We start from the raw sequence: 92,891 nt of genomic DNA on the forward strand, positions 1-92,891 counted from the left end.
GATGCCGGCAACATGCGTGCCGTGCGAACCGGCCTCCGCCTGGTGGCGGACAACGCTGAAGGGATTGGGCGCATTCAGCGCCTGGTTGATCTGGTCGGCCCCATATTCCACCCCATAGGCGAAATCGTCCGGTGCGCTCTCGCCCTGGCGGGCGTCCAGTCGCTGGTCCCAGAGAAAGGCCAGCCGGGTGGTGCCATCCGGGTTGCGGAAGTCGTCAAGCGTGAAATCCATACCGTAGTCGATGATAGCGACCAGAACGCCAGCACCCGTGCGGCCCGGAACCCCCGAACTGCCGTGATGAACCGTATTGGCCTTCGTCTCGGCAAGAGAACTCTCCAGCATCGGAAACCAGCGCCGCCCGGCCTCAACCGTCTCCACCAGCGGATGCCCATTCAGCTCCACCAGTCGGTTCATGGGAAGGGACACGGAATAGATCTTCCCGGCAACATGCACCCAGTTGAAATCGGCAAATGCCGCGGGGGGATGCTTTGTCTGTAGTTCGACAAGAACGCGCCTGACTTCCCCGAGCGGGGCCGAACCAGTTGAAGCGCTCTCCAGGGACTCGGGAGCAGACGGAAAGGCGTCAAGATTGGTTTCGTCTTCAAATGATTTCATTTCCGCCTCGGCTGCATATCGGCGCAGCCTCGGATCAAGTTTCTTTAATTGCATGGATGCCTCCATCGCAGGAAAAACAAAGTCAGAAAAACTTGGACAGCATATCACGAAAGGCGAAGTTTTTTCGGCCCGCACGTCACGTTGGGTCACGTCTTCTAAACCGGGATCGCCATTCTCTTCTCGGATGAATGGTCAAACCAGTTTTTCGGGCTTACTCTCACACCATGGAGGAGACACAGCAGCTCAAGACGCAGCTTGATCTGATGCAGGCGGCGCTTGACCACATCAATCAGGGCTTTTCGGCGTTCGACGCCGACCTCAGACTTGTCGCGTGGAATCGTGGTTTGTGGGAAATGCTTGATTTCCCGCAGGAACTGGCACGGCGCGGCACGCATCTGGAGGCTTTCCTGCGCGTCAATGCTGAACGCGGCGAATATGGCCCCGGCGATATCGAAGGCAAGATCCAGCGCCGGCTGGAACGGGCCAAGCTGTTCGAGCCACATTATTTCGAACGCATCCGCCCAAACGGCCAGGTGATCGCCGTTTCGGGCACGCCCCTGCCAAAGGGGGGATTCGTCACCACCTATTCCGACGTCACCGAAGATCGACGCCGGCAGGAAAAGCTGGAACGTACGGTGGAAGAGCGCACCCGCGCGCTGCAGCAGTCGGAGGACTGGCTCCGTCTGGTCACGGACAACATTCCGGCCCTGATCGCCTATCTGTCGCCCGGACCGGTCTTCCGCTTCGCCAACCGCCGCTATGCCGACTGGTTTGGCCACTCGGTCGCCTCCATCGCCGGCCGCCCGGCTCCAGAAGTGGTTGGCGAGGAGCTTTTCAAGGAGCTGGAGCCGCACATCAACCGCTCCTTCGAAGGCAATGCTGTCAGTTACGAATATCAGCGTAACCGGTCGGACGGCAGCACAGCCTATATGCGCTCGACACTCATTCCCGACATGACCAAGGACGGCCGAACCCTCGGGATCTTCGTGCTGTCCCTGGATGCCACCGACCAGAAGCAGGCAGAAGCGGCGCTCGTGCAATCCCAGCGCATGGATGCCGTCGGCAAGCTGACCGGTGGTCTTGCGCACGACTTCAACAATCTTCTCGCCATCCTGATGGGCAATCTTCTGTCCCTCGGACGTATGGATACACCGCTCGACCGTGAAACGCTCGACAGCAAGCTCTCGCCGATGCTTGAGGCGACCAAGCGCGGATCGGACCTGATCCAGCGCCTCCTCGCCTTCAGCCGCGGCAAGGCCATCGATCCGCAGAACGTGTCTCTGGCCAAGGTGATCGCCAGCGCTGGTCGCCTGCTTGAAGGGTCCTTGCCGCCTGCGGTGGAGGTCACGATCACCGCTGAGAACTCCGAAATCGGCGCTTGCATCGATCCGACACAGATGGAAACCGCGCTGATCAACCTGGCCTTCAACGCACGCGACGCAATGCCGGAAGGCGGAGCGCTGACTATCGCGCTGGACACCTGCGAACTGGATGCACGCGAGGCGGACGATCTGGGCATCCCACCCGGCAAATTTGCGCGCATCACCGTAGGCGACACCGGCGGCGGCATGGATGCGGAAACGCAGCTAAGGGTCTTCGAACCCTTTTTCACCACCAAGAACTTTGGCACCGGCAGCGGTCTTGGACTGTCCATGGTCTATGGGTTCATTCGCCAGTCCGGCGGCGCGATCCACATTTCCAGCGCCCTCGGCGTCGGCACCTATCTGACCCTTTATCTGCCCTACCAGCGCATTGCCGCCTCCAACGGGGCGGACGCGGAGACGGGCGAAGCAGCACCCTTGAAGCCCGGCCAGGGCGAACTTCTGCTCCTCGTGGAGGACGATCCGGATGTCGCCAACACGGTGACCGACCAGCTGCAGAATCTCGGCTATGCGGTTTTACGGGCCGAAAATGCGGAGGATGCCCGCAGCCTGGCCCTGGACCTTCCGGAACTGCGCGCCGTTCTCAGCGACATCATCATGCCGGGACAGATCAATGGTCTGGCCCTGGCACGGGAAATCCAGCAGAAGCGGCAAGACCTCGGCATCGCGCTGATGTCCGGCTACGCCGACTGGTCGGACCTTGCAGGACAGGAAAGCGCCTGTGAATTTCCGGTCTTGGCGAAACCTTTCGCAGATGCTCAACTTGCAGACACGCTGCAGAAGATTCTCTCAACCGCACCAGATTCAGCCTGATGGTACTGCAAGGAATATTGCTGATGATCCATCCGACCGGCTCTGGAAATCCTTTCCCGCTTGCCGCGCGCAGTTGCCAGGCTTCTGCGCTCAAGCGATCCATCCGATGGATCGCAACCGGCACCCTTTGAACCAGGACACAGGAACGCGCCTTGCAGACACGCTCCCTCCAGGCAGCCAAACGCACAGTTTTCATTGTCGATGACGAACCGGAGATCGGTAACCTGCTTCTGGATGCCCTTCTCCAGTTCGAGATGGAGGGCAAGGTCTTTGCAACGGCCGCGCAGATGCTGACCGCGCTTAGCCTGGAAACGCCGGACGCGTGTATCGTCGACCTTGGCTTGCCCGATATGGAGGGCATGGCCCTCATCAACGAGATCAGACGCCGGTCCTCGGTGCCGATCATCGTTCTGTCGGCGCGCGGGCATTCGACCGACCGTGTCATGGGGCTGGAACTGGGCGCCGATGATTATGTAGTCAAGCCGTTCGATCCGCGTGAAGTGGTCGCCCGCATCCGTTCGATCCTGCGCCGCTCTTCCGATCAGCCTTCAAAAAAGGCGAGCGTCGACTGCGCCAGGTTCGAGGGATGGAGCTACCAGCCCGCCTCCCATTGCCTGACCTCGCCGGAGGGAGAGGAAACGTTCCTGTCAACCGGCGAGGCCACCTTGCTGGAGGCGCTATTGAGAGCACCCAAGCGTGTGCTCTCCCGCGATTATCTGCTGGAGCATGGCGGCCGCGACGAGAGCCTTGACCGGTCGATCGACGTGCGCATTTCGCGCATCCGCAAGAAGCTCAACCGCAAGAACGAGCCGGCCCACATCCGAACCATCTATGGTTCCGGCTACATGCTTGCCTGCGATGTGAAGTGGAGCTGAGACGAAACCGGGACATTCTGTCTCCGCGGTCCGTTCCACTCTGAGCCCGGCTGAAAGGCAACCGCACCGAAATCGCCGCTGATCGGCAATCTCAATTGACGTTAGTCAAACAAAAAGCGGGAGGATTTCTCCTCCCGCTTTCCAATTTCCGGCACATCAGGATCAGAAGCTCAGGCTGATATCCCGGTGGCTGGACAGACATCCGGCAACATCAAGCGCCATGTCCGTCGGCAGACGATTTTGCGCTCTCACTCCGATGTTGGACGCCACGACCTCATCGAAGGCATCCAGTTTCGGCAGGATCTCCTCGGCCCCTTTCCGGCGCCAGGCAAGATCCGCATCGAGCGCCGCAATCGACTTGTCGATTTCCGCGACAGCTTCTTCCGCATTCGGCTCACGGCTGCGCATGATCTTGCGGGCTTCGTTCAGGCCATCGCGAATATCACTCGTGCCTTCCGCCTCACCGACCCGCGACCGCATGGCCGAAATCGCCTCTTCGGCAGCCTTCGGCTCAAGCGTCGGCACCTCGGCCTTCAGGGCTTCCAGTTCCGGCTTGAAGCTTGCGACCAGATCAGCACTCTTGAGGATTGCTTCAAGCTCAAGGATTGGCTCATAGGCCTGGTCCACAGTGCGGCGGTAGGTCAACCTGGCCATATCCTCTGCCTTCTGGATCTTGGCGAAGGTTGCGTAGGTGTCCTTCCAGTCGGACGGGATCTGCGCCATCAGAGCGTCGTGCCGGGCTTTCAACTCTTCGATACGAGCCTGAGCGCGTTCGCCCTGTGCGGCGGTGTAGATACCGGTCTCACCCGAGCGATCAACGATCACCTGAAGATCGGCGATACGTTCATCAAGTCGGAGGGCATCGCGTTCGATGGCGCGAACCTCGGTATGGATCGGCTTATAGGCACCCGCCGCGGCCGCAACATCCGCCTCTGCGGAATGGATGGCTTCCATCTGCGGCAAGGCTTCCTTCGCCTTTTCCAGCCCTTCCATGACATCGTCGCGCAGATCTTCCGGCAGATAGCTCATGTCAACGGATTCCATCGACTGGATCGCAGACAGGATCTTGTCGCCATTCTGCTGGAAGTCCTCATAGATGAGCGTTTCCATGCAGTACTGCAGACGCGGGTTCTTCGGCGGCGGCGCTGTCTCGGACAGGAGCGACGAGCGGTTCGGCAGGTAGTTCACCAGCTGCGGGTACAGCCCGACGATGCCAAGTGCAAGCAACTGCAGGCAGATGAACGCAACCACACCCTTGTACATGTCCAGCGTCTTGACCACCGCGGGGGCAACACCGCGCAGATAGAACAGCGCGAAGCCGAAGGGTGGTGTCAGGAACGAGGTCTGGATGTTCAGGCCGATCATCACGCCCAGCCACACGGCGGTGACGTTGGCTTCAGGATCGGCAAGCAGGATCGGAGCAACGATCGGCACCACAACCACGGCAATCTCGATGAAATCGAGGAAGAAGCCGAGGATGAAGATCACCAGCATCACGATCAGGAACTGGGCCCAGAACCCGCCCGGCAGACCCTGCAGGAAGTTCTTGACCAGCTCTTCCCCGCCGAAGGCACGGAAGGCCGAGGTCAGCATGGCGGCGCCCAGAAGAATGATGAACACCAGTGCGGTGGTCTTGGCGGTTTCCACCATCACCCCGCGCAGCGTGTTCTCGAACTTCAGCGTGCGCCAGCCGGACCACAGGATCGCGATCAGAAGCAGCGAAACGGCGATGATCGCCAGGATCAGGGCAAGCACATCGTCGCTGGTCTGGATCAGTTTGATGTTGACCGAACCGAAGAAGCTGACAACCACGGCCAGGCCGAGCAAGGCCACAATGGCGATGATCGCCGGGCTGTAGGCCCCTCGCTTGCCATCCCGAAGGCGGTACCCCGCCATGACCATTGCACCAACGGCACCGATGGCACCGGCCTGGTTCACGGTGGCAACACCGGCGATGATCGAGCCAAGCACCAGGAAGATCAGTGCCAGCGGCGGCACCAGGGTCAGCACCACCTTGCCCGCGAACGCACGGGTGAAGGTGCCTTCTTCATGGACGGCCGGCGCCGACTTCGGGTTCATCAGCGCAAAGCCCAGGATGAACAGCATGTAGAGGCCAACCAGGACGAGGCCCGGCAGGAAAGCGCCCAGGAACATTTCGCCGGCACTGGTGGAGACCACCGAATAATCCGACGGCATCGACAGTTCACCGGTGCTCGCCTTGTAGAGCGTTTGGCGCAGCGAACCGGCCTGATCGACCGCGCTGGCAAGCTGGTCGGCCAGAATGATCAGCACGATGGACGGCGGAATGATCTGACCCAGCGTACCGGAGGCGGCGATGGTGCCCGTTGCCAGCGGCACCGAGTACTTGTTGCGCAGCATGGCCGGCAGCGAGATCAGGCCCATGGCAACGACGGTTGCCCCGACGATGCCGGTGGTGGCCGCCAGAAGCGCGCCAACGAAAACCACGGAGATACCAAGGCCGCCCGGCACCGGGCCGAACAGCCGCGCCATGGTCACCAGCAGATCTTCAGCGATTTTCGACCGCTGCAGCATGATGCCCATGAACACGAACAGCGGAATGGCTATGAGCGTATCTCGCTCGGCCTCCCAGTAGATCCCTCGGAAGTTCGTGACCCCCGCGCTGAGCCACTGGCTAGGGCCGCCGTGAGAGAAATAGGCGCCGGGATCCCCGGCAAACAGATACCCCGAGCCGGCAGCGATGCCGATGGTCAGGATGGCCGATCCGGGGAGCGCGAAGGCAACCGGGAAACCGGACCCAAGCGCGATCGCCATCAGGACGACGAGGAGAAGAAGGAAAAAGAGTTCCATATCAAGCGGTCTCGTCAGGCTCTATTGAACAGTATGGCTGTCATGATCCCGGCCGCCCGGTTCGCCGCGAATATCGGCAACCGCGTCCAGGAAATAGGCCACGAACTGGATCATCATGGAAACGGCGAAGACGCCAAGGAAACCCGCCATGAGATATTTCACGTAAAGACCGAAACCGGCCTGCGTGGTCTCGTATGTCAGGATCGGGCTGTTGATGATGTTCTGCTTGCCGCCCATACCGATGACCAGGATAACGGTGCAAAGGCTGATGCCGAGCACGACCGATCCGACGGCGTTGACGATGCCCTTGGCCTTGCTCGACATGCCCGCATAAAGGATGTCGACCCGCACGTGCCCTTCCTCAAGCAGCGTGTAGGCACTGGCGAAGAGGAACAATGCCGCATACCAGAACCGGACAAGATCGGCGAGAAAGGCCTGTTCATAGGAGAACACGAAGCGGCCGATCACGATGATCAGCTCGGCGGCGACCACCAGCAGCGCGAGCCAGGTGAAACCGAGTGTGCGCGTGAAGGCCGCGATCACGAAGGACAGTGCGATCAGCGGCATATGCACATAAGGGCCGCGGAACTGGGACCTGCCGAGATCATCTGCGAGCGTCTGTCCAACCACATCGGGCAGAAACCCCTCGATGCGCAGGAACGAGATGGCGCTGTCGACCAGTCCGACGATCAGCACGGCAAAGAAGCAGGCCCTGATCAGATAGGCGTTGATGTTGCTGATGCGGACGCTGTCTTCACGCAGCGTGTTTCCATTCGTCCGCACATAGCCGAAGGCCAGCAGGATCAGCGCCGCATAAAGCGCAAGCTGCAACCAGGACCAGAGAATCGGCATGGAGCCGTTGGCCGCGCCACCGAAGATGGGCGCGATACCTGGAAGGTCTCGCCAGTAGGTCAGGTAGTTGTTGAGCAGATACGCCGTCATGATCGCCAATACGACCCAGCCGCACAGGCGGAAGAAGCGGGCGCTCTCCGGCGAGGCTTGACCACCGGAATTCATAACAGGCGAGCCGTCTTGAACAGTGTCCAAGGCCGTCATCGTGGCTGTGCCTTTTTTGTCTTTGTCAATGAAGAAGGGACGGGAATACTCCCGCCCCTTTTAATCGCTCTACCAGTTACTTCGGAATGCCGAGGTAACGGTTACGCTTGTTGCTGTAGGCGATATCGGCGATTGCCATGTAGCTGCCGATTTCCTGACGCGCGTTGATGACGCTCTCGAAGATCTTCTTGGACAGCGGGGAATGATCCATCGCTTCTTCCAGAACTTCCTGAGCGGCTTCACCGAAGCTGTCGTAGATCTCGTCGGAGAACTCGCGCAGTTCGACGCCGTGCTCATTGATCAGGCGGTTCAGGTACTTACCGTTGTTGGCGTTGGTTTCAGCCATCGTGTTGGAGTTTTCTTCCGCACACGCTGCAATGATGATCTGCTGATCAACCTTGTCGAGGCCGTCCCAGAATGCCTTGTTCATGCCCAGAGCAAGCATTGCGCCCGGCTCGTGCATACCCGGATAGTAGTAGTACTTGGCAGCTTCGTAGAACTTCATGAAGTAGTCGTTGAACGGACCAACCCACTCAGTCGCATCGATCGCGCCGGAAACAAGGTTTTCGTAGATCTGGCCGCCCGGCAGGGACACCGGAGACGCGCCGAGTTTCGCCATGACGTCGCCGCCCTGACCCGGAATACGCATCTTCAGACCCTTCAGGTCGTCAGCGGTTTCGATTTCCTTGTTGAACCAACCGCCCATCTGAACGCCGGTGTTGCCCATGGCGAAGTTCTTCAGGCCGAATTCACCAGCCAGCTCATCCCACAGTTCCTGGCCGCCGCCGTATTTGATCCAGGCGTCCATTTCAGCCTGGGTCAGGCCGAACGGCACGGCAGTGAAGGCTGCCCAGCCCGGATGCTTGCCTTTCCAGTAGTAGTCGGCGCCAATGTAGGCCTGAGCGTTGCCGGAAGCGACTTCATCGAAGGAGTCGAAGGCTCCAACGCGTTCGCCAGCGGCGAAATACTGAACATTGAGGCGACCTGCGGTCAGCTCTGCAATACGGGCTGCCAGGCGCTGTGCCGGAATGCCGAGACCCGGGAAGTCGCGCGGCCAGGTGGACACGATGACCATTTCCTTGGTGCCCTGCGCGATTGCCGGAGCGGCAAGCAGGGACCCAGCGGCAACACCGCCGGCGCCAATACCAGCCTTTTTGATAAACGAACGACGATCCATTAGTTTCCTCCCTAATCGGACCCGATTTCGGACCGGGTACACACTTGCACCGATCTCGAAGTATGTCTAGTTGACCGAGCGTCTGAAGCGCTATTCGTGGTTCTGCGCAGCTTCTCAGTATTACTACCGAGAACCAAGCAAGAGAGATGATCGTTTGGCGCGCAATTGCGCAACAAGAGAGCAAAATTCGTGACCTTCAAGACCAAATTGCTTCTCATCACGATTCTGCCATTGATAGCCGTCTCCGTCCTGATCGGCGCGGCCACCTACTATCAGTCGCGGGAACTGATCAACACCCAGACCCGGGCTGTGGAACAGCGCATCCTGTCCTACAAGCGTCAGGAAATTCGAAACTACGTCAGTCTCGTCCTCACTTCGATCGAGCAGATCTACAAGGAGGAGCCGGGTGGACGGGAGGCGGCGCAGGAAAGGGTCAAGGAGATCCTCCAGCATCTGACCTTCGACTATGACGGCTATTTCTTTGTCTATACGCTCGACGGCACCAATCTGGTGCACCCCAAACTGCCGCACCTTGTGGGCGGCAACTGGTGGGACCTTCAGGACGACAACGGCGACTTCGTCATTCGCAATTTGATCGAGGCCGCAAAGAACGGCGGCGGCTTCCACCAGTATGTCTGGCACAAACCCTCGACAGGCACGGTGGAGGAAAAGCTCGGCTATGCCATTCTGCTGGAAAAATGGGGCTGGATGCTGGGAACGGGCCTTTACACCGACGACATCGCCCGCGAAGTAACCGCCATCCGCACGGATTTTGCCCGTTCCATCCGCCAGACCCTGTTCGTGACCTTCATGATCACGCTTGCGGCCATCGTCATCGCCGGCTTTCTGATTGCCGGAGTGCGGTTTTCCGAACAACGTTTTGCCGACAGCAAACTGAAGGAGCTGACCAACCGGATATTCCAGGTGCAGGAACAGGAGCGCAAACGTGTGTCCACTGAGCTGCACGACAGTATTTCCCAGCTTCTGGTGTCCGTGCGCTACGGCGTGGAAATGATCCACAGCGAGGCCAACCGCGAACCGGAGCTTCAGGCCCAGGCAGCCAAATGCCTGAAAACGCTCGATGGCACCATTGCCGAGGTCAGGCGGATATCGCGAGATCTCAGACCCAGTGTCCTTGACGACATGGGCCTTGCCGCTGCGCTCGGCAGTCTCGGCAAGGAATTCCAGAACCAGTCCGGCATTACCGTCAACGTGCAGGCCGAGCAATGCCACAGCCGCTTGTCGGAGGGCGCCAAGACCGCGCTCTACCGCGTTGTGCAGGAGTGCATGACAAATGTCGCTCGCCACTCCCACGCCAGTGAAGTCGCAATTTCGCTCAAGGTTGGCGTGCAGCAACTGGTTCTCTCGGTGGAAGACAACGGCGTCGGCCTGCCGCGCCCCCTGCCGAAGTCCGGCGGCCTCGGTTTCCGCAACATGCGGGAACGGATCGAGACCTACGGCGGCCGGCTGACCCTCAGCCGGCGTGCGTCCGGCGGCACCCGTATCAAGGTCCAGATGCCGCTCGACAATGCGGCGGCAAAAGCGGCATGATGAAAAGATGACAGTGCATTCACCTTCACCGCGATCGCTCAAAAGACCCATCCGCGTGCTTCTGGCAGACGACCATGAACTCGTTCGCGATGGCATCCGCGCCAGGCTGCAAAAGGTCGCTGACCTGGAAGTTGTGGGTGAAGCAACGAACGGCCGCGAGGCCTTGACGCTCGCCCGTGATCTGCGCCCGGACGTTCTTCTGATGGATGTTTCCATGCCGGTGATGAACGGACTGGAAGCGGCAACCCAGATGCGCAAGTCGCTGCCTGAAATCGCGGTGCTGATCCTGTCGATCTATGACAACCCGGAATATGTGCGCGGCGTCGTGCAGGCAGGTGCGCGCGGCTACATCCTGAAGGATATTTCAGCCGCCGAGATGATCACCGCCATCACCAGCGTCGCCAATGGCGGTTATTATTTCTCCTCCGCTGTCGGTCCGACCCTCGTCGGCGCCGGCACCTCCGCGCCAGTCGAAGACCCTTACGGCCTGACCGACCGGGAGCGCCAGGTCCTGACGGCCATTGCAAAAGGCCAGCCCAACAAGGAAGTCGCCAAGGAGCTGGGCATCAGCGTGCGCACTGTCGAATCCCACCGCCTGAACTTGCGCGAGAAGGTCGGCAACAAGAATGCCGCCCAGCTCTACAAGGTCGCGCAGGATCTGGGATTGCTGGACTGATCCGGCTCGGCTAAATCTGTTGGGGCGTGGACCCGTTTATCATGCCATTTCGTCTTCATCTATGGGTCCACACCCTAGCCAAACTCTTCCGGAGACGCGGGTCTCCCATCTGACAGGCATAAAATGACCAAACCACTCGTCCTGGTAACCGCCGATGTGAAAACGATCGAAGGCTATAACTGGCACGCAGCAACCTCGACATATCTTCAGGCCGTTCTGAAAGGCTCCGACGCCATCCCGATGATCCTGCCCTCGCTTGGCGCCGATCTGGATCTGGATGCGGCTCTGGATCAGGTCGACGGCGTGCTTGCGACCGGCTCCCGCTCCAACGTCAATCCCGAACTTTATGGCGAGGAGCCGACGGAAGAAAACGGCCCATACGACCCGTCCCGCGATTCCACGACACTGCCGCTGCTCAAGCGCGCTGTCGAACGCGGTATTCCCGTCTTTGCCATCTGCCGGGGTATGCAGGAATTGAATGTTGCCCTCGGCGGCACTCTGCTGACCGAGATCCAGACCCTTGAGGGCCGCGGCGATCACCGCGCACCGACATCCGAACGTCAGGACGAACGTTTCCGGATCGCCCACCCGGTGGAAGTCACTGAAGGCAGCTGCCTGGCGGCCGTTGTGGGCGATGAGCCGATTGAAGTGAACTCGCTCCACCGACAGGCCGTCGGCAAATTGGGCAATGGAATGATAACGGAAGCGGCGGCTGAAGACGGCACAATCGAGGCCGCCTCCATCAAGGACAGCCCCGGCTATGTGCTGGCAACCCAGTGGCACCCGGAATATTGGGTGTCCACGGATGGCCCGTCAAAAAAGCTGTTTGCCGCCTTCGGCGATGCCGTACGCGCCTACCGCGTGAAACGTCTGGGACTATGACCCGGCCCTGAGGCGAAGGAGCATCAGCCCCAGCCGAAAGTTGCAATCAGCAATGTGAGGCCCAGCAGGAAGACAATGGCTGCGCCGACGATTTCGATCGTCCGGTGCACCTTGCGCGCCATCGGGCTGCCTTCGCCGAAAAGCCGCACCGCAAGTTCCTTGGCCCCGACCGCCATGCCTGCCAGCAGCGAAACGGTGATGCCGGTTCCAACCGCCATCGCCAGCGTGGAGGCGATGCCGGCGGCAATCATGCCCTGGGACAGGGCAAAGACCAGAACCACCAGCGCGCCGGTACAGGGCCGCAGGCCCACTGCGAAAATGATCGAAACCGCTCGGCCCAGGGTAATCCTGCCTTGCAGCATGTCCGGCGTTGGTGCATGGGCATGGCCGCAGGTCGCGCAGACACCATCCGCGCCGATTTCATGATGGTGGTGATGATCGTGACCATGATGGTGATGGTGGCCGTCATGGCTGTGACCATGACCGTGATGACCGGCAGCCGATGCCCCCGCAAGGGCGAACTCGGAGCCGGATTGCCGCGCGGCCAGGCTGACTGCCAGCGGACGGAGCGCCTTCTGCCACAACAGCCAGCCCCCGAGACCCGTGATCAGCACATAGGACCCGATTTCAAACCACCGCGCCGTATCCTGGATCGCGATGCTGGTCAGATTGAAGACCACAGCCAGTCCGCCAACAAGCACGATAGCTGTCACGGCCTGGGCGAAGGCCGAAGCAAACGACAGAATGATGCCCTTGCGAAGGGTCTCGTTGTTGGCAACCACATAGGAGGTGATGATCGCCTTGCCGTGGCCCGGGCCCGCCGCATGGAAAATGCCATAGGCAAAGGAAAGCCCCATCAGCAGCCAGGCGGCATGCGGATTGTTGCGGAAGGACCTGAGGCTGGCGACCAGCGCCTGGTAGAATTCTTTCTGCTTGACCGCAATCGTGCCGAACACCGTGTCGAGGAAACCTGCCTTCGGCGCAGCCGCTTGCTGTGCCACTTGTTCCGCTTGTTCCGCAGGTTTTGCCGTATCGAGCGCAGCCGAGATCGCAGCCGCCGCATCGCTTGGCGGATTGGAGGTGCTGGAGGTAGCATCGGAGCGGGTTGACGTGGTGTCTGGCGTCGCCCCTTCCGGCGTTCCGGACGAGGAATTCGCGGCAGCTATGGCATCGCCGCAGGCAACCAGCATCTGGTTGACCTGCGAAGCGGCGACAGACTGAAGTTCCGGCGGAAGGTCCCTCTGGTCGGCGCCGATCTGCGCAAGTGCATAGGCTTCGGCGTCATCGAGAGGCGGCGGTTCCTTGCGGCTCACACGGCAGGTGCCGGGCGCATTCTTCGTTCCCAGGGCGTCATCGCCGGCACCGAAGCGAAAATCGACGTAATACGTCGGATCGTAGACATCGAGCGTGATCAGGTCCTTGGCATCGCTGGGCTGTTTGAACGGCAAGGTGAAATGCAGTTCCAGGAGGTTCACATCTTCCGGCATGGAGCCGCCGTTCATGCGGACATCTTCCTCCATGGCCTCGAAGTCCTCGGGTTTCATCACCCAATAGTCCTTGAGCGGAACCTTGACCACTTCCAGCCAGTAGTCTGTCGGAGCGCCGAAATCGAATTCGACACGGGTGTTGTCGCCGAAAGTGAAATAGCCGTAGTCGGCCATGCTCTCCACATTCACCTTCGCCAGTTCACTCAACTCCTCGCGGGAATAGTGACCGTCGCCATCCTTGTCGAAGCCCTGGATCGCAAATGCGGAAAACGCGTCGTCGAAACGAAACACATGCTGAATGGCGACCGCCAGCCCCGCATCGTCAAACACCAGCTTGCTTCTGGCCTCGACGAAAACATGCGGATGCGCGCTGGCGCTCGAAAGGGCAGCCATCAAAAGGCCCAGGCCGAGCAGGAACGGGCGAGAGGCCGCAGGTAGAACCTTGGCCGTGAAAGCGGAGAGCAAGCGCAACAGGATCACCCACTGATCAGATGTAATAAGTTTACATGACACGCAGGGCGTTGTTTGACCAGAGAAGACGGCAGGAAGATGACCGCGACACTTTCGCAACGCGAAACGCTTCCGGAAATATTTTCACACCCAAGCTCGACTATTGGAATGTTTGTGCTCAGTTTGACCTTCTACTGAGAAGATAAAAGACAATATTCCCGATATCAGGCCTAAAATATTCACAACAATAACCCAATTATCGAGCCAGCCATGAACGCCTTGCATAAATCTGTTCACCACAGCGCCGTTTTCGACCACCCCGAGATGGGCGATCACGAAGACATCGTTTTCGTCCAGGACAAGGCCACGGGCCTGAAGGCAATCATCGCCGTCCACGACACCACGCTTGGTCCGGCGCTTGGCGGCTGTCGCGTCTGGCCCTACGAACATCCTGCGGATGCCCTGACGGATGCCCTGCGGCTGTCCCGAGGCATGACCTACAAGAACGCCCTTGCCGGCCTCGATCTCGGTGGCGGCAAGGCTGTCATCATCGCGGACCCGCGCCGTGACAAATCCGAAGCGCTGATGGAAGCATTCGGCCGCCACGTGGAGCGCCTGTCCGGCACTTACATCACCGCGGAAGATGTTGGTGTGTCGCCGGATGACATGGAAGCCGTCGCCCGTCAGACCGATCATGTGCGCGGCACAAAGGCGACCGGCCTCGGCGACCCTTCGCCCTATACGGCTCTCGGTGTTTTTGAAGGCATCAAGGCATCCGCCAAATTTGTCTTCGGCAGCAGCGATCTGTCCGGCAAGACCGTTTCCGTGCAGGGCCTTGGCCATGTCGGCTTTGACGTAGCCCGCCAGCTTCACCAAGCCGGCGCAAGGCTCATCGTTTCCGACATTCACGCACCGGCCGTTCTGCGTGCCATTGATGCGTTCGGCGCAACCGCGGTGGATCCGGCTGAAGCCCATATGGTCGAGGCAGACATCTTTGTGCCCTGTGCACTTGGCGCAGGTCTCAACGCGCGCACGGTTCCGCAAATCCAGGCCAAAATCGTGGCTGGCGCTGCCAACAACCAGTTGCAGACCCCGGCGGACGGCGTAGCACTGAAAAAGCGTGGCATCCTTTATGCGCCGGATTATGCAATCAACGCCGGAGGCGTGATTTCCATCGCGCTGGCAACCGCAAACAGCGGCGACAACGTGGTTCGGGATAAAACCATCGCGATCGGCGAAACGCTGGCAAAGATCTTCGACCGGGCATCGCAAGAGAACACCACGCCGGAACAGGTGGCGGACACAATGGCGGAAGAACGTCTGGCGAAAGCAAAGGCCGCCTGAGCACCATTGAAGACTGACAAAGACGGCGGCCAGGAGCTGCCGTCGATGGCCTTGCCCCGATTACCGGCTTTGTATGGTCGGCACGAAGTTCGGCAATGCACGAGCAAACGCCTCAAACCCAGAATGGATCAGGGATCAGGAAAACTGGCTCTCGTTCGAGGCTTTGAACATCTGCTTCACGAGCGTTTTGGCGTCTTCCACGGCCACTTCGCCCATTTCGGCATAACAGGCCGTGACGCCTTCGTGGAGCAGGTAGAGCCGTGAGGCAAAGCTCTCCTGCCCGCTCAACTCGCCGAAGAATTGCAGAAGCTCACCCTTGTGCCGCTTGACCATTGCCGCGATTTCGGTGCTGTCGGGATTTGCGGCAAGCGCCTGACGGAACATGCATTCCTTGCCCGCGGTCATGCGCATCCAGCCCCCGAGCTTGTCGAACAGCTGAACGGCGGCATCAATTCCGGGAGACGTCACACCTTCGCGCACATAGGACAGATAGCGCCTGTGCCGATATTCAAGAGCACCCAGCACCATCGCTTCGCGCGATGGGAAATGACGGTAAAGCGTCCGCATGCTGACACCGGCGCCTGCCCTCAGCTCAGGAACGCTCGGCTCGGCGAACCCACGGCTCCAGAAGACCTCTTCAAGACGGGCGGCGATGTGCTCTTGCGCGTTTTCCATAAATAAACCTTGGGATTTACATATGTGTTTTTCAAGGAAAACCTTCACCAAAAGATATTCTAAGTAATTTCCCTTAAAAACCCAAATAAAGTAATTTCCAGACCATATTAATCCAGCAAAGTATTAAAGGGCCTGCGAATTCAGGCTCGAGACGAATTATCGAGCACGCTCAAGTTAATTCACATGTTAAAAAAATTCAGTCGGCATTCTGACCGGACGAATACCATTCGACCAGGAAATCAACAAAGGCCCGCACCTTTGCGCTTAGATGCCGCCGATGCGGATACACTGCATAAATACCACGCATCGGCTCTTCGTGCGACTCCAGCAGCAGAACCAGCCTGCCGTCGCGAATCTCCTTGGACACGAAAAACAGCGGCGTCCGCAGAAACCCGAGGTTACAGAGCGCTGCGTCTCGCGCCGCGGCAGCGCTGTTGACTTCCAGCGGACCCTTGACCGTAACCGAGGTTCGCTCGCCGTTGGTGTGGAAAGCCCAGTTCTGTTTGTAGCGATAGTTCGTGTCGATGATGCAGGGCCGCGTGGACAGATCTGCGGGCACATTGGGGGCGCCATAGGTTTCGACGGTTTTGGGCGTCGCGCAAACCACGGTCCGGAAGGGGGCAATCTTTCGGGCGATCAGGCTGGAATCCTCCAGCTGTGCGACCCGGACGGCTAGGTCGAAGCCTTCTTCCACAAGATCGACGAAGCGGTCTTCCAGCCTGAGATCCAGGTTGATCTCCGGATAGCGGACAAGAAATTGCATCATCGCCTGGTTCAAAAGGTCGTCACCCATCGAACGCGGCGCGGACACGCGCAACCGGCCACGCACCTCCTGATGCGAAGACTGCACGGAAGCTTGCAGATCATCGATCCGCTGAAGGATTTCCGATGCTTCCTTGTAATAGGCCTCCCCGACTTCGGTGAGGGACACCTGACGTGTGGTCCGGTTCAAAAGACGCACGCCCAGTTCGTCTTCCAGCTCGCCCACATATTTGGAAACCAGAGCCTTGGACCGCCCCATTTCACGGGCCGCTGCGGAAAATCCATTTGAATCGACAACTTGAATGAAGCAGCGCATCCGCGTAATTGCGTCCATCCGGTATCCTTCCCGTTCGGGCCATCGCAAAGACACTGCTTAGCGCATTTTTCAGCGGACGGTCAAAGGCTCCGCCGAGCGGCCTCCGGCCGGAAGGTCAGTCCCGGACGGGCCTTTTCCGGCGACCAACGCGGGCCGCGCCGATCAGAAGGCGCATCACGAGAAGCCCGCCAAGCGCTCCAACACCGGCACTGGCAAATCCGGCCGGTGTCACCGGCACGGCGGGCTCATAGTCCGAGGCCGTTGCCTGCGCCAGGGTTGGGTCGAAGCCGCGTGCAAAGATGATCATCCGGTCCAGCGGCCCAGCCGTTTCCAGTTCTGCACGCTGCAGTTTCAGGCGGCTCAAACGGATTTCCGCATTCAGCATGCTGTCGCCGCGCGACCTGATGAAGGGATCCTCGGAGGATTTCTGGCGCGCAATGGCTTCTGCCGGTGTCAGCCCGTGGCGGGCGGCATCGCGGTTGAAGTCGGCCAGTATTTCTTCAAGAGCATCGATGGCACCGCCAAGCCGCTGGCGGTATTGCTGCGTGAACTCCGGCAACTGGGAGGTCGCGGTTCCACTCAGCAGCATGGCGATCAGCATCATGATACGTGCCATCGGATGTCAGGACCTCCCTTGCCGGTCTCTGGCGGTCAGTCCTGGAGACTGATTATCCCGGCTTCTGCGGTTTCCGTTCCAAAGACCAGCCGAACGCCATCGGTGTCCCAGGTCATCGTCGACACCGGGCCGAGGCCCGGCCGCCGGAGCAGCACTTCGGCATTGTCTTCAAACCGGCACATCAGGATCATTCCGTCCTGATAGCCGACCGCAACGACATCTTCCTTCGGATGGCAGGCAACGGCGCTGACCAGGTTGTCGCCCCTTGTGCCCAACTGCAAGGGCGTCTGCCCCATCGGTCCGGTCTTGCCGAAGAACGGCCAGAGGATCGCGGCATTGGCACCGGACGTTGCCAGATACCGTCCCTTGACCGACCAGCTGAACGATTTGACCTTGGCCGGGTAGCCCGTCATGCGCATGTCCTGGCTGTCCGACAGGCGCCAGCCATGCAACGCGTTTTCCTGCATCGCGGAGACGACATACTTGCCGTCAGGCGAGAAGCTTACCCCGAGATGAGCGCCCTTCCAGCTCAGCTCGACCGGCGCCCCCTCCGTACCGGCCCACCAGAGCGTTACGCCGTCGTAGCGCCCGACCGCGAGCCGCATGCCCTTGGGCGCGAAGGCGAGCCCTCCGACAGCCCGGTCATGGGCAAATTCCTTTTCCCGTCCGTCTGCAAAACGCACCCAGGCAGTGCGACCGCTGGCAAAGGCAAGCGCACCGGAGGGGCCGGCGGCAATCAGATCGATCCACTTGCGCGGCCGTTCGGCAACGCATTCGCTCGACCCGTCCGCCGCACTCACAAAGATGCAGCCATCGTCGCCGGACGTGATCAACCCCTTGCCGTCGACAGTCGGCTCGGCCGACAGAAGTCCCGCCTTGTGAGGTCTCAGTTTCGTTTCGCCCTCTCCGGAAAGAACGATGTCGCCTTCTCCGGACGCAAAAAAGGCCGTGTCTATCAGATAGCCGGCGCGGACGACGTAGCCATCCACCTCAACGGGAGCAACTGTCGGCAAGTGTCTTCTTCCTTATTGCGCGGCGCAGGCCTGGAAACTGTCTTTCAGAACATCCCAGTTGAGATCGCGGCCGATGAACACCAGGCGGCTTTCGCGCGGCTCGTCCTCTTTCCAGTCGCGCTGATGATCGCCTTCAACAATCATGTGAACGCCCTGGATGACATATCGTTGCGGATCGCCCTTGAAGGCAAGGATGCCCTTCAGGCGCAGGATATTCGGCCCCTGAACCTGCGTCACCTGGTTGATCCATGGAAAGAACATGTTGGGGTCGAGATCGCCTGCCTTCAGCGATATGCTCTTCACCGAATGGGGATCTTCATGGTGATGATGGTGATGCCCGTGCCCGTGCCCGTGCCCGTGATCATGATCGTGCCCATGATGATGATCATGGTCATGATGGTGGTGGTGATCATGGTCGCAGTCGGGCCCGCATTCATCGGCATGGTGGCCATGCTCCAGGAAATGCGGATCGAGAGACAGGATACGGTCGAGATCGAACGCACCCCGGTCGAGAACCTTGGCGATATCGATACCGCACCGCTCGCTTCGATGAAGCACGGCATACGGATTGATCGAGCGGATGCGCGCCTCGACGTTGGCCAGTTCTTCGGCCGAAACGAGATCGGTCTTGTTGATCAGGATCACGTCGGCAAAGGCGATCTGGTCTTCGGCCTCTTCGGTGTCTTCCAACCGCTGCAGAACATGGCGGGCATCGACCACGGCAACGACAGCGTCAAGTTTGGCAGCCGCGCGCACATCGTCGTCCATGAAGAAAGTCTGCGCGACAGGGGCCGGGTCGGCGACGCCGGTGGTCTCCACGATGATCGCGTCGAAGGCGTTCTTGCGCTTCATCAGGTTCTGCACCGTGCGGATTAGATCGCCCCGTACCGTGCAGCAGATGCAGCCGTTGTTCATTTCGAAGATTTCTTCATCGGATTCGACAAGCAGATCGTTGTCGATACCGACTTCTCCAAATTCATTGACGATGACGGCATACCGCTGACCATGGTTTTCGGTCAGGATCCGGTTGAGAAGGGTGGTCTTGCCGGCACCCAGATACCCCGTCAACACGGTAACGGGAATCTGTGCCTGGCTGTCCTGGGTCGCAGTCATTGCGCGCTTTCCTGGCAGGAGAAAAAGGGTCGCCCGCCGGTCAGCGGGCCGCTTGGGCGCGAATATAAGCATTTCGCCGCCGCATTGGGAGAGCACCAGGGAAATTTCCCTCAACGGCCCATGCCTGTGGACACTCTCCCGAACGCTTTGTCCGTTCTTCAGCCTTTTCAAATCCTTGTCTGCCGCATTAACGTCGCCCGCAGAAAGCGCGCAAAGGCAGGAGACTCGAAATGCTGCACACGATTGGCGGATTTGACCGGATTGGCGAGGAAAATGCATTTGCCGTGCTGGCACGGGCAACGCAACTTGCCGAACAGGGACGCGACATCATCAATCTGGGCATTGGTCAGCCGGATTTCAAAACACCGGACCACATCGTGGAGGCAGCCATCAAGGCTCTGCGCGACGGTCAGCACGGTTACACGCCGGCAACCGGCATCGCCCCGTTGCGAGAAGCGGTTTGCGTCGACCTGCTGAAGCGTCACGGTGTGGAAACCGCCCCCGACAACGTGCTGATCGTGCCGGGCGGCAAGGTCACCATGTTCATGGCGATCTTGATGTTCGGCGAACCGGGCAGCGAAATTCTCTATCCAGATCCGGGCTTCCCGATCTACCGATCGATGATCGAGTTCACCGGCGCCCGTCCCGTACCGGTTCCGATCCGCGAGGAAAACGACTTCGCTTTTTCCGCCGACGAGACGCTGTCGCTGATCAACGAGAAGACCCGGCTGCTGATCCTGAATTCTCCGGCCAACCCAACCGGAGGCGTCACGCCACGCGCCGAGATCGAAAAACTGGTTGCCGGCCTGGAACGATTTCCCGATGTCGCCGTCCTCTCGGACGAAATCTATTCACAAATGACCTACGACGGCATGGAGCACGTGTCCCTGCTGGGCTTTCCGTCGCTGCGCGACCGGCTCATCCTGCTCGACGGCTGGTCCAAGACCTATGCCATGACCGGCTGGCGGATGGGCTTTTCCCTCTGGCCCGACGGCCTGATCGACAAGGCGCGCAAACTGGCGGTCAACGCCTGGTCCTGCGTCAACGCACCGGCCCAGTTCGGCGCCCTTGCCGCACTCACCGGACCACAAACGGCTGTCGCCGACATGGTTCGGGAATTCGACGGACGGCGCAAGGTGACGGTTGATGGTCTCAATGCCATCGACGGCATTTCCTGCCGCGTTCCGCTCGGTGCGTTTTACGCCTTCCCGAATATCAAGAAGACTGGCTGGAAGGCCAAGGAACTTGCGTCTGCCCTGCTGGAAGAAGCGGGTGTCGCGGTCATTGGCGGCCCCGACTTTGGCGTATTGGGCGAAGGATACATCAGACTGTCTTATGCGAATTCGACCGCCAACATCCGCGAGGCGCTGGAGCGGATCGAAAAATTCCTGGACGGGAACCGCAAGACCTGAACGCTCGCGAAAAATGCGGATCAACCGCGCCGCTAAAACTCAAGATGCGTACTTTCTTCCAGGAGTCTTCCGTAACGTATCCCTTTTTTTAAACTTTTATTGCCTTGAATGACGCTCATGCCCACGCGATGGCTCGATAACGGGGACGCACATGAGCGAGAACATCACTCTGGATCTTGAACAGACGTTCGGTGAACTCGACGAATGCGTCATCGTCACCAACCCTGAGCGTCTCATTGTTTTCGCGAACAAGGCCATGGCCCGGCTGCTCAAGGTCGATCGTGAAGAGGTTATCGGCACGACGACAAAACGCTTCTTTGCCGACCAGAACCTGTTCGCCCAGATGGCGGAACTTTACCAGTCACCGAAGGACCAGCGGAACCGCAAGGCCTATGCAGTCGACCTGGTTCTGGAAGACGGCTCGACCGTTTCCGTCGAGGTGGTCAGCGCCCCCCTGTTTGATGAAGCGCACAATCTGACCGGCATCCTGTTCATCGCGAGAGATCTTGCCGAACGAAGGGCGCTCGAAACCAAGCTCAGCGATATCGCCCTGACACTTGAAGACGCCCTGGACGCGATTTCGGAAGGTTTTGCGCTTTACGACAAGGATGACCGCCTGGTCATCTGCAACGACAATTACCGCGAGATCTATGCCAACTCGGCTCCGGCCATGTTCCCCGGCAACCGCTTTGAAGACATTCTGCGCTTCGGCCTGAACCGCAAACAATACGACACGGGCGACCTGTCGGATGACGACTGGCTGCAGGAACGCCTCCGCCGGCATCTGGCCGGGGACGGCTCTGTCCTTGAACAAAACCTAGCGGACGGCCGCTGGCTGCGCATTTCCGAAACCAGAACCCGCAACGGCGGCATCGCCGGCATCCGCTTCGACATTACCGAACTCAAGGAAGCACAGGCGAAGGCGGAAAATGCCTACAAGAACCTGTCTCTCATGGCCGACAACATTGTCGCCAGCGTCACCGAGGTCGACCTGAACGGCAAATGCCTCTTCATCAACAAGACCGCCTGTGACTGGTTCAACGACACAGCGGACAATCTTGTCGGCACGCGCCTGCGCGACCGGTTGCCCTGGAAGGAGCGCGAAACCATCCGCGCGGTCTTCGAGGAAGCGACAAGAGGCGAAAAGGTTTCAACCGAAATCAGCCTGCATTTTCCAGACGGCATCCTGCGCGAATGCATGATGAGCTGTAATCCCCGCTTCGATGACAGCGGTTCGGTTGAAGCGATCGTTGTGCTGATTTCCGACATAACCGACCGCAAGAAAACCGAGCGTACGCTGGCAGAACTCTACGCCATCACTTCGACGCGTGAACTGGGCCACGAAGACAAGATCGCCGAAATCCTGCGTCTCGGCACAGAGCATTTCGAAGTTCCCTTTGGCATCATCAGCCATGTGATCGATGACCACTACACGATTACTCACGCCCAGAGTCCCAATGGGGAGCTGGCGCCCGGCTCGTCCTTTCCGCTGCAGGACACCTATTGTCTGCTGACACTCAGGACCGACGAGCCGACCGCGACCAACAACGCCTCGAACTCGGAATTCGCCAAGCATCCGTGCCATCAGATCTTCAACCTGGAGACCTATATCGGCGCTCCGCTTCTGGTCGATGGCGAAGTCCACGGGACAATCAACTTCACCGCGCCGGACGTGCGCAAACGGGCATTTACCCCGTCCGATCTTCAGATCGTCCGGCAATTTGCCGATTGGGTCGGGCATGAGATTGCCCGCCAGCGCGATCACCAGGCCCTGATGAATGCCAAGATCAACCTGGAGCGGGTTGCCAGCATCGACGACCTGACCCAGATCCTGAACCGTCGCGCTTTCCTGGAACGCGCCAACACCGAAGTTCAACGGTTCCGCCGTACCAAGCGCCCCTTCACCGCCGTCATGATGGACATCGACAAGTTCAAGCAGATCAATGATCTGTACGGCCACGCGACCGGCGATGAAGTTCTCAGGAAATTCGCAGATACGGTCAGCGGAGCCCTGCGTTCGGTTGATATCTTCGGCCGCGTCGGCGGCGAAGAATTCTGCATGATCCTTCACAACGCCGATCTGGAAGATGCCATGCTGGTGTGTGAGCGACTGCGAGAGCGGATCATTGCGGAATGTCAGCTCGACATCGTCAAACAGACCGTCACCTGCAGCATGGGCCTTGCCGCTGTGGCCAGGGAAGACCTGGAATTTTCGACACTCATGCAGAAGGCAGACACGGCGCTTTACGAAGCCAAGTCGACAGGCCGCAACAAATGCGTGGCCAGCAAGGCTCCGCAGCAGGAACAAATCCCGGCTCTCTGAAAAGCGCCTTTGCTGCCGCATCGCCCGCAACGACGCTGCAATGCACAATCTTGTAGCATGTTTTGGCACTCACGCGCGAAACACAGGCGCGTTTTGGATAAAACTCGCAAAAATGTCGCGTCACAGCGTGTTCGTGCCGCTCTTTTGACGCCAGCCTCCGCATATGCGACAGTAGCCTTATCACAGCGGATTGGGACCAAACGACATTACCTTTATATGTACTACCGAGACGGACCCTCCGTGCAAGGACCTCTATGGCTTGAATCTTGAAAATTCTTGCTCGAACAGATCTTGGAGGGACATTTGTTCACAAAAATACTAGTTCCGATTGACTTGGCACACGCAGATAAACTTGAAAAAGCCATCTCTGCAGGCGCTCACATGGCCAAGACCGACAGTATTCCTGTAGTGTTTGTGGCCGTAACCTCAAATACACCCAGCGCCCTTGCCCATACACCGGAAGAGTTTCGGGAAAAGCTGGCGGCTTTCGCAGCCGCCGAGGGACAGAAACACGGGATCGAGGCATCCGGCCATGCGGAGTTCTCTCATGACCCGGCGATCGACCTTGAACATGCGATTCTCAAGGCTGTTCATGAAACGGGCGCGGACCTGGTGGTGATGGCAACGCATATCCCGAACGTACCGGATCATTTCTGGCCGTCGAACGGCGGCCGTGTCGCCAGCCATGCCGATGTATCCGTCTTCCTCGTGAGATAACCCCTTTCCAGAACAATAAGGAGCGCTCCCATGAGCGATAGCGCCAACAATCAAGGCATTCCGGATCCGGAAGGTGCCGCCAATCTCATCGACACCGAATACGAGATTGGCCAGGACAATATCGAGACTTCCGTCGGTCCCTTCAATCTCGACATCCACAATCCGGTCTTCCTGATCTCCGGCCTGACCATCGTCGCCTTCGTCTTTCTGACCCTTGCCTTTCAGACCGAAGTCGGCCCGCTGTTCGATCATATGCGCAAGTGGCTGACGTCGAACCTCGACTGGTTCTTCATCATCTCCGGCAACATCTTCGTCCTCGTCTGCCTGGCGCTGATCGTCACGCCCCTCGGCAATGTTCGTATCGGCGGCAAGGACGCTGAGCCCGACTATACCTATTTCGGCTGGTTCGCCATGCTGTTCGCCGCCGGCATGGGCATTGGCCTGATGTTCTTCGGGGTGCTGGAACCGGTCTATCACATGGCCTTTTCCGAGCCGATCGGCGTCCCCAAACCCTTCGACGCGGACGGCAATCTCATTCCGGAAAATGTCGCGGCCGCCAAGGCAATGGGCATGGCCGCAACGATCTTCCACTGGGGCCTGCATCCCTGGGCGATCTACGCCGTCGTTGCGCTGGCGCTCGCCATCTTCTCCTTCAACAAGGGCCTGCCGCTGACCATGCGCTCGGTGTTCTATCCGATCTTCGGTGAACGCACCTGGGGATGGCCGGGCCACATCATCGATATCCTGGCCGTGCTCGCGACCCTGTTCGGTCTTGCCACCTCCCTTGGCTTCGGCGCTCAACAGGCCAACGCCGGTCTCGATTTCGTCTTCGGCATTCCCGTCAGCACCACAGCGCAGGTCATTCTGATCATTGGTATTACGGGTGTTGCACTGGTCTCGGTGCTGCGCGGTCTCGACGGCGGCGTAAAGGTGCTTTCTGAAATCAACATGCTGATCGCGGCGCTGTTGCTGGTCTTCGTGATTGCCGCAGGACCGACCTCTACACTGATCTCCGATTTCTTCTCCAACATCGTCTCCTACGGCAAGGAAATCGTGCCGCTGTCGATGCCCTTCGGCCGCGAGGACGACAGCTTCCGTCAGGGCTGGACGTCGTTCTACTGGGCCTGGTGGATTTCCTGGTCGCCGTTCGTCGGCATGTTCATCGCGCGTGTCAGCCGTGGCCGATCCGTTCGGGAATTCGTGGTCTGCGTCCTGATCATTCCGACCATCGTGTCAGTGATCTGGATGACCGCGTTCGGCGGCACCGCCATCGAACAGGTTCTGGCCAGCAACGACAGCCAGGTGCATGAATATGTGATCGCAAGCTACAGCCCTGAACTGTCGCTGTTCGGCATGCTCGCCGATCTGCCGATGGCCTCGATCACCTCGTTCATCGCCATCATTCTTGTCATCGTGTTCTTCGTCACCTCCTCGGACTCCGGTTCGCTGGTGATCGACACGATCACGGCGGGTGGCAAGGTCGATGCCCCGGTGCCGCAGCGCGTGTTCTGGTGCACCTTCGAAGGTCTGGTTGCCATCGCGCTTCTGCTCGGCGGCGGTCTCGGCGCCCTGCAGGCAATGGCGGTCTCGACCGGGTTCCCCTTCACCATCGTCCTGCTGCTGGCCTGCTACGCCATCTTCAAGGGCCTGGCGGACGAACCGCGCTGACCTGAACTCACAACGCGACTTTGAACGGGCAGCCCTGGCTGCCCGTTTTCGTATCTGATGGCAGGCTGCTACGTCATGATCATCCCGGCCAAGCGAAGCGTGCGCAGGGATCGCAGAGCCCCTGACATCGACGATTTTTGATTAGTCGAATTTCACTGGAACGCGGGCGGCAACGGCGGCCCGCCTAGGGTGTGAACTCATAAATTACGATGAAATGGTTTGAGGCGGATTGGTCTGCCTCAAACCATTTCATCTTAATTTGTGGAGCCACACCCTAGCCTAGTCGGCCAGCTTGGGTGCCAGACGCACGCCGGGAGGCGGCGAGCTTTCGCGAATCCGTACGTCAGGCTCGATCACGATGGGTGTATTTGGCACACGGTCACCCGCGATCTGGCGCAGCAAGGTCAATGCCGCCAGGCGGCCGATCTTGTCAGGCTGGGCCGACACTGTCGTCAGCGCAGGCGTGCGCGCATCCGCGCCGTCGATATCGTCATATCCAGTAATTGCCATGTCTGGGCCCGGCTCGATCCCCGCCCGCCGGAACGTGGTCATCATGCCAAGGGCGACAAGATCGTTGAAGCCGACAATGGCCGTCGGCCGGTGTTCGGCTTCCAGGATCTTTGGCACGGCAGCCCGGCCGTCTGCCTGGGTCATCATTTCGGGTAGATCGAGCTGGCTGTCGGGGTCGATCCCCGCTTCTTCCAGTGCCTTGCGCCAGCCGGCATTGCGGTAGCGACCTGTCGAGCTGCCCCGGCGACCGCCCACCATGGCGATATCCTTGTGCCCCTGTTTGATCAGGTGTTTGGTGATCTGATAGGTCCCGCCAAGATCATCGCCGCGCACACAGGGAGCCCAGACGCCAGGAACCTCACGCGCCACCAGTGTCACGGGAATTCCCTGATCCACCAGCCGGTTGATCTCCTCGGCGGAGGTTCCCACCGACGGACACAGGATCAACCCGTCCGCCCGGTGCTGAAGCAAGGTGTTGACGAAAGCGCGCTGGCGTTTGACGTCGTCCCGGTGGTTGCAGATGAAGATCATCTGCCCCTGCTCTTCCAGAACGTCCTCAAGCGCGGAGAAGACTTCCGCGAAATAGGGATTCAGGATGTCATGAACGGCAACGCCGACAATCTGGCTTCGGGCAGTGCGCAGGGAAGCCGCCGACCGGTTGTAGATATACCCGATCTCTTCCGCTGTCTGCTTGACCTTTGCCCGGGTTTCCTCGGCAACAAGCGGACTGTCCCGAAGTGCCAGCGACACGGTTGCCGTGGAAATCCCCAGCTGGTCGGCAATGTGCCCAAGCGTGAGCCTTTTACCAGGCTTTTGCGGAAATTCCGGCTGGGAGGGAGGGGAACCGTTGTCTTCAGACATTCCTATTTCTCGATAACCGCAGCGGCGATGGGAGAGACCGTTATAGCTCTCTCCCCTCTGGGTAAACAGATTTTTCTGTTTTTCCGGAGATTGGGTCGCAGCACCTTGGCTAAATCAGCGCCGACCTGAAGGAGCGCTATCGTCGTATTCCTCGCGCAGATTGACGACAACCCGGCGGTTTTGCGACTGACAGGTCACCTGATCGCAATCGGTCACCGGCCGCTCGACACCGTAGCCTTTCACCCACATGCGCTTGGGATTGACACCGAGCTTGACCAGTTCGGCCATGACGGCATTGGCTCGCTGGGTCGACAAGGTCTTTTGCGCGGCCTCACTGCCCGGATCATCGGCATGACCCTGGATCTTAACCAGCCACTTCTTGTTCTTGTTCAGCCACTTTGCCTGGTTTTCGATGGTAATGCGGGCTTCATCCGTGACAACGGCGGATCCCTGGTCGAAATAGATCCGGCGGCCCACGTTGATGATGAATTCCTCTTCCGAACCCGGTGAAATATTTCCGAAGCCCGCGGCCGGAGCATTGGTCACATCCGGTGACGATAATCCGCCCGCACTGTTACAGCCCGCAAGGCCAAGTCCTATCATGAGCGCAAACACCGCGCCCCGGCCGATCCGGCCAAAATTCTTTTCCAAGGAAGCCCCCAAATCCTTTTAATGTTTCCCCCTCGATCGGCAGCGCCAGTCCTTCGGACAAAGCCCCGCCGGCCGATATAACGCGTTCAGGATCAGCAGGCTTCAGCCCGCATTCTGGCCCAGATGCTCAAGCACCAGCACGCCGGTGCCTTTCGGGCACCGCTGGTAAAGGTCGACAATGTCTTCCGGGAACATGCGGATGCAGCCGCTGGACACATCATGGCCGATGCTCCAGGGCTCCAGCGTGCCGTGCAGCCGGTAGCCGAGGTCGGTTCCGTCCCGGTAGAGATACATGGCCCGGGGCCCGAGCGGGTTGTTGGCCGCTCCGCCTTCGACCAGTCTGGGCAGGTCCGGTTGCCGCTTCAGCATCTCGGGCGGCGGCACCCACCGCGGCCACAGGGCCTTGCGGTCGATCCGCGCGCGGCCAAACCACTGGAAGCCTTCACGCCCGACGCCAACGCCGTAGCGCAGCGCGGTATTGTTTTCCCAGACCCAGTAGAGAAAGTGGTTGTTGGTATCGACCACCACTGTTCCCGGCGGCTCGTCACTGAAATACTTCACCATCTGCCGATGCCAGACGGGATCGATCTTGTTGAAGTTGGTTCTCCGGTACTGGAACCCGCTATCTTCCTGATAGCCACTGAAATAAGCGTTTGCTGCTGCATTGGCATGCGCCACCTGCGGCAAGGCCATTACGCCTGCCGTGACTGCAGCCCCTGTCAAGAACCTGCGGCGGTTCAGCTCCATCCCACACCTCCCTTAAAGGCTGGCGATCCTTCCTGACCGGCGGTTTGATTAACCCCGGCCGGTATTAAGACTGGAACTATCCAATTCCGTCAACTACCCAAGGAAACCTTGCAGGTGAATGCGGTTGCGCGTCAGATCCCCTTCACGCGTTCCCGGTAAAGGATGTAAAGGCCGGACGCGACGACGATTGAGGCCCCGAGAATTGTGGTGGAGGTGGGCACGTCGTCAAATATCAGGTACCCCAAAGCGATCATCCAGATGATCTGCGTATAGATAAAGGGTGCAAGCACCGGTGCGGGTGCGATCCGGTGCGCCATGATGAACAGGAAATGCCCGCCAGCGCCAAAAGCACCGGTTGCGAACAGAAGCACCCAGGTCAGAGCATCAGGCGGCGCGACCCACACCGAGAGACCGGCTGGCGCCATGGCGATTGCGGCGACGATCCCGGAAATGATCAGCATCCCGGCGGAGCTGTCCGTTGCGGTTAGCTGGCGCGTCAGCAAGGCATAGAGCGCGTAGAAGCACATGGCTGCTACCGAATAGAGGGCAGCCCAATGCATTCCGCCCAGACCCGGCCGGGTGACAACAAGAACCCCGAGGAACCCCACGATGATGGCGATCCATCGCCGCAGTCCGGCCCATTCGCCCAGAAGCGGCCCGGCAAGCGCGGTGATCACGAAAGGAGCGGCGAACAGGATCGACATGGTTTCGGCGAGCTGCAGATAGCGAACGGCCAGAAAATTGAAAATGGTGGTGCCGAGCAGGCACAACGCGCGTACGATCTGCAGGACCGGCCGCCCGGTTTTCAGCAGCGTCGGCTTTTTCCAGACCTGAAACAGGACCAACGACAGGACCACATGGCTGACAAATCGCATCCAGACAATCTGCAGTGTCGGCAGGCTGGCGGACATATATTTCGCCGTTGCATCCAGCCAGGAGAAGCTGAGGCAAGCCAGTACGATAAGACCAATCCCTGCGAGTGGCGCCGTTACAGCGGCACCATTACCGACCGAACGGTCCTGTCTGTCATGCGCCATCGCGGGCGGCCCCTTTTCGAACGATCATCCGAAGATGAAAAAGCTGGTCTCGGACATGTCCCGGCAGGACCGGTCCGATTGAGATAAATGCGCCAACCCACTACCTGATATCAAAAGACAAGCGGGGACGGTTATGCCGGTTGCAGAAATTGAAACGTGGCTGGGACGCCTTTCCATTACGGAAGAAAACGGCGCAATCACCCAATTACACTGGAACGGTGCCTCTGGCAAAGAAGAAACACCGTTGCTGAAGGAGGCCGCACGTCAGGTGCAGGCCTATCTCGCCGGTGACCTGAAGACCTTCGACCTGCCGCTTGCCCCGAAAGGCGGCGACCTGCACCAGGCCGTTTTCAAGGCAATGCTGGCAATCCCCTATGGCGGAACCCGTACCTATGGAGACCTTGCCAGGGAACTGGACACCTATGGCCAGCCGGTTGGCCAGGCCTGCAGCGCCAATCCGATACCGATCATCATCCCCTGCCACCGCATCCTCTCCGCGAACGGTCTTGGCGGATACTCCGGTGCTGGCGGCACGGAAACAAAAATCGCCCTTTTGAAACTGGAAGGCGGGTATCCCTTCCTGATCTAGGGAGTGGCCGCTTCAATGCTTACGGAGCCCCTGCCGGCCCGGTCAGACCAGTAGCTGGACGGACCGGACTGCAGCGTGAAGCTGCTCAGGCGCGGCTCGCGAGCCGAACGGTCAGCTTCACGATTTAAGAAGACACACAGACCTCAGAGGATCAGTGAGTCCGCTCCCGTGATCTCGACAAACCGCGGACGGCTGTCGGGCAACTCGAGATCGTCGGCAAGAGCCGCCAGCGGGTCTGCGTCTCTCAACGGACCGAAATCGAAGCCGGACAGCTCCTCCAGAAAGGCGACCGATACCTGGAAAGTCTTGTATTCGCCGAAGGCAAACCCCTCGACAGCTTCCGTCTCGTGGCGATCCTGCAGATATTTCTGAATGGCTTGCCCCTGGCTCAAAAGATAGGCGGTCGCGTGCAGCTTGAGACTGTCATCGTCCTGCAAGGCGTCCATGACAACAACCTTCCAGTACTGCATGGGAAGATTGATCCCGACACTGTCGAGGAACGGATCTTCGTCGTCATCGAACAGCGGCCCGGTAAACACCGTCGCGCGAAAGGCGTGGGTCTTGGTGCTGTCGAGAATGTGGTTCTCCAGACCTTGCCAGGTGTCTCGATTCTGGTTCAGCGAAGAGTGTTGCGGCGAAGCGTTTGTATAGTGGAACGTATCGTCATTGGCCAGTTGCGCCACCGCACGGTCATCGCCCCAGTTCGGATCCTCGCGCCGGACCATATGTCCCCGGTCCAGATCTCCCGGAAAGTCGCCCTTCCCAAGCTGTGCCTCCACCGGAATGCGCTTGTCGAAGAACCATTTGTCCGGCTTCTTGCGTTTGATCTTGATTGCCTTTTCGCCATCGATATTGACCGCGGTTACCACCGGGCTCCGGCGGTCCAGGTCGTGGAACAAGCCAAAATGGGTGTAGCGCAGCTCATGCGGACGGTCCTGCGTCTTGTCCGACGGGCTCGCCAGATTGAACTTGCCGTCCGGCAGCTTCGGAAAGTCCACCCGTTCCGACAGGAAGTCCGGGTCGTACCCGTCCCGGCCGGTAAAATGGCCCGGGTCGTGAAAACCGTCCGCCACTTCCTGAGCCAGGCTTTCCTCGACCAGGATCTGCGTCGGCCTCGTGCCGGACAATAGATCCCGCAGCGTGCTTGCCCTCACCGCGCTGTTGGCAATTCCATAAGCACCCGCGAAGTGCAGTCCCACCACCTTGTTGCGATCCAGACTCAGTACGGGAGAGCCGGAATTGCCGCCGAGCGTGGTGCAGTCGTGGCTGAGCACGGTCCCCGGCGCAACCGGCATCATCTTGCCCGGGGCAAACCGTTTTACATCGTATAGCCCCTTGAAATACTTCTCCATCTCGGTGCGGTCGTTCCGGCTGTCGAAGGCCGGATAGCCGATCACGGCGACGATTTCGTCGGTTTCAGCGTCCGTATCCACCAGCGGCAGGGGCGCCAGGTTGAAGCCGTCCGGCTTCTCGATACGCCCGATCGCGACATCGGCACTGGCATCGTCCGCCAGATAGGTAAAGCGCAGGATCTCCGCAGGGCGCTCATCCGAAGGCAGCGCGCCCGCTTCCTCGTTGAAGTCCACGCGCGCGCCATATCGCACCATCGTGTAAGGAGAGCGCATGAAGACGCCCTCCCCCTTGGCGTTGCGACGCGCAACGATCTTGGCCACATGCCGGTTGGTGACGACCAGGAAATGGCGCCCGTCGGCTTCCTCCCCGACAACCCAGGCAGTTCCACCCCAGCTCATCGAATGATTGACGAACTCCACGCGCCCGATCGAACCTAGCCAGTGTTCATTCCGCTTGATCTTGATGTCTATGTCGGCACCGAAATCATCCGGCAGCGGGATCAACGTGACCGAGCCGTTTTCCACGACCATCGGTGGCCGTGTGACCAACCGCACGATGGCTTCCAGTTGCGTCGCCGGCGTGCCGGCCGCCTCAAGCTGGCTGGGCGACATATCCAATGCGTCCAGGGTCGCCTGTATGTTCAGTCCAAATTGCTCAACAAAAGGATGTCCCGTCTCGATGGCCCGTTTCGCAGCCGCAATCCGTCCACCCGATTTCAATGCCTCAAGGCGCCCACAGCTTTCCAACAATGCTCGCTCGTTCATGGAAATTCCTCCAATATCAATGTCTGTCTTATTGTCCGGTATTCCCCATAGGTTCGCGCGGCGGCAGGGCTGAAAGCCCTCTCCGGTGCAAGCCACCTGAACAGTGCCTGGCTCTCTCTTTTCTTCGTCGCTGACAATCCTTGTTGGCGCGGTCGGTTAAAACAGCGCCGACGCGTCGACGGTTGCGTTTCTGCTTGCAGCATCGGCCCCGATGACGGCCAGCGCGGCCGTCAGGGCCGGGCCCATCAGCCGTGGTGCAAGCACGGCCGCAATCTCCTGTGCATCGCCCGCCGTCATCGCCTTTGCCAGAGGCCGCTTCAACCGCCGTTCGAACACGCTGCGGGCGCGCCGCGCGCCTTCTTCCGTGTCGGGATAGTCGGCGGCATAGGCCAATCGCCGCAACAGCGCCCTTGCGGTTGCCGGCGGGTCCTTTTCAGAGAGCAGGCTGTCCACCCGGGCTTCGAGCAAGATATCGCGCTCGCCGTTTCCCCAGTAAGGTGGCGGCGACCCGGGATAGGACCAGATACCACCGCTAAAACGCCGCCAGCGTTCGGCTGCGCGCGCGACCGTCGGCGCATCCGGAACCGCATTGAAAATCGCAAACGCCCCCGCCCAGTCACTGGTCAGGCCAAGTGCCCCCAGGATTTCCGGTCCCTCGATTTCGATATCGCTGGCGTAGCGTTCGAAACTGTCGAAAAGGTCGGGTGTGCCCAGCATCGCCAACGTTTCGTGCAGCCCGTCATAGAAGCCGCGCAGGAATTGCGCCATGCGCGGGCTGTGCTGAATGCGTGCCAGAACGCTCAAGGGGGCAATTGCAGGGTTCATGCGGGCGATGGTGTGCTGGTCGGTGACGGGGTTTTGCTCCCCGGTCATGATCGCGAACCGCTCGGCGCGGTTTGCGCCCTGACGGATTGCATCTGTCGGATAGTCAGAAATTTTCTCACCGAACCTGAAAACGGACATGGCAACCGGATCCAGAATTTCGACGTACTCCGACCGCCCTTCCTGGCTTGCCATGAGAGCGAATTCCAGCGCCCCCTTCAAAGCGATCCGGGAACCTTCGGCGCGTGCCTGCCATGCAGAAGCTGCCTGTTTCTCGTCGCCGCGCAAACGGTCGACAAGCCCGTCGAAATCCGCTTCCGCCTCGATTTCGAGCAGAACCAGCCTGTAAAGCCCGGGATCTTCCTGGCTCAACCGCTCCAGCAGGGATTTCGGCATTTTCCGCCAGAGAGACATTGCCCGTGCCCACTGGCCGGACAACCAGAAATAGGCCAGCGTGGCGGCAGCCTCCGGACTGGTGGGCGCAGGATTTCGGGGGAAGGCATTGTTGAGCGTAAAGATATGATCGGCTTCAAACACATCGCCGCGGCGAAGGGTCTGCTCGAGTTCACGGATCAGTTCCGGCTCGATTTCAGATGGTTTTTCAGCTGACTTTCGGGCCGCAACCGGTTCTGCTGCCCCTTGCTCGGCGCTGCCGTAGCGCGCCCGGCGCGACCGCTGTCCGCGCTCCTGCAAGATGGCATTGGTCGCCTGAAGAGGAAGCTCGTCCAGCTCGTCATCGCTGAGGCCTGCAACATCGGCAGCGGTAAACGGAGGCATCGCATCCCCGGCCCGCGTTGCCTGGAAGGCGTGATAGAGGGCGGTCTCTCGGTCAATCCCGGCAAACCAGTCGGCCGCCGCCCTGTCTATCCTTGCGGCCAGTTCCGGCTTTTCGACGTAGAGCATGGGCAGGATTTCCCGTCGCAAGTCACTGCGATGTTTCAGCCAGTCCTGACCATCGACAGCCACCAGCCAGTGATGGCTGCTGAGTTCCTGCCAGAGACGCTTGGAGGCCGCATCATCGATGTCATCGCCCAGTCCAAGAGCCGGAGCCAGAACGAACTGGATTGCTTCGGCGCTGATCCGGCGAAGGACGAGACCCGGGTGCGCCAGCTTTGCCAGCAGCGGGTCGTCAATGCGCGACAGGATGGCCCGGTAGAGATAGGCTTCCGTGATACTGCCTGCTTCGCCGTATTCGAGTTCGCCCGGGTCGAAATCCTCCGCCTGGGTCACCTTCGCCGACAGTCGCAACATCAGCGGGTTGCCGCGCGACAGATCAAAGATCCTGTCATGCAGGTCCGGCGGCGCGCCCAGCTTGTCCAGAAGGTTGCGGGATTCCGTCTCGCTCAAGCCGGTCAACTCCAGCGGCGGCCCCTCGATGCGTTTGCGGACGGAATCGAGCGCGTCCCCCCGGCCAGCCGCGATGATCGAGATCGGAGACAGCCCGGCCCGCACAAGATTGTCCAGAACCTCGAACAGCAGAATGGGCCGGGTTTCGCCATGGCCGCGCAACACTTCAAGCGTATCCAGCACCAGCACGACCTGTCCGCCCTGCGAGCGCACGGCAGCGCCCATGGCATCCACCAATTCAGTCGGCAGAAGGGTACTGCTGACCGTCGTGCCGGAAGTATCGGCGCTGCCGGAATACTTGAGCCGAAGATCGCGCAGCCTCGGCGCTTCCTCGGTGAGGATGTCGCCCAACTGGCGGGAGAGTTCATGCACCAGCTTGTCGGGATCTTCCAGGTTCAGACCGCGCCGGTCGAAATCCAGTCGCAAAACGATGGGGGCCTTCTTCGCGGATCTGTATTCCGCCATTGCCCGGTCGATCAGAAAGGATTTACCGATGCCCGGCAGGCCAGAGATGAACAAGGCACTGACAGGCATTTTTTCCTGAGGCCGGTTGCACCAGTCAAGCAGGCGGGCCAGCTCCTTCTCACGGCCGAAGAACTCCCGGCTCAGCATCGTCTGTGCCCGCCGCGCGGCATCCACGCGGTTCATGACGCCGCGCAGGCGCACCAGCAGCGGATAGGCCGGTGCACTCGGCCCGGCTCGGTCCAGCTCATCCGATATGTCCTCGATCCGCTTGAGCTGGTCCTGGTTCGGCAGATCCGGTGTCTCGGCAATCAGACGTTCGATATTTTCCTGCGAATAGGGCTCGTCGCCGCGCAGCGCTCTGGCGACAGACGTATCTTCCTCAGGCGTTTCGATGGTTTTGAGCACGCCGTGGCGCGCCCCGTTGCGCAGCGACCAGACCGGTCCGGAGGACACTTCCTGAACGACCTTGTTCAGTTCCGCCAACAACCGGGCAATGGTCAGAGGCGTCAGCTTGTCCTGCAGAACCTTGGAGGCCGCTTCCACCGCATCGCGCGGCGTGAAGGTCTTGCGCGTGGCGGCAAACCGCATTGCCGCCTTCAGGCCGTCCGTCAATTGGTCGGCGTCCTTGCTCATGGCGCGCTCGCTCCTTCCGGCGGAAGTTTGTCCGCGAGGAACCTGCGCAAGTTTTCTGACACGGTCTTCACCTCCGAGCTGCGGTAGACCGTTCCCTGGCTTTCAACGCCATGAAGTGCCTGATCCAGCACATTGTTGACCGCATCAACCTTCAGGCCAAGCCCCAGCGACCGGTTGATCGCCTCCAGCGTGTAACGAACATCCTCGCGGTCGAACTGGCCGATATAATCCACCATCACCCCCGGCGCCGTCAGCGCGCTGGCATTCTCCGCCTTCGGACCGGGCACGCTGTAGGTCTCCCCGCCGGCCATCACAAATCGCAGACGCGTATCGCTCAGGATCATCGCCAGCAGGAGTTCCAGTTGCTGCTGGGCCGCCTTGCGCAACCCGCCGCGCGGATTGTCGAAATAGATCCAGCCCGGCTTGTCCTCCGTTGCGCCGGCCGCTTTGGCCAGACGATCCACGAGTTGCCTGGCGCGATCCTTGTCGCTTGCGCCCTCGCTGGTTTCATCGTCGGCCGCCCCAGGTCGTGCCATCAGCGGTGTTCCGCCATGCAATCGCTCGTTCAACGTTTCCAGAAGGTCTTCCATGCCCAGAGACAGTTCGACCCGAAACACCTGCGCCGCTTGACCGTTCTGCGCCAGAACCTGACACAGGAGATCGTAGGAGAATTCCAGTCCCGTCGTCTGGTCGATCTCCATCCGCTTGATCCAGATTCCGCGCAAGTGAGGCGCAGCACCGCTCGCGACATCGTGGATGGCATGACAATAGCGTTGTCGCCCGATAATCAAATGACCATCGACACGCCCCGTCAGGGAAAAGATGAAAGGCGGTGCCCGATCCTCGGCAATCGCCTGCAAAAATGCATCGATGCCGGCGAATGTTGCGTAGGGAACGATCTCCGAGACACCATTCAACTGCCCCTGATGAAAACCTGCAAAAGCAAGATCCGTGTCGAAGACCGATCCGCCCGATGAGCCGGGCCTGGTGACGCCGTCCTCCCACTCCAGTTGAATCCGCGGCGGGTCATCGATTGTTGCCCGACCGGTGACGAAGGTTATGCCCCTGCCGTTGTCGTCCTGCCTGTGGCTCAGGCACAGCTTCCGCCGCCCGGTGACCCATCGCGGAGGATTGGCCGGCAATTCGCAATAAGCCGTCATTGGCTGCTCGAGGGCCAGCAAGGCAACATCGGGATGGGCCCGCAGGATATCACCGTCCTGCAGACCGACATCCCATTGATCGTCATGACAGGGCATCTCGAAACGCACCCCAAGCACGCGCAATGTCTTGTGCCCTTCTTCCGTGCGCACCGTGAGGCCGGTTCGGCGCTCCTTCTGCTTGTCTTTGACAGTCACGTGCCAGGCCGTCAGCGCCAGCCGATGCGAAATAAGTGTCGCGATGCCGCAAAATCCGCCTTCGTCGAAAACATAAAGCTTGAAGCCCAGCATCTTGTGCGCGAAATCGCCGAGGTCTTCGAGGTCGAAATTCGCATCGTTGATCGGCTCAGTGGGCCGGGAGAGGTGATACATGAAATCCCAGCCGAGATTTTCGTCATTGAGAAAATCAGCCAGAAGATCTTCCAGAGGCGTCCCGGTAATGTCAACGGTGCTGCGCAAGGCGTTCAGCGTCATCAGGGAATCCGTGAAGCCCTGAACCCGGCGCAACACCCTGTCGACGGCGACTTCATCGTCCTCCAAAAACGGCTTCAGCTCTGCTCCGGTTACCGGCATGATCAAACACCGTGTCGAGAAATGTTAAAACAATGGAGCCCGTTTCTTTGGGCCGATGGGCCTTTCAGCAATCGGCAATCGACTGAGAATATGCGTTTTGCCGGTCAAAATAAGGCCGACCACACACTCTCGCAGGCCGCGAAAAATATTCAAACGCAATTATAGCGATTTTCTGGAAAAGATAAACGCATAAGTATACATCGCCCCACAAACCGCAAACCCTGGAGACGCCGAAGCGCACAAGTGGCAGCCTCGCAATGCGTCGAAGCCGAGAGACAAAAAAGCGGCGGACGGTCGCGCCGCTCGCCGCTGGATCAGGTTTTGCCGGCCTTGACCGAACAGACCGGCAGACGGGGGGCCGCCCCCTAGAGCATCATCATTCCGATGAAGACCATCACAATGGCCAGCACGCTCCAGGCCATCAGTTCCTGGAACTGTGACTGACGGGATTTGGCTTCATTCCAGGTGCGGGCCTGCGGGGCGTGTCTCAATCCGAACTGTGGCCGGTTGATGGAAGCCTCCGACACGTGACTGAACCGATCGCGCAGCTCCGCCGCCCGGCGGGCACCACGGTCTTCGTTTATCGTCCGATACCTCAATGGCATGAGTATCCTCCATATGTGCCTGTGTGGCTAAAGCGGAGGTAAGAAGCACAAGAGGCCTTTGCAAATGACGGATTTTTAATCTTTCGCCGACCGGTGCCCCATGATGCAAGCGCATCGGCTGGTGTGGAAAAGCGGAACCGAAGCCACCTCAGGCGGCAGAAAGTTCCTTTTCCTTGGCCTTGTCTTTTTCCTTGGCTTCGGTCTCGGTGGCTTCATCTCCGTCAGTGTCGAAATCGGCTTCATGTTCCGGGTCGTTGTCGACGGAGATCGACAGGTTCTTTTCCACCTGCCGAAGCAGCTTGCGCAGTTTCTTGCGGTCCTTATCCTCCAGCCCGGACATGGCTTCCCGCTCAAGGCGCTTCCAGGCCTTGTCAACCGACAGCACAAGCTCACGACCGACGTCGGTCAGATAGACACGGGCAAGACGGCCGTCCGTATCGGAAACCTGACGGCGGACATACCCCTGGCTGGAGAGCCGGGTCACCATCTTGGTGACGGTGGGAGGCTGCACGCCAAGTGCGAGAGCCAACTGGCTCATCGTGCGCCCATCCGTATCCGCCAGCACCTTCAGCACCAGTTCCTGGCCGGGATGCAGTCCGATCCGCATAAGATGCGACCCGGACCGGGCCCGCTGCGCCTTCGCGGCCTGAACCAGGCGGAACGTTATGCTTTTCTTGTAATTGAAAGCCATCGCTGCAACCCCGTCTTCCAGTCAACTCGAATCACGTTCATCAATGATGCGGCGGCACCCTAGCGGGAGTATTTAACCGTCAAATGACACCCGCCCGGCAAACGTCGATTTTAACGACACTGCGCAGACTTGCCGCCTGTTATCCAGCTAACTTTTGACGCATCGGCCGGACGAAGTTTCCGTTGGAACGGTCATGTCAGGAGCAATAATGGCCCATTTAAGCCTGCCTGTGCCCCTTCAAAGAGCGTCGGCCGGTTCCAGAGCTCCGTGCAGCGCGTCGGACACTCCGCGGCAATATTGACTGTAGTCTGGAGACGTCCGGAAACTGTCTTCCCGGGGATAAGGCACATCGATGTCCATTTCGCGGATGACCCGTCCGGGACGGGAGGCCATCACCAAGATGCGGCTGGAAAGATAGACGGACTCGAACACCGAATGCGTCACGAAAAGCACGGTCCAACCGAAGGTCTTCTGCAGGTGAAGCAGATCGTTGTTGAGCTTGAACCGTGTGATCTCGTCAAGCGCGGCGAAGGGTTCGTCCATCAGGAGAACCTTTGGCCGGGTGACGAGCGCCCGGGCAATCGAGACCCGCATCTTCATGCCGCCCGAAAGCTGACGGGGATAATCATCGGCAAAATCGGCCAGACCGACGGTTGCGAGCGCTTCCATTACCCGGTCCCTAGCCGCCTGCCGCGAAACGCCCTTCAGCCGGAGCGGCAGCCAGACGTTGGAAAAGACCGTGGCCCACGGCATCAGGGTCGGTTCCTGGAAAACGAACCCGAGCTCGTGCTCGCCCTGCCCGCTGCGCTCCGCCGGCCAGGAAACCGTGCCGAAAGACGGGCCGGACAATCCGGCGATTATCCGGAGCGCGCTCGACTTGCCACACCCCGAAGGCCCGAGCAGGGACACGAACTCGCCCTCGCGCACATCCAGCGAGAAATTCTCGAGCGCGGTCGTCCCGTTTTCGAAAACCTTGCCGATCCCTTTCAGGGATACGACAACAGGGGCCTTGTTCAGTGACGTCATATGATCGCTTCCGGCTTTCCTGTTGTGTGAACCGCCTCCGCAGCGTTCGTCAAGCCTTGACCTTGAGCGCTCCTGCAAGCATCGGAATGGCGACCGTCAGCACCGCGACGGTGATGAAAGACGCCCTGAGCGACAGATAGTCGCCAACGAAACCAAGCAGCGGCGGCCCGAACAGAAAGGCCCCGTAACCAAGCGTGGCAACAGCCGCAAGGGCTGCCCCTTTCGACATATGCGGATCGCTGGCTGCCCGGGACATGGCAAGCGGAAACAGCACGGCATAGCCAAGACCCATCACGAAACATCCCGCCCAGACAGACCACAGACCGGCCCCGGAGACCAGCAGAATGCACCCAAGCAAGGCTACCAGGCCGCTCGCGCGCGCCGTCCGCACCGGTCCGAAACGGGCAATTACCTTGTCGCCGGACAGGCGCATGATCACCATGGCGACTGAAAAGATCGTGAAGGCAGCCGGTGCAACCGATTGGGAGATGCCGAGATCCTCGATCTGGTAGAGCGCCGCCCAGTCCGTCACCGCACCTTCGCCAAGCGCAGCCACCAGAGCCATCAGCCCGACCAGCACCAGAGCCCCCTTGGGCAAGGCAAACAGAGGTGCCTTGCTGCCATCTTCATTGTGCGCCTGGACCTGCGGCCAGGCCTGACGCCAATACCAGACGAGGAACGGCGCTGCGACAACGCCCCACAGCACAAAATGCGACAGGACACTCAGCCCTGCCATGATCGCCAGCCCGCCGGCCAGTGCGGCGACACCCGCCCCCAGACTGTAAAGCCCGTGATAGGAAGACATGATCGGGCGCTCCAGTGCCTTTTCCACTTCAGCCCCCCAGCCGTTCATGGAAATATCCAGCGCACCGATGCTGAGACCTGCCAGAAACAGCGCCGCGGTCAACAGGGTCACGTTGGGCGCAAGCCCGATCAGAACAAAACTGACGACGTTGGCAACCGCCAGCAGCTTCGTCATGGGGGCAGCGCCCAGCCGGTCGATCAGCATTCCCGTGACCGGAAAAGCGACAAAGGCACCGCAAGCCATCACAAGCAGGAGAATACCAAACCCGCTTTCGTCCATTCCGGTTGCGGATTTGATTTCGGGAATACGCGAAGCCCACGTCCCGATGCTGCTACCGCACATGAAGAAAATTGCCGAAACGACGCGGCGCGCGGCGATGGCTTGGCGCTGGATTGAAACTGACATGAAGCTAACATTTTCTGGGAGGGCAACCGCCCGAAAGGGAACCGCCTTTCTGTCACGCACACGCTAGTGTGACAAGCGCCAATCCGGGGGAAAGCAGCCAACAGTTGAACTTGTTGGCGTGAAGGCAGGGAAAAATTTGCGGTACGCCGCCCTGCCTGCAGCAGGCCCAGGACATCCGCTTACGAGTTCAGACCGAAGAGCCGGGACTGGATTTCATTGGTGCGCTGGACGGCAGACTGATAGGCGGAAATGGCAGCAGCGGTCTCCGCATTGGTCCTGTCGCCCCCCGCTCCGCCCGAGCCTTCGTCCCCCCTATCACTCGCAGCTCCGTCAGTGCTCTCCGCACCTTTGGCGTCGTCCGGGCCGGCAAGGTCCCTGTCGGGACCGGTTGCGGCATCGACATCCCCGTCGCCATCGTCTCCGGACAATTCTTCCGTCTTCTTCTGCCGCACTTCAGCCTGCGCTTCGGAAATCTGCGCTCTCGCCTGCTGCGCCACCTTCAGGTCCTGAGAGGATGGATCGGCTGGTGCGGTGGCTGCCCGGATGACAATCTGCATCTTGCGGATCGTTGCTTCAGGTGTGCGCTCCTTGGAGGTATCGATCTGAACCTCGCCGCCTATGGCATACCGCTTGCCGTCCGGTCCCTGCTGAAAGGTATAGCTGGGCGCCCCGGCGTGAGCGCCCCCGACGCGGGCATGGGCCTGCTCATGGGCACGGACCTCCTGGTCGCGCTGCTTCAGCTTATCGACCTGTTTTTCCTCGGCCTGGTCGAGACCGTCACCATCGGGGTCTTCGTCCTTGGCGCCTTCGTCCTGTGCCTGGCTGGCATTATTGCCGGCAGCTTCAGCCTCCGCGTCTGCGCCAGCCGGCGCGGCATTTGCGGAGCTGCCGGTTTCGGCGTCTTCGCTTTCGGAAGTATTGGATGCGGGTGCCTGGCGGGATCGGCCCGGTGCATCGGCGGAACCGTCTGCTTCCTGCAACGCGATCACGGCTTGTGCAGTCAGGATCGGTGTGTTGCCGGAGCGGGCCGCAATTGCCTGGGCACTTGCCTGGCTTGCGCGCGCAGAAGCCTGGTCCCGGCCTGGGGTGTTTTCCCCCGAACCAGGATCGCGCTCTGCCGCGACACCGCTTCCTCTCAGGATCGTCGCCGGCGTATTTGACAGGATTGCGCCGATCATGCCGCCTATTCTCCCGCAAAGACGTCAGCAATTTCTAAACAGCGGTTAAGAAACCGGGATCATAACTTCGTGAAGACCGGCCGTCATCAAGGTCTCTCCACCACCGCCCCTTGCCTGTCTGAAGACGCTATGCGAAGGAGAAACCAACGTAGTTTCAAAGCGGAAAAAACCGATGCTGCCCAAGCCGTACTGGCAAGACATGACGACGCTCGACTTCCAGTCTCCCGGCATTGAAGACTGGATCGCTGTGTTGCCCGTGGCAGCCATCGAACAGCACGGCCCGCATCTACCGCTGTCGACGGACACGACGATCGCCGAAGGGCAAATTCAGCGCGTTCTGGAGCTTTTGCCGGACGGTCTGCCGGTTACTTTTCTGCCGGTGCAGGCGGTCGGCAAATCGGACGAACACATCTCCTCTCCCGGCACGCTGACGCTTGCCTGGGACACGGTCACGCGGTGCTGGCTGGAACTGGGCGAAAGCGTCGCCCGTGCCGGTCTCCGAAAGCTTGTGCTGATCAATTCCCACGGCGGCAATGTGCCTGTTCTGGATATCGTGGCCCGGGAGCTTCGTGTGAAGCACGGCATGTTCGTGACCGCCACCAACTGGCTACGGTTCGGTCAGCCCGACGGTCTCTACGCAGACGCGGAATTCACCTACGGCATTCATGGCGGCGACATCGAGACCTCGTTGATGCTGCACCTGCGCCCGGACCTTGTCCGCATGGAGCTTGCGGCCGACTTTCCCTCGCAACAGCAAAGCTACCTTAAGGAATTCAAGCATCTGCGCGGACACGGCAAGGCCCAATACGGCTGGAAGGCGCAAGATCTCAATGAGACGGGCGCGCTCGGCAACGCCGCACTCGCAACCGCTGAAAAAGGACGCCAGTCGCTCGATCATGCGGCGCGCGGCTTCATCGAACTGCTTGAGGACGTCAGAAGCTTCGATCTGGAAAGGCTCTGGTCGCCGCCGCTTTAAGGCGGAACCGAAACGGCCTTGTAGGTGCGGCGGAAGCTCTATATTACGTAAAGGTAATAGCCTAAAATCACAATATCCCGATATTGCGAGTTTAATATCAGTAATATTCGCATTAATAGAGCTAAACCCACAATAATACACAACAAATTTCCGCATGTATTGACCTGAACCTATTTAGGCGACACATTAATCCGTGTAGAGATTTGGGAGGGCGGTTCCCGCGGAACCATGAATCTTTCTATTCGGCAGCTGGCGACCTTTCGAGAGGTCATGCGAAGTGGCTCCATTTCCGAAGCCGCGCGCACGCTTGGCAGAACGCAACCTGCCGTAAGCTCCACCATTGCCGGCCTCGAAACAGAACTTGAGCTCAAGCTGTTCGTGCGCGAACAGGGCCGGCTTGTGCCGACACCGGAAGCCGAATTCTTTCTGGAGGAAGCCGAAGCCATCCTGAAGCGGCTTGAAATCTCCAAGCGCACTCTGCGCGGCCTCGCCAACCGGGAACACGGCCAGTTGCGGATTGCCGGCATTCCGGAAGCAACGGCCGACTTCCTGCCAAACAGCCTGGCGCATTTCATCGCCGACAAGCCAAGCGTCAAGGTCGCCCTGGCAAGCAGAACCTCAGCCGAAATCGAGGAACTGATCGCCGCACAGCAATTTGACATCGGATTTGCCGAAACGCCGCGCGCCCGCAATTCTTTCGACCAGATCGATTTCGAGCTGGAGTGCATGTGCGCAGTGCCCGCGACCGACCCCCTGGCCTCCATGGAAGTCATCACACCGAACGAGCTGGATGGATACCCGCTGGCGCTGCTTCATTCCGAGCATCGCAGCCACCGCCAGACACTCGCCCGCTTTCGCGATGCCGGCGTCCGGTTCAATCAGCGCTTCGAGCTTCAGACAGCCTGGCCCGGCCTCCGCTTCGTTGAAGCAGGCCTTTGCGCGCTCATCTGCGACATGATCACCGCCTACAAGGCCCAGGAAAAAGGCCGCCTTGGCATGGGGCCACCGATGATCGTCTTTCGCCCGTTCCGGCCGCGCATTCAAAACAGCCTGTCGATCCTGACACCGACCCACCGGCCGATCTCCATCGTGGCGAAGGACTTTTGCGAGTTTCTTGGCACCGAGGTGGAAAGCATCCGCACGTCCATGATCAAACGCGCGGTCTGACGGGAACGCTTAACAGGCCGGGTGAACACAATTTTCAGGTGATTTGTCGACCTACCCACTGCAAGCGGCTGACGGCGACAACGCCATCAGGCAGGCTGCGTTTCGCGTTTTTCTCGCGTTATCAGGCGGCCGCTGGGGCTAGCACAATTCTGGAAGCTACACCCATGAGCAAACAACGCACTCCAGGTGCAGCGACACATCAGGACAGACCGACATCCGGGCACCCGTTCTTTTGCAAACGGATGCCCGGACGGTCAGGCCTGCACCGTGTCAGGCGGTCGCGTTGTGAAAAATCGCGCTGTTCGCAGCAACGATAGCAACCGCGTTGGTGCGGTTTTTCGCCCCGAGACGGGTGATGGCGTTGCGGATATGCGCCTTGACGGTCGCAATCGACACATCCAGCTCATAAGCGATCTGCTTGTTCACCTTGCCTTCGCACAGCTTCACCATGATCTCGAGCTGGCGCGGTGTCACCAGGTCGGTGAGATTGATCGGCCAGCGGATGCCTGCGGCAAACGCGCCGGTGCTACCATTGACTGTGGAACTTGTCGGCAATGCGAAATGAGCGGTCATCACTATGTTCCTTGGGTTTGTTTTCCTCCGTGGTGGCACGACTTTTCATGATTACCCGGCTATTGTAAAATGTTAAATAGCATACTGCATATTGTTAAAGTTTTGCAATTTGATCGTGGAGACAGTCGAGCGTGAGCAAAAAACTCTATTCCGGCCACACCTTGAGGCAAATCCGCTCCGATTTCGGCCTGTCTCAGGTGGAGTTTGCCAAGAAGATCGGCCTGTCCACCGCCTATGTGAACCAGATCGAAAACAACAACCGCCCGGTCACCGCATCGGTGTTGCTAACGATTAACAGGATTTTCGGCGTCGATCTGTCCGCCTTCGAACAGAACGATCTCGACCGTGTGGTGCAGGATCTTCAGGAAATCTTCGCCGACACCCAGTTTCTGACGGCCTCCGTCGGCCGGCAGGAAGTGCATGAACTTGTGACACGAGCCCCGGGCGTCACCAAGGCGATCATGGATCTCTATGGCGCTCTGCGAACCTATCATGACCGAGAAGCGAACGAGGACGATCTGGTCCAGCTCGGCGGCAGCCCGGAAAGTGGTCCCGGCCCCAGAAAATCGGCCTATGAAGAAGTTCGCGACTACTTCCATTACATGGACAATTATGTCGATTCCATCGACCGGGCCGCTGAGAAACTGTCTCTGGAAATCGGACTTTCCAAAGCCCCCTCCAAGTTCGCCGCCCTCACCTCGTGGCTACAAGAGCGCTTCGGCATAACGGTGAAGGAATTTCCCGAGTATCGCGGCACCTTGATCCGGCAGGACGATTTTGCCCGCACCATCACCCTTTACAGCGCGACGCCGCAGTCGACCAAAAGCTTCCTTCTCGGCTCTGTCATCGCAGAACTCTGCGTGCGCGACCTCATTTCCGAAGAAGTCGCCAAGGCACGGTTCAAGACAAAGTCGGCCGAAAGCATCGCGCGGCTCGCGCTCAGGAACTATTTCGCCGGCGCCTTGATCCTGGCCTATGACGATTTCCTGAAAGCGGCGGCGGAAACCCGGCACGATATCCAGCTTCTGTCCAACCGGCTGGATGCCAGCATTGAAACCGTCTGCCACCGCCTGTCGACACTGCAGCGCCCCGGCGCCAAGGGCCTGCCGTTCTATTTCGTCAAGATCGACCGGGCCGGCAATGTCGTCAAACGCCACAGCGCGACCCGGTTCCAGTTCGCGCGTTTCGGCGGCTCCTGCCCACGCTGGAACGTGCATCAGGCCTTCGAGCAGAACTCCAACAAGTTCACATCACAGGTCGCCCAGATGCCGGACGGAGTGCGCTACCTTTGCGTCGCGACCAGCATCACCAAGCACCAGCCGGACTATCGCAGCGGCGAACGTCGCTACGCGCTCGGCATCGGCTGCGAGGTGCAATACGCCGATGCAGTGGTCTATGCCGACGGTCTCGCCGTCGACGAAATTGCCTCGCCCGAACCCATCGGCGTCAACTGCCGCATCTGCCCACGCGACAATTGCGACCAGCGCGCCTTTCCTGCCGTCGACAAGGAGCCCTTCATCGACTCCGGCCAGCGCGGCATTGTTCCGTATCGGGTGAAGGCGGCTGATTAGGGTTGGTTTTTAGGAGTTTGGGGCGAAATCGCAAGAGATTCAGTACCAATCCAGCTCAGGCCAATTCCACCTTCCGCCTCATCCTGAGGAGGACCGTCAGGTCCGTCTCGAGGGATGGGCTGCTTGCTCTTGAATATGCCGCCCATCCTTCGAGACAGCGCTAACGCGCTTCCTCAGGATGAGGTGGTGGGTTGGGTTGGGTCCTGCAAAAAGAACTGAGAGACTTCACTGAATTGCGTGGCCCAGAGCCACCCTCAAGCCCGTCGCTCGGCGCGGATCATGTCCGCTGCCTTTTCCGCGATCATCACCACGGGAGACGCCGTGTTGCCCGAAACGATTTTTGGCATGATCGAGGCATCGATCACCCGAAGCCCGTCGAGCCCGCGAACCTTGAGCTGGGGGTCGACCACGGACTGCTCGTCCACCCCCATGCGGCAGGTGCCGACCGGGTGAAAGATCGTGGTGGCGATATCGCCGACCTTTTTCAGAAGATCCTCATCGCTATCGACGTTCGGCCCAGGCAGGATCTCTTCTGGTTGATACCGCTGCAAGGCCTTTGCCGTCATGATCTGCCGCGCCTGTTTCACGGATTTGACGGCAACGATCTTGTCCCTTTCCGACGACAGATAGTTCAGCCTGATGTCAGGCTGCTGGGCGGCGTTCCGGCTCTGAATATGGGTCGAGCCGACGCTTTCCGGACGAAGATTACACACCGAAACCGTGATTGCGGGGAACGGATGCAGCGGATCGCCCAGCTTGTCGGTTGAGAGCGGCTGAACGTGATACTCGAGATCCGGCGTTTCCAGAGAGGGATCGGACTTGGTGAACATGCCGAACTGGCTGGGCGCCATCGACATCGGCCCGGACCTGGTCAGCCCGTATTGCAGCGCGATCGAAACCTTGCCGAACAGGCTGTTGGCCATCGTGTTTAAGGTCTTGGTGTTCTTCACCTTGTAGACGGTGCGGATCTGCAAATGGTCCTGCAGGTTCTCGCCCACACCGGACCGTTCGTGTTTCAGCTCGATACCGTAGCGGGACAGCACGTCTCCGCTGCCGATGCCGGAAAGCTCCAGGAGCTTGGGGGAATTGATGGCACCGGCAGCCAGCAGAACCTCGCGCTCCGCCCGCGCGCTCATGTCCTGTCCCTTCACGGTGAAGGTCACCCCCACTGCCCGCTTGCCTTCCAGCAGGATCGATTTCGTTTCCGCGTGGGTGATGAGACGCAGGTTCGGGCGCTTCAAGGCCGGGCGAAGGAAGCCCTTGGCCGTATTCCAGCGCACGCCGCCGTTCTGGTTCACCTCGAAGAAGCCACTGCCTTCGTTGCTGCCGTCGTTGAAATCCGCACGTGGCTCGACGCCGAACTCCCGGGCCCCTTTCTGCACGGCTTCCAGGATTTCCCATTTCAGGCGCTGTCTGGAGACTTTCCACTCGCCGCCACCGCCATGCAAACCGGACTTGCCGGCATGATGGTCTTCCGATTTCAGGAAGTAGGGCAGCACGTCATCCCACGACCATCCGGCATTGCCGAGCTGGCGCCAGTGGTCGTAATCCGCCGCCTGGCCGCGCATGTAGATCATGCCGTTGACCGAGGAGCAGCCACCCAGAACCTTGCCGCGCGGATAGACAAGGCTGCGCCCGTTGAGGCCCGGCTCGTTGGCTGTCTTCATCATCCAGTCGGTGCGTGGATTGCCGATGCAAAAGAGATATCCGACCGGGATATGCACCCAGTGGTAATTGTCCGAACCGCCCGCTTCCAGAAGCAGCACCTTGACCGAAGGATCCTCGCTCAGCCGGTTGGCCAGAACACAGCCGGCCGTTCCGGCCCCGACGATCACATAATCATACGTTCCCTCAAGTGAAGTCGGACCGCTCATGTCGTTTCCCGTTTCCTGCCCAATTCCCGCCCACAGTCTTTCGCGCTGCGGTCCAATCATCGATGATCTGCGTCATGCCGGACACGTCAATCTCATGACAAGTCACGACGCATGCCGGTGCTGTTTCGCCCGGCTGTTTTTCCCACAGTAGAACATCCTGGCGTCTCGGCAATTCCCCCAAGAGGACTATTGGTCCACCGTTTGCATTTCCGCCCAGATTGGCCGCAGGGCATCCGTCAGTTTGCAATAGGTGCGGTAACGCCGGTCGTAATGCGGTTTCCTTGCCTCATCCGGCAGGTATTCCCTGCGCGCTCTGGTCATTGCGGAAACCGCAGCCTCGTAGTCGGCAAACAGACCGGCACCGACACCGGCCCCGATCGCCGCGCCCAGTGCGCCCGTCTCGCGAGCCTCGGCAACGGTGATCGGCACCCCCAGGCAATCGGCGAACATTTGCGGCCAGACCGGACTGCGCGAGCCGCCTCCGGAAAGCACCGCCCGGTCGAAGGTGACCCCGGTTCGCCCAAGCACCTCGATATGGCGGCGATGTTCGAAGACCACCCCTTCGAACAAGGCCCTGAGCAGATGCCCTTCGGTATGCCAGCCGGCCAGACCATAGACGCCGGCACGAAAATCCGCCCCGAGTCTCGAGCCATAAAGGAAAGGATGAAAGAACGGATCGTCTGCTGCGGGCGCAATCTCCGCAATCCGGGCATTGCAATAGCCGAACGGATCGTCGTGATGGTCCCCCCGCTCCACCAGCTCTCGCACATACCATTCCAGATTGGCGGCGGATGTTGCGCTGGATTCGATATTGACGAAACGGCCGGGCGCAAAGCCGGAGGCCATGAACATGGCCTTGTCGACTATCGGTGCTTCGGAAAACACCTGATTGATGCTCCAGGTGCCCGCAATGATCGAGGCTTCACCGGGGTGGATGACCCCGGACCCAAGCGCACTGGCAATCACATCGAAATACCCACCGACAACAGGCGTTCCTTCCTTCAGCCCGGTCGCATTCGCGGCTTCGGCCGTAATGTGACCGGCCGTCTCCACCGGCTCGACCAGACGCGGCAACAGCGCTTCGGCCTCGCCAAGGTCATAGAGAGCCAACAGGTCGGTGTCGTAACAATTATCCGGCAGGCGCAACAAACCGCAGCCCGACATGTCGGAAATATCGCTGACGCGTTCTCCGGTCAGCTTGAAGGTGATGAAGTCCTTACACAGGAGGACGGTTCCGGCTCGGGCATAAAGGTCCGGCCGGTTGTCCTTGATCCAGGCAAGCAGCGTCGGTGTCTGCGATGGCCAGGGCTCCTGCAGACACAGCTCATGCAGCCGGTCGCCATTCACCTCACGCAGCTTGCCTGCATGATCCGCGGCGCGCGTGTCCAGCGACTGGATGCCGAGCAGCGGTTCATGGTTCTTGTCCAGCAGATAAAGACCGTTGCCGTGCCCGGCGCACCCCACCGCCGCGATCTGTGACGGCGCAACACCTGCCTTGTCGAGGCAATCGCGGATCACTGTTTGCGCGTTGCGCCACAACTCGCCGAGATCCCGTTCCACATGACCGGGAGCAGGCGAAAACGATTGCCCGTCCAGCGCGCTCATCGCCACCTGATGGCCAGCCAGATCGAACAGGACAGCCTTGATCACCGTGTTACCGGCATCGAGCCCCAGCAGATAGGTCCTGTCGTCAGCCACGGTTATAGATGTCCCACGCTTCGTCACCGCCAGCACCGTTGTGGATCATCGCCATCAGTGCCGCAACCACCGCCTTCGGATTGTCGTGCTGGTAGATGTTCCGGCCATAGACCATGCCCTTGGCCCCCTGGCGCATCAGCGCAGCAGATTTGTTGAGAACGGTCTTCAGATCTTCCTTGCCGCCGCCACGCACCAGAACCGGAACCCGTGCCGCTTCCACCACCCGGTGAAAGTCTTCGGCATTCTCGGTCGGATCGGCCTTGATGATATCGGCTCCCATTTCACTGGCGAGCCGGACCAGCGTCACGATCTTGTCTGCGTCTCCGTCGACCTGATAGCCACCCCGGATATCATTCGGCAGCATCACCAGCGGCTCGATCATCAGCGGCATGCCGTATTTGTGGCAGGCTGCACGCACTCTGGAAATGTTCTCCACGCATTGGCGAAACAGCTCCGGCTCGTCCGGCAACATGAACAGATTGACCACCACACAGGCGGCATCCATCTCCAGCGCGCCGATGATCGGCTCATCGGCATTTTGCAGCATCGACCACATCACCCGGTGACGCTGGTCGTTGTAGGGGTTGCCCATATCGATGCGCATCACCAGCGCCGGCTTGTCTTTCTCCGGACGTGACTGCAGCAGATCCGCCTGACCGTAGGCCATCTGGATCGCGTCCGGTCCAGCCTTGACCAGCGTATCGACGACACCGGCCATGTCTTCCAGGCCAACCATGAAGCTCGGTTCGTTGCACACACCGTGATCAACGGCGACATCCAGACAGCCGCCATGGGTGAACATCCGGTTCATGCGGGCTTTCGGACTCAAACGCATATTCTGCTCCTGCTCGTGTTTTCGTTCCGGCGGCCATCAAGGGAGACGCCGTGATAGATGGAAAGGTCTTCGATCAGCCGGTCGCGCTGTTGCGCGCGCGCCTCCTCGGACCAGCCGAGTTCTTCACCGGCGGCGGCAGCCAGCTTGTCGAGCAGCGTCTCGCTCAACAGCCCTCTGATGGCGAGGGTCGTCCGCCGCAATACGATGTCGGCGAGGGTCACCACACTTTCGTGCCGTGCCAGAAAGACGACTTCCGCTGCCGTTATCTCTGTCTCGGAGCCGAGCACCTCGTCGTCCGCACGTCCCCGGCAGAAAGCCAGAAGCTCCAGCGCCGCTGTGCCGTAAGTCTCGGCGAGATGAGCTGCCCGTTTGGGGTCGATTCCGAACTTCGCAGTGAGGTCGCGCTCCAGCGTCGCGGCTTTTTGCGGAAAGTTCCTGCCGCCACCGATGGGAAGCGTCAGGGTGCCGACCTGCCTGGTCCGGCCAAGTTCGCCCAGCACCTCGTCCGCCGCCTGTTCGGCAAAGGCACGGAACGTTGTCCATTTGCCGCCGATCATGCAGATCTGCGGAACGGGACCATCGATGCGCGTGGTGAAATGGCCTCTGGAAATCCTGCCGGTAAAGTCATGATCGCTCTTCGGCAGCGGCCGGATGCCGCTGTAACTGAAGACGACATCGTTCGCGCTGAAGTCGATCTCCGGAAAGACCAGGCGAAGCGAGCCCAGGATATAGGCTTCCTCTTCCGGCTCGCAGCGCACGCGTTCAGCCGTCTTGACGCGAATATCGGTAGATCCGGCCAGCACCTTGCCGAAGAACGGAAAGACGATGCAGACCCGGCCGTCCGAATTCTCGAAATAGACCATATGTCCGCCAAGCGCCTTTTCCAGCGCCGGATTGTCGAGAATGAGATGAGACCCCTTGGTACCCGACACCAGCCGTTCGTGGCTGGCATTGCCGGCAAGCTCATCGATGGCATCGTCCAGCCAGGCACCCGTCGCGTTGACGATGATCTTCGCCGAGATTTTCTCGCTGCGCCCGCTCACTTCGTCACGCAGGAGAAACCCGTCCCCGTCGGGCTCAAGGCGGGCATAGTTGAGGGCAACACAGTCCGGCGCCTCCCTTTCCACTTCTCTGACCAGCTCCAGCCCCAGCCGCTCCGGGTGGCTGATCCAGGCATCGTGGTAGGTGGCCGAGCAGCGAATGGAACCAGTGAGACCCGGCCAGGTCTCGCGGGTTGCTTGTGCGCCCCGAAACTCATGCTTCGGCAACAGCCGGCGTTTGCGGGTCACCCAATCGTAGAGCGTCAAGCCGAGCTTGATCGGAACCGCACCCCGGCTGGCGGGCTGGCCGGAAAAACCGAAGAAACTTGCCGCGCTGTTCAAGAGCCCGGAAAAGAGCGAGCCAATGGGAATGACGGTGGGCAGCGGATGGACCAGATGAGGTGCATTGACCAGTAACGCATCGCGTTCGCGCAAGGATTCACGCACGAGGTCGAACTCGCCGTTTTCCAGATAGCGCAGCCCCCCGTGGATCATGCGCGACAGGGCGGAGCTGCACCCTGAACAAAAGTCGTTTCGTTCCACCAGCAGCACCCTGACGCCCTGGAGCGCCAGATCCCGATAGACCCCGATCCCGTTGATACCGCCGCCGACGACAACGGCATCGAAGACGCCGTCACGCGCGACGCGGTCCCATTTTTCCTGCCGTTGTTCGGACATACCTTCCCCGTTCACCGGACGCATGTCCGGTGCCCTTTCCAGTCTCACGTGTCTCAATCTCTTAGGCGGCGAGGTCCGTCAGATGAGTCGCGGCGGCGGTGCCGATGACCCCGATTTCCTCACGCGTCAATCTGAGACGCCCTGCCTTGGCATTCTCCCGCGCTTGCTCCGGATCACGCGCCCCGCACAGGGAAAAGGTTATACCCGGCTGTTGCAGCGTCCAGGCGATCACCACCTGGGCCTTTGTCGCGCCATGAGCCTCCGCTATCGGCGCAATCGCGCGCATCAGCTCGGCAACCTTGCGGCGGTTCTCGACCGAAAACCGCGGATTGTCCTTGCGCTGATCGTCACCTTCAAAGGTCCGGTCCGGGCCTATCTTTCCGGTCAGAAGGCCCAGCGCGAGCGACGAATAGCTCAGCACCGAGACCTTTTCCTGAAGACAGAGCGGCACATGGGTTTCCTCGATGTCGCGCTTGATCATCGAATATTCTTCCTGGATCGCGTCCAGTTGCCCGGCAGCCAGATAGGCCTTCACATCATCGACAGTCGTGTTGCTGGCCCCGATGGAGCGGATCTTGCCCTGGGCCTTCAGGGTCTCCAGCGCCTCCATGGTTTCGGATATCGGCGTCGTCGGGTCTTGCCAATGCGTGATGTAGTGATCGATGTAATCGGTCCCGAGCCGCTTCAGGCTCTGTTCCACTTCATGGACGATCGAATCCTTGCCGAGATACCTGTGTACCGGCTTGCCGTCATAATCGAAGAAGTGGTTTCCTTTTTGAGTGTGCCAGACGAGACCGCATTTGGTTGCCAGCACCACGTTGTCGCGGCGGCCGGCAATGGCCTTGCCGACGATCTCCTCCGACAGCCCCTGACCATAGGCTGGCGCAGTGTCGATCAGGCTGACGCCTTCGTCGATGGAGGCCTGGATTGCGGAAATAGACTTCGCCTCATCCGTTCCGCCCCACATCCAGCCGCCAATGGCCCAAGTGCCGAGCCCGATAGCCGACGCCTCGATGTTTGAGCGTCCGATCTCGCGTGTCAGCATTTCATGCAACATTCTGTTTGCCTTCCATGGTTGCGAGGACCGCTCCCGCGGTGTCCTCGTCCAAGATGAGTGAATTCAGATAGTTTCCGTTGAGGACCGCCCGGATCGGCCAGATCTTCTCGTCGCCCGAGGTCACGCCGATGACGCGCTTGAAGCGCCGCAGCTCCTCCGGTGCCAGGGCAACCAGCCGCGAGTTGAGCGCATAGTCGGCAACTGTCCCATCCTGACGCATCAGGTAGGCCAGAAATTCGGCACTGACGCCGCTGCCAACCAGCATCTTGCGATCCGATTCCGGCATCGGGTGCAGGTCGTAGTAACTCGACCCGGGCGCCGCAATGGAACCGATGCCGACGAGAGCAATGGTCGCCTGCCGCGCCAGATCCAGAACCTGCCGGATGGAGGCGACTTCCATCAGCATGTCGCGCTGTTCCCGGCTTTCGGCAAAGAGCGGCGCATGAAGCTGCAGCGCGGTGCCACCCAGTTTCTCGGCCATGAGGCTCGCCTGATGGTTGACGTCCGTGTGGTACTTGCCTTGCACCCCTCCGGTCAGCGGCACCACGGTAACGTCGAACTTCCGGTCCGTCTCGATGTTCTGCACCACTGCACCGACCGCCTTGCCGCCCGTGATCGCGATGATATCGCCGTCACGGATCGTCTCCACCAGATGATTGGCAGCGGCCAGCCCCACCTGCTTCAGCGTCGTGTTAGGGCTGCCTTCAACGGACGAGGTGACCAGCGCCTTGGAAAGCGGTGTGGCCTGCTCCAGCAGATGCTCCAGATCCGTCAGCCGCTGGAACGGGTTTTCGATATCGATCTTGATCATGCCCATCTTGCGACCCTGGGTGATCAGCCGGTTGACCTTGGAGGTCGACAGGTTGAGCAGCTCGGCGATTTCCGACTGTTTCTTGCCTTCCAGGAAATGCAGCACCAGGACCGTGTGCATCTGGCGCATCAGCTCGATATCGTTTTTCTTGTCCGCCATCAGGTTGCCTCTTCGCTGGTGCCGGGTCAGGCGCGTTTCTTGACGAGATAGTGGTCGATGGAGACGGCCGTCAGCAGGATCGAACCACGGATAATGTCCTGCCAATAGACCGAGACATCCAGAAGCGCGAGCGAGCTGGAGACCACCGACAGCAGCACCGCCCCCAGGATTGCCCCGAAAATGGTCCCCGAACCACCCTTGAGGCTTGCCCCGCCGATGACGGCGGCAGCGATCACGTTCAACTCCATGCCAATACCAAAGGTCGGCTGGGCCGAGCCGAAGCGTGCCATGTAGATGATGCCGGCGACACCGCAGAGCGCCGAGCAAAGGGTCGTCGTGAAGAACACCACCCGCTTGGTGCGGATGCCGGAATAAGCGGCCGCCTTCTCGTTGCTGCCGGTGTAGAACACCTTGCGGAACATGGTCGTGCGGCGCAGCAGGAAATCGAACCCGATCACCACCACCAGGAAGAGCAGGATGACGACCGGGATCGGTCCGATAGACCCTTGCCCGATGAACTTGAATTCCGGCGGCAGGGTGAAGAGACCGAGCGGACGCCCGCCCGTCCCCAGAAGGCACGCCCCCCGGGCAATCACCATGATTGCCAGCGACACGATGAAATGATGCAGGCCGACGCGGGTGACAAAGAAGCCCATGAAAGCCCCGATCGCCGTGCAGGCGGCGATTGAAATCGCCGACGCTACCCACGGATCGACACCATTGAGGAACAGCCATCCGGCAATCACCATGGCCAGAGCTGTCACCGAACCGACCGAAAGATCGATACCACCCGAAATCAGCAGGATGGTCATGCCGACCACCACGATGCCTTCCACCGCAAACGCCATCACCATGGCGCGCATGTTCACCCAGGTCAGGAAGTAGGGCGAGGCGAAGGACATGACGATGAACAGCACGAGAATGATCGCGATCAGCCCCGTTTCGCGCATGCGCAGCAGCTTGCGGATAAAAGATACGTCCGCCGGTTTGCCATTCGGCGCGTCTGTCACGGAGACGGCGTCTTCCATGATTTCCCCCACGATTAGTGTACGGTCGCCTTGGCGCCCACGGACGCCAGGTGCATTATGTTTTCTTCGGTCATCTGCGCGCCCGTGACCTCGCCGCTGATCCGTCCCTCCCGGACGACCAGCACACGGTCGCAAACGCCGATCAGTTCCGGCAGCTCCGAGGAAATCACCAGAATGCCGACGCCGCTGCTGGCCAGGTTGCGCAAGATGCGGTGGATCTCTGCCTTCGCTCCCACATCCACGCCGCGTGTCGGCTCGTCCAGGAAGATCAGCTTCGGATTGACCGACAGCATTTTCGCGATTGCGACCTTCTGCTGGTTGCCCCCCGAGAGCGACGACACCGGGTCCGACAGCGAGCCGTACTTGAGGTTCAACCGCTTGCCGAGTCTTTCGGCCTGAGATTCCTCCCTGGTCCCGGCGATCAAACCGAATGGGGTCGCCACCTGTTCCAGCTTGAGAGCGGACACATTGGCGGCAATCGACATGTCGAGAAAGATGCCGTCGCCCTTCCGGTCTTCCGAAAGATAGACGATGCCCTCGGAAATGCTGTCGCGATAGGTGTTCAGCGAGAGCTTGCGCCCGTTGAGCGTCACCTCGCCCGTGACGTCGCCTTCAAGCCGGCAGATGCCCTTCACGATCTCGCTGCGCCCGGCACCGATCAGCCCGGCGATCCCGAGAATTTCCCCCTTGCGAAGTTCGAACGTGACATCCTTGAACCGCGTGCGTTCGCTCAGATTCTGAACGCCCAGAATGATGTCATCCGACTTTTCGCTTTCGGACTGCTTGCGCGGATAAAGCTCGTCGATCACCCGTCCGACCATGGCATTGACCACGTCGTCGGGCTGGATCTCCGCAACGTTGCGGGTGGTGATGTAGTTTCCGTCCCGGAAGACAGAGACGCGGTCGCAATTGTCGAAGATCTCGACCATGCGATGGGAGATGTAGATGATCGAGATACCCTTGCCGGCGAGACGGCGCATGATCTTGAAGAGGATCTGCGCTTCCTTCTCGGTCAGCGCCGCTGTCGGCTCGTCCAGGATCAGCACCCGGCAGTCAAGTGTCAGCGCCTTGGCGATCTCGACGAGCTGCTGGTGGGAGATCGACAGATCTCGCACAAGTGTCGCCGGGTCGATGTCGCCAAGCTGGCCGAGCACCTCGGCAGCCTTCTTTTCAAGCGCGCGGTAATTCATCAGGAAGGACCGGCTGAGATTGGTCGTCGCCATGAAGATGTTCTCGGCAACCGTGACATCGGGGCACAGCGCGATCTCCTGGTGAACAAAGCCGATGCCCAGCTTTTGCGCCACGGCGGGCGACGAAATGACAACTTGTTTGCCGTCTAAATAAATCTCGCCACTGTCCGGCTGCAAGATCCCGTCGATGATATTCATCAGCGTTGATTTGCCGGCGCCGTTCTCCCCGGCAAGCGCGTGGATTTCGCCTTTGCGCAGTTCGAAGTCCACGCCCTTCAGTGCCTGAACGGGTCCGAAGGACTTCGTTAGATTGGAGATCTTCAGGATCACATCGTCAGTCATGGCAAGGCCGATTTGCTCAACATTTCCGGAAAAGAACGGGCTGCCTGATCTGCTTCATCAACTGCAGGCAGCCCGCCGTTTCAACCGGGGTCCAACGGGGCCCCGGCTCATTCGTCAGCTCGGATCGCGGCCTTCCATGTAGACGTTGAGATCGAAGCTATCGGCGTTTTCCTTGGTGATCACGGCAAAGCCGTTGTCGACGTAGGGAATCTGCATCGGGTTGTAGCCGGACACCTTGTAGTCGTTGAACGGATCGAACACGTCGGAGTGCGCAGCCAGGAACACGGCCATGAAGCCCATGAACCCCTGCATGCCCTGGTTCGGGTTAAGCGCCATGTGGATGTTGCCGGCCTTGATGTGCTCCAGCGTGGTCGGCGTCACGTCCGCATGCATGATCAGCACCTTGGCTTCCGCTTCCAGCACCGCTGCGACAGCCCCTTCCGCAGAGCCTGCTTCCGGGATCCAGAGCGCGGCCAGGTTTGGGTTGGCCTGAAGGATCGAGGCCGTTGCCCTGTAGGCTGCGTTGCTGTCCTGGTTGGTTGCCTGGCGGCCGACCAGTTTCATGTTCGGGTAGTTCTTCTCCATGTAGTCAATCAGCGCGGTCACGCGCAGGTCGTGGTTCGACTGACCCGGGTTCTCAAGAACCGCGTATTCGGCACTGTCGCCAACCTGCTTGACGATTTCTTCGGCCGCGAACTTGGCCTCGGCAAGGTTATCGGAGGTGACATAGGCGCTACGCTTGGATTTCGGAGAATCCGCCGCAAAGGTGACGATCTGCGTACCGCTGTCGACCGCCCGATCAATCGGCTCGATGAACGGGTCGGACTGCATCGGATGCAGCAGAACACCAGCAGGCTGCTTGACCATGTCCTGCTCGAACGATGCAATCTGCTTGGTGATGTCATAGTCCGGCGTACCGGAGAAGATCGTCTCGCAGCCGAAGGCGGCCGCGGCCTGCTTGAAGCCCTGGTAGACCGGCACCCAGTAAGGATGCCCTGAGACCATGACGTTCATGATGTAGGTTTCGCCCGGCTCGCACTGCAAGCCTTCCGCAGCCGCCGGAGCGGCAGTCAGGACAGCGGCTGACAGTATGCCGGAAGCCAGAATTCCCTTGAAGATAGAAGTGCCCATAGTTTCCTCCCTGGACCCGCGGTCTCCCGGCCGCAAGCAGCCGAACCTCCGTTGGGTGATCGATTTCAGATTGTCAGGAAATCCGCCTGCGCTCCTCAACGCAGCCAGCCCTGACGCTGCTCCTCCCGCTCTTGCAACCCAGCCTGTCAGAGGCTTCTAGATTTGCAAGAAATTTCAATCACTGGTTTTTATCCCAGCGACACCATGGATAAGAGCCGCCCCCGGAAACCGTCAAACTTTTTTGGTATTTATTTCTTTTTCTGAAATTTATTTCAAACTTCACCACTCTGAATTGGATGAGAACTTTCCATTTCAAACAAACTAAGAACCTGATATTTTTATACTTTTCATAATAGCGCTGAAAACCGTGTGCGAACCAGCTTCACACGCACGATCAAGTCGTAACAACAGATACTGGAGTTCCGCAGCCCGATTTCGGTCATGATACGGGACAATCAAAAACCCCCACCCAACGTCGTAAGGATCGTGAATCTGAATTCACAAAGGCGCCAAGGCTGGCTATATTCTCTCTGCGGTAGAAGGCCGATTGTTTACTGATTTGATATTCATTTTGAATTGCCCTCATATTTCCGGAGAGTTTGTTGTGCCGGCAAAAGAATTGCGAATACTGATATGTTCTGCTGGACGCCGCGTTGGATTGCTTGAGTGCTTCCGCGCTGCCGCTAAACGCATGGGCATCCAGGTGGAAATGCTTGCCTGTGACCTCGCCCCCGATTTAAGCGCTGCCTGCGCAAGTGCGGACCGGGCCTTTGCCGTGCCCCGGTGCACTGATCCAGGCTATGCCGACGCCATCTTCGACATCGTGCGCGACAACCAGATCGACCTTGTAGTGCCGACGATTGACCCGGAGTTGATGCCTCTTGCGGAAGTCTCGGACGCCTTCACCCGAATGGGAGCGCGGCTGCATGTTTCTTCAACTGACGTCATCGAGATTGTCAGGGACAAACGACTGACGTCTGAAGTGCTCGAGGCGGCAGGCGTGCCCGTGCCCGGATCGCTCGGCCACGAAGCGCTGCTGTCCGATCCGGACGCACTCGGTTGGCCCGTGTTTGCCAAGCCAAGCGGCGGCAGTGCCAGCCGGGGATTGCAGGTGTTCCAGACGATCGGCGAGCTGCCGGACAGTTTCGAAGAACCCATGGTGTTCCAGCAATTTCTGCGTGGCCCGGAATACACGATCAACATGTTCGTCGATTCAGATGGCCGCCTGCAAACCGTGGTTCCTCATCTGCGCATTCAGATCCGCGCGGGAGAGGTAGAGAAGGGACGAACGGTTCGCCGGGACGATTTTCGGCAGATCGCCGAAGGCGTGCACCGGGCCTTGCCGAACTTGCGGGGGGTGGCCTGTTTTCAGGTGATCGACGACCCGAAGCTTGGACCGCGTGTCATTGAAATCAACGCAAGGTTTGGGGGCGGTTATCCTTTGGCCGACCATGCCGGCGCCCATTTCGCGCAATGGCTGCTTGAGGAAGTGCTGGGCCAGACGTGCAGCGCGAATGATGACTGGCGGGAAAATGTCAAAATGCTCCGGTTCGACAGCGCGATCTATGACGGCTAACCCTTCTGAACGTCGGCAAGCGGCAATTGCAATTCGCCGGCATCCACTCATCAGGCCCGCCGCTGACGTTGCACCACCGGCCCGGTACTGCTTGCCTGGTGTATGGCGATGATTGTTTTTGATCTGGACGACACGCTCTATCTGGAGCGGGATTTTGCCTTCAGCGGCTATCGCTATCTCGATGGCTGGATGGAGGAACGCGAAGGCCTCAAAGGCTTTGGCAAGGCCTGCCGGAAGATCTTCGAGGACGGCGAGCGCCGCCAGGTCTTCAACCGCGCGCTTGAAAGCCTCGGCCACAGCGGCACCAGTGATTTGATCCCGGACCTGGTTGCGGCCTACCGCGGCCACCCGCCGCAAATTTCGCTGGCCCCGGATTCAGTGCGCTATCTCGAGCACCGCCGCGGTCCGTTTGGCCTCATTACCGACGGACCGGCGGCCACGCAAAACGCCAAGATCGTCGCCCTTGGTCTTGAGCGGTGGATCGAAAATATCCGCAAGACCGGTGACTGGCCGCAGGGTTATGGCAAGCCTCATCCCCGCGCTTACAAGGAAATGGAAGGACTTGCGGCAGACGGCGGGCCGATGGTCTACGTTGCCGACAATCCGGCAAAGGATTTCGTGACACCGAAAGCGCGCGGCTGGATCACCGTTCAGATCCGGCGGACGGGTGCGGTCCATTCACCGCACGCGAAAGACGACGCACACGCGGCCCATGTCGAAATAACGTCGCTCGATGAACTTGACGCTGCGCTGAAGCTCCAGACGCAGTCTGTCAAATAGCTATCAGACTGGTGAAAAACCTGCCGTCAGGCAGGAACGCGCTGCGACAGAACCTCCCGGTACTCATCGAGAATATGCGTCACCTGATAGTTCTCCTCGACCCGCTGTCGAGCCCTTCGCCCGAGATCGGCGACCTCTTCGGCGGTCAGGCGGGCGACGTCGGCCATTGCCTCGGACAGTGCATCCGGGTCCCCCGGCGAAACGACCTTGCCGGTATCAGCCACTATGTATGCTGCATCGCCAACGTCGGTGGTGACCACCGGGCGTCCATGACTCATGGCTTCGGCGACGACATTCGGAAACCCTTCGGTCCGGGACGACAGGACGAGAACATCTATCTGCGAATAGAACGCCTCCATGTCACGCAGCTCGCCGAGCAATTTCAGGCGTGACGGATCAAGTCCTGCGTCCGCAACCATGGCCATGACGTCGCCGTTCTGCTCATCGAGACCGTGACCTGCGGCAACGAAGCGGGCCTCGGGAAATTGCGCAGCGGTCTGGGCCGCGGCCCGGAAGAAGGTCAGATGGTCCTTCTGCGGATGAAACCGTGCAGCAATCCCGAACACGCGGGCCTTGCGGGGTGAGCGCTCCACCGGGTCCGGCAGCACCACACCGTTCGGGATGACCTTGCCGTATCGCGCGGCATAACCATACTGTTCGTGCTGTTCTCTTGCCCGGGCCGAATTGTAGACGATGCCGGCGGCGCGGGATGACAGCAGGCGCCCGCCGGCGACGGCAAGGCGCGTGCTGCGGGTCAGGCTGCGCGGGTCGTCAAGCGCCTGGCGCACTGTCCAGAAGACGGGCGGCGCACCTGCAAGCCGTGCCGAAACTGTGCCGACAACCATCGCATGATACATCCAGCACAGTACCGCCCGCGGGCGTTTCTCCCGCATGAGCCTGGTCAGTTGCAGGATCGCGCCCGGCATCTGCACCGCTCCATGAGCGTTCAGCGAATGATAGTCCACATCCAGACGCCCGGCCAAATTCTGGTTGCGCTCGGAAACGTCGATCAGGGAGACCACCACTGCCGGATCGCGCGTCGCCGCCAGAAGTCTTGCCAGCATCGTTTCCGCGCCGCCGCTGGCGGCGAAGTTGGTGATGACATGCATCACCGGCGCGCCAGCGTCTGTTCCAGCGTCCTCTATAAAACCGTCGCTGGCAAACTCATCCATCCGCTCAGGCCCCGCGCATTCCGCGCCAGACGTCGAGCGGCCTGCCGATCCGCTGCTCAAGCTCGCTGACTTCCGGAGCGTAGAAATCCTGCAGTCTTTTTTCCAGATCCGGGCTCAGTGGCGGGTATTCCTGCGGCCGGGCGACGGCATCGCGAAGAACCTTGATAGGCTTCGTATGCCGGACGCCGTCCAGGACCGGGCGAAACGGCTTCAGCACCCTGCGCAGGGGCAGCGGAACGACGGCCGCATTCTTGTCCTTGACCTTGCTGTCCACCGGAGCGGCCAGCGGCGCCTCGTGACCGATGTGAGCGGCAAGACGGGCGAGCTGAGCTTCCGGCTCACGCCGGATATCCTCGAACAGCAGCAGCAGGATCTGCTCCGGCGGGAACAGATCATAGAACCGGCGAAGATGCAGGGCATAACGGCCGTTGTTGATGAACCGCTTGTCTGCCGCCCTGGCCGGGTCAAGATGATCCTCAATGTTTCGGGACACCTCCCCCCGCCGAAAGAGCATGCAATAATCGGAGTAGGCCCGCGCCGCAGGCTCCCGCATCTGAACGATCAGCCGGACATCGGGAAGGTCTTTGCGGATGCGCTCCGCCGCCTGGGGAACCGTCAGATAGGTGTTCGACTTCTCGCCGACGAGAGCGTCCGGCTTGTCGAAGTTGAACTGAGACAGATACCAGTCCGGTCCCCGGTGATATTCATCGGAAAAATAATGCAGCTCCGGACTGGGCATCGAAATCGTCGGACTGCGTTCGAGAGATCTTTGCAGCCAGGTTGTTGCGGACTTGGCGGCGCCGAAAATCAGAAATCGTATATTTGAATCAAGCATATGCGGTACCTGCGACCTGTGGGCCCACGACGAGCTTTTCGTAAAGGCGGGAAATTTCGGAAACGTGGCGTTCGGCCCCATATTTGGCCGTGGCATCTGCCTGTGCAGCGTCGGCAATTCGGGTTCGCAGCGCAGGGTCGCTGATGAGGCTGCTGATAGGCTCGACAAAGCTCTCCGGATCGTCCGGCTCAACGAGGAATCCTGTTAGACGGTCCGCGATCGCTTCGACGTTTCCACCGTGACGTGTCGCCACGACAGGCGTGCCCAGATACATGCTCTCGATCAGAGTCCGGCCGAAAGGCTCGTTGACGGCTGGCACAAGCATGACGTCCACGCCGCTCATGGCCTCGAAAACCGGTGAGCGAAAACCCATGAAATGGAAATTGTCCTCCAGCCCAATACTGCTGGCCAGCACCTTGCAGGTTTCGTCCAGTCCCTGGGTTGCAGCAACCGCTTCTCCGAACAGCAATCCGTGCACTTGACGATCCGGCAGGGCGCGGCGAACGGCGTCAACCGCCCGGACAAAGCCATCCGGGCGCTTGCGTTTGATAATCGAGCCGAAATAGCCGAGCAGCACCGCGTCCCTCGGCAGACCAAGTTCGTCACACAGCGCGGCGTGAGCGGCTGTGCGGTCAGGGCGAACGGTCGGGAAATCGAACGGACTGCGGATCACGCTGGCCCGGCCGCCGATTGACCGGATTGGACGCGATGGCATGGCATAATGGGAAACGCTCACGATGTGGTCGGCCAGCAAGGGCGCGAGAATGTTCGCTCCCCTGGCTGCCGGGTCCTGACGATGATGCCAGAGGTGACGGCAACCGGACAGTTTGCTGGGCACGATCCAGTTGGCATGCATGCGTCCTTCGTTCGTATGCACGATGTCGGGATCGATCCGCTTCAGCGTCCGGCGCAGCGCAGGCAATGTTTTCGTCAGATAGCCCAGCGGGCCCACACGGCCCGGCAGAGGCAGGCCGGGCGACGACATCAGCGGCGCGTCCTCCAGCACCTCGAAATCAAGCCCCAGATCCCGTGCCCTCTTGCCAATGGCACCGGGCTCGAAATGAACGAGCACGCGTGGCTCGAACCGGTTCGGATCAAGCGAAGCGGCAAGGCTGAGGGCTGAAATGTGGCTCCCACCCAGAACCGGTCCGCCGACGAACGGAAATAATACTCGAATGCGTCTCATGACTGCTCCGGACTACCTGGACGCTGGCTCGGATACTGCCAGGGTGATTGTCAGACTGTCACCGGGACGCATGAAGGCGTTCAGATCGACATTCAGGCTCTGCATCTCGCCGTTCTCGAAACGCGATATCCTGTACGATGGTGTGACGATGGTCTCCGTTTCGGTGGCATCGACAGAGTTTGTCGCGAGAGTCTCGGCGTAGACCTTGTGGGCCAGATCGAGACGGGCTTCGACCTCGAAACGCTTCGATTTCACATCCGTGAGTTCGGAGAGCTTTTCCCCGCGTGTCTTGTCGAACAGGGTCGCGGCGTCCCGTAATGCGAGATTGAGACGCTGCTGCGCGTCAAGACGGGCGACTTCAAGCTGCAGCCGTTTTGCCTCCAGGTCGTTGAGCGCCGTATTGGCAGCGGACACACGCGTCGTCACCGCCAGACCCTTGTCCTTCAGATGCTCCATAGAGGCGAGATCCTGACGGGCCAGCTCGATCTGCTTGTCGCGCAGGACGATCTCTTCGGACAGCTGTGAGATTTTCTCGGTGAGCAGGACGCGAAGATCCTTGAGGCTCTGGATTTCGGCCTTGATCACCTTGATGTTGACGGAAAGGATCTTTGCCTGAACCGGATCTGAGGATTGCGACTCGACCGTGTCGGGCAGATCTTCTGCCGAAAAAAGCTGGATTTCCTGCTCAAGCCTTTTCTGCTGCTCCGCAAGGCCGGCTGCCGTTCCGCGAAGCTGATTGATCTCCCCGGTTATCTTGGTGAGGGAGGTCTGACGCGTCCCGTCTTCGTTCGGAAGGCGATAAAACCCGCCGGCGATCGCAAGAGCTTTTTCAACCGTCATGCCGGGCGTGAAGTCAAATTGACCGGGAGCGGTTACGGCTCCCCCCACGAACACGGGCGCATAGCGCGATATTTCGACGGACACTGCGGGCAATTCCGTCAGGCCGACGATGCGCTGCATACGGCTGGCAATTGTCTCCGCGACCTCGTCCAGGGTCTTGCCGACGACTTCCACGGCGCCCGCAATTGGAACGTAGATATTTCCGTCCGGCGCCATCTTGTAGGAGCCGGCAACACCATCCCAATTGGCAAAGGTCTTGTTTCTGGCATCCCAGGCGCCAGCGCGAAGCTCCAGTGTCTCCCCGCCGGAGAGCCTGTACTGCTCGGCTGCGAGACTGGAGTCAAGAAAAGACATCAATGAAATCAGGGCAATAAACAACCGAATACTCAACGCACAATCCCCCGGCTTAATACCGACTTTTAAAAAATGAAATATTCTCAATGCCGATCAGTATATCACGAAAACCGGCAAATACCCCAAAAGAAACACTGCCAAAACCAGCATCTCCAATGAGACCCCGATGCTGACCTCGCATGCGGCTGATTCTGTATGTCCATCGACCGTTGGAGCGCACATTTTCCATGGATCACATGACCTCCCGCATTGGCTGTCGGTGGTCCCGAAAGCCCGACAGGCAGATCGCGGCCGGAAGCAGGAGCGGCACGCACAGAAACCTTCCGTAGATGTGGGTCACGCCATTCAGGGCGAATCCGAACATGAGCAGTATCGTGAACATCAGCACGCCTGCCCAGCGCGTCTCGGGATTGCTGAACGCCCGCCAACCGACGAACACCAGCGTGAGCAGGACGCCGACAAGACCGAGCAGCGAAACGACACCGCCTTCCGAAAACAACAGCAGGTAGGTGTTGTGAACCGGCGCGCCCAACTGGCTGATCAGCCGGTGCTGATCCACGCCGACGCCGACCCAGATGGACCGGTCGATCATGACGATTGCTTCGCGAATGAGAAGCATGCGGCCATCGAATGTGCCGGCCTCGCTGGAATCGCCGGTCGTCAGCGCACCGTAGACCCGCTCCTGAAACACTTCCGGCAGGAAATATTCCCCGAAGAAAAACAGCACCGCGAGCCCGACCACCGCCACCGCGATGAAGACCAGGATGTGTTTGGCCGAGCCGTAGAAAAACGAAATTCCGAAGATCCCCAAAACCGAGACGATGAACCCGGAATTCGATGCGGACAGCAGCAGGCCGTAGGCGACCGGCGCGGCCGCGGCAGCGAACACGATGCCGGAGATCTGGGAGGTGAAGTAGAGCCAGATCAGGTAGACCAGTCCCACCCCAGCCAACAGCCCGACCCCGTTTTCCCGCTCGATCAATCCGGTCAGGCGCCCGTTTCTCGAAAAGAACCGGGCATCGTCCGGGCTGAACACGGAATAGAGCACCCCGTGCAACATCACGAAGACGAGAGAGAAGGCCATCACCTTGCACAGGAACATCGTTTCCCGCGCCGGCCGCCCCAGAAGCAGCATCGGCATGAGAACGAGCGAAAAGCCGTATTGGCCAACCCCCACTGCCCCGGTCAGCGGATCGCCGGATATCAGCGACCCGACGATCAGACCGCCGCAAAGAAGCAGCACGGAAACCAGCCAGAAAGACGTCATGTCCGCGAAAGGACGAAGCGGAATACGTCTGTTGGCGATCATCACGACAAAGGCGACACAGGCGACGAGATCCGACAGCGTGACGAACACGAAATCGGTTCGCAGATAGGTCATCGGCGACAGGAACACCGCAACGATGACAAGCAGGCGTTCCAGTTCCTGACTGGCCGTGCCTGATCTGACTGGGCTGCGGTGCGGAGAGACCGGGATCGCGCTCAGGGTCAAGACGGCCTCCTCACGTCGCGCGGCCTGCGCGACCAGTAGAGGACGAAGAGAGCCCCCGCCACGAGCGTGCCGTTGAACAGCACATGTGCCGCGGCAGCGCCGACCGGGCCCAGAACATGCACAAGCGGCACGAAACAGGCTAGGAAAACCACGCTTCCGAGCAGGGTCACCCACAGAAGCTCACGGTCTCGCCCCATGCTCAGCATTGCCGGATTAAGCACCATGGTCGCCAGCAGCAATATGACGGCCAGCAATTGAACGTTGACCATGCTCGCCGCCCCATCGAAGCCTGCACCGAAAACGAACGACAACAGGGATGGCATCAGGAACGCGGCGGGGATCAGCACGGTCAGGCAAAGGCCTGCGATTGCCAGCAGCACACCATTTACCAGCTTGTGAAAACCGCGCTCCTCGCCGGAACTCCACTTGCGCGCCAGCTCCGGAAAGATTGCCTGGTTCAGCGGGCGCCCCAGCTTCAGCGCGCTGTCGGCGACCCGGCGGGCAATATGAAAATAGCCGACGAATTTTTCATCCACGAGCACCGACAGCAGGATCACGTCAAGGCGCTGGACCGTCTGACGGATGATGACATTGAAGTTCGAGTTCCAGAGGAAACGCAGAATTCCGGGATTCTCGCTGCGAATGCCTTGGATCGGAATCTGCATGAACGTGCCGTAGCCGCGCTGGCGGACATAGCGCAGCGAAAAGACATATGGCAGCAGACTGTTCGCAAGGCCTTCGATCACCGCAACAACAACAAATCCCCAAAGACCGTAGCCCATCGCCCAAATGCCGGCGGAGAGCACCAGACGCATCAGGGCAATACCGACGTCGACCTTGGCGAGAACGTCGAACCGATCGAAAATCCTTAGCACCGCGACCGCGGTGGGCTTGAGGTTGAGGAGAAGCGCCAGCGAAAACAGCGCCAGATAAGCCGAGCTGTCCTGAGGCCAGCCCATCATCCCTGCTGTCACCTGGGCAGCAAGGATCGCAACCCCGGCAGCGAGCGTGCTGCCTGCAAGGTTCACGTAAACCGACGCTTTCAGCAACCGCATGAAACGGTTGCCGTCATTGTCAGCCAGAGCGTCGACGCCGTATTTGATCACGGCTTGCCAGGGCTCCAGCCGCAGAAGCCGGTCGACGATACGCACATACGCCTGGAAGATCGCAAACAGACCGAGACCGGCCGGACCAAGCGACTGGGCCATGATGGCCAGGGTCCCGATGCTGATCAGCCCGCTGACCGCCTGAGACGAGAAGACCCAGGAAAAATTGCGTATGAGCCGGCTGGCGATCAGGCTGTCTTCGGCAGAAAGGTTGAGCAGGCGGGCCATCAGTCGTCCAGCTTCCTGTCACCGGCAAGCTCTGCCAGCCAAAGCTCGATGTGCGTCTGGTCCGTCCCCGTGGCGATCTGCCATGGGTCGTTCGGCTGACCCGCATCGAGCCCGGCCGTGGCTTCTTCCCAGGCATCCGGAAACCCGTCGCCGTCCTTGTCCACCACCCGTTCCTCCGGCTGAAGATCCGGCCAGCCACCAACCTCGGAAGGAGAATCGATCACCCTTCCGGTGCAATTGCGAACTGTGTCGACAAGCTGACGGTCCAGCGCGTCCCGGTGCCGGTCCGACGGCAGGCGGTCGCCAACCCCTTCCAGCACGAGATCGAGCACTTCGCTTGCTTTCACGCGCGGGACGGACAGCGTTCCGGTCACGCCTTCGATGATTTCCGCCCCCGGATCGGCATCGACCTGCCGGAAGGGACGGTTTTGATCGCAGCGACCGCGGTCGATCGCAAGAACGTCATCGACCTGGACCTCAAGGCTGTACTGGTCGCTTGCCATGATTGCCTCGACGGCGGCGGGTCGCTTGTGGACGGTGTTCGGGCCGGTCAGCGCCACATTGCCGGCATAGATGATGACCGCGTTGCCGTAGTAGTTTCGGAACTCTCCGAATTGGCTGATCGGATTGTAGAAAACACTGTTCACGACTTCCACCGGCCCGTAGTCGTTGCCGTAGATATCCGGATTGCGGTCGCGATTGTGGGCGAAGAGGTTTCGCCAGAGGCTCACGCGCCCGCACTCGAAGGTCTTCCCATTTCCGGAGCAGATCAAGGCCCCCTTGGAATGACGTCCCTTGGGATGATTGGCATGATCCAGGGCCCAGGCGGAAATACTGTTGGCGATCGTTATGTCGCTGGACCGTTCACCGGAAACGTGAATGCCGAGGTTCTCGTCGGTCGCAAACATCAAGGACAGATGATCGAGATAAACGCGCGAGGCATTTTCAAGCGTCACTGCATCGACCGACGAGGACGGCTGCTGGCTGGGTCCTGGACGCACCTTGAGAAACCGGACGACGACATCGCTGGCATTCTTGATGATCACGGCCGTGGCCCGGGATTTTCCGAGCCTGATCTGGATACCCAGCCCCGGCGCCGTCTGACCTGCAACATAGAGGTTCGACCGGAAAAAGAGGGGGCTGTCGAGCGTGATGGTTCCACTCACCTGGAAGACGCAGATCCGGGGCATCTCCCCCTTTTCGACGCAGGCGCGCAGAGAACCCGCACCGGAATCGGCCAGCGTCGTAACCGGAATGACCTCGCCGCCGGTCCAGCCGGTCGCAAATGCTCCGAACCCGGTCGCCCCCGGGAATGCCCGCGGCGCGGCCTCGGCCGAAAGCGTCAGCGACAAAAAGAGGCCGAGGGTAAAAAGGATTGCAGACTGTGTCCTGTTCCTAGCCATCATTCACCACAATTCCGACGTTTGAGGCATTGTTCAGCTCAAGTTGCTGAGCGGCTTTCGAAAGATCTTCGAAGCGGGTCTTCTTCATGCGGGCGACAAGCAGCACCGCCTGGGCGACACTGCCAAGGCGGCAGGCCGCATCGTCACTCAACACAGGTGGGCAATCGACCACGATCAATGAATATTTGCGGCGCAGGATGCTGAGCGCCGTCGTGACGCCGGCCACATTGCCGAAACGCATCGGCACAGCCCCCGAAGCCGGTGCGATGATCGACAGGCTCGGATGGCCAGGCAGATGCCATGCGGCCGCATCGATCCTCAGAGGATTGGCCAGAAGATCGTGGAAATCACTCGCGGTCCGTTTGCGCGACAAGGTCGAGATCAGGTCCGTTTGCGAAGGATCGAGATCGACCAGCAGGACATTCTCGCCTCCCGCGGCCGCATGCGCCGCAAGGGCAAAACTGATTGTGCTCCGCCCCTCCCGGCTCCCCGGTGAGGTTACCAGAACCATGGCGCCGATCTCGCTCCCGGTGCCAATCCCTGCGCCGATCCCGGTCTTGGCCCGAAGGGTCGTATAGAGGGGCGAGATCTTGTGCAGCGCCCGCATCAGGCTGCCTCTTCTGGTGGTCCAGGCCATGCGCTTCACGAACTTTCGTGAAAGCGGAGGCAAGTGCCCGAGAACCGGTGCGCGAAATGCTGTCATCTGCTGCGGCCACCGCAGACGACCGCGAAGGTTTTCCCGCAGAAGTGCCAGAATGAAACCGAATGTGAGCCCGCTGATCAGCGCGCCTGCCATTTCGGTCCTGGGAGACGGAGAAACAGGTCTTGCCGACGGGCTTGCAACACTTACCTGCCGCGCGACCGGCGTCAGCAGCGCTTCCTGCATCGCAAGCGCCTCGATCTTATCGAACAGAAGATCATCCTGTATTCGCATCGATTCCAGCTTCCGCTGGAAGCCGGTTTTCTCGATTTCGGCCGCCGCACGCGCTTCGAGTTTCGCAAGGGTCGCGTCCCGTTCGGCCTTGAGCTCCACGGCTTCTGCCGAAAGCTCTCCCCCTTCGCTGGCCAGCGCCAATTGTGCTTCCAGGCGGCGAAGAGTGTCGGTCAGGGTTAGTGTCTCGGTCTGATCGTCAAGATTGTTGGCCATGGTGAAGGCCAGCAGATCGGCTTCGGCATTTTCCAGCGTTGTCTTCAACGCGGACTGGCGCGACAGGATCGACATTCTGGTCCGTTCGATTTCGGCACGCTGTATTTCCAGCGTGTAGTCGACATAACTGCTGGCAACCCCATTGGCGATTTCGGCCGCCATTTGCGGACTGGCATCGGTTGCAAGGATATCGACCGCGAAAGTCGTGGGACGCCAGATGACCTGGTAGCTCTCCAGAATACTGTCAATCGCGCTTTCTGTAACGGCAGCCTCCTCAGGCATCACCTGCTCCGCCACTCTTGCAGCGAACTGCCGGGACTTCATGACCTCCACTTCGGTGGAAAGTTGAAGCATCGACAATGTTCTGGCTCGCAGTCGGGCTCCGAAGGGGTCGAGACGCAAGATCGCATCATCGAGCACCAGCGTGGCCTGTGCGCTGTAAGTCGGCACAACGGTGGCAAGCCGGTACGACATCAGCGCGCCACAGGCCAGTATGCACAGGACGATCAGAACGATGTTCCTGAGGATCAGCTTGTGAATCTGGATGTTCTCGGGCCTGAAATCGGCAACACTTTCGGCAGAGCGATCCCGTTTTGACACCGGATCAGCCACCTTGCCGGCAGTAGGAGAACTGGTGTTGATCAAAGACAGGGATCGTCTCCTTCACTGTGTTGCGCGTAAGCGCCGGACCTTGCGATCGTTTGAAATTGCCGAACGTCCGAACAATCCTTGAACGGCCCCGCGCGGCACTCGATGCGATTTTCAAAAAGCTGCGACTGAAACTCCGGTGCGCAGCAAAATTCCTAAAAACGTCAGATAAACCGTCTTGTCAGACCCGAAGCCTGCCGGTGTGTCGCGATGGCTGAAAAAGAGAGCGCCATCGCGACAGATGTCGCCTCACTTGGGGGCTTTGTAGATGTAGCTGTTGTTGTAGGCGTAATATCCTCCTGCCCGGTGAGCTCCGTAGTCGCGCAGCGAATAACGCCGAATGTCGACGTCGTTCAGCACCACGCCAGCGAGCGGTATCTGATTGTGCCGCAAGGCCTCAGCCGCGGTCCCGAGGGCATCTTCCGACGTCCGCCCCCAGCGCGCGATCAGGACCACGAAATCCGCGAGAGCTGCCAGACGGTTGGCTTCATCCGCCGCCAATACGGGAGCCGTATCAATCAGGATGACGTCATAGGTCGCGCGCAGTTTCTTCAAGATGGCCTTGCCGCGAGGCGTATCGAACAGGCGTCTTGGCACGATGACATCCTGCGAGAACGACAGGAGATTGACCTGCCCGAACCGGGCACAAGGCACGATCTGCTCGTCGATTGTCTTCTGCTCCTGCCAGATATCCGGGGGCGTCTCCTTCGGCACCTCGCAGCCTGCCATGCGAGTGAGGCCGTGCCGGTGGATGTCGAGATCGATCATCAGCACCCGGTGTCCTTCCCGGGCAGCGGACACTGCGAGTGAGAACGTCAGCGTCGTCTTGCCTTCGTTGGCAAGTGCCGACGTCACGGCCATCACCATGCTGTCCTTTTTGCGCATCTGGTTGGAAAGCAGCGTGAGCAGGCTGCGAAGCGCGAGCTGGAACGGCGAATTCTCCTGCCGGGACGTTTTGCTCAGAAACAGGTCCTGCTTGTCCCGCTTCCGCCAGAAACGAATTCGAGGAACATAGCCGATGGTGCGCAGGCCAAGGTATTGCATCGTCTGCGTACCGGTCCACACGCGGCGGTCGAACAGTTCCCGCAAGACAACGAGCGCCAGACCGACAATCAGCCCGCCCGCAATGCCAAGGGCAAGGATCGCAATGCGGTTTGGTGTCGCCGGTTTCAGTGGCGGGTAAGCCACCGTTACCTGACGGGCATCCGGCTGAAGAAAATCTACCTGTGTTTCCAGCGCGTTGCGCCGCTCAACAAGTGCCTGGTACCTGGCAAGATCCGCATCCAGCGATCTCTGCAGCTTGGACTGTACCAGCTCCGCGCGGGTTCGCTCTTCCAGTTTCTTTTCCACCTCCGCAAGACGGAGTTCGGCCTCATCGACCCGGACGGAAGATCCATTCTGGTCATGTGCCAGGCTCATGATCGAGCTCAACCTGCCGAGTTCCGCCCTCAACTCGTCGCCGAGATTGGTGTCGTCCAGTTCGTTTTCGCGAATGAGGTCAGCCAGACGCGCTTCCATCTCGCTCAGGCGGCCGCCAAGCAACGCGATCCGGTCACGCAATTCGGAGATGGAAGACTGCACGACTTCCTTTTTGTCCCGAAGGGAGCTGTCGATGTAGGTCGTGGAAAGAGTGTTCGCCAGTTGCGCCGCCATGCCGGCATCGGGGTGACGCACGCGAATGTCGAGCGCCAGACTCTCTCCCCGCCGTTCGACCGTGTAGCTGTCGAGCATCCGCACCAGAACCGCTTCCAATTGCTGTTCCTGGTTTGGAACCGGCGTTTCGGTTGCCGACAGATACGGATTGAAATAGCTGTCCGAAATCAGATTCAGCTCGATGGCGACCTTGCGCGCGAATTCGACGGATCGAAGCAGGTCGATCTCGGTTTCCACGTGGATGAGCGACGTGTCGGAGTTCTCGATTGTCGTCTCGGTCGGATTTATCCGCGTTTCCACATTCGACAGAATAATGGTCGACCGTGCGGCATATTTGGGCTGAATGAACTCAAGCGCCTGATACGCAGCGCCAAAGCCTAGCACCATGGCCAATGTCAGCCAGAGCCAGTTTCTTCGCAACACCTTGAACATGGCAAAAAAGCCGAACTGAACCGGCCGTTCCGCCAAGGCATATTGCTCCTGCTGCGAGTCAGCAATAATGCTCATAGGGATCCCCCAATTTCCGTCGAATTCCGCTGCATTTTCTTGATCCTGAAGTCATTTTCTGGCCCTCCACTGCTGGCCGGCATCAGGTCCGTCGCGACGGACATGGCGGCGTCCACAGTGGTGAAAGGATTACGCATTCGCATGTGAATAGCCCTCCACCAGATGTTTGCCGCGTTTGATTGCTCCCTTGCGGGCGACATCGGAAATCGTCCGATCCCAAAGGGCAAGAATGGTCTCCGGTGCCAATTTTTGCCGCAGGTGGCCATTGCCATCCGCCATTGCCGCTCTCAGGGCTGGGTTGGACATCAGACGATCAATCGCCTCGGCAAGCGCCTTGACGTCGCCATCTCGAACCAGAAGTCCGTTCTTCCCATCGAGGATTAATTCCCGGGGCCCGTAAGGGCAGTCGAACCCAATGACGGGAAGCCCGCTGACGACAGCTTCGGCCAGAACGTTCGGGAACCCTTCGAACCGGGAGGAAAGCACAAGAATGTCGGCGTTCCGGATCCATTCCCCCGGCCGGGCGCTCTTGCCCGGCAGGGCAACGACATCCTGAAGACCAAGACGGTCACGCTGTGCTTCCAGACAAGCGCGGGCGGCCCCTTCTCCATAAATTGTCAGTCTTGCATCCGGCTGTTTTTCACGCACGAGCGACATGGCGTCGATGAGAAGGTCAAAGCCTTTCTGTTGATCCAGGCGTCCGACGGCAACCAGCCGGTTTCCATCAGGCGAAGGCGCCACACCTTCGACCGGTGCGCAGGGGTTCGGGATCACCTGGGCGCAGGCCTGTACCCGCGCCGGCAGATCCTGCCGTGCCCGGTCGGTCTGCATCACCATCGCCGCGGCTTTCGGCATCAAGACGTTCTGCGCACGGCGCCAGAGCGGATGTGCGCTTTGAGCCAGCGGATTGTTGCGCTCGGAGGCAATCACGGGCACCGACGATCCGGCGGCCAGCAGGGTCAGGACGTTGATCTTGGTCAGAAACGACAGGCAGGCATCCGGCGACAAAGACCGCACCAGCTTGCGGATATTTGCCAGCCTGCGTAACGGCAGAGGCAGCAGCCCCTTGCCGTCCGTCCGGTCGAGAACGTGAAGGACGACGCTGTCCGGATAGGCAAAATAGGATCCTGCTCCGGGGCAGGTCATCGCAGCAACATGCACTTCATCGCCAAGCTCGGCACGATGTGCCGCCAGCATGGCAACGATCTTTTCCGTTCCCCCTGCACCCAATCCAGCCTGAACGAACAGCAGTTTCATGGCCTATTCTGCCGCCTCCACCAGGGTACGGCGAGGGGCCGGGGCAGTATCATTGTCCTGCCCGCCGCCGTTCAGTTCGATTTCAACGAGCGGCCGGTTCAGGTTTTTCGACTGCAGGAAAATCCGGCCGATGTATTCGCCCAGAATGCCGAGGAACATCGCGTTCAAAGTCATCGACAGCAGGATCAGCGTCGTGGTCGTCGCAAAACCGGCCGGCCAGTCCTGGCCGAAGACAAGCTTGCCGATGATGTAACCGGAGAGCAGCAGGAAGGCGCACAGACCGCCCACAAGACTGATCAGCGAAGCCAGCCGCAACGGCAGAAGCGAATGGTTGATCAGGCCGTCGACCGCAAGAGCGACCATGGCCCGAAGCGGGAACTTGGATTCACCGGAGACGCGGGCGTTGCGGTCGTACTCAAAACCGATCTGGTTGAAGCCCATGCCGCTGATCAGTCCGCGGACATAGGGCGAGCGGTCTTCCACGCGCCGCAGCTCATCGAGAATGCGCCGGTCGGTCAGCCGGAATTCACCCGCGTTCCGGGGAAGGTCGTCCTGGCTGATCGCGTCGATCAGCGTATAGAAAGCTCTGCGCAGCCACGCGACAACCGGACCATCCGGCAGGCTCCTCCGGATTCCGTAGACAACATGATAGCCCTTGCGCCAGGTATCCAGCATCTGCGGGATCAGTTCGGGCGGGTCCTGGAGATCGCAATCAAGCTGGATGGCGCAGGCGCCCTCGGCAGCCCTGTAGGCGGTCAGCACCGACGACTGGTATCCAACGTTGCGCGAAAACCGTATCACGCGAACCCGCGGATCCTTGGCAGCGATTTCCGAGAGAATACCGAAGGTCCGGTCGCTGGAATGGTTGTCCGTGAAAATGAGCTCCGGCTCATAGTCGGGAAGCTGGTCGAATACGTCCATGACGCGCTTGTAGGTGTCGCGAACGTTGTCCTCTTCATTCAGCGTCGGGATCAGGACAGAAACAAGAATCATGCCTGCATCTCCACTGCGAACTTTGGAATGATGTTCTCTCGTGCCCATTTCACGGTCCTTTCGAGGCCATCTTGGAGCTGGATTTCAGGCGACCAGCCAAGGCGATCGCGGATGCGTTCGGCAGAGACGATCAATTCGACCGGATCGCCGGTCTGATCGCCGAAATTCACGAAACCGGCGCCGGCGCCGGTCAGCTTGATCAGGGTCTGCATGACTTCGGCGACCGTCGGGGCATGTCCCGTCCCCACGTTGACCACCGGCCCCGCATCCTCAGGGGTATCGCCCAGCATCAGCAGCGCCCTGGTTACGTCATCGACATGGATCAGGTCACGGCGATCCAGCGGGCTGCGGACACTCACCTTCTGTCCGGCCAGCAATTGAGAAATGGCGCGCGGGATCAGGAAACTCTCCGACTGCCCCGGTCCATAGGTCAAAGCCAGCCGCGCGGTGACGGCCAGGAACGGCAAACGCGGTTGCGCCATTTCCAGATAATGCGTCCCGGCCAGAAGAGAGGCGGCATAGGACCCGGTAGGTCTTTCGCGCGCTGTCTCCGTATAAGGCGTCGCACAGTCCCCGTATTCGGCAATCGTTCCCGTCCGGACGAAACTCCGGGGCGGGCAATCGCAACCGGTCAGGGCCGACAGAAGCGAGACCAGCGGCGTGACATTCTCCTCCACGCTCTCTGCAAGATCCTGCAGGTCCGGCCGGTTTTCGAAGCGGGTGCGCGCGCCCACATGGAAAACGATCTCCGGCCTGGTTGTGGCCAGGCACTTGCCGAGAGCCCGGCCATTGGTGAGATCCAGCCTGTAGAGACCGATGCGCGATCCGATGCCGGCGAGCCGGGCCACGGACGAGCGAGGCCGCACGACGGCGCTAACCTCGTCGCCGCGCTGCAAACAGGCCCGGGCCAGGTTCGATCCGATGAAGCCGGATGCTCCGGTTATGAGAACGCGCGCCATTAGCCTTCCTCAGGGCACAATCTTCGGCGTCGGAAGAGGCACGATGAACTTGCCTCCCTTTGCCTCGAACTCGGCCATCTGCTGGCGGATCTCGTCCAGGAAATTCCAGGCAAGAACCAGCAGATAATCAGGCTGCTTCTCGGCCACCGCTTCCGGTCCCAGAACCGGAATGTGCTTGCCCGGAGAGTAGAGCCCCTGTTTCAGCGGGTTCCTGTCGACCAGAAAATCGAGCGTCTCCGTGCCGATGCCGAAAAAGTTGAGCAGCGTATTGCCTTTGGCGGGTGCGCCATAGCCGGCAATCGTCTTGCCTTCTGCCTTCAGCTCCGCCAGCAACTCAGTGAGATCCTTGCGAATCTGATGAACACGGTCGGCGAACGCCTCGTAGGTCGCAGCCTGCGTCATGCCGGCCTTGCGTTCTTCTTCAAGCATCTCGTCGACGATTGCAGCGCGCTTCACCTTCAGGGCAGCCGGCTGCATGAAGACGCGCATCGAGCCACCGTGGACCGGAAGCTTGGTGACATCCACCACATCCAGACCAACGCTTTCGCCCAGGCGCACGATGGAAAGCAGGCTCAGTTCCGACAGGTGCTCGTGATAGACATTGTCGAATTCGTTGGTCTCCAGGATCTCCTTGCCCCACGGCACTTCGATGATGAAGACACCGTCATCGTCCAGAAGCGTCAGCACACCTTCGGTAAATCCGTGCAAGTCATCGATATGGTTGAAGGTGTTGGAAGTCGTGATGACCGCCGCCGGCCCTTCGGACTGTCGCAAGCCAGCCGCCGTCTCCGGGTTGAAGAAAGCCGTGTGCACCCTGACGCCGCGCTCTTGCGCAATGGTCGCAAGGTTTGCCGCGGGGTCCACGCCAAGCGTCTTGCCCCCGAGCTTGTTCGCGTGGGACAGCATGAGACCGTCGTTGCAGCCGATGTCGACGATCAACCCGCCGTCCGCATTGTCCACGGCAACCTTCGCCAGCTCCGCGAAATGGGAATGCATCGTCGCGGCACCCGAAGGCACGTAAAGGTAGTTTGTGAAGAAATCGGCCGGAACCTGATCGGCAACCTGGATCAACCCGCAATCGAGGCAGGCTTGCGTGTTCAGCGAGAAGGCGACCTGCGGCTTGCCGCGATCGGCCTCGCTGGCAAACATGTTGGCCGGCGGATGGGTGCCCATCGGCAGGAACAGCAAAAGATCCTCGGAACCGCAGGTTCTGCAGGTACGGCGGATGGACTTGTCTAGCTCGTACTTATTCATTGTTTTAAATCGCTCTTAAAATGACTTGGAATGTCTGGGTTCTTGTTCACTGCCAATTCCGCGCGGAAAAATTCGCGCCAGTTCAAGCTATCGATGCCGCCTCTCAGGGAATGTGCCCGCACATAAACCGGCGGGCTTCCGTTGAAGAAAACGGCAGGTTCGGCATTATCCGACCCTCTCGTTGCCTGCTGCCACGGCGCTGAAACCGGAAGAAAACCGGCTCAGGAAATCAGCGACACGTGCATGCATGTAGTCGACATGATCGTCGTTGAGACCGTGGTGACAGGCCAGAAGGATACCGCCGCGCATCACCGCGTCGGCGATCGGATAGCCTGACGGATCAACCTTGCATTCGACGTCCTTCATTGCCGGCTGGCGCAGGATATTGCCGGTGAAGACCGGGCGGGTCTGGATGTCGGCCTTTTCGAGATAGATTTGCAGCTCGCGCCTGGTGAACGGTGCATCGGCCCGGATTGTCAGCGGGAATGCCAGCCATCCCGTCCTGGCGCCTTCAAGCTGGCGCGGAAGGACGAACCAGTCCTCATAGTCGGCGAAGAACCGCTTGTGCGCTTCGAAATGCCGTTCGCGCACCGCGATGTTGTGCTGCAACTTGCCGAGCTGCACGAGCCCGAACGCCGCGCTGATTTCCGAAGGCTCCAGATTGTAGCCAAGCGCTTCGAAAACGAACTTCGCATCATATTCGATGTCGTCGAGCCGGACATTGAACCGGTTTTCGATTGCCTCCGATTCAACGAACAGTGACGAACTACGGCCCCAGGAACGCAGCAACAGCGCCTTGCGCGCCAGCTCCGGGGTGTTGACACACAGCATGCCACCGTTGCCGGCCCCGTTGATGACGTGCGAACCGTAGAAACTCGTCGTCGAGACATCCGAGTAGATCCCGGTGCTTTCGCCGGAAATGGTCGCGCCCAGAGTATCCGCGCTGTCCTCGATCACCTTGAGGCCATGCGCATCGGCGATCTCGCGAATGCGCTTCCAGTTCGGCAGGTTGCCGATCAGGGAAGGGATCATCACCGCAGAAGTTGCGGGGGTGATCATCTTTCCGATGGCCGTCTCGTCGATGTTGTAGGTTCCCTCGGCAGCGTCAACGAACGCCGGCACGAGGCCCTGGCGGACGAGCGGGGCAACCGTGGTGGCAAATGTCAGCGCGGGAGTGATGACCTCGCTGCCTTTCGGAAGGTCCAGGATCTCGACGGCCAAATAGTTGGCCGAAGACCCCGAGTTGACCATGATCCCGAAGTTCTTGCTGAAAAGCTCGGCGACCTTCTGCTGCATGTCACGAACACGCGGCCCCATCTGGGTCGAGGTCTTGAGCACTTCGACCACGGCGTCGATTTCTTCCTGTCCGTGTACCGTCTGACCGTAATTAACTCGCATGTGCCAATTCTCCGGTAATCTCGCGATGTCTATTCAGCGACCATCGCGTAGCGCGCGAGACTGCTGCCAGCCATCAGGGCGCTGTAACCTGCAATCTGCTGTTCGCTGCACTCATTCATGTCTTCGCCAAGGGCGTGGGCCTTGTACCAGTCGACCGTCATCCCGATTGCCTCGGCCAGCCTGAGCTGCGGCCGCCATCCGAGGCGGGTGCGTGCCTTGGTGCTGTCGAGGCGCAAAATGCCGGCTTCGTGCAAAGCCGCCCTTCCCGGCTGTTGCTCGGGAAAACGAACCTCCGGAGCACCTTGGCCCCAGGCTGTCCGCATCATCAGCATCAGCTCGCGCACATTGACCGTGCTTTCGATATCAGGACCGAAGTTCCAGGCACCCGCAAACTCGGCGCCGTCCTCGGCGAGCCGTGCGGCAAGCTGGAGATAGCCCGAGAGCGGCTCCAGAACGTGCTGCCAGGGGCGTACGGCCTCGGGACTGCGGATCTCGAGCGGCACACCGCTCGAGGCAGCCCGAACGATGTCCGGCACCAGGCGTTCCTGCCCCCAGTCGCCGCCGCCGATGACGTTGCCGGCCCTGGCCGTGGCCAGTTGCGGTCCATCGCTATCTGTGAAGAACGCGTGGCGGTAGGCCTGTGCGACGAGTTCGGTACATCCCTTCGACGCGCTGTAGGGATCATGCCCCCCCAGCGGATCGATCTCGCGATAGCCCCAGGTCCACTCGCGGTTGTCGTAACACTTGTCGGACGTGATCACGACGACTGCGCGCAGCGACGGCATCTGGCGAACCGCATCCAGGACGTTGGCCGTTCCCGACACGTTGGTCGCGAAGGTTTCCGCCGGGAACCGGTAGGAATGGCGCACCAGGGGCTGGGCGGCCAGATGGAAAACGATCTCCGCATCGACGCCCTGCAGGGCCTTCTGCACCGCGGCCGGATCCCGGATGTCCGCAATCCGGCTGTCCATCCTGTCCTCGAGGCCGCAGGACCTGAAGACCCCCGGCCCCTCGTTGGGAGGCAATGACAGACCGACGACATCGGCTCCAAGATGCAGCAGCCAGGCCGACAGCCAGCCGCCCTTGAACCCGGTGTGCCCCGTGATCAAGACCCGGCGGCCAGCGAAGGCACGGCCGATATGAGGATCGATAAATCCGGACATGGTCGACATCTCAGATCGCGAGCGCCGGCATGTCGGCAGGCATCTCCTGGTTGAAACGCAGCCACGGTGGCGGCAGCTCATCGCACAGCGAATTGAGCGTGTCCCGGTCACGGACGGTATCCATCGGATGCCAGAAACCGTCGTGACGATAAGCCATCAGCTCGCCGTCCTTGGCCATCTGGGTCAGAGGCGACTGCTCCAGCGGCTCGGCATCGTCAACCATGTAGTCCAGGACACCAGGTTCAAAGACGAAGTAGCCACCGTTGATCCAGGTGTCGCGCTTGCGCACCTTTTCGGTAAACGCAAACACCCGGTCGCCCTTGAGCTCGATGTTGCCGAAGCGCGCAGGCGGCTGAACGGCCGTGACGGTAGCAAGTTTTCCGTGCGACTTGTGGAAGTCGAGCAGGGCATTGATGTCGATATTGCCCAGACCGTCCGAGTAAGTGCACATGAAGGTTTCGTTGTTGAGCCAGTCGCGCAGCCTGCGAATACGGCCGCTGGTCATCGTGTGAGAGCCCGTGTCGACGACGCACACGTTCCAGCCGCCCGGCTCCGACGGCACGAGACGCAGCTTTCCCGTGTCCACCGACACGGAAATATTGTTGGCGATCAGGTGGTAGTTGGCGAAAAACTGCTTTATCAGCAATGCCTTGTATCCAGCCGCAACAACAAAGTCGCGGTGACCGAAATGGCTGTAAATATCCATGACGCGGGCAATGATCGGCCGACCGCCGACCTCGACCATCGGTTTGGGAATGGTGACTGTCTCTTCAGCCAACCGCGAACCCAACCCACCGGCAAGAAGTACAGTTTGCATTTTCTTCTCCCTGATTGTCTAAACACTGAAAACAAAATCTTGGTTTGAAACGAAGTCAGTCCGACTGAAATGATCGCGCTGACACTTGATCGAGAGCCGCAGACCGGCAGCTCAGTCCAGGCCTCCTTTGGTTCGAACAAAAAGTCGACCTTGGCCGTAACGGTTGCTCAATTCTGAAACCGGAACTTCCAGGTAATTGTTTGCTTGCGCGTACTCGACCATCGGCGCTTCCAGGTCGGGCTCGTAGCCCACCAGGATGGCCGCCGGAGGCACTTTGCCGAACAGGTTTTCCAGGTCGTCAGCGCCGGCCATCCGATAAAATGCGGCAAGCTCGGCGTCCGTATATGGCGCGATCCGATAGGCGAACTGACCGGAGACAAATTCCGGATAGACTTCGAGACCGGCCTCCATCGGGTAAAGAGGCATGAAGGTCGCCACCGGTCCTTCAGGCACATTGTGGGAGGCAAGAGCCTGTTGCAATTCCTGACCGCCGCGAACCATGCGTGCGGAGGTAAACTTGTCCGGGGAAGCAAGGCCTGCCAGCCCGGGCAGGAGCCGCGGAAGCGAAATGACGAGCATGACAAGCATGCTGGCGCAAAGAACCGGCACCACTTGCTGACGGTCTTGAGCCCCGATCTGCCGATAGAGCAGCGCCCCAAGGATCGGCAGGCAGACGAGCGGCTGAATGTAATACTGCGGGAAACCCGGTGTCGGCACGAAACTGAGCGCGGCCGCAAGTGCGATAACCGCAAGGACGACACCGATCTGACCACGGCAGTCGCCGCCCTGGGCCTCACCTTTGTGGTGAGCGCGTACCGCAACCCAGAACAGGTAGACCAGCGCAGTTACGAGGATCAGGGGACCTCCTGCCAGCCAGGCTTCGAACGCAAGCTGCAACTTGCCACCGAGCCCCATCGCCAGGCCGGGTTCATCGGCCGCATTCGCTATCCAGTAATCAATGTGCGGACCGGTATGAAACGACAGCACATGCGCAAGAAACAACTGCGGATCGTCCAGCAGATACCAGAAGACGGGCATGGCTCCGACCAGTCCGCCGGCAGCGAGCGGAAGCACCGTTCCGGTCAACCGTGCGCGCAAGGAAACACGGGCCGGCAGCAGGAAAGCGGCAAGCGCGACTGGAGGAATGAAAACCACTGCGCTGATCTTGCTGCCCGCGGCGAGCGACAGGCACAGCCCGGCAACGAAAATGAGGCTGGATCGGGGCCGCCGGTCCATGGTCTCGGACAGAAACAGGCCGATCCCCAGAACCGCGAAGGGCAGCGGCAACAGGTTGTTGGTCGCAGCCATACCGGCCTGACCGAGCAACGGATCCGCCGCGACAATGGCCACAGCCGAGAAGATCGCCAGCAGCCAGGACCGAGATATGCGAAGCGTTGTCCAGACAATCGCAAGGATCAGCAGCACCCAGAGAAGAAAGACGCCTGTTCTTGCCGAGCCGAGCAATCCCTGATCGCTAAACGCGATGTGCATGTAGTGGAAGAACCAGGCGACATTCGGCACATGGTTGAAGAAGGCGTCCCTGTAGAGCTCCCAGTCCGGCAGGTACTGCGCCGGCGGAACGAACATCATCTCGTCGCGCCGCACGCCAAAGGCCATCAGCCTGCCGTAGAGCGCACCCAGCAACAGCGCGACGCCAGCAACGGATGCCGCACTGACAGCAAGCCGCAGCCATTTCTGACGGTGTCCGGCATGCGAACCCTCGTCCACTGCAACGGTCAACTCGTTGGACTGCAGGACACTCATCGCTGTACGTCCTTTCCACTCTCCCGCGCGCCAAGCGCACGGGCAACAAGAACGTAGGAGAGAGCCACGACGGGCGGCAGCGACAGGAGTTGCGCACCGAGCGCAGGCACCCCGGCTCCGGTCAGGACCGCAAGCAACAGGGCGTTGAATGCATAAGCGACCACATAGGCAAGCCCATAAAGGGGCAGCCTGCCAAAGCCGCTGACACCGAAAACAAACCGGGCATGGATGGAGTAGTTCCAGATAACCCCTAGGCCGAACTGCGCCACGAGAGCAACTTGCGGGTGAACACCCGCCAGAACGAGGATTGCAAAGACCCCGTATCCAAAGGCCGTGTTGATTATGCCGGCGCCAAGAAACCGAACGACGCGGGATGTCATCAGGTCGGTCAATACCGTGCGGGTCGATGCGACTGACAGGGTCATGAGAGGGCAACCTCCGAGACCTGGCGGGCCACTTCAGCCTCCGCAACCGGATCCGGCTTGCGCACGCCGGAAGCATAACGTACGGCCTCAATGCCCATGAGCTGCATCAGCCTGCCATTTACCTGGTGAATGTCGTTCCTGCTGCAGACGAGCTTACGGGCGGCGGCGCCCATGACGGCTGCCCGGTCGGGCTTTTCGATGAAACTTTTCATCGCCCCGGCCAGCGCCTCAACATCATCGCGCGGGACGACGAAACCGGAAACACCATGTTCTATCGTCTCTCCACAGCCCGGCGCATCGGTGGTAATGACGGCGCGCCCGCAGGACATCGCCTCCAGGATCGACCGCGGAATGCCTTCGCGCAGCGACGTCGGGAGAACCAGCACACTGCTTTCATGCAGGAACGGCACGACATCGTTTGTCGCTCCGCGATATCTCAACACCCCGTCATCCTGCCATGCCTTGAGCTGCTCCGGCTCGATCGCATCGGGGTTGCTGTCGGTTGGCCCCAGAATGTCGAGCTGGAAGTCAAGCCCTTCGGATTTCAGGTGTTTTGCAGCTTCAGCAAGAAGAGCAAGTCCCTTGGAGCGAAGCAGACGGCCGACGAAAAGGAAGCGGATGGGTCCTTCAGGTACCGGCGTCGCCGAGAAGCGAGCCGTGTCCACGCCGGAACCTGGAATGTCGTGCAGCGGCACCCGATCCGGAATCAGCCGGAAGGTCCGGATGTCCCGGCGATCCGCGCGATTGTAGCAGAAAGCCGCAGTCAGCCTGCGCAGTGCGATCCGGTGCAGCCAGACAGAGGCGGCGCGCACGTAGCGCCGGCGGCCAACCGGCTTGTCTTCCATGAAGGCATATCCGAGCCCGGTGAACAGGGCGTAGCGGGACCGGATGCCGACCAGTTGCGCTGCAAGGCAGGCATAGACGATCGGCTTCATGGTGTATGCCAGGACGAGTTCGGGCTTTTCCTCGCGAAGCGCGCGCATCAGCGCCCAAAGACTGACGAGATCGCTGAAGGGGTTGGTCCCCGTACGATTCATCGGAATCTCGCGATGGGCGATCCCGTTCTCGTCCAGAATTCTTGCGGTCTCCGCATCGATCTCGGCAGCGAGCGCAACAACCTCATAGCCGTTTGCCTGGAAGCGCCGCATCAGGTCGAGCCGGAAATTGACCAGCGAATACCCGAGGCTGCCGACAATCACGGCGCGCCTGCGGCGGCCGAAATTGCCCTTGCCCGGCGTCGATGACGCACTGACGGCCTGATCCATATGGTTGGCGGAGGCGCTCATTAGCTGGCACTCAGCACTTCAGGTGTGCTGGCAGGCCGAAGAACAGCGTTCGCCGGGACCGGCAGTTTCATGGACAGGTCCATCGCACCAGACCAGGTAATGCTGCTGGCCGCGACCCTGGTTGTTTCCACCGTTTGGGACGTTTTGGTGCCATAGCCGGGCACCAGATCCCGGAGCAACTGATTGACCAGAGGTCCGTTCTGACGCCGCGCAGCAAGCTCCAGCTTCAGGATCATTGCCCGGAGCCGCGCAATCGGAACGCCCTCCGGACGCGCGGCGCTGACACCCGGAATGCCGCAATCGGCCCGGCTTTCGGATTTGTCGAACAATTCCTCGAACAGCTTTTCGCCGGGGCGCATACCGATGAAATTGATCTTGATGTCCTTGTGGGGCGTCAGTCCGGCAAGCCGGATCATGCGCTCGGCAAGATCAACGATCTTCACTGGCTTGCCCATGTCCAGGACGAAGATTTCCCCCTGGCTGGTGTCGAACTTCAGGCCGCTCGCGGCTGAGACCAGCGTCAGCTGAACCGCTTCGCGGATCGTCATGAAGTACCGTTCCATCTTGGGATCGGTGATCGTGATCGGGCCGCCGTTCGTGATCTGGCGCTGGAACAGCGGGATCAACGATCCGGAAGATCCCAGAACATTGCCGAACCGGACCGAGAAGAATCTTGTGCGCTCTTCCGTCTCGTTGGTGATGCGGTCCTGTGCCTGGACGTAGAATTCGGCGACGCGCTTTGTCGCCCCCATGACGTTGGTCGTGTTGACAGCCTTGTCGGTCGAGATCTGCACCATTGCGAGAGCCCCGACTTCCCGGGCAGCATCGGCAACATTGCGCGAACCGACGACGTTTGTCAGAACGCCTTCGCACGGGTTGAGCTCGACGATCGGCACATGTTTCAGGGCGGCCGCGTTGAACACCAGTTCCGGACGGTGCTGTCTGAAGATCGAGTTGACGCGGTCCGCGTCGACAATCGAAGCCACATACATGCGCCGAGGCACATTGGGGAAATGCTGCGACAGATCCATGTCGATCGAATAGGCGTTGAATTCGCAGTTATCGATGATCACGATCTCTGCGGGATTGAAGGACGCGATCTGCCGCGTGAGCTCGCTGCCGATGGACCCGCCGGCACCGGTGACCAGGACCCGCCGGCCTCTGAACACTTCGAACAGCAGCGACCGTTCGACCGCCTTCTGCGGGCGATCCAGAATGTCATCCGGATCCACGGTTCTCATGTTCTGGCCATCACCCGGATCTTGCGCGCCAAGATCCTCCAGCCCGTTCAACCGCGACACGGTGACACCGTGTCCGCTCGCCCAGACGGTGAGTTTCTGAATGCCTTCACTATCGAAATGTGTTGTCGGCTCCGTCAGAAGCAGCCGCTGCGGCAGAACATTCCACTGCGACAGCCGTTCGAGAACATTTTCAGGATCACGCAGCGATCCGATGATCTGGACATCGTGGAAGTAGAGCCCCTGCGTGTTGCGGGCATCGTCGATGATCCCGACCGGCTGATAGCGGGAGCCGGTATTGCGCAAGGAACGCAGGAAGAGGTCGCAACTTGCCCCTGTCCCCACCAGGAGAACCGGAATCTTCGTTTCAACCTTTTTCTCTTTGAGCTGGCGGCTTTGCCGGGTCAGTTCGCGCCCCCTGGCGATCACGCGCAAAGCACCGAGCGCGGGCACCGCCAGATAGAACTGAACGACCACGACAGGAATGGGAACGGAGGAAGTGACCTGATTGAACCGCGACAGAATGGCGATCGACACGCTCGCAAGCAGGGCACCCTTGAGCAGAACGACGATGTCCCTCAACGACGTGGATCGAGTATCCCGGCGGTAGAACCCGGCCAAAGGAAAAATGACCAGTCCGCAGACACACGCCAGCGCCGCGAAGGGCAATATGGCGGGCAACAACTGCTTTTGCGCAGATCCGGTCACCGTCAGAAGCACTGCAAGTGCGGCCGAGAGCGTTATGGAAACGACGTCACCAAGAACAAGTCTTCGGTTAGCCTTCAACTCGGTCACCAGCTGCTGCCACCACCGATGAACCCCCGGCAGGGTCGGCAGGAACGAGTGACTCGAAGCCTTTATCCTGATCTTCGACGAAGTCTCAGAAGAATAAAAATCAGCCATAAGCAACAGCTCCACTAAGCACTGGAGGCGTGAAAATTCACGACCCCTCGTTGTCCGTTTTTTTAACGGACTGATTATTCTTGGTTTTGCTTTGCTGCGACGGCGACTTATTTACAAAATGGAAAATATAAAATCAGATTTCCACTTTTCGAATGTAGTAACGACAAATATTTCCAATTTTTCCGAAGATTGACCCATTCTTGGCCGTAGATCACTTAAAATGATGATCTTATTTATAAAATATAATCTTCAGAACATGAAACAAGCGCTAACGTCACAGGATTTCATGTCAAATTTAGTCTTGCAATTTCAACACACGATGTAGCACATACCGCAAGGTTAATAAATAGTTTTTTTCCACAAAATTTTTGAATCGTTTTATCTCACACCCTTTCCAACGCCTCACTCACGGCAGAAAACGCAGAAAAAACAATGACAATCAGCGGCCCCGCATGCTGCATTTTGACAGTGCAAAAACCGTCATCGCCACATTCGCCCAACGCGATTTATGACGATTGGGCCAAGGTATCGTGGCATGGGGATTCGCATTTCGAGACTTTTTCCGCCGACCCGATTACGTAGCTGCCAGAACCGTCTCACTGAAACCGGCGGGGACTGGAAAATCGTTGCCTGGACATTTCGTGCTTCCACTGCAACCCTGCCGTCAGATTTTTTTATCAGCTTTGAAACAGGCGAACCACGCGCCATCCGATACCTGCGAACCATCTGATTCTAAAAGACTTCCTCGAGGGCACATAGGCGAAGCAGTCTGAATCTTCGAGCCTCTGCCTGAGTTTCACTTGTAAATTATCTCATGGACGCCAATAATACGGCGTCGATGCCTTCAAGGAGATCGTCTCTTTCTATTTTTGGTTTTATTGGCCTTCAGAATTTTCTCTGAGTTTTTTTAAGATTTCAGGAGCCAAGGATTCCGATGAACAGGTTTATTGAAGTTTTTTTGTGCCTTTGCGCGCTTATCGTTGCTTTACCGTTGTTCCTGCTCGCTGCTCTCGCCACATTTCTTACGCTTGGTCAGCCAATTCTTTTCAGGCAAATACGAGCAGGCAAAGGCAGCTCTGTGTTTCGTCTCGTCAAGCTGCGCACCATGAGCGACGCCCGGGACGCTGGCGGGAATTTGCTTCCCGACGACAGACGCGTTTCCACGTTGGGAATTTGGCTGAGACGCATGCGGCTTGATGAATTTCCGCAGCTCTTGTCAATCATTCGCGGTGACATGGCCTTGGTCGGACCACGCCCGTTGAAGCCCGAGACAATCGCTCAATTCGGCCGGGACGGGGAAAGGCGCGGATCCGTACGACCAGGGCTGACCGGTTGGGCGCAGGTGAGCGGCAACACGGCGTTGAGCAACGAGGAGAAATTGCGGCTGGACCTTTGGTATATTGCCCATCGGTCGGCGGCGCTCGATCTCCAGATCCTCTTTGAAACGGTCGGGGTCGCCCTTTTCGGCGAGCACCGGAATGCAGGCCGGCTGGATGCCGCAAGCTCCTGGCAGGATGTCGACAACGGGCTGGAAAACAACCGGGTTTCTGCATGAAAATCGTCTTTGTGGGTGCGGTTGAAGGGTCTCTAGAAGCTCTTGCCGCAATTTGCGCCGCTGGTCACATTCCGTCCCTCGTGGTGACACTCCCGCCGGAACTGTCCGGCCGGCACTCCGATTTTGCCGATCTTGCGCCGACGGCGGAAAAGTACGGCGTGCCGGTTCACCACACTGCACGGTCCGACTCCGAGGAGACGCTCAAGGTCCTTCGAGATGTGGCTCCCGACTTGATACTTGTGATCGGCTGGTCCCAGATCTGCGGTCCTGACTTTCGTGCGATACCGCGGCTTGGCTGTATCGGGTTCCACCCCTCTATCCTGCCGCGCCTGCGCGGCCGGGGTGTTATCCCCTGGACGATCCTTCAGGGTGAATCCGAGGCCGGGGCGACGCTGTTCTGGCTGGGCGAGGGCGTGGACGACGGAGCAATTGCAGCGCAGACGCGCTATCAAATAGACCCGGAAACGATCACGGCCCGTGAGCTCTATGACCACGTCCGCAGCGCTGTGTCCCAGATGCTTCCGCCGCTATTAACGAGGATCCGGTCCGGAGACATCCCGTCCGAACCGCAGTCAGAGGATGGCGTCAGCATATGCGCGCGGCGGCGTCCGGAAGATGGCCTTATCGACTGGACCCGCCCCGCTGCCGAGATCCACCGGCTTATACGGGCCGTCGGCCCTCCCTACCCCGGAGCATTCACCCATACGGCGAATGGCGACACACTGACCGTGCTCAGTGCGAGGCACTACCCTCACAAAGGCCGTTACATCGGCCTGCCTGGTCAGGTCCAGTCGGTTGACGGCTCAGTTTTTACCGTCGCATGCGGCGACGGGCTATGTCTTGAAATCCTCGAATGGACCGGTCCCGAACGGTGCCCCGGTCTTCATTCCAAACTCAGCAGTCGGGCAGTATCATGAATTCTCCAATCTTCAACGGCGATGGCCCGGCACTTGTGATCGCGCCCCACCCCGATGACGAAGTGCTGGGTGCCGGAGGTACCATCGCACGTCTTGCGGATCAGGGCAGAGCGGTGCATGTCGCGATCGTCACGCGAGGCCGCGCCCCCCGGTTTTCTGACGAACAGATCACCAAGGTTCGGGAAGAAGCCGCTGCCGCGCACGCGCATCTGGGGATCGAGCAGACGCACTGGCTTGATTTTCCGGCGGCTGAACTGGCCGAGCATCCTCATGCCGAACTGAACAATGGACTGGGGACGCTCGTGCGGGATCTCGACCCCACCCTCGTCCTTGCTCCGCATCCGGGCGACATCCACCTCGACCATCAGCTCTGCTTTCTGTCCACCTTGGTCGCCAGCCGGCCCCATCAGGCACGGCATCCATCGGTCATCGCCGCATACGAAACGTTGTCGGAGACCAACTGGAATGCGCCGTATCTGACACCGGCATTCGTTCCGAATGTCTTCGTGGACATTTCACCAACGCTTGAGCGCAAGCTTGAGGCTTTCCAGCTTTTCGCAAGTCAGGTTCGCGAGGCTCCGCACGAAAGGTCGGTGCAGGCTCTCCGGGCGCTGGCCACCTTGCGCGGGGCAACCGTACACCGTTCTGCCGCCGAGGGGTTCGTCCTCGTGCGTTGCGTGGTCTGAGGAGAGACGAACATGGGTGGATGGCCAGTCTACACTGACGAAGAGATCGACGCTGTTTCCGCTGTTCTTCGGTCCGGCAAGGTGAATGCCTGGACCGGGCCGGACGTCTTTGCCTTCGAGGCCGATTATTGCAACTACACGGGCGCCGCTCATGCGATCGCAATGGCCAATGGCTCGGTAACCCTGGACACGGCTTTACGGGTTCTCGGCATTCAACCGGGCGACGAAGTCATCGTGACCCCGCGCAGCTTTGTCGCCTCTGCAAGCTGCGTGCTTCTTGCAGGCGGCGTCCCGGTGTTCGCCGACATTGATCCGGACAGCCAGAACATCACGCCGCAGACGATCGCCCCTCTCATCACTTCGAGAACGGTCGGCATCCTGCCCGTGCATCTGGCAGGCTGGCCCTGCGACATGGATGGCATCCTGGACCTCGCCCAGGCAAACGACCTGTGGGTGATCGAGGACTGCGCCCAGGCGCATGGCGCGATGATTGGTCAGCGGCATGTGGGCACACTGGGTGATTTCGGGTCCTATTCCTTCTGCCAGGACAAGATCATCTCGACCGGCGGCGAAGGTGGGATGCTTCTCACCAACAACCCGGACCTCTGGTCGCGCGCCTGGAGCTACAAGGACCACGGCAAGGGCTACACGACAGTGTTCGAAAAGCCCCACCAGCCCGGCTTCCGGTGGCTGCACGATGCAGGCCCGGGCACCAACCTTCGGATGACGGGACCGTCGGCTGCCATCGGACGCATACAATTGTCGCGGCTCGCAGAAACACGTGCCCACCGGACGCGCAATGCCATGACGCTCGCCGAAATCCTGAGCCGGTCAAGTGCGCTACGGGTTCCCCTTCCACCTGCGTCCCTTACCCATGCGTATTATCGTTTTTACGCATTCGTGCGTCCCGAGGCCATGGCAGACGGCTGGTCGCGGGATCGGATCCTTGCCGAAATTGCCGAAGCCGGTCTGCCTGCATTTTCCGGAAGCTGTTCCGAAGTCTACCTTGAAGCCCTCTTTCGCGATAACGGGCTCGGCCCCGCCGAACCGCTTCCCGTGGCCAGACAACTGGGGGAAACAAGCCTTGCTTTCCTCGTCGATACCACATGGGACCACGAGAGAATTGTTGAACTGGCCGAAAGGGTTGTCTCAATCGCGGACCGGTCGGTTGCGGTGTCGCCCAGATCACCCGCAAAGGCCTCCGCCTGAGGAGACCTGTTCCCTTCCTGGCAGGAAGATCCCGACAGACCTCACACCTGAAATGCCTCGCCCCCGACCGGTCATCGGGGGCACATGGCTCTTGGCTCAGGCGTTCTGAATCCGCCTGTTGCGGTAGATTTTCTGCCCGAAATAGATCTGGTAGGGCATCCGCTCGAATACCAGATAGGAAAAATGGGAAAAGAGTGTCGTCAGCAAGAACACGGTCGTGCCGAACAGCAGCAAGGACAGGAATATATTCTCGCCAAACATGCCCATGGATGAGAACAGGTACCTGGTCGCGAAATATATATATGGATGAACGAGATAGAAACTGTAGCTAATCGTTCCGAAATAGAACATCACCCTGTTGTTCAGCAATTTTCCGGTCAGACTGTCTTTCGACGCAGCAAAGAAGAAATAGGTCGCGGTTGCAAGGACCAGCAGGGCCGGGCCGGGAATGATTGTCGGATAGGCTTCGAAGAACTCGTAGGTCCGAAACTTGAAGTCCCAGGTGGTTGCCAGGTAGACCCAAACGAAAAAGGCAATTACTTCAAGCGTTTTGGTGTACTTTAATCCGTTCGTGATCTCACTCTTGTACATCCAGAAAATGGCGGCCCCGGACAGGAAGAACAGGGCTTTCGGATAGTGGTATGTAAACAGGATCGGGATCGCCAGCGAAGCGATCTTCCAGAACACATTCATTTTCCGTGTCAGCAAAAAATACGTCATGCAGGACAGCGTATAGAACATCACCTCGTAGGTGAGGCTCCAGGCGTTAGGAGCAACCTGCTTTGTCGTCGTGAACAAGTCCAGGAAGGTCAGAGAAAACAGGACCGACTCGATGTTGTTGAGTTCCGGATATCTGTTTGTCACGCCATTGAGAGCGGCAAAGAACAACGTCGTCACCAGAAAGAGGGGATAGAGCCTCAAGAGGCGCCTCAAGGCAAACTCTCCAGGAGAATATCTAATAACGCTCGGCAGGATGACGAACCCGCTGATGACGAAAAACAGCATCACGCCAAACGTTCCGAAATTGTGGAACGGCAAGATCCCCTCAACGTATCCAGGCCTGTCGCTGTAAATATGCTCCGCCGTGCCACCGAGAATATGGGCGATCAGAACCATGATCGACGCAACACCGCGCAGACCGTGTACGGAATAGTTGAATTGCGAACTTTGCTGAGAAGAGGAATTCATAGCGGACCATATTCAATTTACAAAAACAAAAGGGGATAAACGGTTATCGTCCGTCACCTTGCGGACGGAACGACTTACGTCGCCGACATCAAAAATTCAGCCGGAAGTCTTTTTAGAGCCTGATCGGCTTATGCGCGTGCAAATGACGGCTCGATATTAAAAACCGTGCGATTGCTGTAGCTATCTTCAATTCAAAATTAGTATTGCAAAAATAGTATCGTAAAATAGATCCTTGTCAATTTTGATTTGCTTGCCTGACGCTTCCCATAACTCGCGCACATCCCAGCCTTTCGTAAGGTTCAAAGCACCCTCCAATCAGCTTCTTCAATTTTTGCTTGGTCGCACAGGGCCTTGACTGATGTGAAGTCAAGTGACTCTGCCTTCTCGGGAAAAAGTTTAAGTTCGAACTTCAGCAGGTTGTCTCACCACTGCCATCTGCTTCCAATCAAGAGAGTCTTTTAACACCTGCACTTTTTGGAATGTGTTTGTCGTCTTTGCTTTTGCTTCGGTTTTTGTTTTTAGGGATTGTTTTGGCCTTCGGCCCTCAAGAAAGCCCTCCAGAGTTTTCAGACGGGATTATTTATTTGTTTATGGGATGAGGCTTTGAGTGTTTTGATCGGCGTTGGGTCGGCCTTAAGTCCAGCTTTCGGTGCCGGTCATGTGAAGATCCTAGCCTCTGGGGGCGAATTAAAAAAAAGGGCCGTCCTATTTGGACGGCCTTTGTCTTGTTTGGTTGCGGGAGCAGGATTTGAGAGTTTTTGTCCCACTGCGTCGGGCATAGCCCTCCTTGCGGGCCCCTGGTCAGTTTAAAATCTGTATCCGTTACCAACAAAAAACCCGGCGCGAGGCCG

73 protein-coding genes (1 of these 73 running past the window's edge) are annotated in these 92,891 nt (G+C 59.6%); 20 read left to right on the top strand and 53 right to left on the bottom strand.

Annotated elements, in window-relative coordinates; genetic code table 11:
- Nucleotides 1-669, bottom strand: partial view of a S8 family peptidase gene (locus tag V1T76_RS20915; RefSeq protein WP_330562612.1) — the 5' end (the start) only. The gene continues 1,245 nt to the left of window position 1, outside the view; the window shows 669 of its 1,914 coding nt (coding positions 1-669); it begins with the start codon at nucleotides 667-669; the stop codon falls past the left edge of the window.
- Nucleotides 670-839: 170 nt separating this feature from the next.
- Between V1T76_RS20915 and V1T76_RS20920 the strand changes: the two genes are divergently transcribed.
- Nucleotides 840-2,810: a PAS-domain containing protein gene (locus V1T76_RS20920; protein WP_330562613.1), complete on the top strand. Its 1,971-nt coding sequence runs from the start codon at nucleotides 840-842 to the stop codon at nucleotides 2,808-2,810.
- 152 nt (nucleotides 2,811-2,962) lie between these two features.
- Complete coding sequence (locus V1T76_RS20925) at nucleotides 2,963-3,685, top strand: response regulator transcription factor (RefSeq protein WP_330562614.1); 723 nt, start codon at nucleotides 2,963-2,965, stop codon at nucleotides 3,683-3,685.
- A gap of 162 nt (nucleotides 3,686-3,847) precedes the next feature.
- Here V1T76_RS20925 and V1T76_RS20930 read toward each other — a convergent pair whose 3' ends face one another.
- The 3 genes from V1T76_RS20930 to V1T76_RS20940 form a co-directional block, all read right to left on the bottom strand.
- On the bottom strand, nucleotides 3,848-6,514 hold the full coding sequence (locus V1T76_RS20930; protein ID WP_330562615.1) for a TRAP transporter large permease subunit: 2,667 nt from the start codon (nucleotides 6,512-6,514) through the stop codon (nucleotides 3,848-3,850).
- Nucleotides 6,515-6,535: 21 nt separating this feature from the next.
- A complete protein-coding gene (locus V1T76_RS20935; protein WP_330562616.1) occupies nucleotides 6,536-7,570 on the bottom strand; it encodes a TRAP transporter small permease subunit in 1,035 nt (344 codons plus the stop codon).
- A 76-nt stretch (nucleotides 7,571-7,646) separates the two neighbouring features.
- Nucleotides 7,647-8,747 carry a TRAP transporter substrate-binding protein gene (locus V1T76_RS20940; protein ID WP_330562617.1) on the bottom strand — a complete coding sequence of 367 codons (1,101 nt, stop codon included), beginning with the start codon at nucleotides 8,745-8,747 and terminating at the stop codon, nucleotides 7,647-7,649.
- 189 nt (nucleotides 8,748-8,936) lie between these two features.
- Between V1T76_RS20940 and V1T76_RS20945 the strand changes: the two genes are divergently transcribed.
- The 3 genes from V1T76_RS20945 to V1T76_RS20955 all read left to right on the top strand — a co-directional run bounded on the left by V1T76_RS20945 (nucleotide 8,937) and on the right by V1T76_RS20955 (nucleotide 11,856).
- The gene (locus V1T76_RS20945) at nucleotides 8,937-10,298 is read left to right on the top strand and encodes a cache domain-containing protein (protein ID WP_330562618.1); all 1,362 of its coding nucleotides are present in this window, start codon (nucleotides 8,937-8,939) and stop codon (nucleotides 10,296-10,298) included.
- Between the two features lie 7 nt (nucleotides 10,299-10,305).
- Nucleotides 10,306-10,974, top strand: a complete 669-nt coding sequence (locus V1T76_RS20950; RefSeq protein WP_330562619.1) for a response regulator transcription factor — start codon at nucleotides 10,306-10,308, stop codon at nucleotides 10,972-10,974.
- Nucleotides 10,975-11,097: 123 nt separating this feature from the next.
- Nucleotides 11,098-11,856, top strand: coding sequence for a gamma-glutamyl-gamma-aminobutyrate hydrolase family protein (locus V1T76_RS20955; RefSeq protein ID WP_330562620.1), 759 nt, complete (start codon nucleotides 11,098-11,100; stop codon nucleotides 11,854-11,856).
- A gap of 23 nt (nucleotides 11,857-11,879) precedes the next feature.
- Here the strand turns inward: V1T76_RS20955 and V1T76_RS20960 are convergent, their stop codons facing one another.
- On the bottom strand, nucleotides 11,880-13,814 hold the full coding sequence (locus V1T76_RS20960) for a HoxN/HupN/NixA family nickel/cobalt transporter (RefSeq protein WP_442970156.1): 1,935 nt from the start codon (nucleotides 13,812-13,814) through the stop codon (nucleotides 11,880-11,882).
- Nucleotides 13,815-14,063: 249 nt separating this feature from the next.
- Here V1T76_RS20960 and V1T76_RS20965 point away from each other — a divergent pair, with 249 nt between their 5' ends.
- A complete protein-coding gene (locus V1T76_RS20965; RefSeq protein WP_330562621.1) occupies nucleotides 14,064-15,137 on the top strand; it encodes a Glu/Leu/Phe/Val dehydrogenase dimerization domain-containing protein in 1,074 nt (357 codons plus the stop codon).
- A gap of 135 nt (nucleotides 15,138-15,272) precedes the next feature.
- Here V1T76_RS20965 and V1T76_RS20970 read toward each other — a convergent pair whose 3' ends face one another.
- The 5 genes from V1T76_RS20970 to V1T76_RS20990 all read right to left on the bottom strand — a co-directional run bounded on the left by V1T76_RS20970 (nucleotide 15,273) and on the right by V1T76_RS20990 (nucleotide 19,632).
- Entirely contained in the window at nucleotides 15,273-15,812 is a 540-nt protein-coding gene (locus V1T76_RS20970) for a TetR/AcrR family transcriptional regulator (protein ID WP_330562622.1), read from the bottom strand.
- A gap of 196 nt (nucleotides 15,813-16,008) precedes the next feature.
- Nucleotides 16,009-16,908, bottom strand: coding sequence for a LysR family transcriptional regulator (locus V1T76_RS20975; protein WP_330562623.1), 900 nt, complete (start codon nucleotides 16,906-16,908; stop codon nucleotides 16,009-16,011).
- A gap of 97 nt (nucleotides 16,909-17,005) precedes the next feature.
- Nucleotides 17,006-17,506 (bottom strand): DUF2937 family protein, encoded by a 501-nt coding sequence (locus V1T76_RS20980; RefSeq protein WP_330562624.1) that lies wholly within the window; start codon nucleotides 17,504-17,506, stop codon nucleotides 17,006-17,008.
- 35 nt (nucleotides 17,507-17,541) lie between these two features.
- The gene (locus tag V1T76_RS20985; RefSeq protein ID WP_330562625.1) at nucleotides 17,542-18,519 is read right to left on the bottom strand and encodes a WD40 repeat domain-containing protein; all 978 of its coding nucleotides are present in this window, start codon (nucleotides 18,517-18,519) and stop codon (nucleotides 17,542-17,544) included.
- A 12-nt stretch (nucleotides 18,520-18,531) separates the two neighbouring features.
- Nucleotides 18,532-19,632 (bottom strand): CobW family GTP-binding protein, encoded by a 1,101-nt coding sequence (locus tag V1T76_RS20990; RefSeq protein ID WP_330562626.1) that lies wholly within the window; start codon nucleotides 19,630-19,632, stop codon nucleotides 18,532-18,534.
- A gap of 230 nt (nucleotides 19,633-19,862) precedes the next feature.
- On the opposite strand from V1T76_RS20990, the gene V1T76_RS20995 reads away from it, so the two are divergent.
- The 4 genes from V1T76_RS20995 to V1T76_RS21010 all read left to right on the top strand — a co-directional run bounded on the left by V1T76_RS20995 (nucleotide 19,863) and on the right by V1T76_RS21010 (nucleotide 25,752).
- Nucleotides 19,863-21,044 carry a pyridoxal phosphate-dependent aminotransferase gene (locus V1T76_RS20995; RefSeq protein WP_330562627.1) on the top strand — a complete coding sequence of 394 codons (1,182 nt, stop codon included), beginning with the start codon at nucleotides 19,863-19,865 and terminating at the stop codon, nucleotides 21,042-21,044.
- Between the two features lie 151 nt (nucleotides 21,045-21,195).
- Complete coding sequence (locus V1T76_RS21000) at nucleotides 21,196-23,367, top strand: diguanylate cyclase (RefSeq protein WP_330562628.1); 2,172 nt, start codon at nucleotides 21,196-21,198, stop codon at nucleotides 23,365-23,367.
- Between the two features lie 303 nt (nucleotides 23,368-23,670).
- The gene (locus tag V1T76_RS21005; protein WP_330562688.1) at nucleotides 23,671-24,084 is read left to right on the top strand and encodes a universal stress protein; all 414 of its coding nucleotides are present in this window, start codon (nucleotides 23,671-23,673) and stop codon (nucleotides 24,082-24,084) included.
- Between the two features lie 30 nt (nucleotides 24,085-24,114).
- Nucleotides 24,115-25,752, top strand: coding sequence for a BCCT family transporter (locus tag V1T76_RS21010; RefSeq protein ID WP_330562629.1), 1,638 nt, complete (start codon nucleotides 24,115-24,117; stop codon nucleotides 25,750-25,752).
- 279 nt (nucleotides 25,753-26,031) lie between these two features.
- Here the strand turns inward: V1T76_RS21010 and V1T76_RS21015 are convergent, their stop codons facing one another.
- From V1T76_RS21015 to V1T76_RS21030, 4 genes are all read right to left on the bottom strand, one after another.
- Nucleotides 26,032-27,123 (bottom strand): LacI family DNA-binding transcriptional regulator, encoded by a 1,092-nt coding sequence (locus V1T76_RS21015; protein ID WP_330562630.1) that lies wholly within the window; start codon nucleotides 27,121-27,123, stop codon nucleotides 26,032-26,034.
- 114 nt (nucleotides 27,124-27,237) lie between these two features.
- On the bottom strand, nucleotides 27,238-27,774 hold the full coding sequence (locus V1T76_RS21020) for an OmpA family protein (protein WP_330562631.1): 537 nt from the start codon (nucleotides 27,772-27,774) through the stop codon (nucleotides 27,238-27,240).
- A 102-nt stretch (nucleotides 27,775-27,876) separates the two neighbouring features.
- Nucleotides 27,877-28,521 (bottom strand): L,D-transpeptidase family protein, encoded by a 645-nt coding sequence (locus V1T76_RS21025; protein WP_330562632.1) that lies wholly within the window; start codon nucleotides 28,519-28,521, stop codon nucleotides 27,877-27,879.
- A gap of 131 nt (nucleotides 28,522-28,652) precedes the next feature.
- Nucleotides 28,653-29,558, bottom strand: coding sequence for a DMT family transporter (locus V1T76_RS21030; RefSeq protein WP_330562633.1), 906 nt, complete (start codon nucleotides 29,556-29,558; stop codon nucleotides 28,653-28,655).
- Nucleotides 29,559-29,691: 133 nt separating this feature from the next.
- Between V1T76_RS21030 and V1T76_RS21035 the strand changes: the two genes are divergently transcribed.
- Nucleotides 29,692-30,147, top strand: a complete 456-nt coding sequence (locus tag V1T76_RS21035) for a methylated-DNA--[protein]-cysteine S-methyltransferase (RefSeq protein ID WP_330562634.1) — start codon at nucleotides 29,692-29,694, stop codon at nucleotides 30,145-30,147.
- A 143-nt stretch (nucleotides 30,148-30,290) separates the two neighbouring features.
- Here the strand turns inward: V1T76_RS21035 and V1T76_RS21040 are convergent, their stop codons facing one another.
- The 8 genes from V1T76_RS21040 to V1T76_RS21075 form a co-directional block, all read right to left on the bottom strand.
- Nucleotides 30,291-32,264: a DNA/RNA non-specific endonuclease gene (locus V1T76_RS21040; protein WP_330562635.1), complete on the bottom strand. Its 1,974-nt coding sequence runs from the start codon at nucleotides 32,262-32,264 to the stop codon at nucleotides 30,291-30,293.
- A 156-nt stretch (nucleotides 32,265-32,420) separates the two neighbouring features.
- A complete protein-coding gene (locus V1T76_RS21045; RefSeq protein WP_330562636.1) occupies nucleotides 32,421-35,531 on the bottom strand; it encodes an ATP-binding protein in 3,111 nt (1,036 codons plus the stop codon).
- Nucleotides 35,528-37,261, bottom strand: coding sequence for a trypsin-like serine peptidase (locus tag V1T76_RS21050; protein WP_330562637.1), 1,734 nt, complete (start codon nucleotides 37,259-37,261; stop codon nucleotides 35,528-35,530). Before V1T76_RS21050 ends, V1T76_RS21045 begins: the two co-directional genes overlap by 4 nt.
- Before the next feature lie 365 nt (nucleotides 37,262-37,626).
- The gene (locus V1T76_RS21055; RefSeq protein ID WP_330562639.1) at nucleotides 37,627-37,866 is read right to left on the bottom strand and encodes a hypothetical protein; all 240 of its coding nucleotides are present in this window, start codon (nucleotides 37,864-37,866) and stop codon (nucleotides 37,627-37,629) included.
- Nucleotides 37,867-38,014: 148 nt separating this feature from the next.
- Nucleotides 38,015-38,557 carry a MarR family winged helix-turn-helix transcriptional regulator gene (locus V1T76_RS21060; RefSeq protein ID WP_330562640.1) on the bottom strand — a complete coding sequence of 181 codons (543 nt, stop codon included), beginning with the start codon at nucleotides 38,555-38,557 and terminating at the stop codon, nucleotides 38,015-38,017.
- A gap of 237 nt (nucleotides 38,558-38,794) precedes the next feature.
- The gene (locus V1T76_RS21065) at nucleotides 38,795-39,583 is read right to left on the bottom strand and encodes an ABC transporter ATP-binding protein (protein ID WP_330562641.1); all 789 of its coding nucleotides are present in this window, start codon (nucleotides 39,581-39,583) and stop codon (nucleotides 38,795-38,797) included.
- Nucleotides 39,584-39,632: 49 nt separating this feature from the next.
- Nucleotides 39,633-40,793 carry an MFS transporter gene (locus V1T76_RS21070; RefSeq protein WP_330562642.1) on the bottom strand — a complete coding sequence of 387 codons (1,161 nt, stop codon included), beginning with the start codon at nucleotides 40,791-40,793 and terminating at the stop codon, nucleotides 39,633-39,635.
- Nucleotides 40,794-40,972: 179 nt separating this feature from the next.
- Nucleotides 40,973-41,971, bottom strand: a complete 999-nt coding sequence (locus V1T76_RS21075; protein WP_330562643.1) for a putative metalloprotease CJM1_0395 family protein — start codon at nucleotides 41,969-41,971, stop codon at nucleotides 40,973-40,975.
- Between the two features lie 172 nt (nucleotides 41,972-42,143).
- Here V1T76_RS21075 and V1T76_RS21080 point away from each other — a divergent pair, with 172 nt between their 5' ends.
- Complete coding sequence (locus V1T76_RS21080; RefSeq protein WP_330562644.1) at nucleotides 42,144-42,947, top strand: creatininase family protein; 804 nt, start codon at nucleotides 42,144-42,146, stop codon at nucleotides 42,945-42,947.
- Nucleotides 42,948-43,175: 228 nt separating this feature from the next.
- Nucleotides 43,176-44,114, top strand: a complete 939-nt coding sequence (locus V1T76_RS21085; protein ID WP_040439098.1) for a LysR substrate-binding domain-containing protein — start codon at nucleotides 43,176-43,178, stop codon at nucleotides 44,112-44,114.
- Between the two features lie 270 nt (nucleotides 44,115-44,384).
- Here the strand turns inward: V1T76_RS21085 and V1T76_RS21090 are convergent, their stop codons facing one another.
- The gene (locus V1T76_RS21090; protein WP_330562645.1) at nucleotides 44,385-44,687 is read right to left on the bottom strand and encodes a helix-turn-helix domain-containing protein; all 303 of its coding nucleotides are present in this window, start codon (nucleotides 44,685-44,687) and stop codon (nucleotides 44,385-44,387) included.
- A 131-nt stretch (nucleotides 44,688-44,818) separates the two neighbouring features.
- Here V1T76_RS21090 and V1T76_RS21095 point away from each other — a divergent pair, with 131 nt between their 5' ends.
- On the top strand, nucleotides 44,819-46,258 hold the full coding sequence (locus V1T76_RS21095) for a helix-turn-helix domain-containing protein (RefSeq protein WP_330562646.1): 1,440 nt from the start codon (nucleotides 44,819-44,821) through the stop codon (nucleotides 46,256-46,258).
- A gap of 254 nt (nucleotides 46,259-46,512) precedes the next feature.
- Here V1T76_RS21095 and V1T76_RS21100 read toward each other — a convergent pair whose 3' ends face one another.
- The 9 genes from V1T76_RS21100 to V1T76_RS21140 form a co-directional block, all read right to left on the bottom strand.
- Complete coding sequence (locus V1T76_RS21100; protein ID WP_330562647.1) at nucleotides 46,513-48,132, bottom strand: GMC family oxidoreductase; 1,620 nt, start codon at nucleotides 48,130-48,132, stop codon at nucleotides 46,513-46,515.
- A 186-nt stretch (nucleotides 48,133-48,318) separates the two neighbouring features.
- On the bottom strand, nucleotides 48,319-49,830 hold the full coding sequence (locus V1T76_RS21105; protein ID WP_330562648.1) for an FGGY-family carbohydrate kinase: 1,512 nt from the start codon (nucleotides 49,828-49,830) through the stop codon (nucleotides 48,319-48,321).
- Nucleotides 49,823-50,665, bottom strand: a complete 843-nt coding sequence (locus tag V1T76_RS21110; protein WP_330562649.1) for a class I fructose-bisphosphate aldolase — start codon at nucleotides 50,663-50,665, stop codon at nucleotides 49,823-49,825. The genes V1T76_RS21105 and V1T76_RS21110 overlap by 8 nt, the downstream gene beginning before the upstream one ends.
- Nucleotides 50,656-52,383, bottom strand: coding sequence for a glycerol-3-phosphate dehydrogenase/oxidase (locus tag V1T76_RS21115; RefSeq protein ID WP_330562689.1), 1,728 nt, complete (start codon nucleotides 52,381-52,383; stop codon nucleotides 50,656-50,658). The genes V1T76_RS21110 and V1T76_RS21115 overlap by 10 nt, the downstream gene beginning before the upstream one ends.
- 61 nt (nucleotides 52,384-52,444) lie before the next feature.
- Complete coding sequence (locus V1T76_RS21120; RefSeq protein ID WP_330562650.1) at nucleotides 52,445-53,440, bottom strand: aldo/keto reductase; 996 nt, start codon at nucleotides 53,438-53,440, stop codon at nucleotides 52,445-52,447.
- Nucleotides 53,430-54,410 (bottom strand): sugar-binding transcriptional regulator, encoded by a 981-nt coding sequence (locus V1T76_RS21125; protein WP_330562651.1) that lies wholly within the window; start codon nucleotides 54,408-54,410, stop codon nucleotides 53,430-53,432. The genes V1T76_RS21120 and V1T76_RS21125 overlap by 11 nt, the downstream gene beginning before the upstream one ends.
- Nucleotides 54,411-54,436: 26 nt before the next feature.
- Nucleotides 54,437-55,360, bottom strand: a complete 924-nt coding sequence (locus V1T76_RS21130) for an ABC transporter permease (RefSeq protein WP_330562690.1) — start codon at nucleotides 55,358-55,360, stop codon at nucleotides 54,437-54,439.
- Nucleotides 55,361-55,452: 92 nt separating this feature from the next.
- Entirely contained in the window at nucleotides 55,453-56,970 is a 1,518-nt protein-coding gene (locus V1T76_RS21135) for a sugar ABC transporter ATP-binding protein (protein WP_330562652.1), read from the bottom strand.
- A gap of 114 nt (nucleotides 56,971-57,084) precedes the next feature.
- Nucleotides 57,085-58,101: a substrate-binding domain-containing protein gene (locus tag V1T76_RS21140; protein WP_330562653.1), complete on the bottom strand. Its 1,017-nt coding sequence runs from the start codon at nucleotides 58,099-58,101 to the stop codon at nucleotides 57,085-57,087.
- A gap of 604 nt (nucleotides 58,102-58,705) precedes the next feature.
- Between V1T76_RS21140 and V1T76_RS21145 the strand changes: the two genes are divergently transcribed.
- Together V1T76_RS21145 and V1T76_RS21150 are read left to right on the top strand one after the other, a co-directional pair.
- Complete coding sequence (locus tag V1T76_RS21145; RefSeq protein ID WP_330562654.1) at nucleotides 58,706-59,677, top strand: ATP-grasp domain-containing protein; 972 nt, start codon at nucleotides 58,706-58,708, stop codon at nucleotides 59,675-59,677.
- A gap of 108 nt (nucleotides 59,678-59,785) precedes the next feature.
- Nucleotides 59,786-60,457, top strand: a complete 672-nt coding sequence (locus V1T76_RS21150) for an HAD family hydrolase (protein ID WP_330562656.1) — start codon at nucleotides 59,786-59,788, stop codon at nucleotides 60,455-60,457.
- 26 nt (nucleotides 60,458-60,483) lie between these two features.
- Here the strand turns inward: V1T76_RS21150 and V1T76_RS21155 are convergent, their stop codons facing one another.
- The 20 genes from V1T76_RS21155 to V1T76_RS21250 form a co-directional block, all read right to left on the bottom strand.
- Nucleotides 60,484-61,629 (bottom strand): glycosyltransferase, encoded by a 1,146-nt coding sequence (locus V1T76_RS21155; protein WP_330562657.1) that lies wholly within the window; start codon nucleotides 61,627-61,629, stop codon nucleotides 60,484-60,486.
- A gap of 4 nt (nucleotides 61,630-61,633) precedes the next feature.
- Entirely contained in the window at nucleotides 61,634-62,464 is an 831-nt protein-coding gene (locus tag V1T76_RS21160) for a sulfotransferase family protein (protein WP_330562658.1), read from the bottom strand.
- Nucleotides 62,457-63,650: a glycosyltransferase family 4 protein gene (locus V1T76_RS21165; protein WP_330562659.1), complete on the bottom strand. Its 1,194-nt coding sequence runs from the start codon at nucleotides 63,648-63,650 to the stop codon at nucleotides 62,457-62,459. The genes V1T76_RS21160 and V1T76_RS21165 overlap by 8 nt, the downstream gene beginning before the upstream one ends.
- A gap of 12 nt (nucleotides 63,651-63,662) precedes the next feature.
- On the bottom strand, nucleotides 63,663-64,844 hold the full coding sequence (locus V1T76_RS21170; RefSeq protein ID WP_330562660.1) for a polysaccharide biosynthesis/export family protein: 1,182 nt from the start codon (nucleotides 64,842-64,844) through the stop codon (nucleotides 63,663-63,665).
- A gap of 232 nt (nucleotides 64,845-65,076) precedes the next feature.
- Nucleotides 65,077-66,336 carry an O-antigen ligase family protein gene (locus V1T76_RS21175; RefSeq protein WP_330562661.1) on the bottom strand — a complete coding sequence of 420 codons (1,260 nt, stop codon included), beginning with the start codon at nucleotides 66,334-66,336 and terminating at the stop codon, nucleotides 65,077-65,079.
- Nucleotides 66,333-67,670, bottom strand: a complete 1,338-nt coding sequence (locus V1T76_RS21180) for a lipopolysaccharide biosynthesis protein (protein ID WP_330562662.1) — start codon at nucleotides 67,668-67,670, stop codon at nucleotides 66,333-66,335. Before V1T76_RS21180 ends, V1T76_RS21175 begins: the two co-directional genes overlap by 4 nt.
- On the bottom strand, nucleotides 67,670-69,076 hold the full coding sequence (locus tag V1T76_RS21185; protein ID WP_330562663.1) for a pectate lyase family protein: 1,407 nt from the start codon (nucleotides 69,074-69,076) through the stop codon (nucleotides 67,670-67,672). The genes V1T76_RS21180 and V1T76_RS21185 overlap by 1 nt, the downstream gene beginning before the upstream one ends.
- Nucleotides 69,066-70,865 carry a hypothetical protein gene (locus V1T76_RS21190; RefSeq protein WP_330562664.1) on the bottom strand — a complete coding sequence of 600 codons (1,800 nt, stop codon included), beginning with the start codon at nucleotides 70,863-70,865 and terminating at the stop codon, nucleotides 69,066-69,068. The genes V1T76_RS21185 and V1T76_RS21190 overlap by 11 nt, the downstream gene beginning before the upstream one ends.
- 252 nt (nucleotides 70,866-71,117) lie before the next feature.
- Nucleotides 71,118-73,028, bottom strand: coding sequence for a GumC family protein (locus V1T76_RS21195; protein ID WP_330562665.1), 1,911 nt, complete (start codon nucleotides 73,026-73,028; stop codon nucleotides 71,118-71,120).
- Nucleotides 73,029-73,157: 129 nt separating this feature from the next.
- Nucleotides 73,158-74,285: a glycosyltransferase family 4 protein gene (locus tag V1T76_RS21200; protein ID WP_330562666.1), complete on the bottom strand. Its 1,128-nt coding sequence runs from the start codon at nucleotides 74,283-74,285 to the stop codon at nucleotides 73,158-73,160.
- A 3-nt stretch (nucleotides 74,286-74,288) separates the two neighbouring features.
- Nucleotides 74,289-75,278 (bottom strand): glycosyltransferase family 2 protein, encoded by a 990-nt coding sequence (locus V1T76_RS21205; RefSeq protein WP_330562667.1) that lies wholly within the window; start codon nucleotides 75,276-75,278, stop codon nucleotides 74,289-74,291.
- Nucleotides 75,275-76,237 (bottom strand): NAD-dependent epimerase/dehydratase family protein, encoded by a 963-nt coding sequence (locus V1T76_RS21210; RefSeq protein ID WP_330562668.1) that lies wholly within the window; start codon nucleotides 76,235-76,237, stop codon nucleotides 75,275-75,277. Before V1T76_RS21210 ends, V1T76_RS21205 begins: the two co-directional genes overlap by 4 nt.
- A gap of 9 nt (nucleotides 76,238-76,246) precedes the next feature.
- Nucleotides 76,247-77,491 carry a class I SAM-dependent methyltransferase gene (locus V1T76_RS21215; RefSeq protein ID WP_330562669.1) on the bottom strand — a complete coding sequence of 415 codons (1,245 nt, stop codon included), beginning with the start codon at nucleotides 77,489-77,491 and terminating at the stop codon, nucleotides 76,247-76,249.
- Between the two features lie 165 nt (nucleotides 77,492-77,656).
- The gene (locus tag V1T76_RS21220; protein WP_330562670.1) at nucleotides 77,657-78,889 is read right to left on the bottom strand and encodes a DegT/DnrJ/EryC1/StrS family aminotransferase; all 1,233 of its coding nucleotides are present in this window, start codon (nucleotides 78,887-78,889) and stop codon (nucleotides 77,657-77,659) included.
- Between the two features lie 29 nt (nucleotides 78,890-78,918).
- Entirely contained in the window at nucleotides 78,919-80,052 is a 1,134-nt protein-coding gene (gene rfbG, locus V1T76_RS21225) for a CDP-glucose 4,6-dehydratase (RefSeq protein ID WP_330562672.1), read from the bottom strand.
- Between the two features lie 10 nt (nucleotides 80,053-80,062).
- Nucleotides 80,063-80,869, bottom strand: a complete 807-nt coding sequence (gene rfbF, locus V1T76_RS21230) for a glucose-1-phosphate cytidylyltransferase (RefSeq protein WP_006932359.1) — start codon at nucleotides 80,867-80,869, stop codon at nucleotides 80,063-80,065.
- A gap of 111 nt (nucleotides 80,870-80,980) precedes the next feature.
- Entirely contained in the window at nucleotides 80,981-82,633 is a 1,653-nt protein-coding gene (locus V1T76_RS21235; protein ID WP_330562673.1) for an ArnT family glycosyltransferase, read from the bottom strand.
- Complete coding sequence (locus V1T76_RS21240; protein ID WP_330562674.1) at nucleotides 82,630-83,058, bottom strand: GtrA family protein; 429 nt, start codon at nucleotides 83,056-83,058, stop codon at nucleotides 82,630-82,632. The genes V1T76_RS21235 and V1T76_RS21240 overlap by 4 nt, the downstream gene beginning before the upstream one ends.
- Nucleotides 83,055-84,344 (bottom strand): glycosyltransferase family 4 protein, encoded by a 1,290-nt coding sequence (locus V1T76_RS21245; RefSeq protein WP_330562675.1) that lies wholly within the window; start codon nucleotides 84,342-84,344, stop codon nucleotides 83,055-83,057. The genes V1T76_RS21240 and V1T76_RS21245 overlap by 4 nt, the downstream gene beginning before the upstream one ends.
- Nucleotides 84,344-86,485, bottom strand: coding sequence for a polysaccharide biosynthesis protein (locus tag V1T76_RS21250; RefSeq protein WP_330562676.1), 2,142 nt, complete (start codon nucleotides 86,483-86,485; stop codon nucleotides 84,344-84,346). Before V1T76_RS21250 ends, V1T76_RS21245 begins: the two co-directional genes overlap by 1 nt.
- Before the next feature lie 934 nt (nucleotides 86,486-87,419).
- Here V1T76_RS21250 and V1T76_RS21255 point away from each other — a divergent pair.
- From V1T76_RS21255 to V1T76_RS21270, 4 genes are read left to right on the top strand one after another with little or no spacing between them, the layout of a single operon-like run.
- A complete protein-coding gene (locus V1T76_RS21255; protein WP_330562677.1) occupies nucleotides 87,420-88,040 on the top strand; it encodes a sugar transferase in 621 nt (206 codons plus the stop codon).
- A complete protein-coding gene (locus V1T76_RS21260; protein ID WP_330562678.1) occupies nucleotides 88,037-88,957 on the top strand; it encodes a methionyl-tRNA formyltransferase in 921 nt (306 codons plus the stop codon). Before V1T76_RS21255 ends, V1T76_RS21260 begins: the two co-directional genes overlap by 4 nt.
- Nucleotides 88,954-89,643 carry a PIG-L deacetylase family protein gene (locus V1T76_RS21265; protein WP_330562679.1) on the top strand — a complete coding sequence of 230 codons (690 nt, stop codon included), beginning with the start codon at nucleotides 88,954-88,956 and terminating at the stop codon, nucleotides 89,641-89,643. The genes V1T76_RS21260 and V1T76_RS21265 overlap by 4 nt, the downstream gene beginning before the upstream one ends.
- Nucleotides 89,644-89,655: 12 nt before the next feature.
- On the top strand, nucleotides 89,656-90,852 hold the full coding sequence (locus tag V1T76_RS21270) for a DegT/DnrJ/EryC1/StrS family aminotransferase (protein WP_330562680.1): 1,197 nt from the start codon (nucleotides 89,656-89,658) through the stop codon (nucleotides 90,850-90,852).
- A gap of 96 nt (nucleotides 90,853-90,948) precedes the next feature.
- Here the strand turns inward: V1T76_RS21270 and V1T76_RS21275 are convergent, their stop codons facing one another.
- Nucleotides 90,949-92,040, bottom strand: a complete 1,092-nt coding sequence (locus V1T76_RS21275) for an acyltransferase family protein (protein ID WP_330562681.1) — start codon at nucleotides 92,038-92,040, stop codon at nucleotides 90,949-90,951.
- Between the last annotated feature and the right edge of the window lie 851 nt (nucleotides 92,041-92,891).

The organism is Roseibium sp. FZY0029 (assembly GCF_036350355.1).
Taxonomy (GTDB): Bacteria; Pseudomonadota; Alphaproteobacteria; order Rhizobiales; family Stappiaceae; genus Roseibium.

What these genes read in the sequence shown, in the direction of transcription:
- V1T76_RS20920 (WP_330562613.1), top strand. Translation starts at nt 840, where the DNA reads ATGGAGGAGACACAGCAGCTCAAGACGCAGCTTGATCTGATGCAGGCG.
- V1T76_RS20930 (WP_330562615.1), bottom strand. Translation starts at nt 6,514, where the DNA reads ATGGAACTCTTTTTCCTTCTTCTCCTCGTCGTCCTGATGGCGATCGCG.
- V1T76_RS20935 (WP_330562616.1), bottom strand. Translation starts at nt 7,570, where the DNA reads ATGACGGCCTTGGACACTGTTCAAGACGGCTCGCCTGTTATGAATTCC.
- V1T76_RS20940 (WP_330562617.1), bottom strand. Translation starts at nt 8,747, where the DNA reads ATGGATCGTCGTTCGTTTATCAAAAAGGCTGGTATTGGCGCCGGCGGT.
- V1T76_RS20950 (WP_330562619.1), top strand. Translation starts at nt 10,306, where the DNA reads ATGACAGTGCATTCACCTTCACCGCGATCGCTCAAAAGACCCATCCGC.
- V1T76_RS20955 (WP_330562620.1), top strand. Translation starts at nt 11,098, where the DNA reads ATGACCAAACCACTCGTCCTGGTAACCGCCGATGTGAAAACGATCGAA.
- V1T76_RS20965 (WP_330562621.1), top strand. Translation starts at nt 14,064, where the DNA reads ATGAACGCCTTGCATAAATCTGTTCACCACAGCGCCGTTTTCGACCAC.
- V1T76_RS20970 (WP_330562622.1), bottom strand. Translation starts at nt 15,812, where the DNA reads ATGGAAAACGCGCAAGAGCACATCGCCGCCCGTCTTGAAGAGGTCTTC.
- V1T76_RS20975 (WP_330562623.1), bottom strand. Translation starts at nt 16,908, where the DNA reads ATGGACGCAATTACGCGGATGCGCTGCTTCATTCAAGTTGTCGATTCA.
- V1T76_RS20980 (WP_330562624.1), bottom strand. Translation starts at nt 17,506, where the DNA reads ATGGCACGTATCATGATGCTGATCGCCATGCTGCTGAGTGGAACCGCG.
- V1T76_RS20990 (WP_330562626.1), bottom strand. Translation starts at nt 19,632, where the DNA reads ATGACTGCGACCCAGGACAGCCAGGCACAGATTCCCGTTACCGTGTTG.
- V1T76_RS20995 (WP_330562627.1), top strand. Translation starts at nt 19,863, where the DNA reads ATGCTGCACACGATTGGCGGATTTGACCGGATTGGCGAGGAAAATGCA.
- V1T76_RS21000 (WP_330562628.1), top strand. Translation starts at nt 21,196, where the DNA reads ATGAGCGAGAACATCACTCTGGATCTTGAACAGACGTTCGGTGAACTC.
- V1T76_RS21010 (WP_330562629.1), top strand. Translation starts at nt 24,115, where the DNA reads ATGAGCGATAGCGCCAACAATCAAGGCATTCCGGATCCGGAAGGTGCC.
- V1T76_RS21015 (WP_330562630.1), bottom strand. Translation starts at nt 27,123, where the DNA reads ATGTCTGAAGACAACGGTTCCCCTCCCTCCCAGCCGGAATTTCCGCAA.
- V1T76_RS21025 (WP_330562632.1), bottom strand. Translation starts at nt 28,521, where the DNA reads ATGGAGCTGAACCGCCGCAGGTTCTTGACAGGGGCTGCAGTCACGGCA.
- V1T76_RS21030 (WP_330562633.1), bottom strand. Translation starts at nt 29,558, where the DNA reads ATGGCGCATGACAGACAGGACCGTTCGGTCGGTAATGGTGCCGCTGTA.
- V1T76_RS21035 (WP_330562634.1), top strand. Translation starts at nt 29,692, where the DNA reads ATGCCGGTTGCAGAAATTGAAACGTGGCTGGGACGCCTTTCCATTACG.
- V1T76_RS21040 (WP_330562635.1), bottom strand. Translation starts at nt 32,264, where the DNA reads ATGAACGAGCGAGCATTGTTGGAAAGCTGTGGGCGCCTTGAGGCATTG.
- V1T76_RS21045 (WP_330562636.1), bottom strand. Translation starts at nt 35,531, where the DNA reads ATGAGCAAGGACGCCGACCAATTGACGGACGGCCTGAAGGCGGCAATG.
- V1T76_RS21050 (WP_330562637.1), bottom strand. Translation starts at nt 37,261, where the DNA reads ATGCCGGTAACCGGAGCAGAGCTGAAGCCGTTTTTGGAGGACGATGAA.
- V1T76_RS21055 (WP_330562639.1), bottom strand. Translation starts at nt 37,866, where the DNA reads ATGCCATTGAGGTATCGGACGATAAACGAAGACCGTGGTGCCCGCCGG.
- V1T76_RS21060 (WP_330562640.1), bottom strand. Translation starts at nt 38,557, where the DNA reads ATGGCTTTCAATTACAAGAAAAGCATAACGTTCCGCCTGGTTCAGGCC.
- V1T76_RS21065 (WP_330562641.1), bottom strand. Translation starts at nt 39,583, where the DNA reads ATGACGTCACTGAACAAGGCCCCTGTTGTCGTATCCCTGAAAGGGATC.
- V1T76_RS21070 (WP_330562642.1), bottom strand. Translation starts at nt 40,793, where the DNA reads ATGTCAGTTTCAATCCAGCGCCAAGCCATCGCCGCGCGCCGCGTCGTT.
- V1T76_RS21075 (WP_330562643.1), bottom strand. Translation starts at nt 41,971, where the DNA reads ATGATCGGCGCAATCCTGTCAAATACGCCGGCGACGATCCTGAGAGGA.
- V1T76_RS21080 (WP_330562644.1), top strand. Translation starts at nt 42,144, where the DNA reads ATGCTGCCCAAGCCGTACTGGCAAGACATGACGACGCTCGACTTCCAG.
- V1T76_RS21085 (WP_040439098.1), top strand. Translation starts at nt 43,176, where the DNA reads ATGAATCTTTCTATTCGGCAGCTGGCGACCTTTCGAGAGGTCATGCGA.
- V1T76_RS21090 (WP_330562645.1), bottom strand. Translation starts at nt 44,687, where the DNA reads ATGACCGCTCATTTCGCATTGCCGACAAGTTCCACAGTCAATGGTAGC.
- V1T76_RS21100 (WP_330562647.1), bottom strand. Translation starts at nt 48,132, where the DNA reads ATGAGCGGTCCGACTTCACTTGAGGGAACGTATGATTATGTGATCGTC.
- V1T76_RS21110 (WP_330562649.1), bottom strand. Translation starts at nt 50,665, where the DNA reads ATGCGTTTGAGTCCGAAAGCCCGCATGAACCGGATGTTCACCCATGGC.
- V1T76_RS21115 (WP_330562689.1), bottom strand. Translation starts at nt 52,383, where the DNA reads ATGTCCGAACAACGGCAGGAAAAATGGGACCGCGTCGCGCGTGACGGC.
- V1T76_RS21120 (WP_330562650.1), bottom strand. Translation starts at nt 53,440, where the DNA reads ATGTTGCATGAAATGCTGACACGCGAGATCGGACGCTCAAACATCGAG.
- V1T76_RS21125 (WP_330562651.1), bottom strand. Translation starts at nt 54,410, where the DNA reads ATGGCGGACAAGAAAAACGATATCGAGCTGATGCGCCAGATGCACACG.
- V1T76_RS21130 (WP_330562690.1), bottom strand. Translation starts at nt 55,360, where the DNA reads ATGCGCGAAACGGGGCTGATCGCGATCATTCTCGTGCTGTTCATCGTC.
- V1T76_RS21135 (WP_330562652.1), bottom strand. Translation starts at nt 56,970, where the DNA reads ATGACTGACGATGTGATCCTGAAGATCTCCAATCTAACGAAGTCCTTC.
- V1T76_RS21140 (WP_330562653.1), bottom strand. Translation starts at nt 58,101, where the DNA reads ATGGGCACTTCTATCTTCAAGGGAATTCTGGCTTCCGGCATACTGTCA.
- V1T76_RS21150 (WP_330562656.1), top strand. Translation starts at nt 59,786, where the DNA reads ATGATTGTTTTTGATCTGGACGACACGCTCTATCTGGAGCGGGATTTT.
- V1T76_RS21155 (WP_330562657.1), bottom strand. Translation starts at nt 61,629, where the DNA reads ATGGATGAGTTTGCCAGCGACGGTTTTATAGAGGACGCTGGAACAGAC.
- V1T76_RS21160 (WP_330562658.1), bottom strand. Translation starts at nt 62,464, where the DNA reads ATGCTTGATTCAAATATACGATTTCTGATTTTCGGCGCCGCCAAGTCC.
- V1T76_RS21165 (WP_330562659.1), bottom strand. Translation starts at nt 63,650, where the DNA reads ATGAGACGCATTCGAGTATTATTTCCGTTCGTCGGCGGACCGGTTCTG.
- V1T76_RS21170 (WP_330562660.1), bottom strand. Translation starts at nt 64,844, where the DNA reads ATGTCTTTTCTTGACTCCAGTCTCGCAGCCGAGCAGTACAGGCTCTCC.
- V1T76_RS21180 (WP_330562662.1), bottom strand. Translation starts at nt 67,670, where the DNA reads ATGGCCCGCCTGCTCAACCTTTCTGCCGAAGACAGCCTGATCGCCAGC.
- V1T76_RS21185 (WP_330562663.1), bottom strand. Translation starts at nt 69,076, where the DNA reads ATGATGGCTAGGAACAGGACACAGTCTGCAATCCTTTTTACCCTCGGC.
- V1T76_RS21195 (WP_330562665.1), bottom strand. Translation starts at nt 73,028, where the DNA reads ATGAGCATTATTGCTGACTCGCAGCAGGAGCAATATGCCTTGGCGGAA.
- V1T76_RS21200 (WP_330562666.1), bottom strand. Translation starts at nt 74,285, where the DNA reads ATGAAACTGCTGTTCGTTCAGGCTGGATTGGGTGCAGGGGGAACGGAA.
- V1T76_RS21205 (WP_330562667.1), bottom strand. Translation starts at nt 75,278, where the DNA reads ATGATTCTTGTTTCTGTCCTGATCCCGACGCTGAATGAAGAGGACAAC.
- V1T76_RS21210 (WP_330562668.1), bottom strand. Translation starts at nt 76,237, where the DNA reads ATGGCGCGCGTTCTCATAACCGGAGCATCCGGCTTCATCGGATCGAAC.
- V1T76_RS21215 (WP_330562669.1), bottom strand. Translation starts at nt 77,491, where the DNA reads ATGAATAAGTACGAGCTAGACAAGTCCATCCGCCGTACCTGCAGAACC.
- V1T76_RS21220 (WP_330562670.1), bottom strand. Translation starts at nt 78,889, where the DNA reads ATGCGAGTTAATTACGGTCAGACGGTACACGGACAGGAAGAAATCGAC.
- rfbG (WP_330562672.1), bottom strand. Translation starts at nt 80,052, where the DNA reads ATGTCCGGATTTATCGATCCTCATATCGGCCGTGCCTTCGCTGGCCGC.
- rfbF (WP_006932359.1), bottom strand. Translation starts at nt 80,869, where the DNA reads ATGCAAACTGTACTTCTTGCCGGTGGGTTGGGTTCGCGGTTGGCTGAA.
- V1T76_RS21235 (WP_330562673.1), bottom strand. Translation starts at nt 82,633, where the DNA reads ATGAGTGTCCTGCAGTCCAACGAGTTGACCGTTGCAGTGGACGAGGGT.
- V1T76_RS21240 (WP_330562674.1), bottom strand. Translation starts at nt 83,058, where the DNA reads ATGACCCTGTCAGTCGCATCGACCCGCACGGTATTGACCGACCTGATG.
- V1T76_RS21245 (WP_330562675.1), bottom strand. Translation starts at nt 84,344, where the DNA reads ATGAGCGCCTCCGCCAACCATATGGATCAGGCCGTCAGTGCGTCATCG.
- V1T76_RS21250 (WP_330562676.1), bottom strand. Translation starts at nt 86,485, where the DNA reads ATGGCTGATTTTTATTCTTCTGAGACTTCGTCGAAGATCAGGATAAAG.
- V1T76_RS21255 (WP_330562677.1), top strand. Translation starts at nt 87,420, where the DNA reads ATGAACAGGTTTATTGAAGTTTTTTTGTGCCTTTGCGCGCTTATCGTT.
- V1T76_RS21260 (WP_330562678.1), top strand. Translation starts at nt 88,037, where the DNA reads ATGAAAATCGTCTTTGTGGGTGCGGTTGAAGGGTCTCTAGAAGCTCTT.
- V1T76_RS21265 (WP_330562679.1), top strand. Translation starts at nt 88,954, where the DNA reads ATGAATTCTCCAATCTTCAACGGCGATGGCCCGGCACTTGTGATCGCG.
- V1T76_RS21270 (WP_330562680.1), top strand. Translation starts at nt 89,656, where the DNA reads ATGGGTGGATGGCCAGTCTACACTGACGAAGAGATCGACGCTGTTTCC.
- V1T76_RS21275 (WP_330562681.1), bottom strand. Translation starts at nt 92,040, where the DNA reads ATGAATTCCTCTTCTCAGCAAAGTTCGCAATTCAACTATTCCGTACAC.